The sequence below is a fragment of the Polaribacter sp. genome (genome assembly GCF_965660385.1).
Taxonomy (GTDB): Bacteria; Bacteroidota; Bacteroidia; order Flavobacteriales; family Flavobacteriaceae; genus Polaribacter.
Map to the genome: position 1 here is coordinate 1 of NZ_CBFHZT010000012.1, position 82552 is coordinate 82552.

General features: G+C 29.8%; 71 protein-coding genes and 3 pseudogenes. 23 read left to right on the top strand and 51 right to left on the bottom strand.

Annotated elements, in window-relative coordinates:
* Window positions 1-458, bottom strand: a 458-nt coding sequence (locus ACTG3V_RS05470) for a tetratricopeptide repeat protein (protein WP_439131133.1), incomplete at its 3' end; no start/stop codon positions are given.
* Window positions 459-1475 (bottom strand): sugar phosphate nucleotidyltransferase, encoded by a 1017-nt coding sequence (locus tag ACTG3V_RS05475; RefSeq protein WP_439131134.1) that lies wholly within the window; start codon window positions 1473-1475, stop codon window positions 459-461.
* 319 nt (window positions 1476-1794) lie between these two features.
* Here ACTG3V_RS05475 and ACTG3V_RS05480 point away from each other — a divergent pair.
* From ACTG3V_RS05480 to ACTG3V_RS05490, 3 pseudogenes are all read left to right on the top strand, one after another.
* Window positions 1795-2631 (top strand): annotated as a pseudogene (locus ACTG3V_RS05480) (ABC-F family ATP-binding cassette domain-containing protein); the annotation flags it as partial.
* Between the two features lie 177 nt (window positions 2632-2808).
* Window positions 2809-3123 (top strand): annotated as a pseudogene (locus ACTG3V_RS05485) (ATP-binding cassette domain-containing protein); the annotation flags it as partial.
* A 330-nt stretch (window positions 3124-3453) separates the two neighbouring features.
* A pseudogene (locus tag ACTG3V_RS05490) lies at window positions 3454-3654 on the top strand (ABC transporter C-terminal domain-containing protein); the annotation flags it as partial.
* Here ACTG3V_RS05490 and ACTG3V_RS05495 read toward each other — a convergent pair.
* Both ACTG3V_RS05495 and ACTG3V_RS05500 read right to left on the bottom strand, forming a co-directional pair.
* A complete protein-coding gene (locus ACTG3V_RS05495; protein WP_439131135.1) occupies window positions 3651-4370 on the bottom strand; it encodes a 3'-5' exonuclease in 720 nt (239 codons plus the stop codon). The pseudogene ACTG3V_RS05490 and the gene ACTG3V_RS05495 sit on opposite strands and share 4 nt — an antisense overlap.
* A gap of 91 nt (window positions 4371-4461) precedes the next feature.
* Entirely contained in the window at window positions 4462-6264 is a 1803-nt protein-coding gene (locus ACTG3V_RS05500; RefSeq protein WP_439131136.1) for a T9SS type A sorting domain-containing protein, read from the bottom strand.
* 184 nt (window positions 6265-6448) lie between these two features.
* Between ACTG3V_RS05500 and ACTG3V_RS05505 the strand changes: the two genes are divergently transcribed.
* Entirely contained in the window at window positions 6449-7144 is a 696-nt protein-coding gene (locus ACTG3V_RS05505) for a response regulator transcription factor (protein ID WP_439131137.1), read from the top strand.
* A gap of 32 nt (window positions 7145-7176) precedes the next feature.
* Window positions 7177-8217: a sensor histidine kinase gene (locus tag ACTG3V_RS05510; protein ID WP_439131138.1), complete on the top strand. Its 1041-nt coding sequence runs from the start codon at window positions 7177-7179 to the stop codon at window positions 8215-8217.
* Window positions 8218-8226: 9 nt separating this feature from the next.
* On the opposite strand, the gene purD is transcribed toward ACTG3V_RS05510, so the two are convergent.
* From purD to ACTG3V_RS05605, 19 genes are all read right to left on the bottom strand, one after another.
* Window positions 8227-9501, bottom strand: coding sequence for a phosphoribosylamine--glycine ligase (gene purD / locus ACTG3V_RS05515; protein ID WP_439131139.1), 1275 nt, complete (start codon window positions 9499-9501; stop codon window positions 8227-8229).
* A 111-nt stretch (window positions 9502-9612) separates the two neighbouring features.
* Window positions 9613-10965, bottom strand: coding sequence for an exopolysaccharide biosynthesis polyprenyl glycosylphosphotransferase (locus ACTG3V_RS05520; RefSeq protein ID WP_439131140.1), 1353 nt, complete (start codon window positions 10963-10965; stop codon window positions 9613-9615).
* Window positions 10966-11144: 179 nt separating this feature from the next.
* Entirely contained in the window at window positions 11145-11915 is a 771-nt protein-coding gene (locus tag ACTG3V_RS05525) for a glycosyltransferase (protein WP_439131141.1), read from the bottom strand.
* Between the two features lie 3 nt (window positions 11916-11918).
* Complete coding sequence (locus ACTG3V_RS05530) at window positions 11919-13268, bottom strand: exopolysaccharide biosynthesis polyprenyl glycosylphosphotransferase (RefSeq protein WP_439131142.1); 1350 nt, start codon at window positions 13266-13268, stop codon at window positions 11919-11921.
* A gap of 36 nt (window positions 13269-13304) precedes the next feature.
* Window positions 13305-14471 (bottom strand): glycosyltransferase, encoded by a 1167-nt coding sequence (locus ACTG3V_RS05535; protein ID WP_439131143.1) that lies wholly within the window; start codon window positions 14469-14471, stop codon window positions 13305-13307.
* Complete coding sequence (locus ACTG3V_RS05540) at window positions 14461-15009, bottom strand: putative colanic acid biosynthesis acetyltransferase (protein ID WP_439131144.1); 549 nt, start codon at window positions 15007-15009, stop codon at window positions 14461-14463. Before ACTG3V_RS05540 ends, ACTG3V_RS05535 begins: the two co-directional genes overlap by 11 nt.
* Before the next feature lie 3 nt (window positions 15010-15012).
* Window positions 15013-16089, bottom strand: a complete 1077-nt coding sequence (locus ACTG3V_RS05545; RefSeq protein ID WP_439131145.1) for a glycosyltransferase family 4 protein — start codon at window positions 16087-16089, stop codon at window positions 15013-15015.
* The gene (locus ACTG3V_RS05550) at window positions 16079-17305 is read right to left on the bottom strand and encodes an O-antigen ligase family protein (protein WP_439131146.1); all 1227 of its coding nucleotides are present in this window, start codon (window positions 17303-17305) and stop codon (window positions 16079-16081) included. Before ACTG3V_RS05550 ends, ACTG3V_RS05545 begins: the two co-directional genes overlap by 11 nt.
* Window positions 17277-18359, bottom strand: coding sequence for an O-antigen polymerase (locus ACTG3V_RS05555; RefSeq protein ID WP_439131147.1), 1083 nt, complete (start codon window positions 18357-18359; stop codon window positions 17277-17279). The genes ACTG3V_RS05550 and ACTG3V_RS05555 overlap by 29 nt, the downstream gene beginning before the upstream one ends.
* 355 nt (window positions 18360-18714) lie before the next feature.
* Window positions 18715-19776, bottom strand: a complete 1062-nt coding sequence (locus ACTG3V_RS05560; protein WP_439131148.1) for a glycosyltransferase — start codon at window positions 19774-19776, stop codon at window positions 18715-18717.
* Window positions 19773-21017, bottom strand: coding sequence for an oligosaccharide flippase family protein (locus ACTG3V_RS05565; protein ID WP_439131149.1), 1245 nt, complete (start codon window positions 21015-21017; stop codon window positions 19773-19775). Before ACTG3V_RS05565 ends, ACTG3V_RS05560 begins: the two co-directional genes overlap by 4 nt.
* A gap of 3 nt (window positions 21018-21020) precedes the next feature.
* Window positions 21021-21566 (bottom strand): dTDP-4-dehydrorhamnose 3,5-epimerase, encoded by a 546-nt coding sequence (gene rfbC, locus ACTG3V_RS05570; RefSeq protein ID WP_439131150.1) that lies wholly within the window; start codon window positions 21564-21566, stop codon window positions 21021-21023.
* Window positions 21563-22420 carry a glucose-1-phosphate thymidylyltransferase RfbA gene (gene rfbA / locus ACTG3V_RS05575; protein ID WP_439131151.1) on the bottom strand — a complete coding sequence of 286 codons (858 nt, stop codon included), beginning with the start codon at window positions 22418-22420 and terminating at the stop codon, window positions 21563-21565. Before rfbA ends, rfbC begins: the two co-directional genes overlap by 4 nt.
* A complete protein-coding gene (gene rfbB, locus ACTG3V_RS05580; RefSeq protein WP_439131152.1) occupies window positions 22420-23427 on the bottom strand; it encodes a dTDP-glucose 4,6-dehydratase in 1008 nt (335 codons plus the stop codon). Before rfbB ends, rfbA begins: the two co-directional genes overlap by 1 nt.
* A 3-nt stretch (window positions 23428-23430) precedes the next feature.
* Entirely contained in the window at window positions 23431-24474 is a 1044-nt protein-coding gene (locus tag ACTG3V_RS05585; RefSeq protein ID WP_439131153.1) for a hypothetical protein, read from the bottom strand.
* Window positions 24475-24508: 34 nt separating this feature from the next.
* Window positions 24509-26188, bottom strand: coding sequence for a DUF6909 family protein (locus ACTG3V_RS05590; RefSeq protein ID WP_439131154.1), 1680 nt, complete (start codon window positions 26186-26188; stop codon window positions 24509-24511).
* A gap of 27 nt (window positions 26189-26215) precedes the next feature.
* Window positions 26216-27850, bottom strand: coding sequence for a S41 family peptidase (locus tag ACTG3V_RS05595; RefSeq protein WP_439131155.1), 1635 nt, complete (start codon window positions 27848-27850; stop codon window positions 26216-26218).
* Complete coding sequence (gene rnpA / locus ACTG3V_RS05600) at window positions 27837-28229, bottom strand: ribonuclease P protein component (RefSeq protein ID WP_439131156.1); 393 nt, start codon at window positions 28227-28229, stop codon at window positions 27837-27839. Before rnpA ends, ACTG3V_RS05595 begins: the two co-directional genes overlap by 14 nt.
* Before the next feature lie 38 nt (window positions 28230-28267).
* The gene (locus ACTG3V_RS05605) at window positions 28268-29257 is read right to left on the bottom strand and encodes an alpha/beta hydrolase family protein (RefSeq protein WP_439131157.1); all 990 of its coding nucleotides are present in this window, start codon (window positions 29255-29257) and stop codon (window positions 28268-28270) included.
* A 543-nt stretch (window positions 29258-29800) separates the two neighbouring features.
* On the opposite strand from ACTG3V_RS05605, the gene ACTG3V_RS05610 reads away from it, so the two are divergent.
* From ACTG3V_RS05610 to ACTG3V_RS05625, 4 genes are all read left to right on the top strand, one after another.
* Entirely contained in the window at window positions 29801-31024 is a 1224-nt protein-coding gene (locus ACTG3V_RS05610) for an SH3 domain-containing protein (RefSeq protein WP_439131158.1), read from the top strand.
* Between the two features lie 114 nt (window positions 31025-31138).
* Window positions 31139-32317 carry an acyl-CoA dehydrogenase family protein gene (locus tag ACTG3V_RS05615; protein ID WP_439131159.1) on the top strand — a complete coding sequence of 393 codons (1179 nt, stop codon included), beginning with the start codon at window positions 31139-31141 and terminating at the stop codon, window positions 32315-32317.
* On the top strand, window positions 32304-33023 hold the full coding sequence (locus tag ACTG3V_RS05620; protein WP_439131160.1) for an SGNH/GDSL hydrolase family protein: 720 nt from the start codon (window positions 32304-32306) through the stop codon (window positions 33021-33023). Before ACTG3V_RS05615 ends, ACTG3V_RS05620 begins: the two co-directional genes overlap by 14 nt.
* 129 nt (window positions 33024-33152) lie before the next feature.
* Complete coding sequence (locus ACTG3V_RS05625; protein ID WP_439131161.1) at window positions 33153-36623, top strand: hypothetical protein; 3471 nt, start codon at window positions 33153-33155, stop codon at window positions 36621-36623.
* A 73-nt stretch (window positions 36624-36696) separates the two neighbouring features.
* Here the strand turns inward: ACTG3V_RS05625 and ACTG3V_RS05630 are convergent, their stop codons facing one another.
* Together ACTG3V_RS05630 and ACTG3V_RS05635 are read right to left on the bottom strand one after the other, a co-directional pair.
* The gene (locus ACTG3V_RS05630) at window positions 36697-37569 is read right to left on the bottom strand and encodes a DUF6252 family protein (protein ID WP_439131162.1); all 873 of its coding nucleotides are present in this window, start codon (window positions 37567-37569) and stop codon (window positions 36697-36699) included.
* Between the two features lie 337 nt (window positions 37570-37906).
* The gene (locus ACTG3V_RS05635) at window positions 37907-38563 is read right to left on the bottom strand and encodes a DUF2202 domain-containing protein (protein WP_439131163.1); all 657 of its coding nucleotides are present in this window, start codon (window positions 38561-38563) and stop codon (window positions 37907-37909) included.
* Window positions 38564-38769: 206 nt separating this feature from the next.
* Between ACTG3V_RS05635 and ACTG3V_RS05640 the strand changes: the two genes are divergently transcribed.
* Together ACTG3V_RS05640 and ACTG3V_RS05645 are read left to right on the top strand one after the other, a co-directional pair.
* The gene (locus tag ACTG3V_RS05640) at window positions 38770-39087 is read left to right on the top strand and encodes a hypothetical protein (protein ID WP_439131164.1); all 318 of its coding nucleotides are present in this window, start codon (window positions 38770-38772) and stop codon (window positions 39085-39087) included.
* 77 nt (window positions 39088-39164) lie between these two features.
* On the top strand, window positions 39165-41240 hold the full coding sequence (locus tag ACTG3V_RS05645; RefSeq protein WP_439131165.1) for a TonB-dependent receptor domain-containing protein: 2076 nt from the start codon (window positions 39165-39167) through the stop codon (window positions 41238-41240).
* A gap of 198 nt (window positions 41241-41438) precedes the next feature.
* On the opposite strand, the gene ACTG3V_RS05650 is transcribed toward ACTG3V_RS05645, so the two are convergent.
* On the bottom strand, window positions 41439-42017 hold the full coding sequence (locus tag ACTG3V_RS05650; RefSeq protein ID WP_439131202.1) for a methyltransferase domain-containing protein: 579 nt from the start codon (window positions 42015-42017) through the stop codon (window positions 41439-41441).
* Window positions 42018-42122: 105 nt separating this feature from the next.
* On the opposite strand from ACTG3V_RS05650, the gene nadA reads away from it, so the two are divergent.
* Together nadA and nadB are read left to right on the top strand one after the other, a co-directional pair.
* On the top strand, window positions 42123-43118 hold the full coding sequence (gene nadA, locus ACTG3V_RS05655; RefSeq protein WP_439131166.1) for a quinolinate synthase NadA: 996 nt from the start codon (window positions 42123-42125) through the stop codon (window positions 43116-43118).
* A 4-nt stretch (window positions 43119-43122) separates the two neighbouring features.
* Window positions 43123-44730: an L-aspartate oxidase gene (gene nadB / locus ACTG3V_RS05660; RefSeq protein ID WP_439131167.1), complete on the top strand. Its 1608-nt coding sequence runs from the start codon at window positions 43123-43125 to the stop codon at window positions 44728-44730.
* A 33-nt stretch (window positions 44731-44763) separates the two neighbouring features.
* Here the strand turns inward: nadB and trxA are convergent, their stop codons facing one another.
* The 7 genes from trxA to ACTG3V_RS05695 all read right to left on the bottom strand — a co-directional run bounded on the left by trxA (window position 44764) and on the right by ACTG3V_RS05695 (window position 52760).
* A complete protein-coding gene (gene trxA / locus ACTG3V_RS05665) occupies window positions 44764-45060 on the bottom strand; it encodes a thioredoxin (RefSeq protein WP_439131168.1) in 297 nt (98 codons plus the stop codon).
* Between the two features lie 14 nt (window positions 45061-45074).
* Window positions 45075-46067 carry a c-type heme family protein gene (locus ACTG3V_RS05670; RefSeq protein WP_439131169.1) on the bottom strand — a complete coding sequence of 331 codons (993 nt, stop codon included), beginning with the start codon at window positions 46065-46067 and terminating at the stop codon, window positions 45075-45077.
* A gap of 50 nt (window positions 46068-46117) precedes the next feature.
* Window positions 46118-46750, bottom strand: coding sequence for a Crp/Fnr family transcriptional regulator (locus ACTG3V_RS05675; RefSeq protein WP_439131170.1), 633 nt, complete (start codon window positions 46748-46750; stop codon window positions 46118-46120).
* A gap of 104 nt (window positions 46751-46854) precedes the next feature.
* A complete protein-coding gene (locus ACTG3V_RS05680; protein WP_439131171.1) occupies window positions 46855-46989 on the bottom strand; it encodes a hypothetical protein in 135 nt (44 codons plus the stop codon).
* Window positions 46990-47055: 66 nt separating this feature from the next.
* Window positions 47056-48396, bottom strand: a complete 1341-nt coding sequence (locus ACTG3V_RS05685; RefSeq protein WP_439131172.1) for a TolC family protein — start codon at window positions 48394-48396, stop codon at window positions 47056-47058.
* A complete protein-coding gene (locus ACTG3V_RS05690) occupies window positions 48386-51580 on the bottom strand; it encodes an efflux RND transporter permease subunit (RefSeq protein ID WP_439131173.1) in 3195 nt (1064 codons plus the stop codon). Before ACTG3V_RS05690 ends, ACTG3V_RS05685 begins: the two co-directional genes overlap by 11 nt.
* A 1-nt stretch (window position 51581) precedes the next feature.
* Window positions 51582-52760: an efflux RND transporter periplasmic adaptor subunit gene (locus ACTG3V_RS05695; protein ID WP_439131174.1), complete on the bottom strand. Its 1179-nt coding sequence runs from the start codon at window positions 52758-52760 to the stop codon at window positions 51582-51584.
* Between the two features lie 236 nt (window positions 52761-52996).
* Between ACTG3V_RS05695 and ACTG3V_RS05700 the strand changes: the two genes are divergently transcribed.
* Genes ACTG3V_RS05700 through ACTG3V_RS05710 form a run of 3 tightly spaced genes read left to right on the top strand, consistent with a single transcriptional unit; the run spans window position 52997 to window position 55326 of the window.
* Entirely contained in the window at window positions 52997-54100 is a 1104-nt protein-coding gene (locus ACTG3V_RS05700; RefSeq protein ID WP_439131175.1) for a peptidogalycan biosysnthesis protein, read from the top strand.
* On the top strand, window positions 54075-54941 hold the full coding sequence (locus ACTG3V_RS05705; protein WP_439131176.1) for an acyl-CoA thioesterase: 867 nt from the start codon (window positions 54075-54077) through the stop codon (window positions 54939-54941). Before ACTG3V_RS05700 ends, ACTG3V_RS05705 begins: the two co-directional genes overlap by 26 nt.
* 37 nt (window positions 54942-54978) lie before the next feature.
* Window positions 54979-55326, top strand: coding sequence for an SdpI family protein (locus tag ACTG3V_RS05710; RefSeq protein ID WP_439131177.1), 348 nt, complete (start codon window positions 54979-54981; stop codon window positions 55324-55326).
* Window positions 55327-55383: 57 nt separating this feature from the next.
* Here the strand turns inward: ACTG3V_RS05710 and ACTG3V_RS05715 are convergent, their stop codons facing one another.
* From ACTG3V_RS05715 to porZ, 3 genes are read right to left on the bottom strand one after another with little or no spacing between them, the layout of a single operon-like run.
* Window positions 55384-57873, bottom strand: coding sequence for a TonB-dependent receptor (locus ACTG3V_RS05715; RefSeq protein WP_439131178.1), 2490 nt, complete (start codon window positions 57871-57873; stop codon window positions 55384-55386).
* Window positions 57873-58595: a DNA repair protein RecO gene (gene recO / locus ACTG3V_RS05720; protein ID WP_439131179.1), complete on the bottom strand. Its 723-nt coding sequence runs from the start codon at window positions 58593-58595 to the stop codon at window positions 57873-57875. Before recO ends, ACTG3V_RS05715 begins: the two co-directional genes overlap by 1 nt.
* Entirely contained in the window at window positions 58595-60919 is a 2325-nt protein-coding gene (gene porZ, locus ACTG3V_RS05725) for a type IX secretion system anionic LPS delivery protein PorZ (protein ID WP_439131180.1), read from the bottom strand. Before porZ ends, recO begins: the two co-directional genes overlap by 1 nt.
* 86 nt (window positions 60920-61005) lie before the next feature.
* Between porZ and ACTG3V_RS05730 the strand changes: the two genes are divergently transcribed.
* A complete protein-coding gene (locus tag ACTG3V_RS05730; RefSeq protein WP_439131181.1) occupies window positions 61006-61476 on the top strand; it encodes a CYTH domain-containing protein in 471 nt (156 codons plus the stop codon).
* Between the two features lie 2 nt (window positions 61477-61478).
* Here ACTG3V_RS05730 and trhA read toward each other — a convergent pair whose 3' ends face one another.
* Both trhA and ACTG3V_RS05740 read right to left on the bottom strand, forming a co-directional pair.
* The gene (trhA, locus tag ACTG3V_RS05735) at window positions 61479-62117 is read right to left on the bottom strand and encodes a PAQR family membrane homeostasis protein TrhA (protein WP_439131182.1); all 639 of its coding nucleotides are present in this window, start codon (window positions 62115-62117) and stop codon (window positions 61479-61481) included.
* Window positions 62089-62802, bottom strand: a complete 714-nt coding sequence (locus tag ACTG3V_RS05740; RefSeq protein ID WP_439131183.1) for a lysophospholipid acyltransferase family protein — start codon at window positions 62800-62802, stop codon at window positions 62089-62091. The genes trhA and ACTG3V_RS05740 overlap by 29 nt, the downstream gene beginning before the upstream one ends.
* Window positions 62803-62991: 189 nt before the next feature.
* Between ACTG3V_RS05740 and trpS the strand changes: the two genes are divergently transcribed.
* Window positions 62992-63960, top strand: coding sequence for a tryptophan--tRNA ligase (gene trpS, locus ACTG3V_RS05745; RefSeq protein ID WP_439131184.1), 969 nt, complete (start codon window positions 62992-62994; stop codon window positions 63958-63960).
* Between the two features lie 66 nt (window positions 63961-64026).
* Here the strand turns inward: trpS and ACTG3V_RS05750 are convergent, their stop codons facing one another.
* The 13 genes from ACTG3V_RS05750 to fbp all read right to left on the bottom strand — a co-directional run bounded on the left by ACTG3V_RS05750 (window position 64027) and on the right by fbp (window position 76616).
* On the bottom strand, window positions 64027-64527 hold the full coding sequence (locus ACTG3V_RS05750) for a DUF1761 domain-containing protein (RefSeq protein ID WP_439131185.1): 501 nt from the start codon (window positions 64525-64527) through the stop codon (window positions 64027-64029).
* A gap of 121 nt (window positions 64528-64648) precedes the next feature.
* Window positions 64649-65629, bottom strand: coding sequence for a DUF4837 family protein (locus tag ACTG3V_RS05755; RefSeq protein WP_439131186.1), 981 nt, complete (start codon window positions 65627-65629; stop codon window positions 64649-64651).
* Between the two features lie 110 nt (window positions 65630-65739).
* Window positions 65740-67050, bottom strand: coding sequence for a transglycosylase SLT domain-containing protein (locus tag ACTG3V_RS05760; protein ID WP_439131187.1), 1311 nt, complete (start codon window positions 67048-67050; stop codon window positions 65740-65742).
* A gap of 13 nt (window positions 67051-67063) precedes the next feature.
* Window positions 67064-67291 carry a hypothetical protein gene (locus ACTG3V_RS05765; RefSeq protein WP_439131188.1) on the bottom strand — a complete coding sequence of 76 codons (228 nt, stop codon included), beginning with the start codon at window positions 67289-67291 and terminating at the stop codon, window positions 67064-67066.
* 1 nt (window position 67292) lies between these two features.
* Window positions 67293-68054, bottom strand: a complete 762-nt coding sequence (locus tag ACTG3V_RS05770; protein WP_439131189.1) for an exodeoxyribonuclease III — start codon at window positions 68052-68054, stop codon at window positions 67293-67295.
* A 43-nt stretch (window positions 68055-68097) separates the two neighbouring features.
* A complete protein-coding gene (locus tag ACTG3V_RS05775; RefSeq protein WP_439131190.1) occupies window positions 68098-68328 on the bottom strand; it encodes a hypothetical protein in 231 nt (76 codons plus the stop codon).
* 46 nt (window positions 68329-68374) lie between these two features.
* Window positions 68375-68602: a hypothetical protein gene (locus ACTG3V_RS05780; protein WP_439131191.1), complete on the bottom strand. Its 228-nt coding sequence runs from the start codon at window positions 68600-68602 to the stop codon at window positions 68375-68377.
* Window position 68603: 1 nt separating this feature from the next.
* Complete coding sequence (locus ACTG3V_RS05785) at window positions 68604-70403, bottom strand: AMP-binding protein (protein WP_439131192.1); 1800 nt, start codon at window positions 70401-70403, stop codon at window positions 68604-68606.
* 12 nt (window positions 70404-70415) lie between these two features.
* Window positions 70416-72707, bottom strand: coding sequence for a transglycosylase domain-containing protein (locus tag ACTG3V_RS05790; RefSeq protein ID WP_439131193.1), 2292 nt, complete (start codon window positions 72705-72707; stop codon window positions 70416-70418).
* A 65-nt stretch (window positions 72708-72772) separates the two neighbouring features.
* Window positions 72773-73231: a gliding motility lipoprotein GldH gene (locus tag ACTG3V_RS05795; RefSeq protein WP_439131194.1), complete on the bottom strand. Its 459-nt coding sequence runs from the start codon at window positions 73229-73231 to the stop codon at window positions 72773-72775.
* Window positions 73232-73247: 16 nt separating this feature from the next.
* Window positions 73248-74606, bottom strand: a complete 1359-nt coding sequence (locus tag ACTG3V_RS05800; protein ID WP_439131195.1) for a PSP1 domain-containing protein — start codon at window positions 74604-74606, stop codon at window positions 73248-73250.
* A gap of 278 nt (window positions 74607-74884) precedes the next feature.
* A complete protein-coding gene (locus tag ACTG3V_RS05805; protein ID WP_439131196.1) occupies window positions 74885-75493 on the bottom strand; it encodes a superoxide dismutase in 609 nt (202 codons plus the stop codon).
* Between the two features lie 112 nt (window positions 75494-75605).
* Complete coding sequence (gene fbp, locus ACTG3V_RS05810) at window positions 75606-76616, bottom strand: class 1 fructose-bisphosphatase (RefSeq protein WP_439131197.1); 1011 nt, start codon at window positions 76614-76616, stop codon at window positions 75606-75608.
* 181 nt (window positions 76617-76797) lie between these two features.
* On the opposite strand from fbp, the gene ACTG3V_RS05815 reads away from it, so the two are divergent.
* From ACTG3V_RS05815 to upp, 5 genes are all read left to right on the top strand, one after another.
* Window positions 76798-77277 carry a GNAT family N-acetyltransferase gene (locus ACTG3V_RS05815; protein WP_439131203.1) on the top strand — a complete coding sequence of 160 codons (480 nt, stop codon included), beginning with the start codon at window positions 76798-76800 and terminating at the stop codon, window positions 77275-77277.
* A gap of 85 nt (window positions 77278-77362) precedes the next feature.
* Window positions 77363-80212: a DNA polymerase I gene (polA, locus tag ACTG3V_RS05820; protein ID WP_439131198.1), complete on the top strand. Its 2850-nt coding sequence runs from the start codon at window positions 77363-77365 to the stop codon at window positions 80210-80212.
* A 13-nt stretch (window positions 80213-80225) separates the two neighbouring features.
* Window positions 80226-81032 (top strand): SH3 domain-containing protein, encoded by an 807-nt coding sequence (locus tag ACTG3V_RS05825; protein ID WP_439131199.1) that lies wholly within the window; start codon window positions 80226-80228, stop codon window positions 81030-81032.
* 31 nt (window positions 81033-81063) lie between these two features.
* A complete protein-coding gene (locus ACTG3V_RS05830; protein WP_439131200.1) occupies window positions 81064-81792 on the top strand; it encodes a glycine-rich domain-containing protein in 729 nt (242 codons plus the stop codon).
* 302 nt (window positions 81793-82094) lie between these two features.
* Window positions 82095-82552, top strand: a 458-nt coding sequence (upp, locus tag ACTG3V_RS05835; RefSeq protein WP_439131201.1) for a uracil phosphoribosyltransferase, incomplete at its 3' end; no start/stop codon positions are given.

The window sequence follows — 82552 nt, forward strand, 5'->3', positions numbered from 1 at the left end:
TTTATCGCGATCACTTTTTGTTGTACTTCTATAGCTTTTTTATAGTTTCTTTCTTTTTGATGAATTTTAACTAAGTGCTTTAACATCCAAACGTTATTTTCGTCTTTTGTTAATGCTCTTTTTATGTATTCTTTAGCTAATAAAGTATTGTTAAGTGAAAAATAGTTTTTAGAAAACTCAAAAAAAACTGCAACATCATTACTTATGATTTGGTTACAATTTTCTAAATTTTCTATAGCTTTTTGATGATTACCAATGGCCTTTTGAGATAAGGCTTTGAAAAAAAATTGTTGAAATTTTAACGCAGCTGACTCTGTTAGATCTTCTTTTTCAGAAATACTATCTTGTGAAAAACAGAAATGAGAAAAAAGAACATAGAACAAAGTAAACAGTATATTTTTAAGGTATGCTATTCTCTTTTTTTGAAATGATTCTATATTTTTTTTTCTTCCTTTCATTTATATCAATTCAGTATAATCTCCAATACTTACAGAAGTAAACTTTCCATTGTATTTTGCGTGATTGCCAATCATAGCATTCTCTAAATTTGCATTAGATATTTCTACGTTATTTTGTATCAGAGAATTTACAATTGTTGCATTCGTAATACAACTGCCAGCACCAATAGACACATAAGGACCTACTTTTGCATCTTGTAAAACAACATTTTTACCTATGTAACAAGGTTGTATAATTTCTGAGTTTTGTAAAACCACATCATCAGCTACCAAATTATTACCAGCTTCATGTTCAAAAGTTAAAGTTTGTTTATTCGTATCTACAGTAGGGTCTTTTTTACCACAATCCATCCATGCATTAACAGTACCAGGTACAAATTTAGCACCTTGTTGCTTTAAAGACTCTAAAACGTTTGTTAATTGATATTCTCCGTTTTCTTTTAAATCATTATCTATAAGATATTGAATTTCTTTCAGCAATTGATCACCACTTTTAAAATAGTAAATTCCGATAATCGCTAAATCTGACACAAAGTTTTTGGGTTTTTCTATAAAATCGGTAATGATACCATCTTCTAATTTTATTACTCCAAAAGCACTTGGGTTTTCTACTTTACTCACCCAAATTGCACCATCAGCATTTACATCTAATTTAAAATCTGCCTTAAATAAGGTGTCTGCATAAGCCACAACACAAGGCCCACTTAACGATTCTTTTGCACAATAAATAGCATGTGCTGTTCCTAAAGCAACTTCTTGTACATAAACAGAACCTTTTGCGCCTAACTCTTTAGCAATTTGTAATAATTTTTGCTCTGTATCTGTAGGAAAACCTTTTGCAGTTGTGCCTATAACAAAGGCAATTTCGTCAATTTCCTCATCAATTACAGAAGCAATGTCCTCTACTAAACGTTGTACAATAGGTTTCCCTGCTATTACTGTTAAGGGTTTTGGCACTGTTAAAGTATGTGGTCTTAATCGAGAACCAATACCAGCCATAGGAACGATAATTTTCATTTATGTTTTTTTGAAGATTAAGGGGCAAGATAACATTAATTCATAGATTCTAAAACTGTTTTTTGTTGAAAAGGGCTGAAAAAAAAGTCAAAAACTGCGTTTCTCTCCCCATTTATGGGGAGGCTTCTCCCCATACATGGGGAGAAAAAAATTTCACTATAAATGGGGATTGACAAGAGGTTTTTTTTCTTATATCTTTACAACGTGAAAATGACATAATAAATGTTGTCCCCCAATATATTATTTAGTTATAAATGATGCAAAAACCCAAGTTAACTCTTGGGTTTTTTGTTTCTTTGCTAAAATTAAACTTTATTTTGTGAATTACCTTTCTGTAGAAAATATATCAAAATCATATGGAGAACGTGTTTTATTCGAAAACATTTCTTTTGGTATCAATAAAGATCAAAAAATAGCTTTTGTAGCTAAAAATGGTACTGGAAAAACCTCAATTCTAAATATTATTGCTGGTTTAGATTATGCAGATTCTGGTCAAATAGTTAGTAGAAAAGATATTTCTATTGCTTATTTAGCTCAAAAAGACGATTTAGATCCTAAATTAACTATTGAAGAAACCATTTTTGCTACAGATAATAAAATACTTTCTATTGTTAATCAATATGAAAAAGCATTAAAAAATCCTGAAGAAGCTGAAGCTTATCAAGCTGCTTTTGATTTAATGGACCAATACAATGCTTGGGATTTTGAGACGCAATACCGTCAAATTTTATCTAAATTAAAATTAGACGATTTAACGCAAAAAATTTCATCGCTTTCTGGAGGTCAAAAAAAACGACTTTCTTTAGCGATTGTTTTGATTAGTAAACCAGATTTGTTAATTCTTGATGAGCCTACCAATCATTTAGATTTAGAAATGATAGAATGGTTGGAGTCTTTTTTTGCGAAAGAAAAAATCACACTTTTTATGGTAACGCATGATCGCTATTTTTTAGAACGTGTATGCGATGAAATTTTAGAATTAGACGAAGGCAATATTTACAAATACAAAGGGAATTACTCGTATTATTTACAAAATAAAGAAGAACGTTTGGCTCTTGAAGCTACCAATTTAAGCAAAGCAAAAAGTTTGTTTAAAAAAGAGTTGGAATGGATGCGCAAGCAACCCAAAGCAAGAACTACAAAATCGAAATCAAGAACCGACGATTTTTATCAAATTAAAGAAAAAGCACATCAACGTAGAAAAGATCATACAGTTCAGCTAGAGATAAATATGGAGCGTTTAGGAAGCAAAGTTTTAGAGCTTCATAAAATATATAAATCTTATGGTGATAAAAAAATACTTGATGGTTTTGATTATGTGTTTAAACGTGGAGAACGTATAGGAATTATTGGTAAAAACGGTACAGGAAAATCGTCTTTTTTAAACATCATTACCCAACAAAATCCTGTTGATGGTGGAAAAGTAGTGGTAGGTGAAACCATTAAATTTGGGTACTACACACAAGCTGGTATTGCCATTAAAGAGGGGCAAAAAGTAATTGAAGTAATTAAAGAATTTGGGGAGTACATCCCTTTAACCAAAGGACGAAAAATATCTGCTTCGCAACTCTTAGAGCGTTTTTTATTCGATAAAAAAAAGCAGTATGACTTTGTAGAAAAATTATCTGGAGGCGAACAAAAACGTTTGTATTTGTGTGCTGTTTTAATTCAGAATCCTAATTTTTTAATTTTAGATGAACCTACCAACGATTTAGATGTGGTTACGCTAAATGTACTTGAAAGCTTTTTGTTAGATTATCCAGGAAATTTATTGGTGGTTTCTCACGATCGTTATTTTATGGATAAAATTGTAGATGCTTTATTTGTATTTAGAGGTGATGGTGTTGTAGAAAACTTTCCAGGAAATTATTCTGATTTTAGAGCTTACGATAGCTCAATTGAAAAAGAAGCACCCATTGAAAAGGTTGTTGAAAAAAAGGAAGCACCAAAAACTAAAAAAGCTACATTAACCTTTCAAGAAAAAAGAGAATATGGTGCTTTAGAGGCTGAGATTGAAAGACTGCAAAACCAAAAAGAACGCATAGAAAAACAATTTTTAAATGTAGAAATTGCTCCTGATGATATTCCTAAAAAATCAGAAGAACTTGAAAAAATACTAAGAGATATTGATACAAAAGAAGAACGCTGGTTTGAACTTTCTATGAAACTCGAAGATTAATCAATACTAACAATATCGGTATTTTGCAACCTGTTTTCGTTGTTAAAGCGCAGTAAAATTTGTGCAACTGCAATAGTATCTTTTTCACAGTAGTTTACAATTCGTTGTATGTTTTTTTCTTTGTAATACACAGCTGCCACTTCACTACCATCAATATCATCTTTGGGTGATGGAATTCCTAAAATTGACGTTAATAATTTTAGTGAAGTATAATGTTTATAATCGCCAAACTTCCATAATTCTAGTGTATCTAAATGCGGAACTTCCCATGGTTTTTTGCCAAAGAGATTTAGTTTTTTTGGCAATTCAATTTGATGTACTATCATTCTTCTGGCTATAAACGGAAAATCGAATTCCTTTCCATTATGCGCACATAAAATATTAGTTTTCTTGGTAAAATGTTTGTCTAACAAAACTTTAAAATCACTTAAAATTTTATGTTCATCATCTCCAAAAAACGATTTTACTCTTAATTGCTTGCTATTCTCAGTATCCACAAAGTAGCCAACAGAGATACAAATTATTTTTCCAAACTCTGCCCAAATACCTGCTTTATTGTAAAATTCTGCTACTGTAAATTCTTCTTTTCGTTGGTACTGTGTTTTCTTTTCAAAAAGTTGTTGCATAGTTACAGAAACATTTTCCCAACGTTCTTCTTGAGGTACTGTTTCTATATCTAAAAATAAAATATCGTTTAATTTGTACGTTAGGTTCATAGCATTGTTGTTCTTTTTCGTTGATAAATATACTGAAAAAGAAAAAGCTCCGAAAATTCAGAGCTTTTAAATGTATAAAAAATTAGTAGTTTTATTTAATTACTAATTTTGAAGTAGCTGATTTATTACCTTCAGTTACTTTTAAAATATATAAACCAGAGGTAATTGAAGAAACATCGATGTTAGATGTTCTGCCCTCAAAACTAGTGGTTAAAACTTGTTTACCAATCACATTAAAAATAGCCACTTTTTTAGTGTCTAAACTATTGCTTTTAATGGTAAACTGATTGTTTGTAACTGGGTTTGGATAGGTTGCGAAGCCTTCGATTTGGTTTCTATCAACAGAAGCAGTTGCTGCTTTTGGAGTAACATCTGCCCAAGAATTTGAAATTCGTAATTCATCAACTTGCATAAAAGGTGTTTCACCAGTTGAATCTTGTCTTAGAATAAATAGATTTATACTACTTGGTGGATTAGCATCAGTAGAAGACAAAGTAGCTGTTGGAATTGTTCCTTCAAAAGATGAAGCATCTGGGTTAATCCAAGTACTAACTAAACCATTATCCATATTAAGTGCCATAACAACAAATAGTACATCATCCACAGAATACGTGCTACTTGTAAAAGGTGGGTTTGATGATTCAGGACCATAACCTATATCAAAAGTACTACCACTTGCATCTGGGTTGGGTCTTACCCAAAGTCTTGCATCGTAACTACTTGTGCCACCAGCTAAAGAAGCAAAATAGCCACCATCAGTTAAATCCGTCATCGAAGAAATATCTGAAACTTTTAAGAGAAAGGAAGCATATACTGTACCAGAAGTGATATCTGCAAAAGTGGTGTAACTTTCAGCTCCACCTCCATCAAAAGTTATGGAGTTACCCTCTGAAGACTTTAATCCTTCATAGCTTAAACTACCGTCAGCAACAATTATATCATCCCCAGAATTTAAAGACATCCATCTAGCTTGAGCAGAAAGTGCTTCAGTATTGGTGTAATCAAATGTTTCTACTATAGGAAGACCAACACAATTTGGAGAAGTAATAGACTCAGAAAAATCGCAACTACTTCCAGTACCACCAACTAAGGTGAAGTTGATATCTGAACTTTCTGGCACTCCAGAGATAGTTATGGTCCCTGTTTCAGAATCAGTAGGTGAATCACCTGAGATTGTTCCTACGTCAGAATTAAGAGTATACGTAATACCTGTATTACCACCAGAAAACTCTATTGTAGCAGTATAGGTGTCTATGCCAGAAGTTACAGCATCACAGGTTGCATTATAATTAAACAAATTAACATCACATGGATCTGTAGCTATATTTTCTGCTCTAAAAGTTGCGTCGGATGTAGTATAACTACCATCTGCTAATCTTTGGATAGATTGGTTATCTTTTGAACCATTTTCATCTTCATTAAATTGTTCTGTTTTACCAAAAGCATCTAATAAACCTGCATCATCACCATCATTTGTGTCATAAATTATCACATCAATAAGACCTGTTTGTGTAATTGCAGTATCATTTGGAAAATCAGTATCATTTGCTTGATAAACAGCAACAGCGTCAGTACCATTTTGCAAAACATTACCAGCACCCATATCTATATCAGTTCCAGATATTAATGGAGTATTGGCTAAAATGAAAAAACCATTCTCATCAGTGGTTTTACCATCTAAATCAAAAGCCAGGTAACTTTTATCATCGCTTCCATTAAACAATACAACAACATATCCATCTAAAGAAGTATTTGGTGTCCATTTAAGTTCTATAAATTCAGCTACGTCAGTTCCAGCTGTATCAGCATCAATCTCATTTATAACTAACTGTCCATATGACAAGACACTAAAACAAAGTGTAAACAATAATGTAAATAAGTAATTTTTTTTCATGTTTGAATTGATTTAAATTAAGGTATAAATTTATAAAATTATTATTAAGTAGCTGGTATTTAACGGTATTATCTTATGGTTAAGTTCTTAATATTAACAATTGTACTGTAATATTAAATGATTGTTAAGAACTTGTTATTTTATTATAATAATGATTATTTTTGATATCAATCATTAAGAAATTATGAATAAAAACGATATTAAAATTTTGTTAGTTGATGATGAACCCGATATTTTAGAAATTATTGGGTACAATTTAAAGAATGAAGGCTATCAAATTTTTACAGCACAAAATGGATTGGAAGCAATTAAGGTTGCTAAAAAGCAAATTCCGCATCTAATTTTATTAGATATTATGATGCCTGAAATGGATGGTATTGAAGCTTGTGAAAAGATTCGAAAAATTAAATCTCTTGAAAGTGTAATTATTGCTTTTTTAACTGCTCGTGGTGAAGATTACTCTCAAGTTGCAGGTTTTGAAGCTGGTGCAGATGATTATATTACAAAACCCATAAAGCCAAAAGTTTTAGTTAGTAAAATTAAATCTTTATTGAGAAGATTAAAAACAAAATCTGAGACTGAAGAGTCAATTAAACTAGGCGACATTGTTATTGATAAGGATGAATATGTGGTATATAAAGGTGGCAAAAAAATTGCATTACCGAGAAAAGAATTCGAGCTCTTTTCACTTTTAACATCTAAACCAGGCAAAGTGTTTAAAAGAGAAGTAATTTTAGATACAGTTTGGGGAAATGAAGTAGTTGTAGGCGGACGAACTATAGATGTACATATTAGAAAATTAAGAGAAAAAATTGGTGACAACCATTTTAAAACTGTTAAAGGTGTTGGTTATAAATTTGTTTTGTTAGAAGATAAATAACCCTGTTTCTTAACTAAAAACTTCTTTATTTCTTGAAAATAAAAAAAACATATTCTTACGCACTCTGGTCTGCGTTATATTTAACATTAGCTTCTGTTATAATCTCTGGTATAGCTTACTTTGTTGTGAGTAAGCACCTTGGCATACCTGACATTGTAATATCTACGATTATTTTATTTCTTATTTCATTTTTTATCATACAATATAGAGCGGAACATTTTATATACCGAAGATTAAAAAAATTATATAAAGAAGTATCAATACTCGATATTAATGATTTAAATAAAGCATCTGCTACCACAGATATTGATGAAATTTCTAAGAGCATGCAAGATTTTGTTGAAGGGAAACGATTGGAAATAGAAAGTTTAACTGAAAGAGATTCTTTTAGACGTGATTTTTTAGGAAATGTAGCACATGAACTCAAAACACCTCTTTTTACTGTACAAGGTTATATTTTAACATTAATGGAAGGTGCCATACATGATAAACAAATACGGATGAAGTATTTGGATAGAGCCAACAAAGGTGTAGAGCGATTGGTAGCTGTAATTAAAGATTTGGATATGATTGCCAAATTAGAGAATGAGGGGACTAAGCTAACCATTGAAAATTTTAATATTTTAGAACTCATTCAAAATGTGTTTGATTTATTTGAAATGAAAGCCAAAAAAAGAAATATTACCTTATCTTTTGATAAAATTTATGAATTCCCAGTTTTTGTAAAGGGCGACATTGAGAAAATTGAGCAAGTTTTGATAAACTTAGTGGTAAACTCCATAAAATATGGAAAACCCAATGGAAAAACTTTTGTAGGCGCAGAAGAGTATTCTGACAAAAAATTTATTATTAAAGTTACGGATGATGGTGAGGGTATTAAAAAAGAACACGTTTCTCGTTTATTTGAACGATTTTATAGGGTAGACCAAAGTAGATCTAGAGAACAAGGTGGCTCTGGTTTAGGACTTTCTATAGTAAAACATATTGTAGAAGCTCACAACGAAAATATTTTCTTAAAAAGCACGTATGGTGAAGGTTCAGAATTTTCTTTTACACTCAAAAAGGCAAGATAACAACTTGAATTACACTAAATCGAAACCAATATCTTTTCTAAAGTTCATCTTATCAAAATGAATTTTATCAATACTATTATAACTCTTTTCTAGAGCTTCTTCAATAGTATTTCCCAACGAAGTAATTGCCATAACTCTACCTCCATTAGTGATAACTTTATCATCTTGAATTGTTGTCCCTGCATGAAAAACAATAGATTCTTCTACTTTTTCAAAACCAGTAATTTCTTTCGCCTTTTGATAAGCCTCTGGATATCCACCAGAAACTAACATCACAGTAGTAGCTGTTTTATTAATTACTGAGAACGATTTTTCATGTAAAGTTTGGTGTGCTACACCATCAAACAAATCAAATAAATCTGATTCTATTCTAGGTAAAACTACCTCTGTTTCAGGATCTCCCATTCTTACATTATACTCTACCACAGAAGGATTTCCATTATCATTCATTAGACCGATAAAAATAAACCCTTTATAATCAATTCCATCTTTTTGCAAACCATCAATTGTAGGCTTTACAACTAATTCTTCTACTTTATTTAAAAACGCTTCATCTGCAAACGGTACAGGTGAAATAGCCCCCATACCTCCCGTATTTAAACCTGTATCGCCTTCCCCAATTCTTTTATAATCTTTGGCTGATGGCAAAATTTTATAGTTTTTACCATCTGTTAATACAAAAACAGATAGTTCAATACCTTTTAAAAATTCTTCAATAACCACTGTAGCAGAAGCTTCACCAAACTTTTGGTTTGTAACCATATCTTCTAATTCAGCTTTAGCCTCATCTAAAGAATTTAAAATTAAAACACCTTTACCTGCAGCTAAACCATCTGCTTTTAACACATAAGGAGCAGTTAAAGTTTCTAAAAAAGCAAAACCATCTGCTAAATTATCCTTTGTAAAAGATTTATACTGGGCAGTTGGTACACCGTGTTTTTGCATAAATTGTTTCGAAAAATCTTTACTACCCTCTAATAAGGCTCCATCTTTTTTCGGGCCAATTACAGGGATGTTTTTAAGCTCTTGATCTGCTAAAAAGAAATCGTGTACACCTGCAACCAATGGTGCTTCTGGGCCAACTACAACCATGCCTATTTTATGTTCTAAAACAACATCTTTTACTGATTTAAAATCGGTAGGATTGATATTGATATTGGTGGCTATTTTAGCGGTACCTGCATTTCCAGGAGCTACAAAAAGTTGATTAATTTTTGAGCTTTCATTTAATTTTAAAGTAAATGCATGTTCTCTGCCACCAGAACCTAAAATAAGTATATTCATTTTTATAGAATTGAGGTTGCAAATATATTTAAAATGTTTTTAAAATACTTTTAATAGCATTTAAGTATTGCGCAATTTTACTAAAAAGATAACTAGAAAATTTATGGAATATTAATATGCTTTCTCTTCTTTAACAAACACATTAAGAAATGTGCGCACAATAATTTTTAAATCTAAAATAAAAGACCAGTTTTCAATATAAAAAATATCTAATCTTACCCGATTTTTAATGTCTGATTTTTCTATAACTTCCCCTCTATAACCGCTAATTTGTGCTAAACCTGTTATGCCGGGTTTTACTGTATGCCTTTTTAAATAATTCTCAACTTCTTCAACATATTTCTGTGTATGTGCATTCATGTGAGGTCTTGGTCCTACAATGCTCATATCACCAAATAAAACATTAAAAAACTGAGGTAATTCGTCTAAACTAGATTTTCTTAAAAAAGCACCTACTTTTGTAATTCTTTTATCGTTTTTAGACGCTGACACTTTATCTGCATCATTATTTACTTTCATGGATCTTAATTTAAAACAGTAAAATTGCTTACCATCTATACCATCTCTTTTTTGTTTAAAGAACAAGGGTCCTTTTGAATCTATTTTAATAATAATCCAAAGAATAGGTATTAACCATGATAAAATAGTGATGCATACTACTAAAGAAAAGGCAATGTCTAATATTCTTTTCTTAATATGCGTTTCTTTCTTTTCAAAAGGAAGTGGTTTTGGTTTTAATACTGGTATGGCACCAAAATATTCTAAAACATAATCTTTACTGTAAATTGCTCTACTTTCTGGTAAAAAGGTTAGTTCAAGATCATTTTCTTCAACAAATTTTCTAATTTTATTGAGCTGTTTTTTAGAAACTGTGGATGGATTACAATAAATTTCATCAATTTTATTTTCCTTTACATACTCTAATCCGTTTTTAGTTTTACCCAAATAATATTGCGATTTGTATTTGTTTTTTGAGAAAAAACCTATAAAACGATATCCTAATTCATTTTTAGAATGGAATAAACTTTCTAATTTTTCGGCAGAATTGATTTCACCAAATAGAATAATATTCTTTAATTCATTAGTATACGTTTTTTGTTTTTTTATAATGTAAAAACTTATAAACTTAAAAACGGTAATAATAATAGTAATTAAAGTAAATGTTTTTATTTGATTAGCTACTACTTCACCCTCTTTAAATAGACTGAAATAACTTAGAAAACCAAGTAAAAAAATAAAAAATTGAGAAAAAAGAAGTACAAATAATTTACTAATGTTATGGTGGCTAAAAACATCATAAAATTTTGTGTAATAAGATGAAAAAAGCCAGAAAACGAGTATAAATGATAAAAAAGAAGTGTTTAAATAGTCTTTATCTGAAATACCATATAATACACTACATATTATCAATAAATCTAATAAGATTAATAAGGGTTTTTTAAGGTGGGAGTTATTCTGTTTCAATTTCATTACGTTTTTCTGATTACAGAAAGAACTTATTATTTCTATAAATCATTTTCATTTTTCAAAAATAAATCTTAAACAGATTACCTACAAATTTAAACCTAAATATAATATAAATATACTAAATGATAAAATAATGTTAACTAAACTCTCTTGTTTAGCATTGAATTTTATATTTATTAAAAGCCCCATTTTAAAAAATATTTGATTGCTGAAGAGGAGTGTCTAAAAAAAAGTGTAAGGTTTCTTAATGAGCCTCTTTTTAAGATGTGAATGATTTCTTCTTTAGGATAGTATAGTTTTTTCTTGCCAATAGTATCAATTTTTTTGCAAATATCTACATCTTCTAGATATAGAAAATAACGTTCATCAAAACCATTTAAGCGAATAAAATCTTCCGTTTTATATAAATGAAAACAACCTGCCAAATATTCGGCATAAAAAGGATTGGAGAGATCTTTATCTTTGTACTTACCTTTAAAAATTTTAGATTTAAATAATGGTCTTAAAAAAGTGAATCTTCTACCAATTAATTCAAAAAATCGAGGATATCTTCTACATGAATATTGATGTTCGCCAGTGGGAAAAAGAACTTTTGGAGCTATCATTGCTAATTTTTCATCTTTTGTTAATTCTTGAATTAAATTAGGAATCACTTTTTTAGCAAAGGTTACATCTGGATTTAAAATTAAATGAAAGTTAGATTTGTCTTTAATTTTATCAATCACTACATTATGCCCTGGTCCAAATCCAATATTTTTACCATTGGCAATATATTCTATATCCTTATTAATAAAGATATTTTGAAAACGCATTTGGGTTGTATTATCAACTAAATAAAGTTTCTTTTGTAATGGTACATTTAAAAAAGAGTTTATTGTTTTTGTAAGTTCTGTTAAATCTTCATTATATAAAACTATACATGCTGTAATTTCTAGTTTTCTTTCCATTTATCAATACGCTTTTTCCTCACCTTTAAAAACATTTAAAACTGTCTTAATAATGATCTTTATATCTAAGAAAAAAGACCAATTTTCGATATAAAAAATATCTAATCTAACTCTATTTTTAATATCAGACTTCTTCCTCACTTCACCTCTATAACCACTTACTTGAGCTAAACCTGTTATACCTGGTTTAACAATATGCCTTTTTAAGTAATCGTGTACTTCTTTTTGATATTCTAAAGACAAACTTTCTATATGTGGTCTTGGGCCAACAACACTCATATTACCTAACAAAACATTAAAGAATTGAGGTAATTCATCTATACTTGTTTTTCTTAGAAAAGCACCAACTTTAGTGATTCTTAAATCGTTTTTTGTGGTATGAATATTGTCATAAGATTCTTCATTTAGCCTCATACTTCTAATTTTATAACAAATAAAACTATCGCCATTTAAGCCTTCTCGATTTTGTTTAAAAATTAATGGCCCTTTAGATTCTAATTTTACAATTACCCATAAAAGTGGTAATAACCAAGATAAAACAGCTACACACACAAATATTGAAAATAAAATATCAAAGATTCGTTTTTTGTATAAACTCTCTACAAAATCAAAGGGTAATTTTCTAACATTAAGCACCATGAGTGCATCATCATAATATTCTACACTTTGGTTTTTACTATACAGCTCTATAGTATCTGGTATTAATTTTAAAATGATGTTTTTTTCTGTTGCAAACTTATTTATATTTTTTACTTGCTCTTTTGAATGACCTGTAAGTGATAAGTAAATTTCATCTACCTCATTATGGGTTACATAATCATAAACCGAATTGAATTTGCCTAAAAATTCAGAATTCTTATAATCTTTGTTCGAAAAAAAACCTAAATACTTATAACCTAAATTTGATTTACTTTTGAATAGTTTTATTATGTTTTTGGCAGATTGATCATAACCTAAAACTATAGTTGATCTTAAATTATTACCTAAAGCTCTGTATTTTTTTAATAGAAAAAACCAAAAAAACTTACTTATGGACACACATAACGCTATTGATAGTAAAATAATTAATTGATTATTATCAACTTTTCCTTCTCTAAAAATACCAAAATAAGCAAAGTAACCTAAAGTAAATATTAAAAATTGTTTAACTAGTAAGTTAATTAATCTTAGAAACCTAGTATATCTGTAAACTTTGTAGAAACCAAAGGAATAGGTTGTAACTAACCAAAACAAAGTGATATATAATAAAAAATAAAAACTTAGAGATTGAGTGAAATATATAATGATATTAATAATTAAAAGGTCTACAATAATTTGCAGAGGCTTTATTAAATAAGAATATCTTTTTTTCAAAACTTAGATTTATAACAGGAAGGCAAATATATTGTTTTAATATAATATTTTTTCTATCATTTTATCTATTGTAAAAATATTTCTTGCTACTTTATTTTGATGTTCAAAATCAATCTTTTCATTTAATAACTTTTTCAAATTTTTTATTAAAGTTTCATTTTCCCAATTTGTAGACACAAAACTTAAACTATATTCTTTAAATAATTTTTCTAATTCACTATTACTATCAGTTATAAGAAAAACTTTACATTCTGAAGCCAGTAAATTTGGTAATTTTGAAGGTAAAGAACCTTTTGATGTGCCCGTTTTTTGAGGAATTATTTGAACATCGCTTTTTAGATATAATTCTTCTAAATTTTCTTTTTTAACAAGATTATGAAAAAGTATTTTGGGATTATTATTTTTTTGTTTTAGTTTGTTAAACTCTTCTCCTTCTGAGAAAAAATGAAAAATAGAATTATCAATGCTCAACGTAGCTTTATCAAAAAAGTCATAAAGCCCTTCAGGATTTTGTTTTTCACCCAAAGCACCTGAGTAAACTATATGTCTTTTTGCGTCATCAAAAATGTGTTCTAAATCGTTTGTGAATTGATTTTTTATTGTAATAAAAGGGTATTGAACTTCTAATTTAGTGTTTTTTAATCCATAAATTTTTTCTGATTCATTTCTCATTTCATTCGAAAGAAATATTAATTTATTACAACTATTATAACATTTCTTTTCTGTTTTATGGATAATCGCTTGTAATACTTTAAAAACTAAACCCTTCTTTTCTTCTGAATAAAACTCTTGTAAATCATGCACCATACCCACTTTTTGAATATTTTTTTTTAACAGGGGAATTATTGAAAAAAAAGCTAGACTTGGTGGGAAAACTGGTATTATGATATCTATGTTTTTTTGGCTGGTCTTAATTTTTCTTAAAATAAAAAAAGCATAACTTAACTCTAAAATAAATCTTCTTAGAAAAGGTTTTTTAGAAAACCATAAAAACTTTCCACCTCTAATAATTTCTATATTATTAATTTTAGCCTTAGTCTTATTTATTTTCCATGTTGGATATAATGGGTGGTAACATAATATCTTTACATTATGCCCCAAATCTTTTAAACCAACAGCAAAATCTGTATTAAATTTACCCGTAGAAATTGGCTCTGGGTAAAAGAAAGGAGAAATAATTAAAATATTTTTACTATTCTTCAATTTTTCTTTCTCTTATTACTTTAGCTGGTGTGCCTATACATATTTTATTTGCTGGCAAATTATTATATACACTGCTCCTAGAACCTACAACAGTACCAGATTCTATTGTTACACCTGGTGCAACAAAAACATCTGTTGCTAACCAGCATTGATCTTTAATTGTTATTTTTTTTGAAAAAATATTAAAAGTTGACTTTGTAAAGTCATGAGATCCTGCGCAAATATAACTCTTTTGCGATATAACTGTATGATTTCCTATCTCAATTTCACCTAATGAATATAAAACTACATCATCTCCAATTTGACAGTATTCACCTATAGAAACCTTCCAAGGATAAGTAACTTTTACAGAAGGCCTTATAATAGTATTCTTACCAATTTTAGCTCCAAAAAGTCTTAATAAGAAATTACGAAAACCATACATGAATTGAGGAGAGTTTTTAAACAAAACACTTTGTACAATCCACCATAATTGAACAACAAAAACGTTTCTGCCTCTAAAGTTTTTTGGTAGTTTATATTTATCTAGTTGCTGCATTCGTTATAAATTCAGAATTTTTTCAATGTTAGAAACAAAATTTTTTTCAGTACAATCTTTTATCAGATTATAATTGTTTTCAATTCTTTTTTGATTAAAATTAGAATTTAACTCTTGTAAAAAATAAACAATTTCATCTGTTGATTTTTCTTTAATAAAACAAAGTCCATCTTCTTTAAAAACATCTATTAACGCAGGATGTTTTGTTGTAATCACTTCATTTTTTGTAATTATTGCTTCTAATATAGATATTGGTAAACCCTCTATCAAATAAGATGGAAAAACAAATGTATTAGACCACAATAGTAGTTCTTTTTTTTCACTACTTCTAACTACTCCTAAATATTCTATATTACTATTTTCTTTAAAATAAGTCATTACTTTAGACTCTATAGAGCTATCAATATTACCAGCAAATTTTGCTTCAAATAAAAAGCCTTTTTTATTTAAAGCAACTAAAGAATCTAATAAATAAAATACTCCTTTCTCCGTCATTAAATTACTTATATAAGCAATTTTTAATGTAGAGTAATCTTTCAACTTATTTTCTACTGGAGATAAATACAAATTGTTTTCGACAAAATTTTCAACAATAAAAATATTTTCTTCTTTTAAAAAAAACTCTAAGTTAGGTTTTAGTGAATTAGAAAGTACAATGCCATAATTTGATAATTGAAGAATACTTTTTACTAGTTTATTTTTAAGAAACGACTGTTTCTCGTACATTTTTCTTAATTGGTTACCATGAAGATGGACTGTTATGCTCTTATTAAAAATTCGTGCTACTAAAAAAAATAAAGCATATTTTAATACCCCAAAAAAACTTTGACCAATTGTAATGTAAATGGAATCGTAATTATATATTTTGAATGCTTTAAAATTTAATTTTATAAAAAATAGCATTTTATCAAAATTAAATTTGCCCAAAACCTCTTCAAACCTATGATAAGACATATTAATAAAATCGACCTTATTATTCTTTTCTACTAACCCTTTGTATAAGATTTCATTTGCCAGTGAGAGCCCTGTAATTGGTTTCGGAAAAGGACCAATTAATAAAATTGATTTTTTAACACTCATTTTTTATGAAATTTTTTAAAGAAAAAAAATTAATCAAGAAAGAAAAGAAAATGACTCCATTTTCTCTTTCCAAAATATTTTCCGACAACATTACAATACTATAAAAGCTTATAATAATAACTAATAAGAAGTTTTTATTTTTGATTGATAAACTAATATTGTAATATAAGAAATAAAAAAAAGAAAACAATAGAGGAATACCTCCTATTAATAGAAAACTTAAATATTGATTATGAGAATTATACTCTCTACTTAATAAAATTTGAATATTATTTTTTCTATATTCATTTATTAATTGATCATTAAAATCTCCTATACCATACCCGATAAATGGAGATCTTTTTATCAAAAAAAACGTAGTTTTATATATACTATACCTAATATTAGTAGAATTAGAATTTACCGTTGTTGCTTCTTCAATTTTAACTAATTCTAAAAAATTATTTCTTGTTTTTGGTATGGCTATTAAGAGAATTCCAATGATAAGAATTGCAAGAAAATAATACTTTTTTAAATTTTTTCCTTTAAAAAAAGACCATATAAATAAAGCCGATACTAAACTTATAATTGGCCCTTTTTTAGAGTAAATGATTAAAAAACAAATTAAAATTAAATTTACTAATAGTAATAATCCTCTATTTACTTTGGTTTTGATTTTAGGAAAAATAGAGATACTGAAAAAAATAGAAATAACGCAGTGCATAGCCATGTATATGGGATGTATACCATACTTACCTATATCTTTAATGATAATTAAAGGGTAGTGTTTTACCAAATCTTCAAAACTATAATGTGTAAAGTAATACCATAAAAAAGGCACAACATTATATAAAAATGTACCAATAATAAATATCAATAAATAAGTCTTAATATGTTTTAGTATTTCTCTAACCTGACTAACCTTAATTAAGGAGAGTAACAGAGGGAAAAGAAATAATGAAAATGTTGTTTGAAGCTTTAAAGATGCCTCTGATAAGTTAGAACTATACAAGCAAGTTAATAGAATAACTAAATAAGTTGAGGCATTTACAATAAAGAATCTCCAATTAAATGTAAAACCTGTTTTATAAACTAATACTAATATTGTTAGACCAAATAAAGCTATAATAATTGATTTTATTATGCTTGGAAATAGCATAATTCCAAACATAAGCCCAATTGAGCTTTTTACGGCAGTAAGCAAAACATTATTTTGTTCTAAAATTTCTTTTTGCATAAATTAAGTAATGTTTTGTTAATATTTCTATTATTTCAACAAATAAAACAACAGCTACTAACGGACCAATGTAATAAGAGTATCCGTTTGTAAAATCACCTCTCAATAAAAATATTAAATGCATTGCAAAATAAAAAGCCATTATTTTTTTTAAGTAATTATAACTTCTTAACCATTTGATCATTTTAATAAAAATATAAGCTAATATAATTGGATAAATTATAATTCCTAAAAACCCAAAATTTATAAAACTTTCTGACACTAATGGGTTAGATAAATTTGAAAAATTAAACCCAAAATCACTGATTAAGTGCTCTCCAACAACTTGACCCGTAGAATAAGGCTTACTACTCCATAGAGATCTAGGAATAAAAAATAACAAACCTCCTAACAATTGATATCCATAAGAAAACCCATATTTATGCACATAGTCTATTGTTGCTATTATGTTAGGAAAAGCATCGTAGTTTAAGGTATTAAAAGCTTTTGAAACACCACCACCTTTCATTTGTTCTATTAAAATAAAAGGATTATTATATATTTCTATAAATGAAGCATCACTATGTGTGATAATTGCAGATAATGGAAAAACAATTATCATAATAAAAAACAAAAAAGAAATAGTTTTTAAGTTTGTATTGAACAGTCTAGGATAAATTAAAAAAATTAAAGATAAATATATTGGTCCTAATGCATTTCTTTTTTCAGTAAATGGATTTTTAAACCACAAGAGAATTATGAAGAAAAGAAAAGAAAAAAGTAATATATTAATTAAATTATTTTTTCTTTTTTTCTCTTTCTTAAAATATTGATAACATAAAATTATTCCTGTGAAGGGTAACATAAAAAACAACTTTTTCCACATTAAAAGAACGCCAATTGAATTTGGTGATTTTACCCAACCTGGGCGCGAAAATTCTATTTGAACAAAATTGTAACTTGCAACAAAAACAATAAAACTTAATATTAAAACCATGAAAACAGTAAATGGCAAATACTTTTGATTACTTGATTCAATGGGTTTTGGAATATAGTTTTTTATTGTTTTTTTCATGTAAATATATGATAAAACAAAAACAATATTAAAGAGGCTAATTAACATATTTGCATATACAACCAAAGATTCTTTGTAAGGATAAAAGTTAACAAATTTTGGGTTTTCTACTCCTTCAAAAGAATTAATTTGAGAAATTGGAGCTGCCAAAAAAAATAGAAAAGAAAAAACTATATAAGAAGATAAAAATGGTGAATAACCTTTCTCATAATACAAATGATATATGGTAATTAATAGTAAAATAAATGCACTAAAAAAGAAAGAACTTAATATTAAAAAAGACGCTTTAAATGTCATAAACATTATTAATAATAATGCTATGTATACTATTAAAAAAAAACCTTTTAATTTCATTCTAAACCAATTCAATAAATACTTTTGCCATTGCCTCTGAAGAATAGTTCTTTTTACAAAACTCTACAATATTTTTTCTTTCTTTATTCCAATAATCTTTTTCTGCAAAAACTTGTATTGTCTTCTTTATAAAATCATCACCACAATCAGTCTTAAAAAAAACTGCATTTTTACCAGCTATTGCTGCTTCTATTTCTGGAGAATGATTTTCTTCTTTAGATATTAACATCGGAACACCAAAACCAAAACTTTGAGTTACGGAAAGTCCGACATAACCAGATGATACACTAAAATATGCCTTAGAGTAAAGTTCTTTTAATTGGTTATAATCACTAATATGGCCTAATAATTTTATTCTATTGCCTACATTATGATTATTAATAATTTTTTTTATTTTCTCTTTTTCATCACCATCTCCGACAATTATTAAATTAGTTTCTTTTGGTAATTTCTCTATTCCCCGGATAAAAGATTCTACTAAAAAAACTATTTTTTTACTAGGGATTAATCTACATACAGAAATAATATTTTTTCTGATATTGCTATCTTCAGATAACACCATTTTAGAACAAGAAAATAAAGAATTTGGAGCAGCAAACACTTTTTTTTGCGGCATCTTATCTTGAAGCTCGCTTTTTTGTTTGCTTGTATATACTATTACACCATCACTTAAATTCCTCATAAAATTCCTTAGAAAATCAGTTTTATTATTAATCCCTTTTCTTCCCCATGCATGACCCCAAGAATATGTTTCTTTGTTTAAAAAGTATCTAACTAGCAGAAAAATCCAATTAGAAATAATTCTAGGATTTAATTCTAAAACAATAACGTCATTTTTAAAAAGTAAATGCCATATACCTTTTTGAAACAAAAATTTTCTATGAAACAGAAATATATTTTTAACTCGTTCTTTTTCAATTTTTTTGTCACTAACTATTGTAGGTTCAAAATAAAGTTCTCCAGAATAAAGTTTAAACCTATCTTTTAACGAATCTTGAATACCTTTATAAAAAACAGCCCTATAATCTGGTGTAACAGTATGAATCATAATTAATTTTTTCATAATGCTGTTTTATTATAATGATAATATCCTAGTAATAAAATTAAGAATTCTGTAACTACTGCAGAAATAGCAACACCATAAATATCATAAAAATTACCTAAAACTAACACTAGAAAAAAATGAAAAATACCTGCAAAAACCAAAATTTTCATTCTAACCTTATATGCTTTTACTGACGGAAAAAATAAGGTTATATACAACATATTTAAAGCTGCCAAAAATGCTATGAACCCAAGAATCTGAAAAACTTTATAATAGCTTGAAATTAAATCATCATTATAGATTATTTTTAAAATTGAATCTGATCCTATAATAATTACTAAAGATAAAATTATCCCAGATATCGTAATTGGAATTCTAATTTTTTTAATAAAATTTTTAATTTTTTTAAAAGAAAGCGTAGATAAGTGAGGGAAAATTGATTGATATAATGGTATGTATATACTTTTTGTGGCTAACACTAATTTTTCCATACTGGCGTAAATACCTGCAATTGTATCTCCTGCAAAAAAGCCTAAAATTAATGTATTACTAGAACTATATAAATTAACTGCAAAATTAGACACACATAAATTAAAACTTTCTTTTATAATTTTCTTTACGTTGTTAAACTTAGGAAAAGTAAAACCTACATATTTTAAACTAAACACAAAACCTATTAAACCCGAAATAATATACCCTAAACCATTTAAAATAGGAACAAACTCAAAATCTTCTGGCTTTAAAACAACAAAGAATATAGATATTGTAAAGAAAGTCTTAGCAGCAACATTAATAAAAGTAATCACTTTCATTTTTTCTATTCCTTGAAAGAACCAGGTAGGAAAAACAGCTTGACCTATTACAAGGCCAAAACTATACATATAAATAAGTGGTTCTGTCTTAAACTTATCAATAAAAAAAATTAAGCAAAGTAATAATAGAAAGGACAGTGCAGTTAAAATTAGTTTAGTTGAATAAACATCCCAAAAAAATTGTGTTAATTTCTTCTTTTTTCCTTTTAATAATGAAACTTCTCTTGTTGCACTTATATTAAAACCAAAATCAACCACTATTGTAAAAAAGACGGCTAATGATTGAGCCACCATTACTAAACCATATTTCTCAGACTCTAAAGTAATTACTAAATATGGCAATGCAATTAAAGGAAGTATAAAATTTGCTCCTTGTATAAGTAAAAGATAGATATAATTGCTAAAAATTTTATTATCCTTTCTTCTTTTCCAATAAGTGGATAACATATTTTACATTTTAAAGTTTTTAAATTGCATCAACTCTTCATCTTTGCCAGATAAAATCACTGCTTCTTCTTTCAAATTCCAATCAATATTCAAATCACTATCATTATAAACAACTCCATCTTCTGCTTCTTTATTATAATAATTATCACATTTATAAAAAACAATGCTATCATTTTTTAAAGTTGCAAAACCATGCAAAAAGCCTTTAGGAATAAATAATTGTTTTTTATTTTCTTCTGATAAAATACAAGAAAACGTTTTGCCAAATGTTTTAGATTCTTTTCTTACATCTACAACAACATCTAAAATCTCACCTTTAATAACTCGTATTAATTTTGATTGCGCATATTCGCCTTTTTGAATATGTAAACCCCTTATTACTCCTTTTTTAGAAATTGATTGATTGTCTTGTACAAAATTAATATCTATACCTGTTTTTCCTTTAAAAACTTCTTTATTAAAACTTTCAAAGAAACTACCTCTTTCATCTTTAAAAACATGAGGTTCAATAATAAAACAATCTTCTAACTCTGTTTTTATAATTTTCATTGAATGTCCATCAAATTTTTACCATAACCACTTTTTAAAAGAGGTTTTACCAATTCTCTTAATTGAACTTTATTAATAAAGCCGCTTTTGTAAGCTGCTTCTTCTATAGAGCCCACTTTTAATCCTTGCCTTTCTTGCAAAACTTCTACAAAATTACTTGCCTGCATTAACGATTTAAAAGTACCAGTATCTAACCAAGCAATACCTCTATCTAAAATTTGTACAGATAATTTTTCTTTTTTTAAGTAAACATTATTTACTTCTGTTATTTCTAATTCTCCTCTCTTACTAGGTTTTATACTTTTAGCAATGGAAACTACTTCATTATCATAAAAATAAATTCCTGGAACTGCAAAATTAGATTTTGGGTTCGTAGGTTTCTCTTCTATCGATAATACATTATTTTCGTTATCAAACTCAACAACTCCATAACGCTCTGGGTCATTTACATGATATGCATATACAATTCCTCCTTCTGGTTTTGTATTCTCTTTTAATAAACTAGCTAAACCTGTTCCATAAAAAATATTATCCCCCAAAATAAGTGCAACACTATCTTTACCTATAAACTCTTCTCCAATTACAAATGCTTCTGCTAAACCATTGGGTTTTTCTTGAACTTCATACTTAAAATTACAACCTATTTGAGTTCCATTGCCCAATAATTTTTGAAATAAAGGAAGGTCTTGTGGTGTAGAAATAATTAATATTTCTCTAATACCAGCAGATATTAACGTAGAAAGCGGATAGTAAATCATTGGTTTATCATACACAGGCATTAACTGTTTGCTAACAGCTAATGTTAATGGATGTAAACGTGTACCTGAACCTCCTGCTAAAACTATTCCTTTCATTACTTATATTTTTCTAAATACCAAGTTATGGTTTTTAAAATTCCTGTTTCAAAATTTTCATCTGCTTTCCAACCTAATTCTTGTTCTATTTTCGTTGCATCTATTGCGTATCTAAAATCATGACCTGCCCTATCTTTTACGAAACTAATTTGCATTTTATACGTGTTTTCTTTTGGGTAAATTTCGTCTAATATTTCACAAATTTTATTAGCTATATATAGATTATCTCTTTCGTTTTTGCCACCAATATTATACGTTTCTCCTGGCTTTCCTTTTTTAAAAACCAATTCAATTCCTTTACAATGATCTGTAACATACAACCAATCTCTAATATTTTTACCATCTCCATATATAGGAATATTTTCTCCTAAAATGGCTTTTCTAATAATAGTAGGAATCAATTTTTCATCATGCTGTTTTGGTCCATAGTTATTAGAACAATTGGTGGTAACCACATTCATACCATACGTATGAAAATAGCTTCTTACCAAAAAATCTGATGATGCTTTAGATGCGCTGTATGGACTATTTGGAGCATAAGCTGTATCTTCTGAAAACAACCCTTTTTCACCTAATGTTCCATAAACCTCATCTGTAGAAATATGGTGGAACCTAAAATTTTCAAAGCCTTTTTTATATTGATTTGGACTTGACATCCAGTAATTTTTTGCGACATCTAATAAGGTAAATGTTCCAAAAACATTTGTTTTTACAAACGAATCTGGTTTTTTTATAGAATTATCTACGTGAGATTCTGCAGCAAAATGAATTACATCCGAAAAATTGTACTTTTCAAAAAGTGTTTGTACTAATTCTCTATCGCAAATATCTCCTTGTATAAAGGTATAGTTAGGATTTTTCTCAACAACTTTTAAATTATTTAAATCACCTGCATAGGTTAACAAATCAAGGTTTACTACATTGATTTGTTGATTTTTTTCTAAAAGAAAAGAGATGAAATTAGACCCTATAAAACCAGCTCCACCAGTTACTAAAATGGTTTCCATCCTTTATTTTTTATAGTTTTCTAAATACTTATTTAGTTTAATTAATAAAAGAAAAGTAATCATTAATCCTGCACCTAAAGCACCTAATAAAAAAGCATAATTTTTAGTAACTCCTTTAATTTCATAACCTATGGGTTGAAAATTAGAGATTACATTAATAACTTCGTACTTTTCTGATTTTTCTTCTACAATCTCTTTTAAATCTTTATTGATTTTTCTATTTGTTTCAAAAAGCTCTAACTCTTTTGTAGTTTTTCTTTGACCTCCTAAATCAATGTTGGTTCCTGAAGTTTGCTTTTTGGCTTCTTCTAACATTACCTGCATATAAACTCGTCTCAAAGAATCAATTTGAGCTAAATTTAATTTGTAGAGCGAATCTTTTCTATTTAAATCTGCATTGGTTAACCTTTTAAATCGGTCAAAATACTTATTGTTTACAATAGAAGATATAATTACATCGCCTAATTTATCGAAAACATCATTTTTTTCTGAGATTACTGTTATTTTATGAACCTTGTAATCAAAATCTGTAAATGATTTTTTAAAGTCTTCATATTCATAACTTTTAATCGTTAACGTATCTACCTCCAAAATTAATTCGTCATAAGCTGCAATGATATTATTATCAATCCTTAAAGGTTCTATTTCAAATTTTTTAAGTGAAGCTGCTTCTAAAGAATCTAAATTAAACAAATTACTTAGTGTTTTTATCTTTTTTTGCTTTACTAAGTCATTATAATAATTAACATTTTTATAAAGTTGTCTAGCACTTTTAAAATTTGGTTCCAATAATAATTCTGAACCATATTTAGTTGATGTTTTTACCTCAAGAAAAATACCAGCGACTAATCCAATTAACCCTGCAATTGCAATTTTTATAAAATTATCTTTAAAGAAGATTAAAATTGATATAACTATGTGAAATATTCCTTTAAAAATACTAGCTATAAAATTGAAAAACTTAGAAAAACCGTTGCCTATAATTACGAACAAAGAACCTAAATCTACTTCTTCTTCGTTATTTTTGTTTTGTTGGTTTGTTGACATTTTTTTAATCTATTTATAAATCGTTTTATGATTATTAAAAAATTTGTTCTAGTATTTTTTGGGTAATAGCGTAAGTTGGTGTTACACCTGTCATACCTAAACCTCCTGATGCTAAAGTTGCACCTGTTTCTAAAGGGTTATCTGAGGCATAATAAGCGTATCTTACTTTTACATCTTTAGAAATATTTCCTCTAATTTTTGATGCAGATTGTATGGCTTTTTGATAGTGAGCTCCTTCCATTTCTAACCCAATCACATTCCAGGTAGAATTGTAAAAAAACCTTAATAAATCTTTATTTTGTAGTGATGTTCCTAAAACAGAAATCATAGAACCATCAAACACTTTTACGCCAAACCCTTCTAAATCTTCCTTTTTTAATTCATTTTTAAAAGGATAATTATCTGCGGTTCCTTCAAAAATATGTGCAGAAGGTATCATAATATCTCCTTTACCACCTTCTAAAATACCTGCTTTACCCATAATGGAAACCGACTTTACATCTAAATGAATTTTCTCATTATCAGCTTTATAGGGTTTTAACAGTTCATCCATGGTTTCGTAAGCTTGTTCTCCAAATGCATAATCCATTACAATAATTACGGGATTTTCTTGCAAAGAGTGTACTCTTTGAAACGTAGAGTTATCGAAGTTTATTTTATCAGTATCAATAATTTGTACATTAATATTAGTGCCTGAGGTATCTTTTACGTAAATCAGTCCGTTTTTTGATGCATAATCTTTCACCTTTTTCTGTAAAGGTTTGCTATCAGAATTACTTAATAACTGAAACAATTCAAAATCCTTATGTTTCTTTGCCTCATTTGGCAAAGCACCAACTGCGTAAATAGTGTTTAATACACTATGCATGTTAGCACTTATAATATGAAGTGGTCTTTTTAATAAATCATATTCTTTAAGAATGTGTTTAACGTCGTTTGCCCAAATTTCTCCATAAATATGATGCCCAATTTCTTCTACCAAAAGTGAGCTAAATGTTATTGTTCTTTTAGTACCTTCAAAAACTTCTTTTATGGCCAATTTACCCAACCAATAAATTAATTGAAAAAATTTATGTGGATTGTATTCTGTAGAAAAGGTTTCATAAATGTCAGAAACTTCATCAAAAGTACGTCCAAGAATACTTCCTAAATGAACAAGGAGCACTTCTTTTTCTTTGTCTGAAATGCTTTTTTTATGTAAAACTACATCCTCTAAATAAAGCCATTCTCGGGTAAAATCTTCACCTTCATTTAAAGAAACGCGTTCTTGAATTTTATGAGATTCTATGAATAAAAAAGTAAGATGTGTTAAAATATCGTAAATTTCAGATCGTCCTCTAGTAATCTCAATATTCATTTGATCTTTATCAATCCTATAACAATTTCTTCTTCTTTTAGGTGGTATAATTGAATTAAAACTAGAATTTTTATACCCCTCATCTGCAGTTAAGTTAATGAATTGGCATTGCTCTATACCCTCTGGAAGCCTTTCAATAACATATACCAAACCATTTAATTCTATCTTTTCTTCGGCAATCGATCCGTAAATTTCTGGCCTTAATAACAATAATGATTTTCGTAAAGTTTCTCCAGATATACCCATAGGTTTATAAAACCCTCTACTAAACAAATGTCGCATAGAGATATATAATTTCTCTATAGCGTTTGTAGATTCTTGAGCTCTTGTTCTCTCTATGTTTTTAGCGTTTAGCATCTTATTTTTAGGTTTGCAAATATAGAATTATTTCCCTGATAATATCTGATTATAATCGTCTTGATTATTCATCAATTCTACAGCTTTAAAAATTGTTTTATCGTTCTTTAAGTGATGTTTATAAACAGTTTCTTTGTAGTAATATTTATTTAAAATTTCATCTTCGAGTAACGCACTAATAATATCTTGGTTTTTAGAAATCTCGTTAATTTTATCTTCAAATAATTTTAATCTTATTTTATCATACTCTTTATCAATACTCTTATTTTCTGATGCTAAATATGCCTTTTTAAACAAGCTCTCTTGCTCAGTTACAAAAGTAGTATCTGTTTTTAAAAAGGTGGTAAATTCTTTAAAATCAGAATTTTTAAATTGATAACTTTCTACAGCCACTTTTTCTGGATTTTTATAAAAATAATCTACAGCAAAATTAAAAATAGCTTTAGAGTTTAATAGTTTTTTTGTTGCTGCTGTTTTATTAGATTGTTGAATTTCTACATCTGGTAGTACACCACCACCATCATAAACAACTCTTCCGTTTGCAGTTTTAAATTTATGAATTCCACGATCAGAGAATTTTGGAACCTTTCCTGTTTTTTTATCTCTATTGGTATAATCTAACTCTTGTATACATCGCCCACTTGGTGTGTAATATTTTGATATGGTTAACTTTAACTGTGTGCCATAAGTCAATTCTTTTTGACGTTGCACTAGGCCTTTACCAAAAGAACGTTGTCCCATAATTACAGCTCTATCATAATCTTGTAAGGAACCACTTACAATTTCTGATGCTGATGCAGAACTACCATTTACCAAAACCACAACTGGCATTTCTAAATCTAAAGGATCATTAGTTGTTCTGTAAGTATTACTCAATTTTTTAATTTTAGCTTTAGTAGTAACAACAGTTTTGCCTTTTGGAAGAAAAAAGTTTGCAATATTGATAGATTCCATTAACGATCCTCCAGGATTTGAACGAAGATCAAAAACCAGCTTTTTCATTCCTCTTTTTTGTAAAGCTCTAAAAGCTTTTTTAACTTCAGATGATGCCTTATTGTTAAATCGAGTTAGCGTAATATAACCAGTTTCATCATCAATCATATCAAAAAAAGGAACTGGGTTTACAACTACTTTTTCCCTTCTTAATTCCTTTTTCAACAATTGTCCTTGTCGTTCAATTTCAACAGAAACTGTGGTATTAGGTGTACCTTTTAAAAACATAGAAAGCTGATCTCTTTCCATATTTTCTAAAGCTTGGCCGTTCACAGAGATTATCATATCTCCAGCTTTTAATGCTGCTTTATCACCAGAAAAACCTTTATATACTTCTTTAATTTGAATGCCTTTTTGAGTATAAAATACAGAAACTCCAATGCCAGCATATTCACCTTCTCGTCTAATTCTTGCATCTTCAACATCCTGCGCATTGTAAAAATTCGTGTACGGATCTAGGTCTTTTAAGGTGTTTTTAATGGCTTTATCTGTTAGTGCTGCAGGGTTAATTTCATCTACATAATACATGTTTAATTCTTTGAACAAGGAGTTGTAAATTTCAATTTGTTTGGCAACTTCAAAAAAATTAGATTTAAAAGAAAACGATAAAAAAATCGCACCTATTAAAAGAATTATAATTGTATTTTTTTGAATTTTAAAGTGTTTCATTTTCGGTATGTTTTACTTTTTCAATAAATAAATGCAATAAATTATTCATTTTTGAATACAGTTCTTGATAAGATTTTTCTTCTTTCCCAATATACGAAATCATAAAAACATAAGGTATTTCTAGATTTTCATAAACGATTTCTTTTTGAAGACGATAGGTTTCGCGCATTAACCTCTTTAATCGATTTCTGTCTGGCGCTTTTTTAAAATTTCTTTTAGCTACAGAAACACCTACTTGTGCAGGAAAATCTGAGGTATGATTTGTTTGAAAATAAACCATTCTAAATGGAAAAACTTTAATTGATTTTCCATTTTTATAGAGGTTTTCAATTAACTTTTTGCTCTTTAATCTTTCCTTTTTACCTAATGTATATCTCACTAAACAAACGTAAGAAAATTAAGTGAATTTAAAGAAATTTAGTTCTCTTTAATCCATTGTAACCAATCGTCAACAACGGTTTTAAGGTAGTCTTTTTTCATTTCTTTATTATCAACCTTAACTTCGTAACTATGGCCTAATCCAAAATAATCAAAAAACGTAAAATTTGTGCGTCCTTTTTTTATAGTTTCTACATGAAACATATCATTAAAAGGATAAGACTCATCTTTTGTTCCATAAGAAATTAAAACTGGAATTTTTAATTTTAATAGAGTTTCATTTTCTAATTTTGAGAATGAAAACAACATTTTATTTGAATCTCTGTTTGGATTATAATAGTTTGTTGTGTCTTGAACAACTTCTTGCCAATCCTTAAAATATTTATGAATCTTTGGATCGCTCTTGCTAGTTTCTTTCATTCTTCTTCTATTAATGAGTGACATTATCGTAGAATAATAGGGCAAACCACTAGAATAAATTAAATGTGTTGGAATTGATGAATTTGCACAAATATTTAAGGCTACACTAGAGCCTTGAGAATGACCTGCTACAACTACTTTGGTTTTATCAACCCAAGGAAATTTTATAAGGGAATCTAAAACTCTTAGATTTGTTTTTGTATAATAGGTTAGATTGTTGTTTTTAAGGTATTTCTCTGTATGTAAATACTCTTCTTTGTTTTTAAAATATTCTCTTCCTAACAAACTATCTTTATGTGCCATTAACGGAACACCAGGCTTATTTACAATAACTAAATGATAATTTTCTTCCACAAAGCCTTCCAACATACAAGAGTAAGCCACTCTTTGTGTACCATTGTGAATGATTAATGGAACAGCTTTTGATCCTTGATTATAAAACAAAAGTGGTTTCTTCTTATTTTCATCACCTTTTTTTGATTTTATTAAAACATGAACTGTATCGTTTTCAAAAACATACTGTTGATGTCTAAAACCAAAATTTTGTGGTGTTTGGGCGTTTATATAAAAAGGGAGCCACAAAACGAAAAAATGTAGGATATATTTCATATTATCTTTCTTCTAGACAACAAAATAACTTAAACTTTTACAAATAATTGTGTTGTTCATAAGCTTTGTTAAAAAAATTTATTAAACACAATGTTACTTATAATTTCATTTCATTGGATAACAAAATAAGAACAATACAACGTAATTGCTTTCCTTAACTCTACATGATAGCCAGAGATGGAAAAATAATTTATGCAAAAAAGGTTTTTATATTACCAATACCATAAAATAACACTTAAAAAGCATAAACTTATTCAAGATAAATGGTATTCTAAAAATTGGTAAAAAACACAATTCGTAAAAACACTCTAAAACCTAGCAACATATAAATAACATTAATTTGGGTTTGTTCTAAATATTTAATAAAAATTTAGTATTATTTGTGTATCTTTTGCTTGTCAAAAAAGAGCTAAAGTAATGCCTCAAATATCAATGGAGTCAACCAAATTTAAAATAATTTTTTAATTGATAAAATAAGAGAAAATTATAGCTAAAAAATTAATGACAACAAACTAGAAGTCTTTTTAACTAATAATTTATAAAATGCAAAAACGTTATTTTTTAATTGTTCTTATTATTAATTTTATTGCTTGTCAAAAGTCAGTTAAAATCGACAAAAATCATCAAACAAAAACTGATACCTTTACTAAAAAAACCTTTGTTAAACTTCAAAAACCTGAATATTATTTTATCAGTGCTACTTCTGGCTTAAACTTTAGAGAAAAACCAAATGGTAAAATTTTAGGGAAACTTCCTTTAAACACCTTGGTTAAAGTAGTACAAAAAACCAATATTTATGATGAAATTTTAGATAATAACAACAAGATAAAAGGTGAATGGTATGGAATTGAAAATGAAAAAAACATCGTATATGTTTTCAGTGCTTTTTTATCAGGAGATTTAACATTTTCAAAGCTAAAAATCTATTATGTACAACCTTTTGAAACAGTAAATGTAAAACAAATGGGATTTGTAAATATTTCTGATACGTATTTTATGAATTTTCATGAAAATAAAGATACTTTAATCTCAGAAAATGATTTGTTATCAAAAAAGAAAAGCATTAAACTGTCAAAAGCATCCAAAAATAAAATCTTAAAAAAAATAAAGGTTTCAGAAAAAGACACACTTTTTATATTGAATTTAAACAAAGACAAACTAACTAAATTCTGCATAAAAGACATAGCCACAATTGCATATTTAGACGATTACAGTAACCAAGATGACGATATAGATGTTTTTAATTATGAAATTGGTTTCGATTTAAAAGATAGTTATAAACTTAAAGGAGATAATTTAGCTTCAATCGGAAACGCTAATCCTTTTCTTACAGGAAACATTAAAGAAATAGTTTGGAAAAAAATCAATAATGACCTGTTTCCCAAAAAAATATCTGAAGACCAAAAAAAGAAAATAATAGACACCTATACATTTACATATTCAAAATACAAATATTATGTTCAAAACTACGGTTACAAAAGAGGTGAATATTTTGTAACAGAAAACAGAAATCTTATAATTCAAGATACAATTTTTAAAAAAATCACTTCAGAAATAAAAACAGAAAACGGAGAAAGTACTTACCTAAACGCATTATCAACTAACAAAAACAAAATCGATTACTACAAAGCTTGGACAGGAAACATCTTTAAAAATAAGCCGCCTATTATTTATGGATTAGAGACACATAGTTTTGGGTGTTCTAAAATTAAATTTATTGAAAACAAAGTTGCACCCATTGAAATTCTATGCAATAATCGACATTAAAAAAATTACTGTTTTCTAAAATTTACAAATAACATTTACTAATTTTGATATATATTATTAATTTCATAAAAAAATTGTAATTAATTTATAATATGATAATAAAAATCCAAATACATGAAACCCGATTTATTTCAAGCACCAGACTATTATAATATTGATGATTTATTAACTGAAGAACATAAATTAATTCGTGAAGCTGCTCGAGATTGGGTAAAACGTGATGTGTCTCCAATTATTGAAGAATATGCACAAAAAGCCGAATTCCCAAAACAAATTATTAATGGTTTAGCCGAAATCGGTGCTTTTGGACCTTACATTCCAGAAGAATTTGGTGGAGCTGGTTTAGATCAAATTTCTTACGGATTAATAATGCAAGAAATAGAACGTGGAGATTCTGGCGTACGCTCTACTGCTTCTGTGCAATCTTCTTTGGTAATGTATCCTATTTTTGCGTATGGTAATGAAGAACAACGTAAAAAATATTTACCAAAATTAGCCACTGGAGAATGGATGGGAAGTTTTGGTTTAACAGAACCAAATCACGGCTCTAATCCTGGTGGAATGGAATCGAATTTTAAAGATAAAGGCGATTATTATCTTTTAAATGGTGCAAAAATGTGGATTTCGAATGCTCCTTTTTGCGATGTTGCTGTAGTTTGGGCTAAAAATGAAGAAGGTAGAATTCATGGTTTAATTGTAGAACGTGGTATGGATGGTTTTTCTACGCCAGAAACGCATAACAAATGGTCTTTGCGAGCATCATCTACTGGAGAATTAATTTTTGATAATGTAAAAGTGCCTAAAGAAAATTTATTACCCAATAAATCTGGTTTAGGTGCGCCTTTAGGATGTTTAGATTCTGCACGTTTTGGAATTGCTTGGGGCGCAATTGGTGCTGCAATGGATTGCTATGATACTGCATTACGTTATGCTAAAGAACGTGAACAATTTGGCAAACCTATTGGGCAATTTCAATTGCAACAAAAAAAATTAGCAGAAATGATTACTGAAATTACTAAGGCACAATTACTAGCTTGGAGATTAGGGACTTTAAAGAATGAAGGAAAAGCAACTTCAGCTCAAATTTCAATGGCAAAACGTAACAATGTAGAAATGGCTTTAAAAGTTGCAAGAGAAGCAAGACAAATTTTAGGTGGAATGGGAATTATTGGCGAATATTCAATTATGCGCCATATGATGAATTTAGAAAGTGTTGTAACTTACGAAGGTACTCACGATATTCATTTATTAATTACAGGACTTGATATTACTGGTTTAAATGCGTTTAAATAAAATATTTACCTGTTTATTTTTTAGTATAATACTGCTATTTTCTTGCGAAAACAACTCAGAGAGTGCAATAATCGAAGAAGAAATTGTAGAAGAAATTATTGATGAAAAAATAAGAATTTTATCTTTAGGAGATAGCTATACAATTGGCCAAAGCGTCTGTGATACTTGTAGTTTTCCTAAACAGCTAACAGATTCTTTACGACAAAGAAATGATAAACTTGAGTTTAATTTAAAAGTAATTGCCACAACTGGGTGGACTACCAGAAATTTAATTAGTGCCATAGAAAATGAAAATTTAGATACAAATTTTAATTTGGTAACCTTATTAATTGGTGTAAATAATCAGTATCAAAATTTACCTTTTTCTACTTTTGAAAAAGAGTTTCCAACACTTATAAATAAGGCTATAAATGCTGTTGGTTCAGATAAAAGCAAACTTATTGTTTTATCCATTCCTGATTATGCATTTACCCCTTTTGGAAATGGTAATACAAAAATTTCAATTGAAATTGAGCAGTATAATGCCTATATAAAAAGCTATTGCTTAAGCAAAAACATTACTTTTTTAAATATTACAGAAATTACTAAAACTGGTTTAATCAACACCGATTTTGTAGCAAGAGATGGTTTACACCCTTCTGAAAAAGCTTATACTGAATTTGTTAAGCTACTACTGCCATTAGCTAGCCAAAAACTTGGTATCTAATTTTCTGTATTCTGTTTTCTCTTTAAGGATTCCTAAAACGTATTCGTTAATTTTTATTGGTTATATGACATTTGACAGGTTTTTTACAAGCTTGGTACCCTAATTTTGTCTTATTAATTATGTGATAACATGAAACTAAATACGATGCAAGAATCTAGAAAAGACATTATTCAGTTTATTAACCTACAATTAGCTTCATTAGGTCAGCCTACTTTTAAAGATCCAGAAGGTAAATTCGTAGATCCAAAATTCGAAGAATTAACAAGCGGACTTATAAAAAGTTTACAAGAAAAATCGAGATTATTAGCTAGTCATCTATCTCCTGTAGATACTAGAATACAAAGTTTTATAGATGATTATTTAAAAGAAATTAAAATCAATAAGGCCATTGCTATACCAAATGACACCTTAATTTTATCCAAAGCAGGGCAAGCAAGAGAAGTAAGTTTACCCCCAAATGGCAATTCTTTTAAAAGTGATTTAGTTACCTCAAGCAGATTAAAACAAGGAATTTTAAATAATCCTTTACATGATAAAAGAACTACAAAAGGTACGTTTCATATTGTTGAAGGAGATTTACCTGTACCTTTAGATAAATTTGAAGTGCCAAAAATAGTCTTTGCTCACTTTTTAAATGCAGCATTTAATCCTGCTGACGATTTAAAAGTACTACCATTTACAGCGAACCAAGAAGACAAAGCAAAAGTGATGGTTTCTATGTTGTTAAGACCAACAGTTTGCCCAGAGGTAAAAGGCATAATTCCAGAAAAATCATTAGAAGTTCGCTTTTTTGCACCAGGTAATTTAGTGAGTAATTTAGATTTTGTTGAAAGTATTTTTGGTAATGCAGGCGATCCTACTATTGCACAAAACGATGCTGCTCTAGACACTGAACATTGGACAGGCCATACAGGTTGTATTGTTTTAGCGCCACAATTGCTAAAATTAAAGAAAAAAGATGTTGGTTTACCTCATTTTGATGCTGCTACAGCACGTCAGAAAAAAGATGGAATGTGCTGGACAGATGAAAACGAATTGTACAATAATGGTGGTGCTTTTAAAATTACTTGTAGAGATGAAAGAGGGGTGGTAATTACCTTAATTGCAGACAACTACTATGGTTATTCTAAAAAAGAAATTAAAACTCAAATTAGTTATTCCGCAAATTTATATGGTTTGGTAGAAGAAGAACATGCTGGTGGTGCAATTGCCTACGCAAGACGTGTTATGGGAGATACTGTAAACGGAAAAGATTACTTTAGATATTATGGTTTAGATCATACTTTTGAGAATGTAAAAACATTATTAGCAGATCGTATTGAGGTTAAACCAGAAAATTATGCTATCGATAAAAATTATCCAAACGTAATTTACATTCCAGAAACTGCTTATTTTGACATCAATAAAAACAACATTAGTTGGGAGTATAAAGGCGAACAACAAGAATTGAGATTATCTCCATTTAAAACGTACATACATCCGTCAGGAAATAAATTACGTTTAGAGAAACATCCTCAAAATAAATTATGGCGCATTGTAGAAACTTTTCCAGAAGGGGTATTTTGTCATAAACCTTGTACAGTTTCTGGTGGTGGTAAATCTGAGATTTCTAAATCGATGCAAAATGCCATTACGTATAGCAACTTTAACATTCACAATATAGAAGAGGACTTTAAAAAAGCGGATGAAATTATCGAATTTAATTATTCTACTAGATGGAAAGATAAAAGCATAGACAGACCCTTATCAAGATCTTTTTTAAGTGAAAAAAGAACTTTAGGTTCTGTTGTTAAATTGCTTACACCTTCTGAAGAAAATTCTGATGAATTTAACGAATTTATTAGCAACATTCCTGTTCATGTGCGTTCTCTTGTTTTGTTGGTAAAACGTATGTTTAGACAAGCACATGGTGCCAATTTAAATTGGAAAGATATGATGTCTGTAGAGATTGTTAATGGCGCAAAAGGCACATCATTACTATATAATAATACTCCTGTTGTGGGTAGTTATGTTCGTATTGGTTTCAATCAACAAGGCAATTGGATGTTAAATAAATTACGTTCAGATTTTTCGGCAAGTGAAAAAATTCAGACCGAAGATGATATTTCTGCATCAATTACGTTGCCTAGAAATCAGTTTAAAGACTTAAATCCAGAATTTGATAACCCTAGTGTAAAAGTAGTAACAAATTGTGAAGCTCATTTATTTCAAAGACCAGATGAAGCCATTGTAAGAGGTTATGATAAAGGTGCTGAATTAGATATTATTTCTGATGGAAGATTCTTAACGAATTACGAAAAATTAACCAAACAAGATGCTATTGAAATTTACGAAGACACTATAAATTTCGATAAATACACAGAACCTGTTAAAGATTTTATCCTAGAAATTATCAATAGTGACGATGATGATATTCAGTTTGTATTACCATCTCACCCAAGAATTATTGAAGATGGATTACCAACCAAAAATCCACGTTATTTAGAGCCTAACAAATTCGATAAAGAGAATGAAGCTTCCTATATTTCTGATATTGGAGTACGTTTAACAAGAAAAATAAAACAAGAAAACCCTGTAATTCATGTTGTAAATGCAGTTTTACCTGGTAGAAGAAATAATCCTGCTGATAAAGAAAACGGAATTAGACCTTTGGCAGTGTATAACCCAATTCACTATCAGGAAACTCCAGAATTATTCATGGACTTTATATGTAGTTTAACAGGTAAATCGCCATCAACAACTGGTGCTGGTTCAGAAGGCGCATTAACAAAAGCTCCTTTTAATATGTTAACACCAACATCCGATTTAAACAATGCCTTGTTATCTCATATTTTAACGGCATCAAACGGATTTAGCACAGCTGCTGGACATATTGGATCTGAAAATAAAATTGATCATGATGTAAGTTTATTGATTCCAGAAATTTGGGCTAGAATGACTCCTAAAGACAGAGATCCTCAAAATCTAATTAAAAATGGTTCTTTAGAAAAATTAGAAGATTTTGAGTTTGAAGGGCAAAAAGTTTTGGCAAGTAGATTAGGGTATAGAATTACAAAAAAATTCGATTTATATTGTTTAAACAGAATTTTTGATGAACCTACAGCTGTTTTTAGTGAACGTATGTTAAAGCCAGAATTACAAAGTTTAGAAGATTTTGTAGACGGTATTAACAACATTGTAGAAGCTCAGCAAAAGGTAGCTTTAAATTATTTTGAAGATGGCAGTATTGCTGATGCAATACCTCCTTTACAAATTTTATTACATATAATGGCGTATGGAAACTATGAAGGTAAAGACATTAGTGACCCAGAATTACGTGAATATTTTAACAGAGATTATGTTTTAAATAGCGCTTGGTATCAAGAACGTTTGGTATTAAAACAACAGAAAGACATGGCTTTTTACGAACGTCAAATAGCATATTTAGAGCGTTTTATAGCTAACCCTAATAATAAAGTTTTAGTTAGTGAAATGAACATCGAAACTCGTTTAGATAGCGTAAAAGCACTTTATAAAAAAGCAAAATCTAAAGCATATTTAGAAAGTTTAAAAGGTACTATAGGGGTTGACCCTTTGAGCAAAAAGAAAAGTAGTTTTTAATGAAGCTATTTTATTTATTAGTAAATTAAAGGTTGAAGGGCATCAAATTAATTGATGCCTTTCTTTGTATTAACTAATAAGAAATACTAAAAGCTCCTTCAGTAATAGCATGTGCAACATCTGTACTTGTAGCAGAGATAGCATCAAAATTAAAAGTACCCACAATTTTTTTTGTAGATGTATCATGACTGGTAATCGTTAGTTTACCAGCGGCTTCATAAATGTTTCCATCAACAAGGTATTGCCCTGTTGGATACGTTTGATTGGCAGCACTCCCAAAATCATATTCACCTGGAAGAATAGTATCCTTAAAATTAAAACGAATTGTTTCTGTAGCACTCTTATGCGCATTAATACTAATTAAATTAGATGTACCAATGGTAACTGCGTTACCAAATAAGCTTACTTCTTCAAAAAGCAAACCATCTACTTTTGCAGTAAAACTATCTTTTAATATAGGCCGTGTACTTTTAGGGATATTACTAAAACTTCCATTTGAAAAAGCTCTAGAACTTTCGGTTACTTCATTTTTACCTATAAAACTAAATGTTCCAGAAACTGTATTTTTTACAAAATCAATGGCTGTAAACGTTATATTACCTCTGCTTGAAGTTTCGCCAAATGTGGTCCAAATACCAGCACTCGCTGGGTTATTATCAACATAACTTGCAGTAGTATTTATACCTTCAAAACTAAAACTACGAACATCAAAATTCTCTACATTTAAGGTAAATACTTCATCTGTATTTGTTTTAATAGCATTAATGACAATTTTATCTCCATCTATCATAAAATTAGCCTCTGTTGTCGTAAAAAGCTCATTATCAATAGTAACTTCAAAAACAGCATTGTTTTCTGAAGGTGGAAAAAAGACTCCATTGTCCTCACAAGAATTTGCAATAAAAACAATAAAAATTAAAATAAGTAAATAGTAAAGACGCTTCATAGCAAATAATGTAAAAAGCAAAAGTAACAATATTAATGCTGCAAATATACTTGAAAAGCAATATTTAAGAAGCTTTATCTAACAAGATATGTGGACATCTTTTACAATTAACGCCTTTTTTCTTGTATTTATTGCAACATTTACTTTTAGGTTTTATACAGTTAGAAAAGCATGGTGCTTCGCAGCTCGATGCTTTTTCTAATTGAATTATGGGTTGCCTTACTGTATAAAAAACAATCATTTTGTAGTTTTATAATGCAAATATAATCGTTTATTTAGAATAAATAAAAATAAAAAATCTTAAAGTTTCATGTTTGCAATATCCACAATCAAAAACTTAATTGCACTGTTCTTGACTACCACTTAATATCGCATCAAAAGTATTTTGAGTGATAAATTGAGGAGTGTAAGTGCCACCATTTAGGTCTAAACCGTGTATAAAACTTCTTAAGTGATTTCTAGAACCACATATTAAACTTTGATATACGTTTATTAAGGTATTATTTTCTGTAAGAGAAACATAGTTTTCTAAATCCTTGATATCCAAATCTTCTATGGTTGCGCCAATTTTTAAAGCCTCTACAACACTTTTTGCACCATCGATTACAAAGTTATCATAATGGTTTTGTAATTCTTGATTGCTAAAAACGCCTTCTGGTAAAATAGTATAGGAAAGCTTATGTTGTTTTAATAAGTTTTCAATGGCATCCATATGCGTTTGTTCGCTTCTTTTAATGTTTGCAAACTGATTTAAACCCCAAGTTTTATCTAAAAATTCATAGGTATCTCTTGCTAATTTTTCTTCTTCAATCATAAATAATAATGCTGCTGCATCTTCATCTGAAATTGTTGTGTTTTCGTCTAAGTTTACGATGTCTTTTTGATTGTTAAACATATCTTGAGTATCGTTAGAATCTTCTGAACATCCTTCTATAATTATAACAAAAGATAGCATCACAAAAAGATATACTGTTTTTTTAATTACTTTTTTCATAATTTCTGAAATTTAAAATTCTTTGTATAAAGGTATTACGAAAAAAGGAAGTTATAAGTAACTCAAGTTACATTAATAAGTCAATTTTGTAGCTTATATTTGTGCCGTTAACACTTTGATATAAATCGTTACTTTCGTTGGTTTTTCTTACAAAAAATAAAACCCTTCTTTACGCAATTTTCTTAAGCAGTCTTGTATTGTATAATATGTTAAGAGTTTCTTTTACGTATATCTATTATACTTTAGATCCAATTGGTTTTATAGAAAAATTGTGTGAAAACAAAGATCAACCTGAGTTACAATGTAATGGTAAATGTCATTTAAAAAAAGTAACAGAAAGCAGTAAAAGTTCAGAGGAAACACCTCTTCAAATCATTGATTTTAAAGATATTTTACTACATCAAAACACATCTTTAGTAATAGATTTTAAGATAAAACCTAACACCAAAAAAGCAGTTTTTGGTTATCAAAATTATTATAAATACTTAATAGGTAACTCTAGTTTTCATCCTCCGCAAGTTTAGTTTTTAAAAAAATTAAAAAACTCTTATTAAAAGTAATAAGAGTGAACAATCTTATAAAAAAACTAAAAATTTTAAAAATGAAAACAATTTTTAGTGTGCTTTTATGCGCACTTATTTCTACTGTTTCTTTTGCTCAAAAAATTAAAAAAGATACTATAAAAAGAGTAAAATTAGATGAAGTACTTATCACAGGGAAATTAAAAACAGACCCAATACATGCTATTATATCAAACAGATATGCTAAAAACGTAGTACAACCTAAAAATGTGGCTGATTTATTTAATAACATCAATGGTTTTTCGGTAATCAAAAGAGGAAATTATGCCATAGATCCATCCTTTAGAGGAAGCCAATATGAACAATTGAACATTCAATATGATGGAGGCACCAAAGCAATGCACGCTTGCCCAAATAGAATGGATCCTATTACAACACACATTATTCCTGAAGAAATTTCTAAAATAGAAATTATAAAAGGGCCTTATACTGTGCGTTATGGAGCTACTTTTGGCGGCATTGTAAATATGGTGTCTAAACAACCTAATTATTTGGATAATGGTTTTCATGGAAAATTTTCATCAGGTTTTGAAACCAATGGAAATTCTACAGTAAATATGCTGCAATTACAATATATAGAAGACAAATATGACGTAGTTAGTAATTTCGGATACAGAGATTTTGGGAATTATAAAGATGGTGATGGTACAGAAATACCTTCTTCTTTTTTAAGCACAGATTTTGGTGTAAATGTGGGTTATAATTTTACCGATTTTGAGCGTTTACAATTTCATTGGAGACAATCTTTTGGACGTGATGTTTTGCACGCTGGTTTGCCTATGGATACTGAATATGATAATAGTACTATTGCTTCTTTAGATTATAAAAAAACTAATTTATCAGGAAAAATAAATAGCATTGCTGCCAAAGCCTATTATAGTTATGTAGATCATTTAATGACGAATACCAACAGACCATCTTTTATGATGATGGAAGCTGCTTCTGCAGTAGAAGCGACTACAATGGGTGGAAAAATAGAGCTGAATTGGCAACCTTCTAAAAATGTAGATATTTTTACAGGTGTAGATGCGATGCTTATTGCTAGAGATGGTGGAAGAACGCGTTTGGTAAAGGCAATGAACGGAAACATGTTACCAACTCCAAGAGAATTTAACGATAAAGTTTGGCAAGATTCTTACGTAAATGATTTTGGTTTATTTACAGAAGCAAAATGGTTATTTACAGAAAACACTTTGTTAACTGCTGGGGTAAGATATGATAGAATAATTTCTGATATTAAAGATCCTGAAGCAGATTTTGCAGCGCTATATAACTTAGAGAAAAGAACAGAAAATAATGTTAGCGGAACAGTTTCACTAAAAAAATTGGTTTCTAAAAACTTTACTTTAGAAGCTGCTTTTGGTAGAGGAGTTCGTTCTGCAAATATGATTGAACGTTATATCAATCACTTCACCATTAATCAAGATCCTTATGAATATATTGGGAATCCAGATTTAAAAGCAGAAGTGAATAATCAGTTTGAGGTTGGTTTCAAGGCAAAAAACACCAAAAACAGTATTAAATATGCTGCTTCTGTGTATTATTCTGATTTGCAAAACTTTATTGTGGGTATTGTAGACCCAACAAAAACCAGAAAATTTATGCCAACTGCACAACCTGTAAACCCTAAAGTGTTTCAAAATTTAGACAACGCATACAGAACAGGTTTTGAAGCTTCTTTTGAAACCGCAATCTTAACTGATTATTATTTTAAATCTGAAATGGCGTATGTATATGCAAAAAATAAAGATTTAGATGAATCTTTACCTTTAACTCCGCCTTTTAATGCAAGATTAATTTTAGGAACAACTAAAGAAAAATACTGGGCAAATGTGCAGTATAACATTACAAGTTCTCAAGATGAAATTGCACCAAGTTTTGGAGAAACTACAACAGAAGGTTACCAAACTGTTGATGTTCGTTTTGGGTTTGCGCCTTTTAAAAATGCCAATTTAGGTTTTGCTGCGATTAATGTTTTTGATAAAACGTATAACAATCATTTAAACTTTAGTTTCACCAATCAAGCTAATTTTGGTAGGGTTCCTATTACTGAACCAGGAAGAAATTTTACTGCTTTTTTTCAGTATAATTTTTAAATAAAAAGAGGCTGTCTGAAAAGTGTTTTAAACATGTCATTTCGACTTTATGGAGAAATCTAAATTACTGAAATTTAGTTGAATAGATTTTTCGGCTCCATTGTTAGCTTCGCTCGCTAATTTCTATCAAAATATATTTTGATTTCAGTAATGCTCAAAATGACAAAATTTAGTACTTTTTGGACAGCCTTTTTTTTGCTATTTCTCAATTTTAACAAATAACTCCATGCCTTTTCTGTTTTGAAAAGAATTGTAACAAGGTATCATTTGAATGTTTTTAAAATAAGGTTGAAAATAATTGAGATACTCTTCTTTATTGCCACCAAAAGGTGGATGATCTTCATTTAAAACGGCATCAAAAAGTACACCTACTAATTTCCCTTTTGGTTTTAAAATAGCATTCATTTTTGCAGCATATTTTGGTCTTAATTCTTGATTTATGGCACAGAAAAAAGTCTGTTCGATAATCAAATCGAACTCTTGGTTTAAATCAAAAAAATTAGCATGAATTAATTGAGCTTCTGGAAAATCTGGAACTCTTAATTTTATGTTTTGTAAAGGTTGTTTAGCGATATCTATTACATACACATTTTTAAATCCGTTGTTAAAAAGATACTCAGCTTCGTAAGAATTTCCACCACCAGGAATCAATATTTTTAGGTCTTTATTTTTTAATTGATCAAAATAAGCTTTTAAGGGTGGAGAAACTTCTCCTAAATCCCAACCAATTTTGTTTGTTTCGTACTTATTTGTCCAAAAATTTTCGGATAAATTCAACATTTTTTGCATTATAGTTATAATTTAAAAGCAATGACTTTAATCATTTTCCTACCAACAAAATAGCCATTATATTTGCTACCAAGTCTAAATTAAACAATTTTTATGGAAACTTTAATCACTGCTAAAGAAAAACTGAATGAAAAAGGTTTTTTAGATATCAAAACTCCAAACATTAATTATGTTGAAGAAATTCTTCGATTAAAAAAAGAAAAAAATGCAGTGTTATTGGCGCATTATTATCAAATTGATGAGATTCAAGAAATTGCAGACTTTGTAGGTGATAGTTTAGCTTTGGCACAACAAGCTGCCAAAACAGATGCAGATGTAATTGTATTTGCTGGTGTGCATTTTATGGCAGAAACTGCTAAAATTTTAAATCCTTATAAAAAAGTTTTGTTACCAGATTTATTGGCAGGTTGCTCGTTGGCAGATTCTTGTCCGCCAGAAGAATTTTCTGCTTTTAAAGCTAAACATCCAAATCATGTTGTAGTAACCTATATCAATTGTTCAGCAGAAATTAAAGCATTGAGCGATTATGTTTGTACTTCATCAAACGCAAGAAAAATTATTGATGCTATTCCTAAAAATCAACCTATAATTTTTGCTCCAGATCGTAATTTAGGCGATTATTTGAACAAAGAAACAGGAAGAGAAATGTTGCTTTGGGATGGAGCTTGTATGGTTCACGAAGCTTTTTCTATGGAAAAATTGATTGATTTGTACAAAGAACATCCAGATGCAGAATTGATTGCACACCCAGAATCCGAAGCGCATATGTTAAAAGTTGCCAAATATATTGGGTCAACATCAGGACTTTTAAATCATGTTAGAAATAGCGATAAACAGAAATTTATTGTTGCTACTGAAGCTGGTATTTTGTTTCAAATGATGCAAGAAAACCCAGATAAAACAATTATTCCTGCTCCTGCAAAAGAAGATAATACTTGTGCTTGTAGTGAGTGTGCATATATGAAAATGAATACGCTGAAAAAATTATACCTGTGTTTAAAACACGAATTGCCTAATATTGAAGTTGATGCTGAATTATGTAAAAAAGCCATTGTGCCTATTCAAAGAATGTTAGAAATCTCTAAATAACGCTATGCTTTCTGACCAAAAAACATTTTCAACAGATTTTTTAGTCATTGGTTCTGGTATTGCAGGATTAACCTTTGCTTTAAAAACCGCAAAAAAATTTAGCGATGCTAAGATTACCATCATCACTAAAGATGAACAAAGCGAATCTAACACAAAATATGCTCAAGGTGGCATTGCATCTGTATATAATAAAACTGTAGATACTTTTGAACAACATATACAAGACACCCTAATTGCTGGTGATGGTTTGTGTGATGAAGAGGTAGTAAAAATGGTTATAGAAGATGCCCCAAAAAGATTACAAGAACTCATTGATTGGGGAGCTCAATTTGATGAAAATGAGCAAGGAAATTATGATTTAGGACGTGAAGGTGGTCATTCTCAAAACAGAATTTTACATCATGCAGATATTACTGGCGCAGAAATTGAACGTACTTTATTAGCAAAAGTAAATGCACAACCAAATATTGATTTTTTAACGTATCATTATGCAATTGACTTGATTACAGAGCATCAAGTTCAACAAAAAAAAACCAAAAGAAACTCTAAAGTTTCTTGTTTTGGGGCTTATGTTTTAGATATTAAAGAAGATAAGGTAAAGACTTTCGTTAGTAAATTCACCATTTTAGCTTCTGGTGGTAATGGACAAGTGTATGAAACTACAACAAATCCTACAGTTGCTACTGGAGATGGAATTGGAATTGCCTACAGAGCTAAAGCAGAAATTTCTGAAATGGAATTTATTCAATTTCACCCAACTGCATTATATAATCCAGGAGAATATCCTGCTTTTTTAATTTCTGAAGCAGTAAGAGGTTTTGGAGCAAAATTAAGAGATTACAATGGTAATTTCTTTATGCACAACTATGATGAACGCGAAGAATTAGCCTCTAGAGATATTGTTGCAAGAGCTATTGATAACGAACTTAAAAAAAGCGGAAAACCTCATCTTTATTTAGATTGTACACATTTAGATATGGAAAAATTTAAGGAACATTTTCCTAATATCACCAAAAAGTGTTTGTCTTTAAATATTGATGTTTCTAAAGATTATATTCCTGTTGTCCCAGCATCGCATTACATTTGTGGTGGCGTAAATGTGAACAAAAAAGCAAAAACTTCAATCAAAAAACTCTATGCATGTGGAGAAGTTACCAGAACTGGTTTGCATGGTGGAAACAGATTAGCTTCTAACTCTTTATTAGAAGGTTTGGTTTATGCACATAATGCGTTTAAAAATGTTTCTAAAAAATTTAAAAAAGCAAAGTTCCCTAAAAATGTACCTGCTTGGAATGATAGTGGCGTGATTAAAAACATGGAAAAAGTCTTAATTTCTCATGATAGAAATGAAGTGAAAACCATTATGACCAACTATGTTGGTATTGTACGTTCTAATGAACGTTTACAACGTGCAGAAAAACGTTTACGCGTTTTGTACGAAGACAACAAACGTTTGTATGATTATTCTGAACTTTGTGTAGACTTATGTGAATTGAGAAACCTCATTACAACTGCGTATTTAATTACTCAATTTTCTAAAAAAAGAACTACTAACTGTGGAGGTTTTTATAGTTTAGATTGTATTAACCCTAAAAAAACACCTGAAAATTAATTCAGGTGCCAACTAACTAAACTATTATAATAATCAACTAAACTTATTAATAATAGAAACTAATTCGTTTTTCTGAACCATACCAGATTGTCTCCAAACTTGTTGACCAGATTTGTACAAAATTAATGTAGGTACACCTCTAACTTGATATTTTGCAGCTAAAGGTTGATTTTTATCAACATCAATTTTTATAATTGATACTTCATCTCCTAAACCATCTTTTACTTCTTTTAAAATTGGACTCATCATTTTACAAGGGCCACACCATTCTGCGAAAAAATCGACTAAAACAGGTTTATCTTGATTGATGATTTCTGAAAATTTACTCATGCCTAAGAACTATTTTATTTGTTAAAAGCTATACTCCAAATGCCTCTTACCTGATTTTCTGTATAACCAGTTGCTTTATCTTTTGGATATAACTTATCTATTTGCGCTAAAACATTTGGTTGTATATCAGTTGTTTTACTACCATGACATTGTATACACATGCTATTGGTTTTGATTGGATAGTATACTGTTACAGTTTTTGAAGATTCTATCGCAATTGGCTCTGAATCTTTCCCTAACTTAAGGTATTCTTTAAAGATCTTAATGTATTTATTTTCTACGGTATTTGCTAAATTAATAGGATTTCTAGGTTTATCTGAAACTCTTTTAATGGTTGCATTGTGATAAACAGACATGCTATCTGTTAAAGGATATGCTTTTACATTACAAAATTTTAGTGCTGCTAAAGTGCCTTCTTTTTGAATTTTACCCATTAAGTTTTTCCCTAATACTGCTTTTGTAGAAAGTGCATATTGTAAACCTCTTTCTGAATAAGGCAAATCTTGTAAATTTTTACCCATTTTGTGGTTTTGCTTTCCTTTCATTTTCCCATTTCCTTTTCCATTTCCCTTTCCTTTTTCTTCATTAAAGTGAGACTCAAACCATTCTGGTTCTTCAATTTCATTATCAAACATGTATTCAGCAATTTTTTTAATGTCATCTGCTGCAAAAACTTGTTTGGGCATTACCCCAAATCTTTTGACAGCTCCTCTCATTTTTGTAGTTTCTTTCGTTGGTTTTTTTACAAAATTTTGTATCGATTCAATAAACTCTTCTTTGGTAGTTTCTGAAGAAATATAATGCTTCTTAATGGCAATCATTGGAGGTGCAATTCTGTCATCATGCGAAGCAGAAGGACTGTGACAAACATAACATTTGTTTTCCATGAGTTTTTTTCCTGGGTGATTGACATCAACCTGAGATTTTGCTTTTGCATAAGAAGGATTTTGCTTTTTTTGACAGCCAAAAGCAACTAGTAAAACGAATAGTATTGTAAAGTACTTCATAATTTTATTTCAAAAATACCTAAGTTTCTTTACATTATTTGTAACCTATGTTACAGTTGCAACACTTTTATACTGTTTCTGTGCAATGCTATTTTTTGTTCGTTTTCTAGCTTTTTTAGCAACCTAGAAACAACAACTCTAGAGGTATGTAAGTCTTCTGAAATTTGTTTGTGAGTAACTTGTAGAACATCATTATGGATAACCATAGCTTTGTCTTTTAAATATTTAAAAAGACGGTCTTCCATCTTTAAAAATGCAATGGTATCAATTGCTTCTAAAAGCTCTTCTACCCTGTTGTGATAACTTTCTAAAATAAATGATTGCCAAGATTTATATTTGCTTAACCAAACAGTCATTTTTTCTTTTGGTAATAAAATTAAAGAAACATCTGTTTCTGCAACTGCTCTAATTTTACTTTTTGTTTGTCCCATACAACATGATAAAGTCATGGCACAAGTGTCTCCTTTTTCTAAATAATACAAAACCAGTTCTTCGCCTTTTTCATCTTCTCTTAGAATTTTTATTGCACCCGAAAGTAATAGTGGCATAGACTTTATAAAATCTTCTAATTCGATAATAACAGTATCTGCTTTGAATTTTTTGGGAACACCAAGATTGTTAATTTCTTTGAGTAACTCTTCTTCGAATAAGTAAGCAAAATTAGTAGACAAATCTGCATTCATTATAATCAAAATTTAGCCTATAAATTTACGCAAAAAAGCTAGAAATTAAGACAAAAAAAAGCATCCAAATTTTCATTTGGATTATAAAAACAATTGAACTCTGTTTATTTTGAAGACTTTTTATCGCTATTCATCAATAAGTAAACTGCTGCTATTAAGCCAACAACAACTAAGGCAAAAACACCAATCATAACTGTGCCATTTGCCCAAGAAACTAAGGGTACATTTAAAAACTTCATATTTTTTACAATTAGATTGTAAATGTAATAGGTTTAAAAATGCTATTTTATGATAAAAGTCAATCTTTATAGCTTGACATTTAAAATATCTCCACTTAATTGTAGTAATTGTAATTCGATTAATTTGGCATCAAATTTTGCGTTGTTTAAGGCTGTTTTTGCATTAATTAAGTTAATTTGTGCTTGCCTAAACTCTACTGATGTAATTTGCCCTAGCTTAAAACGTTCTTGAGTTCTATCAAAATTATTTTGATTACTCAACACATTTTGCTCTTGAGCTTTTAAGATAAAAAGTTGGTTTTTGTAATTTTCCCAAGTGTTTTTTAAGTTGTTTTTAATGCTAACCTTTTGCTGTTCTAAAGCAATTTCTTGATTATCTAAGGCAATTTTTGCATTAGCAACTCTTGTTTTTCTAGCACCACCATCAAAAACATTCCAAGTTAAATTTAAACCGGTGTTTAATCCATCAGAAGTAATGAGTTTTGCCCCAAATGGGTTGATTAAATTTTCATTTTCGGTTCTATTAAAACCATAAGAAGCGTTAAAACTTAATGTTGGAAAATAATTGGCTTTATTTACTTTTATATTGAACTCACTAATGGCAATATTTTTTTCGTTTTGTTTTAGGAGTGAATTATTAGAAATCGTTTTGACCTCTAAATCGTCATAGTTTAGCATAGTGTTGTAATCTACCTCAGTTTCAACAGCATAATTGGTTTCCTTTTCAATACCTAAAATAATATTTAAACCTCTTTTTGCATTACTTAATTGTTGCTTTGCAGTGATATAGGTAATGCTATCGTTATTTACATCAACTTGCGCATTTAAATATTCTAATTTTGTAGATTGACCATAATCATATGTATATTTTGCTCTTTTTAATCGTCTTTTTGAGATTGACAAAGCTTCTTTTAAATTTTTCTCATTCTCTGATAAACGTGCAATTTGAAAATAAGTGGTGAACAATTGTAAGTACGTATTTTCTATAGTTGCTCTTGCTTGTAGCTCTGTTAAATTATAGGTTTCTTTTAATTGCTGATAGTTGTATTTTCTACCTAAACCATCAAAAATTGTATAATTAACACCCAATGCTGTGGTGTAGTTTTTTGATACAATACCACTTCCTGATATTTGAGAATCACCACCTGTGTTTCGATCTGTAAACGTTAAACTTTGGTTATTTCTGCTATAATTTGCACCCGAAATTACAGATGCAGTTGGTAAAAAACCTGTATTTAAAATACTAGAATTATTTTTAGCAACCTCTACATTATTGTTGGCTATTTTAACCCCAAAATTATTTTTTAAAGTAATTTCTAAAGCTTCTTTTTTGGTAAGAATTTCTTGAGAAAAACTATGTAGCGTCAACAAAAAAAGGACTAAAAAAGTAAGTTTATTAAATTTCATTTTCATCATATTTAGCATCGATTACAGCTCTTTCTACCTCTTCTTTGGTAATTTGTTCTCCTGTTATTAACCACTTAATTTTTACCTTAAACCAATTGGAAGTTGACAATAACAAAGGCAACATTACTAAGGTTAAAATTGTAGCAATAGCAATACCATATGCAATGGAAATTGCCATAGGAATTAAAAATTGCGCTTGCCTACTTTTCTCAAAAATTAAGGGTGCTAAGCCTGCAACTGTGGTTAATGAAGTTAAGAAAATAGCTCTAAAACGAGATTGACCAGCTGCGATTAAAGCATCATCATATTTCATACCTTCTTTTAAGTAGTTATTGAATTTACCAATTAATACCAAACCATCATTTACCATAATCCCTATTAAAGCAATAATCCCTAAAAAGGATAAAATACCAATAGCAAAATCGTGAATAAAGTGCCCCCAAACTACGCCAATCATACTAAAAGGAATCATAATAATCAATAATAACGGCTGTGAATACGAACGGAATGTGAATGCAATAACAATGTAAATTAATCCTAAAATTAACCACTTGATTTTATCTACTGAATCATTGGTTTTATTTCTTTCCCTATTTTGACCATCATAGACAGGTCTAACTGTTGAATGTTTGGATAAAATTTCTGGCATCACATTCGTTTTTATATCTTCTAAAATTTCTGTTGCACTTCCTTTTAGTTCTTTTAAATCTGCAGTAATTTGTATTTCGCGTTGACCTTCTAAGTGATTGATAGCAATATCACCTCTTTCAATCGTATAATTGGCGATTTCAGAAAACGGAATTCTAGTGCCATTTGGTGCAATAATTCGCATATCATCTAAATCTTTAATGGATGATCTATCTTTTCTATCATAACGAACCCAAACTTTAATTTCATCTTGCCCACGTTGAAAACGTTGCGCTTGAAATCCGAAGAAACCATAACGAACTTGCTGCATTACAGATTGCAAAGTTAATCCTAATAGATATGCATTATCTTTTAATTTTATGCGTACTTCTTTAATCCCTGCAGGATCGTTGTCAGCAACATCTTTTAATAATGGGTTGTTTTCTAAGTTTTCTTTAAGTTCTTGTTTTACCGCTTTTAGTTCGTCAATATTATTTCCCAACAAAGAAATAGCCACTGGACTGCCACCAAAATTACCTCCAGAACCAAACGTTAAACTTTCTACACCATATACTTTTCCTACTTTTTCTGTAATAGCATTTGTTATTTCTGGTGATGAAAAATCACGTGCTTCACCAGGTAAAAGATTTACAGTTAAGGTTGCATTTGCACTTCCTGGACCAACTCTTTTAATCACGTTTTCTACAACCTGAAGGTTACCTGTTTGCTTTTTAGTGTACTCATCGTTTACCAACCAAACTTTTTCTTCTATAGATGAGATAATAGAATCTGTGATAAATTCATTGGTACCTTGTGGCATCGTTAAATTAATTTGAACACGATCACTAGCTATTCTTGGAAAAAAAGAAGTTCTCACTACTCCTCCACCAATAGCCATAAAACTAAAAATTAAAATCGCTACAGGTACACAAAAAGAAAAGATTTTATGGTTTAACGAAAAGCGTAAAAAAGGCACATAATACGTATCTCTAAATTTAGACAAACCTGCATCTGCAGCTTTGTTAATTCTCTTAAAAAAACCATCAATACCTTTATATTGTACTTCGCCGTTTTCTAAGCGTTTTCTATCTAAAGCTTTAGAATGTGCAATATGTGCAGGTAAAATAATTAAGGCTTCAATTAAAGAAACCGATAAGGTTAACAGTACAATTGTAGACACTTCACCAAAGAAACTTCCTATTCTACCATCTACAAAAAAGAAAGTAGAAAAGGCTATAATTGTGGTTAAAATTGCTGATATAATGGGTGGTATAACCTCCATGGTTCCATCAACAGCTGCCTGTATTTTAGTTTTGCCTAAATCGTAATAATGATGATAAATATTTTCTCCAATAACAATACCATCATCCACCAAAATACCAATTACAATAATCATCCCAAATAAGGACAATACATTTATAGTAACATTAAATTGAGCTGCAAACATAAACATTCCTAAAAATGCAATAGGTAAACCAAAAGCAACCCAAATTGCCAATCGTAAATTTAAAAACAGCGCTAAAAAGAAAAGCACTAAAAGAATACCAACAATTCCGTTTTCAATTAATAGTTTCGTTCTACCATTTAATGTTGTACTTCGATCGCTAGTAACCGCTAATTGAATATTTTGCTGTTTTTGATTGTACTCATAAATGTAATCTTTAATTTTATCTGCAGATGAAATTAAATCTTCGTTATTGGTATTGCTCACAGTAATATCGATGGCTAAGTTGCCATTAAAAAATAATCGATCTGGGGTTTCTGACCACGTATCTTTAACCTCTGCAATATCTTTTAAGCGAATAATTGTTCCGTTTTCTTGAGTTCTAACAATAATATTTTGCAATTCAACTCCATAATAAAAACGATTTCTAGCTCTAATTAAATAATCTTCCTCTGCCGTTTTTATGTTTCCACCAGTAATTAAAATATTAGAATTTCGAACTGCATTTGCAACCTCTGTAAACGATAATTGATAAGCTCTTAAATCGTTTTCACGAACAGCAATTTCTATTTCTTCTTCAGGAAAACCTGATAAAACTACTTGCGAAATTCCATCAATTCCTCGAATATCATTCTCAATATTTCTTGCATATTGCTTTAAAGCTTTTAAAGAAACATTTTGGCCGCTAACAGAAAAACTAATGGTAGGCCTTATGCTTTCTACTTTAGCAATTACAGGAGGTTCCATACCAGATGGAAAAGAAGGCACACGGTCTACTGCATTTTTAACATCAGAAAGTACAACATCAATATTTTTACCTTTTTCTACTTCTATACTTACTGATGCTGAGTTTTCTCTAGAAACCGAAGTTACTCTTTCTACACCTACAATTCCTTTTAAATTATCTTCAATTTTAAGTACAACTCCCTCTTCCATTTCTGCTGGTGAAGCTCCAGGATAAACCAAACTGATTTGAATTAATTGAGAATCTACCAATGGAAAAAAGGAAGATTTCATGCTGAACGCACCAACAGCTCCAAAAACAATAAATGCAATAATTACAACATTTACAGCCACAGGAAATTTGATGAAATAACTAATTATTTTTTTCATCTTATTTTGTTTTGTTGATTTTTACAACCATGCCATTAAAAGCACCAGGTAAAGCTTGCGTTAAAATAACATCATTATTTTTTAAGCCTTTAATAACAACATTTTCAGCCCCAAAATATACGGGTTTGATATTCTTTAACGTTAAAATACTATCATTCTTAACCGTATAAACTGCTGTATTATCTACCAATAATTTTCTTGAAATTTCTATAGCATCACTCTCAGACTTTGCAATCAAATTGGCTTCTAAAAACATACCTTCTTTTAAATCGGGGTGTTTAACTTCAATGTAAGCGTTTATTGTTTGAGAAATCTGATCTATTTTACCATTAACTCTAATCACTTTTCCTTGATAAACCTTAGTTTTATTTAGATTCGATAATTCAACTGAATTCCCTACTTTTAATAAATTTGCAAATTCTGCGTTAATAGAAACCGCTAACTCGTACACACTAGTATCTATAAATTCGCCTAATTTTTGTCCAGCTCTTACTAAAGTTCCAGGAGTAACCAAAGCCTCTGTTAAAACGCCAGTAAATGGTGCTCTAATAATATGTTTAGAGAAACGCACCTCTAAATTTTTAACATTATAATACGCTGTTAAAATGCCACGACCAGAGATAAAAAACTTTTCTTTATCTGAAGAAAATTCTGGGAGTTTAGGGGTAGTTTTATCAATTTTAAAATCTTTTAAATACTTTTCCCATTTGCTAAATTCAGATTTAAAATCTAAACGAATATCTGGTAAAATTGATGTAATTAAGTTGTACAAGTTACTTTTTTGAGATTTTAGGCTCGCTAAAAACTCTTCACTATTTACACTCAATAATGTCTCTCCTTTATAATATTGTGTACCTGGTTTAAAGGCTTTTTTAGAAAAATTTAATATACCTTGAACTTCAGAAAAAACATCTATTTTATGCTGAGCAACTAAATTTCCTTTGGCATTTAAAACAATCGGAATTTCTTTATTTTCAACATTTTCTACAAAAACAGTTTTTATGGTTTTCTTAAATTTAGGTTTTGGTTTTTGGTTTTTTTCAATAAAGTAATTTCCTAAAAAAATTGCACCTGCAATCAATAATACCCCTAGAATTGCTAGAATTATATTTCTCATAATTAGTTGGTTGGTGTAAATGAAATAATCATTTTTATAATTTTGCAAAGATACTTTTTCCATTTGTCAATAAACTTTATACCAAGTATTAGTTTGTTAAAGAAAAGTTATAAATAGCTTATTAAGATGCTAAAATTTAAAAATTGTTAATTCTACGAGTTGTATATTTGCAATGAAAAAGCATTTATAGAAGATACTTGAATTTTTGTAACAAGAGCAATACCGCACTTTTTTTTTCATCTGTTGATGAGATTTCTAATGAAATTTGGACTCATTTAGATTGTGAAAACAACATTTACTTGCATAGAAATTTTTTAAAATCTATAGAAAAAAACCATCCAAACATAAACTTTAAATACATCATTTTAGTTGATGAAAATTTAAAACCAAAAGCTTTTACATCTATACAAATTATCAATTTTAATTTAGAAGCTATTCAAAACAATTTAGAATCTTTTACTAAAAAAGTAAAAGAAATTGGAAGAAAACTACACATCATCCCCAACAAAAAGCCATTAAAAATCTTAATTAGTGGAAATACTTTTGTTAGTGGTGAGCATGGTATTTTCATTAATCAAACCGAAGATAAGAAAAGTGTAATTAAAGATTTAGCAAAGGCAATTTTACAATTAACTACTGCTGATAATAAATTAAAAATTGATGCTTTTCTTTTAAAGGATTTTGAAAACGAATCTCTTTTAATTACTGATGAATTGAAAAATTATGGTTACCATCCTTTTTCTGTTGAACCGAACATGATTTTACATTTAAATGATAATTGGCAAAATTTTGAGGATTATTTAGCTGCTATGAAAACCAAATTTCGTGTAAAAGCTAAAAAAGCATTACAATTAAGTGGTGCTTTAAAAATAGAAACTGTAACCTTAAATAACATTAACCAACACTTGCCAAAAATGACGCAGTTGTATCAAAAAGTAGCTACAAATGCCTCCTTTAATTTAGCCGATTTTAACTTACAAACCTATATAGATTTTAAGGCGAATTTTGGTGATAATTATATTTTAAAAACATATTGGTTAAATGACAAAATTGTTGGTTTTTTATCGGGCATCATTAACCATAATGCTTTGGATGCGCATTTTGTTGGTATTGACTATAAGTACAATAAGACACACGCAATTTACCAAAGAATGCTTTATGATTATGTGCAAATTGCCATACAAAAAAAGGTAAATATTATTAACTTTGGAAGAACAGCAAGCGAAATTAAAAGCTCAGTTGGTGCAGAACCAAATGATTTAACCATATATCTTAGACATAAAAAAAGAATTACAAACAGAATTTTAAAGTTATTTTTACAAGGCGTACAACCTACTCCTTTTCAGCAAAAATTTCCTTTCAAAAAAATAAACCTCAATGAAAACTACCAAAGCATTAATTGATTTATTAGACTTAAAACCATTAGATAGAAATGTGTTTTCTGGAGAAAGTGTAACAATTGGAAGTGCTATTGTTTTTGGCGGACAAGTTTTAGCACAATCTGTAAATGCAGCCTACAGAACCATTCAAGAACATCGTTTTTTACATTCTTTACACGCTTATTTTTTAGAAGCTGGAGATTTAACAATACCCATTAGGTATGAAGTTTCTGAAATGCGAAATGGAGGTAGTTTTTCTACAAGACGTGTTACAGCTTCTCAAAAAGGAAAAACCATTTTTATTTTGGCTGCCTCTTTTCATAAAAAAGAAGAAGGTTTTGAACATCAAGTAGAAATCAATACAGCAATAAAACAACCAGAAGAACTGCTAAGTTGGGATGATATGGTACGTAAATTTGGTGATTTTTTGCCAAAAGGAATTAAATCTTTTTTAAGTATTGAAAGGCCCATTGACTTTAAACCTGTTCATATACCCAACCCTTTAGAACCTGAAAACAGACCAGCAAAAGAGGATATTTGGTTTAAATTAAAAGGTGATATTCCGAATATGAACATGGCTTTGAAACATCAAATCTTAACCTATATTTCAGATTACAATGTATTAAATGCTGCTTTTAATCCGAATGCGAAAGATTATAATTTTGGCAATACCATGACTGCAAGTTTAGACCATTCTATGTGGTTTTTTAGAGATTTTGATTTTAATGATTGGATGTTGTTTTCAGCAGAATCACCAAACACTTATGGAGCAAGAGGTTTATGTAGAGGTAATATTTTTACCAGAGATGGAAAATTAATTGCTTCTTTTGCGCAAGAAGGATTAATGCGCCCTATTAAAAAGTAGACCTTAAACCATTTACAAAATTAAAAAATAGATTATTATGGATTCTTTTACTTATGTACTAACCACAAATGGTGTATTGTTTTTAATCAGTATTATTTTTTGGAAATTCCCGCCCAAAAAAGTAAATAATATTTATGGTTACAGAACACCAAAAGCAATGCAAAATCAAGAAATTTGGAATTTTGCAAACTCAAATTTTAATCAAGCATTTTTAAAATATAGTGGTTTTTCTCTTTTAGCGGCCTTGTTATTGGCATCAATTACAAAAGTAGCTTTAAGTTGGGAACCTATGGTTTTAGTTGCATTATCAATTTTGGTAAGTATCATTAAAACTGAGCGCTCCATAAATGATAATTTTACAGATGAAGGCAAGCGAAAACAATAGAGATCTTAGTGATTAAAAATACTCTTTTCTTTATCAAAATTAAAATTTTATTTTAAACTAAAAATTAGCCATAAAAGAAACCGATAAATTTCTACCTGGAGAAGAAACCCCAGAAGCAAATTCTATGTAATGTTCATCAAACATGTTATCGAGTCTTGCTTGTACAGAAAAGTTATCACTAACCTCGTAACTACCATTTACGCCAAGAGTCATCCAACTTGGAGAACCGTAAAATTTATCAACATCGTTGGTAGCACTTGCGTTTACTATTGGGGTTAAATCATGATTATCAATACCTTCTGTAAAGTTAAAATCTTCGATGTCTTTTTTACTATTAAACCGAAAATCTGCACCCAAAGCAATTTTATCTTTTTGATAATTAATTTGAAACTGACCAAATAATGGTGGAATTGACGACATTGGCTCTTTAGTATCATAAGTTCTACCTTTGGAATAGGTAATAAAACCTGAGGTATTTATGGTTTTAGAAACTTTACCCAAATAATTTAAAGTATATCCAAAAATGTATGCATTCCCTTTGTTTTGATTGTTCACAGCATTGCCAAATTCACCATCAAAAGCCACTTGTAAAATACTACCATCTGCATTGTACACAAAATCTCTTTGTATATAATTATCTAACAATGTGTAATATACGTTAGCTGCAATTCTAAATCTTCTTTTATTTAAATACTTTAAAATTCCTATTTCTGCATTGTAGGCAAACTCAGGGTCTACATTAATATTGGGTATGGTAACATTACCCGCTTTTTCACGAACTCTGCCTACATCATCGATATTTGGAGATCGAAATCCAGATGATAATACGCTATTCAATTGCCAATTTCTGTTTGGCTTATAAACATACCCTAAAGTGGCAGTTACAGCAGAATTGTTTTTACTTAACGTTTTGTTTTCGAAGGTTAAAAAAGTATCATCTACCCACGTAGCATTTTTATTGGTATTTGTAAAACGCATTCCTGTATTTAAGGTAGATTTACTGCTTAAATCTTGTCTGTATCCTAAATAAGCAGCAGAAGTTAAAAAATTACTACCTCCATCAGGATATCGAGATTGCACTTTAAAATCATCAGCAAAACCCGTAATTTTATCATCAACAATATCTAACGTTTTTCCGTAAGAATTTGATGTTACATTATTATAAGCAAACTCAAAACCATACGATAAAACCCTTGTTTTATCTTCGGTTACAGGCACAGAAAAATCTCCATTAACACTAAAAACATCAACAGTTTCTTCTCTGTAACTTCTATCTAAACTGCCAAACTTTCTTTGAATTCTACTTTCCTCAATATTTTGATAAGCAGCAGTAATTGCACCACTTTCTAACCAGTTTTTATTAGGATTGATTAACACTTGCGATGAAATTAACAATCGGTTTTGAGGTCCATAATACCATTCTGCAAATTTTAAGGAAGATGTATCTGTGATATCTTTAAGTTCGGTTAACCGATCAAATCTAGGAATATCTGAAGAAGTAGAATATTGTAAATTAATTTTTAAATCTGTGTTTTTAGACAAAGGCACAAAGAATTTTTGCAACACATCTGTTTGCTTAAAGCCTGTGTTTCTTAACAAATTAGGATCAGAATTTAATGTTGGATTCTCAGCATAATTACCATTTTCATTTTCTGAAAAATAGAAAACTTTTCCCCAATTTAAAAAACCATGATTTCTGTTTTCTCCAGCCTTTAAATCGCCAAAATCTGAATGAGAAACACTTGTAAAAGATGCCCAGTTTTTATGACTTATTTCCGCTGAAACCGTATTTGTAATTTCTTGATTTACACTAGAAAATCTCGAAAAAAATTGACTTGTGATTTTTGATTTTTCTGATAGCTTAGGTGTTTTTGTGTAATAATGAATTACACCACCCAAAGCATCTGAACCATAAATTACAGACGAAGGTCCAAAAACCACCTCTGTTTTATCTAGCAAATTTGGTGATAGCGTAATGGCGTTTTGTAAGTGCCCTTTTCTGTAAATCGCATTGTTCATTCGCACTCCATCAACCACTAACAACACTCTGTTAGATTCCATTCCACGTATTACAGGACTACCACCACCAAACTGCGATTTCTGTACTTTAATACCAGGAATCGTTGCCAACAAATCTGCCGAAGTTTGAGGTGATACCTTTTGAATATCTTGTTGAGAAAGTACTGCTATTTGTTCTGCAATTCGTTTTGCCTTTTCTGCTTTTTTGAATGATGAAATAACAATTTCATCCAATTCTTCAGACTGTTTTGTTAAGTAAACTGTAAATTTTCGTTTTCTTAATGTTGATTTTTTTACTCTAAAAACAGCATACGATAAATGAGAGAAAAAGATAATTTCATTTTCTTTAATCGATGAAATGTCTGTAATCCCAAAATCATCGGTTGTTAAACTTATGCTATTCGCTTCGTTAAAAACAGTTACATTTTTAACTACTTTACCAGTTTCTTTATCTAAAACTTTTACTTTTTGGGCAAAAGAAATACTACTTACTAAAAAGCAAAACACAAAACATAAATACTTCATCATCAACTAAAAACGGTTTCTAAAACTTGCAAGGATTTTGGTGTTCTAAAACTGCCCAAATGTAACTTAAAATACTGAATTATGGTTTGTAAAACCAATTGTCTTTCATCCTTACTATAAGACACATTTTCTATATCATCAAAATTTATGCCTAACAGCTTTTTAAATTGATAAAAATTGTTGTGGTGAATAACATTTTTATCTTGTATATCATCAGAGAAAACACCTTCTAACAAATTAAAACCTGCCTTGTTCTGTTGAGACATCTCTGGATAAAAACCCAAAAAACCTGTAAGATTTAATAAAAAAAGAAGGTGAAAATTTGCAATTTTATCATGAACATCTAACCAAGTAAAAGCAGTTTCTAAGTAACTATACAGGGTTTTATTTTGCTCTTCTTCTTGAATGGAATTTGCCAAAACTTCCGACAAGAAAAACACTACAGATTGCTTTACGATATCTGCATGAATTGTTTTATATGGATGTATTACTTGAACTTCTTTTATTGAATTTAGGGTGTTTTTAGTATTGTGGTTTGCTACAATTTTTAATTGTGTTAAAGGTTGAAAATAAGCAGCTTTAATTCCCTTTTTTTTAGGCTTTAAAACCCCTCTTATCATATAGCTTTTTATACCTTCATCTTCTGTGTAGCATTTTACAATTAAACTCGTATCACCATATTTTAGCGCACTTAACACAATGGCTTTTGTGGTTACAATTGCCATTAATTTACAATTGCAATTTTAACTGTGGCAGTTTCTGAAGCATCTTCATTAGTCATTAATACAATGTACACACCAGATGCCACTTTATTACCTGCCAAGTTCTTTTTATTCCAAACTACTTTTCCTCCTTGTAGTTCTTGCCCTTCTATAACATTAGTTTCATAAACTAAATTACCTGCAACATCTAAAATCTTTACATTGGTGCCTTGTGGTAAATGTGTGCCATTTCTACCATCAATTGTAATGGTTGCATGGTTTTTTAAAGCAGGGTTTGGATATGCATAAACATCACCCAAAACTTCTCCAAAAGGTGCCACATTACTATTGTATACTACAATACCTTTATCTGTAGCAAAATACACTTTACCATTAATATCATCTACTCGAATTTTTAAAATTTTATTAGATGGTAAAGGAGAATTTTCTGTACTAAATTTTGCTAAAGTTGTTTGCCCTGAAGGATTGGTGTACAAAACACCACCACTGTCTGTACCAAACCATTTATTATCTGCCCCATCTACAACAATGGTATTTATTGTTTGATCGCCTAACAACCTTTCCCCTACACCATTTTCTTCAATAATAACTGGCTCAGCATTTAAAACTTGAGCATCAAAAATATTGGAAGCATTTCTAAAAACTACCATACCTGTTCTGGTGCCTATCCAAATTCTATTACTGTTATCTGCAGCTAAGGTTAATACATTTAAATTTGGCAAATTTCCTACATTAGGTAGGGTTGATAAGGCTCTTTTTCTATTACCGTTTTCATTAAAAGCGTATACCCCATTTCTTCTTGTGCCAATCCACTTGTTGCCAAGTTTATCAACAATAATTTCTGTTAAACCTATAACATCATTCGCTTTTATAGATGATAAATCGTAGCTAGTCCATTGGTTAGATGGCGATAACTTTTTCAACTCTTCTTGTACCCCTACATTAGTTACCCATAAGTTACCTTGATTATCAAAAACAGTGCTTGGAACTCGTATTGAGATAAAAGAAGGTCTTGTATCAATATCATCTAAAGGGCTATTTTGTTGGTTGTAAAATGCTGTAATTTCGTTATTTTCTACAACAGCCAAACCGCCTGTTGCAAAGCTTTCAAATTGATTGGTTGTACCAAATGATCCTAAAAACACTCTATTTTCATCATTGGGATCAATAGAAATATCACTTAAATCTGTAACAGGAATATCCGGATTGTACTGTGTATTGATCCAATTTACTCCATTGAACTGGCTAAACCCTTGTTTGTTAAAATTTGGTGCATATGTGGGGCTATATCCACCATAAACCACCCAAAGATTATTATTTAAAACATCAATTGAAAAAACTCCATTTGACAAAGGTCCCTCAGGATGAATCTCTGTATAGCTATTAAATTGATTGATGTTTGAGGTTAAAATACCGAATTCTTTTGTTGCCAAATAAAAGGTGTTGTCTAAAACAAGTGAATTTGATAATGTATAATCAAAATCTGTTGTGCTTTCTAAAGTAGTTACTTCATTCAATGCTGCATCTAAAACAATGCTACTTTTTTGTAATGTTATGGATAGATGAGATGATGACGCATTTACATTGATAATATTTTCGGAAAAATTGTTCACCAAAGATAAAGTACCTGCATTCAACTCAAATAAATTGCGACCTTCTGAAATATAAATTTGATTGTTAAATTGCACTATATTTGTAAAATTACGTGCTGAAAACGTTTGTTGCCAATTGTTAAAATCTATCAGCAAATTGCTTGTAACGTTTGCTGTAAAAATACCATCTTCTGTAACTGCGTAAATGGTATTATTGGCAATTAATGTTTTATTAATAATGAGTGATGTTGACCCATTGCCGATAAAAAAAGTATCTCCAAATTCTAATTTTTCGATATCATATTCAACGATAGCAAAGGGTGTAGACAAATATAAGGTGTTGCCAAAACCAGCAATATGATTGATTCTTTTATTACCAGATTGATTGAAATTTACAACATCTGATGAAATGGTAATTGCACCATTTTCGTCAATAACTTCAATCAAACCATTTTCATACCCAATTACTAACCTGTCAAAATCCACACTATAATACATTGCAGAAGTCGTTTCGCCAGATAAACCCTGAATTGATGAAAATTTTTGAATTTCAGATGTGTTTTCATCAAAAGTAAATACAGCATTATCTACCAAAGCATAAATAATATCGCCTACTTTTACAAAGTCTTTTACATTATTGTATGAATAAAAATCTTGCCACGAATCGCTATAATCAACTTGTGAAAATAGTATCGAATTTACACAAAAGAGAAAAAGAAAAATAACTTTTTTCATAAAACTACTTATATTATCAAAGATATTTAATTATTGTAAACAAACGATAAAATCAGTTATATTAGTACAAAAAATCGACTATTTTTATGGCTTTAGAAATTGAAAGAAAATTTTTATTAAAAAGTAAAGACTATAAGCAAGAAGCTTACCTCCAAAAAAAAATAAAACAAGGTTACCTGAATTCTGATAAAAACCGAACTGTTAGAATTAGAATTGCTGATGATTTGGCTTTTATAACTGTAAAAGGAAACTCTAATACTTCTGGAACTACTCGTTTTGAGTGGGAAAAAGAAATTGACATAAATGAGGCTGAACAATTACTCTTACTTTGTGAACCTTCAATTATTGATAAAACTCGTTTTTTAGTAAAAAAAGGAAAGCATACTTATGAAGTTGATGAATTTTATGGCGATAATAATGGTTTAATTATTGCTGAAATAGAACTAACTTCGGAAGATGAAAACTTCGAAAAACCAACTTGGTTAGGTAAAGAAGTTACTGGCAACAAAAAATATTACAATTCGAGTTTAAGCAAAATCCCTTTTAAAAACTGGTAATTTTACAAATTGTAAATCGCCAAAAAGTGACTTAAACTACCCAACAAAACAAACACATGAAAAATAGCGTGGTTATAAGGTATTTTTTTGATGGAGTACAAAATCGCACCCACTGAATAAAAAACCCCTCCTGCTACTAAATATTGAAAACCTTCTGTTGATAAACTAGCCATTAGTGGTTTTATAAAAAACATAACTTGCCAACCCATTAATAAATACATTGCTGTAGATAGCTTGTTAAACCTACCTGTAAAAAAAAGTTTTAAAATAATACCTGTTAAAGCAAAAAGCCACACAAACAAAAACATATACCACCCTAAACTAGAATCTAAACCTACCAAACAAAAGGGTGAATAACTGCCTGCAATTAATACGTAAATTGCTGCATGATCAAAAATATTAAGTCTTCTTCTTTTCTTCGGATTTTTTGCTGCATGATAAAAAGTAGAAGCAGCATATAAAATAATCATACTTAATCCGTAAATCACAAAACTTACTGGTTTCCAAAAGCCTTGAAATTCAAAAGCTTTTAGAGTTAAAAATGGAAAGGCTATGGTACTTAAAACCAATCCTAATCCATGAGAAATTATATTTAATTGCTCTTCTTTTTTACTATATGGGTGATTTAAACTCGCGCTCATTATTAGGTCTGTTTGTGTCTTTCATATACATTTTATCATTAACCAAATCGTTGTAAATTATATTAAACGTTTGTTGTTTTAACGCCTCTTTATCTTCAATATTCAAACCTTTAGTTTCAATAAATTTATGCTGTTTAATTCTAAAAACGCCTGGTCTGCCTTTAAAAAAATCCCAAGAAAAAAAACGTTTGCAATCGTAATACACCTGTGGTACAATTGGTATTCCAAATTCAATTGCCAAACTAAATGCGCCATTTTTAAATGGTGCTAAAATTACGTTTTCAGTTGGCACTAATCCTTCAGGAAAAATAGCCATACTTGTACCGTTTTGTAATTTCTTTTTGGCCATTTCATAAACCCGTTTTCGGCTTTCAGGATTACTTCTATCAACCATAATCACCACTCTTTTATAAAAAAAACCAAAAATCGGAACCTTTACAAACTCTTGTTTTCCAACGAAAACAATGGGGTTTTTGCTCAAGGCAATTAGTACAAATGGATCCATTAACGAAGCATGATTTGGACAAAACATATAACTTTTATCGCGTTCTAGCTCTTGATCTTTTTGAATGTTTAATCGAAAACCCATTCCATAAATCAATAGTTTAGCCCAAACTCTAACCATTTTCCAAAATGCAGGATAATATTTTTCTTTAGCTGTTAAAATCAATAAAAAAGGAACCATGATAAGAATGGTAACAATGATTAAAAGGTAAAACCAAATGCGCCAAATAAGCAAAAAAGGTATTTTTAGAATTTTCATAAGTGGCTAAAATACTAATTTCTTTTGTTTGATAGATTTTATAATTCAAAACCTTATTTTTGCCATCTCAGATGGATTTTATATCTGATTGATACTAAAAAAAATTATAATATGTCTAGAGTTTTAACAGGCGTTCAAAGTACAGGTACACCACATTTAGGGAATTTATTAGGCGCAATTTTGCCAGCCATTGAAATGGCAAACACCCCTGAAAATGAAGCCTTTTTATTTATTGCAGATATGCATTCTTTAACCCAAATTAAAGACGGAAATCAACTTAGAGAAAACACCTATAGTACTGCAGCTACTTGGTTAGCTTGTGGTTTAGATATTAATAAAACTGTGTTTTACAGACAAAGTGATGTTCCGCAAGTAACAGAATTATCTTGGTATTTAAGCTGTTTTTTTCCATACCAGCGATTAACTTTAGCACATAGTTTTAAAGACAAAGCAGATCGTTTGGCAGATGTAAATTCTGGTTTATTTACCTACCCAATGTTGATGGCCGCAGATATTTTATTGTATGATGCAGAAATTGTTCCTGTAGGGAAAGATCAATTACAGCATTTAGAAATGACACGTGATGTTGCAAATAGATTAAATAATCTTGTTGGGGAAACTTTGATTGAACCTCAAGCAAAAATTCAAGAACATACCAAATTAGTTCCAGGAATTGACGGTGAAAAAATGAGTAAATCTCGAAATAATATCATCAATATTTTTTTAGCTGATAAAAAGTTAAGAAAACAAATAATGAGTATTAAAACGGATAGTAAAGGTTTGGAAGAACCAAAAAACCCAGATACAGATAATGTTTTTGCTTTGTATAAATTGCTAGCTTCTGATGTACAAATTGCAACAATGAGAGCAAATTACGAAGGTGGAAATTATGGTTATGGCCATGCAAAACAAGCCCTGTACGAATTAATTATTGATAAATTTGCTGATGTGAGAACAAAATATCATCATTATATGGAAAATAAACATGAAATTGATGAAGCTCTGCGCATTGGTGCTGAAAAAGCAAAACTTGTTGCCAATGATGTTTTACAACGTGTGCGAGACAAAGTAGGTTATTAAAACTAAAATAATATCATATAAAAATGCCGCTTTTTGCGGCATTTTTATTGTTTGTAATACTTAAATTTACATGGCATATTTACAAACAATACCACCCATAATTGCGAGTGTTACAATCCAATAACTTGCATTAATTGCTACATATTTTAAGGATTTCTTTTCAAAAACTGCTATAATACCCAAGATTGGCAATACTAAGAAAACGCCATAAATAATTCCATGAAAAGCTCCATGTTTAAACGTTCTAAAACGATCTCCATAGGTAGTAACAAAGTTTTCGAAGTAAGAATATGCCTCTCCTGTTTGTTCTGCAAAACCAGGCTCACCTGCTAAAGTTGAATATACTCCCATTTGATGAATGGTCATTGGCATTAAAGCAAAGGCAACTAAAACACTTAAAATAAAACAAATTGCTAAGGTTTTCAGCATATTGGTGTCCTTGAGAGATTCTGTTGTAAATCCCATTTCGCTCATCCAAGCTTTGCCAAATAGAGGTCCATACCAAATAGCGCCAAGAATCATTGGTACTAATGCCACTAAAAAAAAGATGTAAAAATTCATTTCCATGATAAAAAAGTTTTTGATTGATAACCAAATATAAGAAATAACTTTTTGAGCAATAATAGTTTACAAAGAAAGCTTAAAATTTTACTTTTAAGCTTTTTATAATATTATATTGACACACATATTATTGAATCTTCATAGATTTAGCAATAGCCTCTAACTCAAACAAAAATGCTCTTTTGCTAACAGCTGGTGCATAAGTAAACCCTTCAAAAATAACTAGCCTATTATTTTTTTCATCTAGAACTGTGTAATTTAAAAAAGGCCCAGCCATAAAATCGTCTTTTACTTCCCATTTTCCACGGGTTTCATAGGCTTTTTTTCCATCAATAGTGGCATCAAAAGTAAAAGGGGTATACGCTTTTTCAGTAATCATATACATGCCTTCTTTTGAGCCTGGAATATACTTTTTACCAAACTTATTCCTCACAGCTACAATGCTATCTGCCACAGTAGTTTTATCGACTAAAGGCACAGAATACACCAAAATATTATTACTGCCAGATTTTGCAATGCCGCTTGTTAAATGGTTACGTAGCCATAAAAATTCTCCTGTGTCATCAACTTTTCTAAATTTATCTGGTATAATTAACGATAATCCTAAATTTTGTAGGGTTTTGAATTGTGTTTCATCTAACTTTTCTTTTTTAAAGATATTTTGCGTAAATTCTATATCTGCATCTAAAAAAATTCTTCGAAGTTCAGTTTTACGATCTTGTAATATTTTGATGATACCTGCATCATCTTTTCCCTGAACATAAACTATAGTCTGTGGTCTTGCATACACATTTTTTTTGACTGAAAAGTTTTCGGTTGCACCTTCAGAAATAATTAAAATATTTCTACTTGATTTCATCATAGAACTAAATCCATTTGGTGCTACTTGCGAAACCGATAAAATAGCTTCACTTTGAGGTAAACCTACCTGTAACTCGCCAAAATTATTTCTAATTTCTTTACCAACATCTCCTGTCCAATCACTAATTTTAGCAACTACCATTACTTTGTTAATCTTACCTATAGATTCTCTCAAAATCATTTTGTCATTTCCTACACAAGAAATTAATAAAAATGTGATGCTTATTATGGAAAGTATTTTTTTCATAAGTTGATATTTTTAGGTTTTTGGGTTAGTTATTCCTTATAACGCACCAAATATTGTTCCATTTTTGGTTTTAACAGTAAAGAATTTTAACTTTTATCGAATTTAAAAAATTATCGAATTCTTTTCGGGTAAATATACAATCGTTGCCCAATTTTTAAATTATTGCTTCTTAAGCCATTCCAGCGTTTTATGCTACTGATTCGTACTCCGAATTTATGGGCAATTTTGCCCAAATAATCTCCACTTTTTACTTTGTAACGAATACGTTTATCCATTTCAAAATACTTGGGTAATGGCTTTTCTCTTTTGGCGTCAATAGAATCTGCTAAGGCATACAATTCTTTTTCTTTGTCTAAAAAATCGATGATTTTATGGGTTGGCAATCGCAAGGCATAATCTCGATTTTTAACATACGGAATGATATTTAATTTATAAGAAGGATTTAAAAATGTTAATACCTCTTCATCAACCTTAATCGTTTCTGAAATTTGATTAAACGTAATGGTTCGTTGCACACGAACTGTGTCTGTTTGAAACTCAAAAAACTTCGGTAATTCTGAATAAATATCGTGCTCTTTGGCGTAATTAAAAATATACATTGTTGCATAAAAAGCGGGTACATAACCTGCTGTTTCTCTTGGTAAATACGGTCTAATATTCCAATAATTGGTAAAACCTCCTGATCGTTTTATGGCTTTAGATACATTCCCTGGTCCTGAGTTATAAGCTGCTAAAGCCAAATCCCAATCACCAAAAATACTATACAACTGACTTAAATATTTACATGCAGCTATGGTTGCTTTTACAGGATCGTGTCTTTCATCTACATAAGAACTTACTTTTAAACCAAACTGTTTGCCTGTACCATACATAAATTGCCACAAACCAGCAGCACCAACTCCAGACCTTGCTTTGGGTCTTAAAGCAGATTCTACGATTGCCAAATATTTCATTTCTAAAGGAATGTCATATTGATCTAAATACTGCTCAAACATAGGGAAGTAATATTTGGCTTTTGCCATTAATGCAGGATAATATTTTTTACGATATTTTAAATAGCCATTAATTACTTTTTCTAAAGCAGGATTATATGCCAAATTAAAAGGGGTGCTTTCGTTCAAATCTGCTAAACGCACTTTTAACAAATCTGATGTAACTGCCTGAATAGGATTGCCTAAAATATCTTTATCATCGATTACATATTCTAAGGTATCTATTAATGGCGAATTGAATTTTTTATCCACTAATAAACTGTCTATCAATTTTAAATCGTCATCTGTAAAAAAGTCCTTTTTTAGTGGTTTTTTTAGAGAATCTTTAGCGATAAATAAGGTGTCAATTTCTGGATTTATGATACTGTCAATTTTTTCTTGTGAAAAAACTGTAGTGCTGACCAATATAAATAATAAGATTTTTTTCATGCTAAATATTAGGCTATTTCTCTTTTAAGGCAAAGAAATAATAAATTACATAAAACCAACTGAGAATACCATGAAGAATTGCAAATAAAATAGACTCATTTCTGCTCCAAGAAATTACTACTGCAATTACAGAACCAAGTCCTATTCCGTTTCTTACTACAGTATTTTGTGTTTGTGAATGTGCAAAAACATCTACAGATAAAAATACCAGAAACAACAATACTAAATAAGCTTTTTTCATTTTATATATCTAATTGTAAAGCAATTGGACAATGATCTGAATGTTTAGCTTCAGGTAAAATATAGGCTCTAGAAATTTTCTCTTTTAAGGGTGATGAAACCATTGCATAATCCAATCGCCAACCTTTGTTATTGGCTCTAGCATTGGCTCTATAACTCCACCAAGAATACTCTTGTTTTTCAGGATTTAGGTATCTAAAACTGTCTATAAATCCGCTTTCGATAAACGCTCCAATCCATTGACGCTCTTCTGGTAAAAATCCAGAAACGCCTTTCATTTTTGGGTTATGAATATCAATTTCTTCATGACAAATATTATAATCACCACAAATAACTAAATTCGGAATTTCTTGTTTTAAAGTGTTGATGTATTCTTGAAATTCATCCATATAATTGAGTTTAAAATTCAATCGATTTAGATTTGTTCCAGAAGGTAAATACATGCTCATTATAGAAACTTTATCAAAATCTACACGAAGGTTTCTACCTTCAAAATCCATCGTTTCAATACCTGTACCATACTCAATATGATTAGGTTTTTCTTTACACAAAACAGCCACAGAAGAATATCCTTTTTTTTGTGCAGAAAACCAATAGTGATATGGATAACCTGCATTTTCAAAAGCTTCTAAATCTAACTGTTCTTTATGCGCTTTGGTTTCTTGAATACAAATTACATCTGGATTCGCAGCCTGCAACCAGTCTAAAAAACCTTTTTTAAGTGCTGCTCTAATTCCGTTTACATTGTATGAGATTATTTTCATAAAAGTGACTTTTAATTTTCCTAAAAGGGAAAATAAATTATGTTTACTGTTCTTTATTGATTACTTTTTTAAAGAACAACCATTTCATTTGCTCCTCTTCTCCAGACTGTTTGTTTACTATTTTAAACCTTGGCGATAAAACATAAGCAAGTATAACATTTATAAGAATAGTATAAGAATTAGGTTCGTACCCCAATACCTTGTATATAATTAACCCAAAAATTATCACTAAAAGAGGAAAGAGAAAAGGAACTATTTTTTTTAAAATTTTCATCTAGTATTTTATTTTTACTGTTTTGTTTCAGTTATTAAGAAAACACTTAATCTAAAATAATTGGTTTTTTCAAAAACAGCCAAGTAATTTGAGTTTTTTCTCCTGTTTGTGTTTTAATTTTCTTTTTTCTGGGCGATAAAACTATAGCTAAACCAGCAGCAATTCCACTTCTAATAAATGTACTTTCTACTTTAAAAACTAGACCTAAAACAGTACTAAAAAAGATGGTGAAAAGAATAATTACCAAAATAGGTTTTTTCGCTAAATACTCCATATTAATAACTATTTCTTAATTTACGTCGCATTATTTTGTTAGATGCTGTTCTTGGCAATTGTTTAATTTTTACCAAATCCGACACTTTAAACAACGGATTTAATTGTGTTTTTACTATTTTTTGCGCCAATTTTAATCGGTCTTCAGTTGCTTCATTTTGTTGATGCTCCACATAAAAAACTACCAATTTTGCTGGGCCACCATCTTTTGGAGCAACAGCAATTGCTGCAGATTCTAATACAAAAGGTAATTGAAGAATAGCCTCTTCAATTTGTGTTGCACTAACTTTTATACCACCTAAATTCATGGCATCATCAACTCGCCCTAAAATTTTAAAGTAGCCGTTTTCTAATTGCTTTAATTCATCTCCATGCCTTCTTAAAACAGTTGAATATTTAGGCGTATCATCATAATAAATTTCCTGATGATTTTTATTTAACAATTCTGTAGAAAGGCCCATAATTGGCGGAATTAAAAATACTTCTCCTTTGTTAGTTTGTTGATGATTTTCATCTAACAACACAAAATCACTACCCAGAGCTTTTGTAGAAAAAGTACTTGGAAAATTATCTTGAACCACTGTACTTGTAACATAACCACCACCAATTTCTGTACCTCCACAATATTCTATTACAGGTTTATTGTTAGCTAAACACATTAAATATTCCATTTCTGATGGATTGGAAACCTCGCCTGTAGAACTGAAGTTTTTAATGGCATCCCAATTTAAAGTTTCCATACAACCTGAGTTTTTCCAATGTTTAACAATACTAGGAATTACGCCTAACATCGTAACTTTTCCATTTTGTACAAATTCGCCAAAATCAGATTGTAAAGGCGCATCATAATACAAACCTATGGCTGCTTTGTTAATTAATGCTGCAAAAATTAGCCAAGGCCCCATCATCCATCCTAAATTTGTGGGCCAACAAACCACATCATTTTGTTGTATATTTTGATGATAAAATCCATCTGAAGCTGCTTTTATTGCAGTTGTATGATTCCAAGGAATTGCTTTGGGTTCTCCTGTTGTACCCGAAGAAAAAAGAATAGTGATACAATCTTGAGGCGATTGTTTTACGCTGATAAAATTGGAATTATCAGACAAAAAATCATCCCAAAAAAGATCATTATTTTTTAGGTGAAAATCTTGATTTTTTAATGCATTAATTACTACAATTTTTTGAGCTTTTGCAGCTACTACTTTCTCATAAAATGGAAAACTTTTACCTGCTCTAACCAAATAATCTTGTGTAAAAACTACTTTTGGTTTTGTTAAATCTAACCTTACTTTAATTTCATTTACGGTAAAACTGTCTACAATTGTTGCTACTTTAATTCCTGCTTTTATTGCCGCCAAATAAATGGCAACACACTCTAAAGTCATTGGTAAATTTATAGCAATTGTATCCCCAATATTTACATTGAGATTTGAAAAACTATTGGCTATTTTATTTACTAATTCTTGTAAAGCTTTCTGAGAAATTTTTTGAATGCTTTGGTTTGGTTTTTGAAAAACAATTGCAGTAGCATCCTCATCATTTTGAAAACAAGAATCTACAATATTCATCTTTGCTCCAAACAACCATTTTGCTTGGGTTACGCCTTCATCAATATTTAAAATTTGATTGTATTTTTTATCTTGAATGATGTTTAAAGCATCAACCGTTTCTTGCCAAAATGCTTCTTTTTGTTGTACAGACCAACTCCATAAATCCTTATAACTAGAAAATTGATGCTGCTGCATCAACTTTCCAATATTGGTTGTTATACTATGTTCTTTAGTTGGTTTCCAAATCATAAAAAAAGGTATTTAAAAATCGGTTTCTTCTTCTTCAGGGATAATTACTTTTTTCTTTGTGCCTTCTTCCTCTTCTTCAACTTGATCACCACAATCTATTCGAATTGATAAATCTTCAGGTTTTTCAAATTCTTCTTGACTGATATTTAATGTTTTATCTGCATAACATTTTTTCATAAACAAAGCCCAAGTTGGTAGAGACATTGTAGCTCCTTGACCTTTGGTAATGCCTGCAAAATGGGTTGCTCTGTCTTCTCCACCTGTCCAAACACCAGTAGCTAAATTCGGTACAATCCCCATAAACCAACCATCAGATTGATTTTGCGTTGTTCCTGTTTTTCCAGCAATTTCATTCTCGAACTCATATGGGAAACCTGTAACTGCTTTTCCTCCAGACGTCCATTTAGAACGCAATCTTATCCCAGAACCAGAAGTAGTAACTCCTTGTAACAAATTTAAAATTACATAAGCAGATTCTTCACTTAAAACCTCTTCGGTTTTTGGTACAAAATCTTTCAAAACAGTTCCGTTTTTATCTTCAATTCTGGTAATTATCATTGGTTTTACACGTAAACCTTTGTTAGCAAATGTACTATAAGCACTTACCATTTCGTATAAAGATAAATCTACAGCACCTAAGGCTATTGATGGGTTGGGTTTAATTGTTGTTTCAATACCGGCTGCTTTTGCCAAACGCACCACATTTGTTGGCGACACTTGATCTATAAGATTTGCAGTTACCACATTTGTAGATGTTGCTAAGGCATCCCTTAAACTCAACATTCCACCATATTTATCATTCGAGTTTTTTGGAGTCCATTCTTCTGGAATGCCATATTTACCTTTAGGAATGGTGTATGGTGTATTTGGTAATAAATCGCATGGAGATTTTCTTAATTGATTGATAGCAGTTGCATAGACAAAAGGTTTAAATGTAGAACCTACTTGTCTTTTTTGTTGCGCAACAGCATCATACTTAAAATGTTTGTTATTGATACCACCCACCCAAGCTTTAATATGACCAGTTTGTGGTTCTATGGATAACAAGCCTGAACGTAAAAACGATTTATAGTATTTGATAGAATCGTTTGGAGACATAATGGTATCGATGTTTCCTTTCCAAGAAAAAACGTTCATTTTTGTTTTTTTCTTAAAAATTGCGTCTATTTCTTTAGATGATTTTCCTGCTATCTTTAACCTTTTATAACGTTCTGAATTTCTTTTTGCTCTATCTAAAATTCCGTTAATTTGACTTTTTTCTAAATCGTAAAAAGGAGCTGTTTTATTGTTTTTTTGTTCTTTAAAAAAGTACGATTGCAAATTTGCCATGTGTTCTGAAACGGCTTCTTCTGCATATTGTTGCATTCTAGAATCTATGGTTACGTATATTTTTAGTCCATCACTAAAAATATCGTATTCTTCTCCATTTGGTTTTGGATTATTTTTTACCCAAGTTCGCATCACTTTTTGTAAATGGGTTCTAAAATAAGTTGCGTAACCTTCGTCGTGACTTTCTGGAGTATAGTTAATCCCTAAATCGAGCTGTTGTAAATCTAGTTTTTCTCTTTCTGTGATAAAACCGTTTTTGGTCATCTGTAAAAGCACTACATTTCTTCTTTGTTTTACTTTAGCCTCTCTTCTTAACGGATTAAAATAAGATGAGTTTTTTAACATCCCCACTAACATTGCAGACTCGTGTACTTCTAATTCTTTAGGTTCTTTACCAAAATAAATTCTTGCTGCTGAACGAATACCAACTGCTTGATTTAAAAAATCGTACTTATTTAAATACATGGCAATAATTTCGTTTTTGGTATATTGCCTTTCTAATTTTGTAGCAACTACCCATTCTTTCATTTTTTGGCCTATCCTTTTAAAAATATTTCGCGAGGCTCTACCCGTAAATAACATTTTTGCCAATTGTTGGGTAATTGTACTTGCACCTCCACTACCTGGTTTTAAGACTGCTCTTGCAGTACCTCTATAATCAATACCTGAATGCTCGTAAAATCGTTCATCTTCAGTAGCAACCAAAGCATTTACTAGGTTTTGAGGCAAATCATCATACTTTACAGGAGTTCTATTTTCTTTTGCGTATTTACCTATGGTAACGCCATCTGCAGAAATTACCTCTGTTGCTAAATTGGTTTGCGGATTTTCTAACTCTTCAAAAGTTGGTAATACACCTAAACCACCAGAAGCTGCTGTGTAAAAGAGTAAAATTAAAATTAATAATCCGCTTAAAAGAACACCCCAAAACCATAAGAGGTACTTTTTATAACTTGTTGTTTGTTTCTTTGCCATAATAAAAACTTCTTCTCAAATTTATTGAGATTTCAATAATTTATCTTTCCACTGATAATAGAAATCTATTGTATTTTTTCAATGCTAAAACCTACATCTTGCAAACCTTTTAAAAAAGAAATTGGATTTACTTCTCCGTTTTTTCGCATTGCATGACGAATGTTAAATACATATTTTCCTGATTCTGGAAACACTTTTTTTTCTTTATAAAATAATTTACTTTCTTTAATATCTGTAAATCCTTCACCTAAATACCTGCCAGATTTATCTGCCATTTCGTATTGTAAAGTGTCAATAATTTTATTTCCATTTGGAAATTTAAGCTCGGTAATCAGATACAAATTACTAAACGCATATTCTTTATTATTTCTTATGTTTATAAAGAGGTTTTTGGGTGCTATTGTATCTGTAACCTCAAACTCAAAAGAAATCTCTTTGTTAGCTTTCCAAGAAGCGTTTGGTAGCGATTTGTATTTGGTAAACTCAATTGAATCGCTACAAGAAATAATCCCTAAACACAGCATCAAAAAAACAACTTTCTTATTTTTGAGAAGGCCTATTTTTAGTATTTGATACATTTCTTTTAGTATTTGAATTGTTTCGTTTAGAATTCGTTTTTTTGGGTGCGTTCGAATTCTGTTGATTACCATTTGTAGGTTTTCTTCTAGAGTTTTGCTTTGGTTTTGGTTTTCTTTTCTGCTGTACTTTTTGAGTATTTTCTTGATTTTGATTGGCAACAGCAACTGGTTTTTTTCTTCTTTTATTTCTGTTGTTTCTTCTCCTTTTACTTGTTTTAGGTGCATCAAAACGAGTTAAACTATCTTGACCAACTGCATCTTCAAAATCTACTTTTATAGGAATTTCTACATCAGATTCATACTCTTCTAACGACATTGATTTCTCGTTATTTTTATTCAAGTCTATAATTTCTTGAACTTGATCTAAGGTTAATCGAAACCATTTAAACCGCTCTTCTTTATAAGTGTACCAGAGATGTTTTTTAAAAATATCCATCTTAACAAAAACAGCATCACCTTTTTCGGTTCTTAAAACCAAATCTTGTTTTGGGAACGATTTTAAAGCATCTAAATACGTATCTAACTCAAAGTTTAAACAACATTTTAATTTTCCACATTGGCCTGCTAATTTTAGAGGATTCAGAGACAACTGTTGATAACGAGCTGCAGAAGTAGTTACTTTTCTAAAATCGGTTAACCAAGTAGAACAACACAATTCTCTACCACAAGAACCAACACCACCTAACCTTGCAGCCTCTTGTCTTGCGCCTACTTGTTTCATTTCTACACGAATAGAAAATGCACTCGCTAAATCTCGAATAAGTTGTCTAAAATCTACTCTTGCATCAGCAGTATAATAAAAAGTAGCTTTGTTTCCATCGCCTTGAAACTCTACATCAGAAAGTTTCATTTTTAAACCAAGTTTGCCTAAAATTTCTCTACCTCTTCTTTGCGTTTCTTCTTCTCTACCTCTGGCTTCTTGCCAAATATCAATATCTTTTTGAGTTGCTTTTCTGTAAATTTTCTTTACATCTTCATGATCTTCGGTAATTTTTCGCTTTTTCATTTGCACTTTTACCAATTCACCTGCTAAAGAAATGGTACCAATATCATGCCCTGGAGCACCCTCTACTGCAATAATATCGCCCATTATTAATGGTAAATTATCCACATTTTTATAAAAATGTTTCCTACCGTTTTTAAAACGCACTTCGAAAATATTAAAACGCTCTTGACCACTTGGTAGTGTCATATTAGAGAGCCAGTCAAAAACGGCTAGTTTTTCACTACCACTTCCACAAGTTCCTGTACCACAGTTTCCATTACTTTTACAACCTCTAGGTACTCCATTTTCTGTTGTACCACAACTTCCACATGCCATATGTAAAATAATATATTTTTATCAGTTTCTAGAATTTAAGTGATTTGCTTTCAACAAAATTGATTCAAAACACTTTTTCTAAACAACTTATAAGATTCATAAATATTGATTATCAAATATATAGAAAACTACACCTTGATAATGACTAATCAGTAAATATATGAAATCTAATCGAGCCAAAAAAGGTAAATTTTTGAGGAATCTTGGCGAAACAAAAAATAAAAGCAAAAAAAAAGCACCCCATTAAGGGTGCTTTAGAGAAATTTATTTAAAACGAATTATTTTGCTTCAGCGTAACGTTTTTCAACTTCATTCCAGTTTATTACTTTGAAAAAAGCATCAATATAATCTGGTCTTCTATTTTGGTAATTTAAATAGTATGCATGTTCCCAAACGTCTAACCCTAAAATTGGAGTTCCTCCACAAGAAACATCTGGCATTAATGGATTATCTTGATTTGGTGTTGCACAAACCTCTACTTTTCCACCTGGGTGTACACACAGCCAAGCCCAACCTGAACCAAATTGTGTTGCAGCAGCGTTTGAAAACGCGTCTATAAAAGCTTCTTTAGAACCAAATTCTGCTTCAATAGCGTCTTTCAATTCACCAGATAAATAACCTTTTCCTTCTGGGTTCATTACTGTCCAAAATAATGAGTGATTGTAAAATCCGCCTCCATTATTTCTTACAGCACCATTATTCATATCTAAATTTGTAAGGATATCTTCAATTGATTTTCCTTCTAAATCTGTGCCTGCAATTGCAGCGTTTAATTTTGTTGTATATCCATTGTGATGCTTTGTATGGTGAATTTCCATAGTTCTTGCATCTATATGTGGTTCTAACGCATCGTAAGCGTATCCTAATTCTGGTAGTTCAAAAGCCATAATTATTTTTTGTTTAAGATTAATTTCATTGTTTGTTTAACAAAGTTATATATTTATAAGGCACTACCCAAAACATTAGGGTTTTGTTAACTTATACAGGTATAAGAAACATTTATTCTCCAAAAGTTTGCATAAACTCAGCAACTTTCTTTACCATATTTTTACTGCCGCAAACAAAAGGAACACGTTCATGCAGTTCTGTAGGTTCAATTTCCATAATTCTTTTGGTGCCATCAGTGGCTAAACCACCTGCTTGCTCTGCTAAAAATGCCATTGGGCTACATTCATATAATAAACGTAACTTTCCTTTTGGATTTTTTGAACCTTTAGGATACATATAAATACCACCTTTAATCATATTTCTATGAAAATCAGAAACTAAAGAACCAATATATCTACTTGTGTATGGCCTATCTCCTTCTTCTGCTTGGCAATATTTAATATACATTTTTATCCCTGCTGGAAAATCTAAATAGTTTCCTTCGTTTACAGAATATATTTTGCCATCATTTGGGAATTTCATATTTGGATGCGATAAATACCAACTACCCAAAGCTGGATTTAACGTAAAACCATTAACACCATTTCCTGTAGTATACACTAACATTGTAGAAGTTCCGTAAACAATGTAACCTGCTGCAACTTGCTTATCTCCAGATTGTAAAAAATCTTCGATTTGTACAGGGGTTCCAACTTCTGTAACCCTTCTAAAAATAGAGAAAATTGTTCCCACAGAAACATTTACATCAATATTAGAAGAACCATCTAAAGGATCCATTAAAACTACATACTTATTCTGATGGTTCTCATCTTGACTATTGATGGTAATAAAATCATCTTCCTCTTCACTTGCAATACCGCAAACAATATTTCTATTTCTAATAGTTTCAATAAATACATCATTTGCCAACACATCTAATTTTTGTTGGTCTTCACCTTGAATATTCGTGTCTCCTGCAGCACCAGTAATGTCAACCAAACCAGCTTTATTTACTTCATGGTTCACTACTTTACCTGCTAAACGAATAGAATTTAATAATCTTGATAACTCTCCTGATGAATATTTAAAATCGTTTTGATTTTCTATAATAAATTCACCTAAAGTTTGATTTTTTTTTGCCATAATTATAAGAAGTTGATATCTACAAAGATGCAATATTTTATAATTTACGACAACGTTTTCGTTAAAATCATTTGGTAATTTTTTTAGGTTATTTTTAACAATTCAAAAAATATTGTTGGAAAAAATGCTTTTTTTTTAGAAATGCTCAAAACTATTATATTTGACAAATAAATACACCTCAATGGAATTTAAAATTAGAGAAGGAAAAAAAGAAGATATGCCATCTGTCTTAGATTTAATAAACGAATTGGCAATTTTTGAAAAAGAACCAGATGCTGTAGAAATTACTGTTGATGATTTGATTACTGATGGATTTTCTGAACATCCAAAATTTAAAATTTTTGTGGCTGAAGAAAATAACACAATTATTGGGATTGCCCTTTTTTACGAACGTTACTCTACTTGGAAAGGCAAAACCATTCATTTAGAAGATTTAATCGTAACCAAACGCAGACAAAAAATTGGCGCAGGTAAAGCATTGTACACAGCTGTATTAAAATATGCTCATGATCATAATTTTAATAGAGTTGCTTGGGAGGTTATTGATTGGAATACAAACGCAATAAACTTTTACAAAAGCACAGGTGCAACCTACTTAAATGACTGGTCTGTAGTACAAATGAATAAAGAAAATTTAGCCAATTTTATTGCCAATAGCTAAATTATTAATGCCTTATAAAAACCTTTTCAAGTTTCTTAAACATCATAAGTTTTTGTAGTTTTATCTTTTTCAACAAAAGATAGAAATGGCAAATCAAAAAAGACTTTTTTTAGTTGATGCATATGCATTAATTTTTCGTGGATATTACGCATTTATAAAAAACCCAAGAATCAATAGCAAAGGTTTAGACACTTCAGCAATAATGGGTTTTATGAATTCTTTGTTAGATGTTATAAAACGTGAAAGACCAGATAATTTAGCGGTTTGTTTTGATAAAGGTGGTAGCGTAGACAGAGTAGAGCTATTTGAGGCCTATAAAGCCAATAGAGATGAAACTCCTGAAGCTATAAAAGTGGCTGTACCTTATATTTATGACATCTTAAAAGCCATGCACATACCAATTATGGTAAAAGAAGGTTTTGAGGCTGATGATGTAATAGGAACACTTTCTAAACAAGCAGAAAAAGAAGGTTATAAAACCTTTATGGTTACTCCTGATAAGGATTTTGCACAACTCGTTTCCGATAATATTTTTATGTACAAACCACGCTTTGGTGGTGGATATGATATTTGGGGAGTGCCAGAAGTACAAGAAAAATTTGGTGTAGAAACCCCAGAACAAGTCATCGATTTTTTAGGAATGATGGGCGATTCTGCTGATAATATCCCAGGTTTACCTGGAGTTGGAGAAAAAACAGCAAAAAAATTTTTAGCTCAATTTGGTTCTATGGAAGGTTTGTTAGCCAATACAGATCAATTGAAAGGAAAAATGAAAGAGAAAGTAGAAGCTAATGGCGAATTGGGTTTACTTTCAAAAAAACTAGCTACAATTATGCTAGATGTTCCTGTAACTTTTGATGCTACTGATTTTACTTTAGACGAACCAGATAAAGATAAAGTTACCGAGATTTTTAACGATTTAGAATTTAGAAATTTACTCACAAATTTTTTACGAACATTTGCTGATGAAAATTCAGTAAAAACAAACGGAACAGAAAACTCGTCAAGTCAGGAATCAAAACCATCAACCAACAACCAACAACCAAAAACTATAGAAGGTCAATTCGATTTATTTGCAGCTCCTGGTTCTGGAAGCGTTTCGAAAGAAGATGTTGCTTTAGGTTTTAAAACCATAGAAAGCACCAATCATTTTTATCAACATATAGACTCACCTTTATCAAGAAAACTCTTATTAAAAAAATTAATGCAACAAACTTCTGTTTGTTTTGATACTGAAACCACAGGTTTAAAAGCTTTAGAAGTTGAATTGATTGGTATTGCATTTTCGTACGAATCTGGAAAAGGATATTATGTTTCATTCCCAGAAAATCAAGAAGAAACTAAAACCATTTTAGAAGAATTTAGACCATTTTTTGAAAGTGATATTGAAAAAGTTGGGCATAATTTAAAATATGATATCAAGGTTTTATCGAATTACAATATGCCTGTAAAAGGGAATTTGTTTGATACGATGATAGCACATTACCTTATCAATCCAGATATGCGTCATAATATGGATGTATTAGCAGAAACCTATTTGAATTATCAACCTGTTTCGATTACAGAATTGATTGGTAAAAAAGGAAAAAATCAATTGTCAATGCGAGTGGTTCCTATTGCAGATCAAACAGAATATGCTGTTGAAGATGCTGATATTACCTATCAATTAAAACAACTTTTTACAGGCGAACTAGAATCTGGCAATGTTTCCAAACTCTTTAATGATATAGAAATTCCTTTAGTTTCTGTGCTTACAGCTATGGAAATTGAAGGTATTAATGTAAATACCGAATTTTTAAACGAATTATCTGTTGCCTTAACTGATGACATCAACAGATTAGAGAAAAATATTTACGAACAAGCAGGAGAAGAATTTAATATTGCATCACCAAAACAATTAGGTATTGTTTTGTTCGAAAACATGAAATTGGTTGACAAACCAAAAAAGACCAAAACAGGGCAGTATAAAACAGGTGAAGATATTTTGTCTTTCTTAGCAAAAGACCATAAAATTATTAGAGATATTCAAGAATATCGCCAATATAAAAAACTACAAAGCACCTATGTAGATGCTTTGCCAAATGAAATCAACCCAAAAACAGGCAGAATTCATACTCAATATATGCAAGCTGTGGCTGCAACAGGTAGGTTGAGTTCTAACAATCCGAATTTACAGAACATCCCAATTAGAACAGAAAGAGGTCGTGAAGTACGTAAAGCATTTGTTCCAAAAAACCAAGATTATGTATTATTGGCAGCAGATTACAGTCAAATAGAATTGCGAATTATTGCTGCGTTAAGTGAAGAAGAAAATATGATAAACGCCTTCAAAAATGGCGAAGATATTCACGCTTCTACTGCTGCAAAAGTATTTGATGTTCCTTTAGATGAAGTGACTCGTGAGCAAAGAAGTAATGCAAAAACAGTAAACTTCGGAATTATATATGGAGTTTCTGCTTTCGGCTTAAGTAATCAAACTGATTTATCTAGAGGTGAAGCCAAAGAATTGATTGACACCTATTATGAAACCTATCCAAAATTGAAAGCTTATATGTCTGCGCAAGTAGATTTTGCCAGAGAGCATGGTTATGTAGAAACCGTTTTAAACAGACGCAGGTATTTAAAAGATATCAATTCTAGAAATGCAATGGTAAGAAGTGGTGCTGAACGAAATGCAGTTAATGCACCCATACAAGGTTCTGCTGCTGATATTATAAAACTAGCAATGATTAACATTCACAATCGTTTTGAAAAGGAAGGTTTTAAATCTAAAATGTTATTGCAAGTGCATGATGAATTGGTTTTTGATGCACATAAAGACGAACTAAAAACCATAGAACCCATCATTAAACACGAAATGGAAAATGCTTTTAAAATGGCTGTTCCTTTAGATGTTGAAGTTGGTTTGGGGTATAATTGGCTGGAAGCGCATTAAAAAAATAAACGCTATGAAAAAAACAACAATAATATTACTAATCCTATTTAGTGCATCTATATTTTCTCAAGAAGTAAAATTTGTTAAAGCTTCAAGTGGTTTAATTGTTAGGAATACACCAGATAAAAACGCTTTAAGAATAGGTAAGTTAAAAAATAATACACGAGTTAATATCATCGAAGACACAGAAATTAGTTTACAAATTAAGGATGATGGAAAAATTATAAATGGCAATTGGATAAAAGTAAAAAATTTTGCAGACGATATAAAAGGATATGTTTTTAGCGGATTTTTAACTGATAAAATACCAAATAAAGGACCTGAAAACGGTAATTATTATCTTACTAAAATTGATTCGATTACTGAAAAAAAATACTGGGAAGATTTTCAAAAAAATATTGAAACTAAACCTACATTCATCAATCTAAGAGATAAAAAACACACCAATTTAGCAAAGTTTGAAATTGAAGATCTAGAATTTTATGACGGAACTACGATTTCAATTGAAAAAGAAAGTGGGTTAAAGAATATTATTGAAATCATAAAAATTGAAACATCTTACAGTGCTTGTTGCTCTAATACTTACGAATATTTTTATTTAGTTGATAAAAACAATCGACTAATCAACTTAACAACAATAGAAAATAATCATTGTGATGGACCCGAACCTTATTTTACGTACCTATTTCCTAGTAATAAAAATGGTAAAAAAGATAAAATAATTTATGCTAAAATAATTCCTCAAAATAAAGGTGAAGATAAAATTGAAGTCTTAAAAACGTTTACTTGGGATGGAATACAACTCTTAACAGAACAATAATTTCAGTAAATCGCTTTATAAACTAAAAATAATGAAAGACGAAAAGCTCTGGATTAGAATTAAAAACTTTAATCTTGATAATAATACTTCTGAGTTTACCTTCTCTAAAAGGTTAGCAAGAGATAATAATTGGAAAATTGAATTTACCACTAAAGTAATAGAAGAATATAAAAAATTCATTTATCTGTGTTGTATTTCTAATCAACCCATCACACCTTCAGATGCTGTAGATCAAGCTTGGCATTTGCATTTAACTTACACAGAATCTTATTGGAAAAAACTTTGTGGAGAAACAATAAGAAAAGAAATTCATCACAACCCAACTAAAGGAGGTAATCTAGAAAGAGATAAGTTTTTAAAGTGTTATGATTCAACATTTGAAACTTATAAACTTGAATTTCATCAAGAACCACCTTCAACTATTTGGTTAAACAATAATAAAAGATTTAAAGAAATCAATTTTAAAAGGATTAATCTGGATAGGTTTTGGCTCATAAAAAAACCGTCTAAAGAAATTTTACTACCAATTAAAATAGTACTCCTTCTTTTATTTGTATCTCTAATATTCATTCAAGCAAAAAGCAGTGACTCAAGTTCAGGTATACTATTTCCAATAATTATGATACTATTTATCATAGTATTAGTAATTTTTGGCAAAAACAAAAATGGTAGAAATGATGGTTGTTCTTATGATGATTATAACCATTATGATGATGGATGTGATAGTGGTTGCAGTGGATGTTCAGGCTGTGGAGACTGAATTAAAAAATAGAAAACTACAATGATCTTAAAGAAAATTTGGTGCGTTTCTATAATTTTAACTAAGCAGAAGTCAGTAAATTTAAAGCTTTATTGATGTACCCTTTTGTAAAAAGGAATCTTAAGCACATCAATATTTAAATTTTGGAATACACAATACAAATACTGGTTAAAACAATAAAAATCGTGTATTGAAATTCTCTATGGATACTTGTTTTCGAAAAAAAGTAACTAACTATAAAAACAGTTAGCAACATACAAATTTTAAGGTATTCAATTATATTTGTTTTAGAATTTAAAACTATGAAACTACACTATATAGGAAAAAACAACTCTATTTTAAATAAATTTATTGCTGAAATTAGAGATCAAAACATTCAAAAAGATTCGCTTCGTTTTAGAAGAAATATTGAAAGAATAGGAGAAATATTGAGCTATGAAATTAGTAAAGAACTTAATTATTTTGATAAAGTAGTTAAAACACCTTTGGGTACAAAAAAAGTTAAAATTCCTGTAAAAGAGATTGTACTTTGTTCTATTTTAAGAGCAGGCTTGCCTTTACATCAAGGACTTTTAAATTATTTTGATGATGCAGAAAACGCTTTTATTTCTGCCTACAGACATCACCCAAATAATGATAGTGATTTTGAAATTGTGGTAGAATACTTAGCATCACCCAAAATACACAATAAAACCTTATTGTTGGCAGACCCAATGTTGGCTACTGGACAATCTTTAGTTACGGTTTATGAAGCCATTAA

What these genes read in the sequence shown, in the direction of transcription:
- ACTG3V_RS05475 (WP_439131134.1), bottom strand. Translation starts at nt 1,475, where the DNA reads ATGAAAATTATCGTTCCTATGGCTGGTATTGGTTCTCGATTAAGACCA.
- ACTG3V_RS05495 (WP_439131135.1), bottom strand. Translation starts at nt 4,370, where the DNA reads ATGAACCTAACGTACAAATTAAACGATATTTTATTTTTAGATATAGAA.
- ACTG3V_RS05500 (WP_439131136.1), bottom strand. Translation starts at nt 6,264, where the DNA reads ATGAAAAAAAATTACTTATTTACATTATTGTTTACACTTTGTTTTAGT.
- ACTG3V_RS05505 (WP_439131137.1), top strand. Translation starts at nt 6,449, where the DNA reads ATGAATAAAAACGATATTAAAATTTTGTTAGTTGATGATGAACCCGAT.
- purD (WP_439131139.1), bottom strand. Translation starts at nt 9,501, where the DNA reads ATGAATATACTTATTTTAGGTTCTGGTGGCAGAGAACATGCATTTACT.
- ACTG3V_RS05525 (WP_439131141.1), bottom strand. Translation starts at nt 11,915, where the DNA reads ATGGAAAGAAAACTAGAAATTACAGCATGTATAGTTTTATATAATGAA.
- ACTG3V_RS05540 (WP_439131144.1), bottom strand. Translation starts at nt 15,009, where the DNA reads ATGCAGCAACTAGATAAATATAAACTACCAAAAAACTTTAGAGGCAGA.
- ACTG3V_RS05545 (WP_439131145.1), bottom strand. Translation starts at nt 16,089, where the DNA reads ATGAGTGTTAAAAAATCAATTTTATTAATTGGTCCTTTTCCGAAACCA.
- ACTG3V_RS05550 (WP_439131146.1), bottom strand. Translation starts at nt 17,305, where the DNA reads ATGCAAAAAGAAATTTTAGAACAAAATAATGTTTTGCTTACTGCCGTA.
- ACTG3V_RS05555 (WP_439131147.1), bottom strand. Translation starts at nt 18,359, where the DNA reads ATGAAAAAAACAATAAAAAACTATATTCCAAAACCCATTGAATCAAGT.
- ACTG3V_RS05560 (WP_439131148.1), bottom strand. Translation starts at nt 19,776, where the DNA reads ATGAAAAAATTAATTATGATTCATACTGTTACACCAGATTATAGGGCT.
- ACTG3V_RS05565 (WP_439131149.1), bottom strand. Translation starts at nt 21,017, where the DNA reads ATGTTATCCACTTATTGGAAAAGAAGAAAGGATAATAAAATTTTTAGC.
- rfbC (WP_439131150.1), bottom strand. Translation starts at nt 21,566, where the DNA reads ATGAAAATTATAAAAACAGAGTTAGAAGATTGTTTTATTATTGAACCT.
- rfbA (WP_439131151.1), bottom strand. Translation starts at nt 22,420, where the DNA reads ATGAAAGGAATAGTTTTAGCAGGAGGTTCAGGTACACGTTTACATCCA.
- rfbB (WP_439131152.1), bottom strand. Translation starts at nt 23,427, where the DNA reads ATGGAAACCATTTTAGTAACTGGTGGAGCTGGTTTTATAGGGTCTAAT.
- ACTG3V_RS05585 (WP_439131153.1), bottom strand. Translation starts at nt 24,474, where the DNA reads ATGTCAACAAACCAACAAAACAAAAATAACGAAGAAGAAGTAGATTTA.
- ACTG3V_RS05590 (WP_439131154.1), bottom strand. Translation starts at nt 26,188, where the DNA reads ATGCTAAACGCTAAAAACATAGAGAGAACAAGAGCTCAAGAATCTACA.
- ACTG3V_RS05595 (WP_439131155.1), bottom strand. Translation starts at nt 27,850, where the DNA reads ATGAAACACTTTAAAATTCAAAAAAATACAATTATAATTCTTTTAATA.
- ACTG3V_RS05605 (WP_439131157.1), bottom strand. Translation starts at nt 29,257, where the DNA reads ATGAAATATATCCTACATTTTTTCGTTTTGTGGCTCCCTTTTTATATA.
- ACTG3V_RS05610 (WP_439131158.1), top strand. Translation starts at nt 29,801, where the DNA reads ATGCAAAAACGTTATTTTTTAATTGTTCTTATTATTAATTTTATTGCT.
- ACTG3V_RS05615 (WP_439131159.1), top strand. Translation starts at nt 31,139, where the DNA reads ATGAAACCCGATTTATTTCAAGCACCAGACTATTATAATATTGATGAT.
- ACTG3V_RS05620 (WP_439131160.1), top strand. Translation starts at nt 32,304, where the DNA reads ATGCGTTTAAATAAAATATTTACCTGTTTATTTTTTAGTATAATACTG.
- ACTG3V_RS05625 (WP_439131161.1), top strand. Translation starts at nt 33,153, where the DNA reads ATGAAACTAAATACGATGCAAGAATCTAGAAAAGACATTATTCAGTTT.
- ACTG3V_RS05630 (WP_439131162.1), bottom strand. Translation starts at nt 37,569, where the DNA reads ATGAAGCGTCTTTACTATTTACTTATTTTAATTTTTATTGTTTTTATT.
- ACTG3V_RS05635 (WP_439131163.1), bottom strand. Translation starts at nt 38,563, where the DNA reads ATGAAAAAAGTAATTAAAAAAACAGTATATCTTTTTGTGATGCTATCT.
- ACTG3V_RS05640 (WP_439131164.1), top strand. Translation starts at nt 38,770, where the DNA reads ATGTTAAGAGTTTCTTTTACGTATATCTATTATACTTTAGATCCAATT.
- ACTG3V_RS05645 (WP_439131165.1), top strand. Translation starts at nt 39,165, where the DNA reads ATGAAAACAATTTTTAGTGTGCTTTTATGCGCACTTATTTCTACTGTT.
- nadA (WP_439131166.1), top strand. Translation starts at nt 42,123, where the DNA reads ATGGAAACTTTAATCACTGCTAAAGAAAAACTGAATGAAAAAGGTTTT.
- nadB (WP_439131167.1), top strand. Translation starts at nt 43,123, where the DNA reads ATGCTTTCTGACCAAAAAACATTTTCAACAGATTTTTTAGTCATTGGT.
- trxA (WP_439131168.1), bottom strand. Translation starts at nt 45,060, where the DNA reads ATGAGTAAATTTTCAGAAATCATCAATCAAGATAAACCTGTTTTAGTC.
- ACTG3V_RS05670 (WP_439131169.1), bottom strand. Translation starts at nt 46,067, where the DNA reads ATGAAGTACTTTACAATACTATTCGTTTTACTAGTTGCTTTTGGCTGT.
- ACTG3V_RS05675 (WP_439131170.1), bottom strand. Translation starts at nt 46,750, where the DNA reads ATGAATGCAGATTTGTCTACTAATTTTGCTTACTTATTCGAAGAAGAG.
- ACTG3V_RS05680 (WP_439131171.1), bottom strand. Translation starts at nt 46,989, where the DNA reads ATGAAGTTTTTAAATGTACCCTTAGTTTCTTGGGCAAATGGCACAGTT.
- ACTG3V_RS05685 (WP_439131172.1), bottom strand. Translation starts at nt 48,396, where the DNA reads ATGAAATTTAATAAACTTACTTTTTTAGTCCTTTTTTTGTTGACGCTA.
- ACTG3V_RS05690 (WP_439131173.1), bottom strand. Translation starts at nt 51,580, where the DNA reads ATGAAAAAAATAATTAGTTATTTCATCAAATTTCCTGTGGCTGTAAAT.
- ACTG3V_RS05695 (WP_439131174.1), bottom strand. Translation starts at nt 52,760, where the DNA reads ATGGAAAAAGTATCTTTGCAAAATTATAAAAATGATTATTTCATTTAC.
- ACTG3V_RS05705 (WP_439131176.1), top strand. Translation starts at nt 54,075, where the DNA reads ATGAAAACTACCAAAGCATTAATTGATTTATTAGACTTAAAACCATTA.
- ACTG3V_RS05710 (WP_439131177.1), top strand. Translation starts at nt 54,979, where the DNA reads ATGGATTCTTTTACTTATGTACTAACCACAAATGGTGTATTGTTTTTA.
- ACTG3V_RS05715 (WP_439131178.1), bottom strand. Translation starts at nt 57,873, where the DNA reads ATGATGAAGTATTTATGTTTTGTGTTTTGCTTTTTAGTAAGTAGTATT.
- recO (WP_439131179.1), bottom strand. Translation starts at nt 58,595, where the DNA reads ATGGCAATTGTAACCACAAAAGCCATTGTGTTAAGTGCGCTAAAATAT.
- porZ (WP_439131180.1), bottom strand. Translation starts at nt 60,919, where the DNA reads ATGAAAAAAGTTATTTTTCTTTTTCTCTTTTGTGTAAATTCGATACTA.
- ACTG3V_RS05730 (WP_439131181.1), top strand. Translation starts at nt 61,006, where the DNA reads ATGGCTTTAGAAATTGAAAGAAAATTTTTATTAAAAAGTAAAGACTAT.
- trhA (WP_439131182.1), bottom strand. Translation starts at nt 62,117, where the DNA reads ATGAGCGCGAGTTTAAATCACCCATATAGTAAAAAAGAAGAGCAATTA.
- ACTG3V_RS05740 (WP_439131183.1), bottom strand. Translation starts at nt 62,802, where the DNA reads ATGGTTCCTTTTTTATTGATTTTAACAGCTAAAGAAAAATATTATCCT.
- trpS (WP_439131184.1), top strand. Translation starts at nt 62,992, where the DNA reads ATGTCTAGAGTTTTAACAGGCGTTCAAAGTACAGGTACACCACATTTA.
- ACTG3V_RS05750 (WP_439131185.1), bottom strand. Translation starts at nt 64,527, where the DNA reads ATGGAAATGAATTTTTACATCTTTTTTTTAGTGGCATTAGTACCAATG.
- ACTG3V_RS05755 (WP_439131186.1), bottom strand. Translation starts at nt 65,629, where the DNA reads ATGAAAAAAATACTTTCCATAATAAGCATCACATTTTTATTAATTTCT.
- ACTG3V_RS05760 (WP_439131187.1), bottom strand. Translation starts at nt 67,050, where the DNA reads ATGAAAAAAATCTTATTATTTATATTGGTCAGCACTACAGTTTTTTCA.
- ACTG3V_RS05765 (WP_439131188.1), bottom strand. Translation starts at nt 67,291, where the DNA reads ATGAAAAAAGCTTATTTAGTATTGTTGTTTCTGGTATTTTTATCTGTA.
- ACTG3V_RS05770 (WP_439131189.1), bottom strand. Translation starts at nt 68,054, where the DNA reads ATGAAAATAATCTCATACAATGTAAACGGAATTAGAGCAGCACTTAAA.
- ACTG3V_RS05775 (WP_439131190.1), bottom strand. Translation starts at nt 68,328, where the DNA reads ATGAAAATTTTAAAAAAAATAGTTCCTTTTCTCTTTCCTCTTTTAGTG.
- ACTG3V_RS05780 (WP_439131191.1), bottom strand. Translation starts at nt 68,602, where the DNA reads ATGGAGTATTTAGCGAAAAAACCTATTTTGGTAATTATTCTTTTCACC.
- ACTG3V_RS05785 (WP_439131192.1), bottom strand. Translation starts at nt 70,403, where the DNA reads ATGATTTGGAAACCAACTAAAGAACATAGTATAACAACCAATATTGGA.
- ACTG3V_RS05790 (WP_439131193.1), bottom strand. Translation starts at nt 72,707, where the DNA reads ATGGCAAAGAAACAAACAACAAGTTATAAAAAGTACCTCTTATGGTTT.
- ACTG3V_RS05795 (WP_439131194.1), bottom strand. Translation starts at nt 73,231, where the DNA reads ATGCTGTGTTTAGGGATTATTTCTTGTAGCGATTCAATTGAGTTTACC.
- ACTG3V_RS05800 (WP_439131195.1), bottom strand. Translation starts at nt 74,606, where the DNA reads ATGGCATGTGGAAGTTGTGGTACAACAGAAAATGGAGTACCTAGAGGT.
- ACTG3V_RS05805 (WP_439131196.1), bottom strand. Translation starts at nt 75,493, where the DNA reads ATGGCTTTTGAACTACCAGAATTAGGATACGCTTACGATGCGTTAGAA.
- fbp (WP_439131197.1), bottom strand. Translation starts at nt 76,616, where the DNA reads ATGGCAAAAAAAAATCAAACTTTAGGTGAATTTATTATAGAAAATCAA.
- ACTG3V_RS05815 (WP_439131203.1), top strand. Translation starts at nt 76,798, where the DNA reads ATGGAATTTAAAATTAGAGAAGGAAAAAAAGAAGATATGCCATCTGTC.
- polA (WP_439131198.1), top strand. Translation starts at nt 77,363, where the DNA reads ATGGCAAATCAAAAAAGACTTTTTTTAGTTGATGCATATGCATTAATT.
- ACTG3V_RS05825 (WP_439131199.1), top strand. Translation starts at nt 80,226, where the DNA reads ATGAAAAAAACAACAATAATATTACTAATCCTATTTAGTGCATCTATA.
- ACTG3V_RS05830 (WP_439131200.1), top strand. Translation starts at nt 81,064, where the DNA reads ATGAAAGACGAAAAGCTCTGGATTAGAATTAAAAACTTTAATCTTGAT.